Annotated in this window: 106 protein-coding genes, 2 tRNA genes and 2 rRNA genes (1 of these 110 cut by a window edge); 52 read left to right on the forward strand and 58 right to left on the reverse strand. The window is 65.2% G+C overall.

Annotation, left to right across the window (positions count from 1 at the left end; translation table 11 throughout):
* From GGC65_RS15810 to GGC65_RS15820, 3 genes are all read left to right on the forward strand, one after another.
* Nucleotides 1-2103 (forward strand): 23S ribosomal RNA (locus tag GGC65_RS15810); it begins 690 nt to the left of the window's first position.
* Nucleotides 2104-2223: 120 nt separating this feature from the next.
* Nucleotides 2224-2338, forward strand: a 5S ribosomal RNA gene (gene rrf / locus GGC65_RS15815).
* A 123-nt stretch (nt 2339-2461) separates the two neighbouring features.
* A tRNA-Met gene (locus GGC65_RS15820) sits at nt 2462-2538 on the forward strand.
* Nucleotides 2539-2605: 67 nt separating this feature from the next.
* Here GGC65_RS15820 and GGC65_RS15825 read toward each other — a convergent pair.
* Together GGC65_RS15825 and GGC65_RS15830 are read right to left on the reverse strand one after the other, a co-directional pair.
* On the reverse strand, nt 2606-3892 hold the full coding sequence (locus tag GGC65_RS15825; RefSeq protein WP_192648032.1) for an Hsp70 family protein: 1287 nt from the start codon (nt 3890-3892) through the stop codon (nt 2606-2608).
* A gap of 84 nt (nt 3893-3976) precedes the next feature.
* Nucleotides 3977-4585, reverse strand: coding sequence for a TetR/AcrR family transcriptional regulator (locus GGC65_RS15830; RefSeq protein ID WP_225940849.1), 609 nt, complete (start codon nt 4583-4585; stop codon nt 3977-3979).
* A gap of 89 nt (nt 4586-4674) precedes the next feature.
* On the opposite strand from GGC65_RS15830, the gene GGC65_RS15835 reads away from it, so the two are divergent.
* The 3 genes from GGC65_RS15835 to GGC65_RS15845 are packed head-to-tail and all read left to right on the forward strand — an operon-like array spanning nt 4675 to nt 8798.
* A complete protein-coding gene (locus tag GGC65_RS15835) occupies nt 4675-6102 on the forward strand; it encodes an efflux transporter outer membrane subunit (RefSeq protein ID WP_192648034.1) in 1428 nt (475 codons plus the stop codon).
* On the forward strand, nt 6102-7244 hold the full coding sequence (locus GGC65_RS15840) for an HlyD family efflux transporter periplasmic adaptor subunit (protein ID WP_192648035.1): 1143 nt from the start codon (nt 6102-6104) through the stop codon (nt 7242-7244). Before GGC65_RS15835 ends, GGC65_RS15840 begins: the two co-directional genes overlap by 1 nt.
* A gap of 3 nt (nt 7245-7247) precedes the next feature.
* Entirely contained in the window at nt 7248-8798 is a 1551-nt protein-coding gene (locus tag GGC65_RS15845) for a DHA2 family efflux MFS transporter permease subunit (RefSeq protein WP_192648036.1), read from the forward strand.
* Nucleotides 8799-8800: 2 nt separating this feature from the next.
* On the opposite strand, the gene GGC65_RS15850 is transcribed toward GGC65_RS15845, so the two are convergent.
* Nucleotides 8801-9223 carry a VOC family protein gene (locus tag GGC65_RS15850; RefSeq protein ID WP_192648037.1) on the reverse strand — a complete coding sequence of 141 codons (423 nt, stop codon included), beginning with the start codon at nt 9221-9223 and terminating at the stop codon, nt 8801-8803.
* A gap of 80 nt (nt 9224-9303) precedes the next feature.
* Between GGC65_RS15850 and GGC65_RS15855 the strand changes: the two genes are divergently transcribed.
* Entirely contained in the window at nt 9304-11178 is a 1875-nt protein-coding gene (locus tag GGC65_RS15855) for an ABC-F family ATP-binding cassette domain-containing protein (RefSeq protein WP_192648038.1), read from the forward strand.
* Here GGC65_RS15855 and GGC65_RS15860 read toward each other — a convergent pair.
* Nucleotides 11175-12062, reverse strand: a complete 888-nt coding sequence (locus GGC65_RS15860) for a hypothetical protein (RefSeq protein ID WP_192648039.1) — start codon at nt 12060-12062, stop codon at nt 11175-11177. The two genes, GGC65_RS15855 and GGC65_RS15860, sit on opposite strands and share 4 nt — an antisense overlap.
* Before the next feature lie 182 nt (nt 12063-12244).
* Between GGC65_RS15860 and hppD the strand changes: the two genes are divergently transcribed.
* Both hppD and GGC65_RS15870 read left to right on the forward strand, forming a co-directional pair.
* A complete protein-coding gene (hppD, locus tag GGC65_RS15865; protein ID WP_192648040.1) occupies nt 12245-13333 on the forward strand; it encodes a 4-hydroxyphenylpyruvate dioxygenase in 1089 nt (362 codons plus the stop codon).
* Complete coding sequence (locus GGC65_RS15870) at nt 13330-13875, forward strand: VOC family protein (RefSeq protein WP_192648041.1); 546 nt, start codon at nt 13330-13332, stop codon at nt 13873-13875. Before hppD ends, GGC65_RS15870 begins: the two co-directional genes overlap by 4 nt.
* A gap of 130 nt (nt 13876-14005) precedes the next feature.
* On the opposite strand, the gene GGC65_RS15875 is transcribed toward GGC65_RS15870, so the two are convergent.
* Together GGC65_RS15875 and GGC65_RS15880 are read right to left on the reverse strand one after the other, a co-directional pair.
* The gene (locus tag GGC65_RS15875; RefSeq protein ID WP_192649571.1) at nt 14006-14659 is read right to left on the reverse strand and encodes a YqaA family protein; all 654 of its coding nucleotides are present in this window, start codon (nt 14657-14659) and stop codon (nt 14006-14008) included.
* Between the two features lie 213 nt (nt 14660-14872).
* Nucleotides 14873-15229, reverse strand: coding sequence for a UrcA family protein (locus GGC65_RS15880; protein ID WP_192648042.1), 357 nt, complete (start codon nt 15227-15229; stop codon nt 14873-14875).
* A gap of 226 nt (nt 15230-15455) precedes the next feature.
* Here GGC65_RS15880 and GGC65_RS15885 point away from each other — a divergent pair, with 226 nt between their 5' ends.
* Complete coding sequence (locus GGC65_RS15885) at nt 15456-17807, forward strand: BTAD domain-containing putative transcriptional regulator (protein WP_192648043.1); 2352 nt, start codon at nt 15456-15458, stop codon at nt 17805-17807.
* On the opposite strand, the gene purH is transcribed toward GGC65_RS15885, so the two are convergent.
* The 8 genes from purH to GGC65_RS15925 all read right to left on the reverse strand — a co-directional run bounded on the left by purH (nt 17779) and on the right by GGC65_RS15925 (nt 27415).
* A complete protein-coding gene (purH, locus tag GGC65_RS15890) occupies nt 17779-19371 on the reverse strand; it encodes a bifunctional phosphoribosylaminoimidazolecarboxamide formyltransferase/IMP cyclohydrolase (protein ID WP_192648044.1) in 1593 nt (530 codons plus the stop codon). The genes GGC65_RS15885 and purH overlap by 29 nt on opposite strands.
* 80 nt (nt 19372-19451) lie before the next feature.
* On the reverse strand, nt 19452-20456 hold the full coding sequence (locus GGC65_RS15895) for a phytase (protein ID WP_192649572.1): 1005 nt from the start codon (nt 20454-20456) through the stop codon (nt 19452-19454).
* On the reverse strand, nt 20456-23317 hold the full coding sequence (locus tag GGC65_RS15900) for a TonB-dependent receptor (protein WP_192648045.1): 2862 nt from the start codon (nt 23315-23317) through the stop codon (nt 20456-20458). The genes GGC65_RS15895 and GGC65_RS15900 overlap by 1 nt, the downstream gene beginning before the upstream one ends.
* Before the next feature lie 202 nt (nt 23318-23519).
* The gene (locus tag GGC65_RS15905; protein WP_225940850.1) at nt 23520-25289 is read right to left on the reverse strand and encodes a heparinase II/III family protein; all 1770 of its coding nucleotides are present in this window, start codon (nt 25287-25289) and stop codon (nt 23520-23522) included.
* Between the two features lie 2 nt (nt 25290-25291).
* On the reverse strand, nt 25292-25966 hold the full coding sequence (rpe, locus tag GGC65_RS15910) for a ribulose-phosphate 3-epimerase (RefSeq protein ID WP_192648047.1): 675 nt from the start codon (nt 25964-25966) through the stop codon (nt 25292-25294).
* An 87-nt stretch (nt 25967-26053) separates the two neighbouring features.
* Complete coding sequence (locus tag GGC65_RS15915) at nt 26054-26296, reverse strand: hypothetical protein (protein ID WP_192648048.1); 243 nt, start codon at nt 26294-26296, stop codon at nt 26054-26056.
* Between the two features lie 6 nt (nt 26297-26302).
* Nucleotides 26303-26503 (reverse strand): toxin-antitoxin system HicB family antitoxin, encoded by a 201-nt coding sequence (locus GGC65_RS15920; RefSeq protein ID WP_192648049.1) that lies wholly within the window; start codon nt 26501-26503, stop codon nt 26303-26305.
* A gap of 9 nt (nt 26504-26512) precedes the next feature.
* Nucleotides 26513-27415 carry an SPFH domain-containing protein gene (locus GGC65_RS15925; protein WP_192648050.1) on the reverse strand — a complete coding sequence of 301 codons (903 nt, stop codon included), beginning with the start codon at nt 27413-27415 and terminating at the stop codon, nt 26513-26515.
* A gap of 279 nt (nt 27416-27694) precedes the next feature.
* On the opposite strand from GGC65_RS15925, the gene GGC65_RS15930 reads away from it, so the two are divergent.
* Nucleotides 27695-28675: a hypothetical protein gene (locus GGC65_RS15930; protein WP_192648051.1), complete on the forward strand. Its 981-nt coding sequence runs from the start codon at nt 27695-27697 to the stop codon at nt 28673-28675.
* 57 nt (nt 28676-28732) lie between these two features.
* On the opposite strand, the gene GGC65_RS15935 is transcribed toward GGC65_RS15930, so the two are convergent.
* Together GGC65_RS15935 and GGC65_RS15940 are read right to left on the reverse strand one after the other, a co-directional pair.
* Complete coding sequence (locus tag GGC65_RS15935) at nt 28733-30916, reverse strand: M3 family metallopeptidase (RefSeq protein WP_192648052.1); 2184 nt, start codon at nt 30914-30916, stop codon at nt 28733-28735.
* Between the two features lie 86 nt (nt 30917-31002).
* Entirely contained in the window at nt 31003-31872 is an 870-nt protein-coding gene (locus GGC65_RS15940) for an SMP-30/gluconolactonase/LRE family protein (protein ID WP_192648053.1), read from the reverse strand.
* 195 nt (nt 31873-32067) lie between these two features.
* Here GGC65_RS15940 and GGC65_RS15945 point away from each other — a divergent pair, with 195 nt between their 5' ends.
* From GGC65_RS15945 to GGC65_RS15965, 5 genes are all read left to right on the forward strand, one after another.
* Nucleotides 32068-33222, forward strand: coding sequence for an acyl-CoA dehydrogenase family protein (locus tag GGC65_RS15945; RefSeq protein ID WP_192648054.1), 1155 nt, complete (start codon nt 32068-32070; stop codon nt 33220-33222).
* Nucleotides 33223-33253: 31 nt separating this feature from the next.
* Nucleotides 33254-34423, forward strand: coding sequence for an acetyl-CoA C-acetyltransferase (locus tag GGC65_RS15950; protein WP_192648055.1), 1170 nt, complete (start codon nt 33254-33256; stop codon nt 34421-34423).
* A gap of 117 nt (nt 34424-34540) precedes the next feature.
* Nucleotides 34541-35323 carry an SDR family NAD(P)-dependent oxidoreductase gene (locus GGC65_RS15955; protein WP_192648056.1) on the forward strand — a complete coding sequence of 261 codons (783 nt, stop codon included), beginning with the start codon at nt 34541-34543 and terminating at the stop codon, nt 35321-35323.
* 20 nt (nt 35324-35343) lie between these two features.
* A complete protein-coding gene (locus GGC65_RS23740; RefSeq protein ID WP_318780177.1) occupies nt 35344-35601 on the forward strand; it encodes a hypothetical protein in 258 nt (85 codons plus the stop codon).
* Nucleotides 35585-36031 carry an acyl-CoA thioesterase gene (locus GGC65_RS15965; protein ID WP_192648058.1) on the forward strand — a complete coding sequence of 149 codons (447 nt, stop codon included), beginning with the start codon at nt 35585-35587 and terminating at the stop codon, nt 36029-36031. Before GGC65_RS23740 ends, GGC65_RS15965 begins: the two co-directional genes overlap by 17 nt.
* 127 nt (nt 36032-36158) lie before the next feature.
* Here GGC65_RS15965 and gmk read toward each other — a convergent pair whose 3' ends face one another.
* Nucleotides 36159-36821 (reverse strand): guanylate kinase, encoded by a 663-nt coding sequence (gene gmk, locus GGC65_RS15970; RefSeq protein ID WP_192648059.1) that lies wholly within the window; start codon nt 36819-36821, stop codon nt 36159-36161.
* 44 nt (nt 36822-36865) lie between these two features.
* On the opposite strand from gmk, the gene GGC65_RS15975 reads away from it, so the two are divergent.
* Nucleotides 36866-37429, forward strand: a complete 564-nt coding sequence (locus GGC65_RS15975) for a DUF2585 domain-containing protein (protein WP_192648060.1) — start codon at nt 36866-36868, stop codon at nt 37427-37429.
* Here GGC65_RS15975 and GGC65_RS15980 read toward each other — a convergent pair.
* From GGC65_RS15980 to GGC65_RS15995, 4 genes are read right to left on the reverse strand one after another with little or no spacing between them, the layout of a single operon-like run.
* On the reverse strand, nt 37426-37794 hold the full coding sequence (locus GGC65_RS15980; protein ID WP_225940851.1) for a hypothetical protein: 369 nt from the start codon (nt 37792-37794) through the stop codon (nt 37426-37428). The genes GGC65_RS15975 and GGC65_RS15980 overlap by 4 nt on opposite strands.
* Before the next feature lie 51 nt (nt 37795-37845).
* Nucleotides 37846-39243 (reverse strand): class II fumarate hydratase, encoded by a 1398-nt coding sequence (gene fumC, locus GGC65_RS15985; protein ID WP_192648062.1) that lies wholly within the window; start codon nt 39241-39243, stop codon nt 37846-37848.
* Nucleotides 39240-39551, reverse strand: a complete 312-nt coding sequence (locus tag GGC65_RS15990; RefSeq protein ID WP_192648063.1) for a hypothetical protein — start codon at nt 39549-39551, stop codon at nt 39240-39242. Before GGC65_RS15990 ends, fumC begins: the two co-directional genes overlap by 4 nt.
* A 4-nt stretch (nt 39552-39555) precedes the next feature.
* A complete protein-coding gene (locus GGC65_RS15995; RefSeq protein ID WP_192648064.1) occupies nt 39556-40038 on the reverse strand; it encodes an SspB family protein in 483 nt (160 codons plus the stop codon).
* An 87-nt stretch (nt 40039-40125) separates the two neighbouring features.
* Here GGC65_RS15995 and hisB point away from each other — a divergent pair, with 87 nt between their 5' ends.
* The 5 genes from hisB to GGC65_RS16020 all read left to right on the forward strand — a co-directional run bounded on the left by hisB (nt 40126) and on the right by GGC65_RS16020 (nt 44071).
* Nucleotides 40126-40713, forward strand: coding sequence for an imidazoleglycerol-phosphate dehydratase HisB (gene hisB, locus GGC65_RS16000; protein WP_062183263.1), 588 nt, complete (start codon nt 40126-40128; stop codon nt 40711-40713).
* Between the two features lie 9 nt (nt 40714-40722).
* Nucleotides 40723-41331: an imidazole glycerol phosphate synthase subunit HisH gene (gene hisH, locus GGC65_RS16005; protein ID WP_192648065.1), complete on the forward strand. Its 609-nt coding sequence runs from the start codon at nt 40723-40725 to the stop codon at nt 41329-41331.
* Nucleotides 41319-42053, forward strand: coding sequence for a 1-(5-phosphoribosyl)-5-[(5-phosphoribosylamino)methylideneamino]imidazole-4-carboxamide isomerase (hisA, locus tag GGC65_RS16010; RefSeq protein WP_192648066.1), 735 nt, complete (start codon nt 41319-41321; stop codon nt 42051-42053). Before hisH ends, hisA begins: the two co-directional genes overlap by 13 nt.
* A 115-nt stretch (nt 42054-42168) precedes the next feature.
* Nucleotides 42169-42933 (forward strand): imidazole glycerol phosphate synthase subunit HisF, encoded by a 765-nt coding sequence (gene hisF / locus GGC65_RS16015; protein ID WP_192648067.1) that lies wholly within the window; start codon nt 42169-42171, stop codon nt 42931-42933.
* A gap of 49 nt (nt 42934-42982) precedes the next feature.
* Nucleotides 42983-44071, forward strand: coding sequence for a calcium:proton antiporter (locus tag GGC65_RS16020; protein WP_192648068.1), 1089 nt, complete (start codon nt 42983-42985; stop codon nt 44069-44071).
* A 6-nt stretch (nt 44072-44077) separates the two neighbouring features.
* Here GGC65_RS16020 and GGC65_RS16025 read toward each other — a convergent pair whose 3' ends face one another.
* Nucleotides 44078-45214 carry a beta-ketoacyl-ACP synthase III gene (locus tag GGC65_RS16025; protein WP_192648069.1) on the reverse strand — a complete coding sequence of 379 codons (1137 nt, stop codon included), beginning with the start codon at nt 45212-45214 and terminating at the stop codon, nt 44078-44080.
* A 191-nt stretch (nt 45215-45405) separates the two neighbouring features.
* Between GGC65_RS16025 and GGC65_RS16030 the strand changes: the two genes are divergently transcribed.
* Nucleotides 45406-45957 carry a hypothetical protein gene (locus tag GGC65_RS16030; protein ID WP_192648070.1) on the forward strand — a complete coding sequence of 184 codons (552 nt, stop codon included), beginning with the start codon at nt 45406-45408 and terminating at the stop codon, nt 45955-45957.
* A 45-nt stretch (nt 45958-46002) separates the two neighbouring features.
* On the opposite strand, the gene GGC65_RS16035 is transcribed toward GGC65_RS16030, so the two are convergent.
* Both GGC65_RS16035 and GGC65_RS16040 read right to left on the reverse strand, forming a co-directional pair.
* Nucleotides 46003-46770 carry a sulfite exporter TauE/SafE family protein gene (locus GGC65_RS16035; RefSeq protein ID WP_192648071.1) on the reverse strand — a complete coding sequence of 256 codons (768 nt, stop codon included), beginning with the start codon at nt 46768-46770 and terminating at the stop codon, nt 46003-46005.
* Nucleotides 46771-46892: 122 nt separating this feature from the next.
* Nucleotides 46893-47789 (reverse strand): LysR family transcriptional regulator, encoded by an 897-nt coding sequence (locus GGC65_RS16040; RefSeq protein ID WP_318780178.1) that lies wholly within the window; start codon nt 47787-47789, stop codon nt 46893-46895.
* 114 nt (nt 47790-47903) lie between these two features.
* Here GGC65_RS16040 and GGC65_RS16045 point away from each other — a divergent pair, with 114 nt between their 5' ends.
* From GGC65_RS16045 to GGC65_RS16055, 3 genes are all read left to right on the forward strand, one after another.
* Entirely contained in the window at nt 47904-48239 is a 336-nt protein-coding gene (locus GGC65_RS16045) for a hypothetical protein (protein ID WP_192648073.1), read from the forward strand.
* 288 nt (nt 48240-48527) lie between these two features.
* Entirely contained in the window at nt 48528-49358 is an 831-nt protein-coding gene (locus GGC65_RS16050; protein WP_192648074.1) for an alpha/beta fold hydrolase, read from the forward strand.
* A gap of 92 nt (nt 49359-49450) precedes the next feature.
* A complete protein-coding gene (locus tag GGC65_RS16055) occupies nt 49451-49597 on the forward strand; it encodes a hypothetical protein (protein ID WP_192648075.1) in 147 nt (48 codons plus the stop codon).
* Here the strand turns inward: GGC65_RS16055 and trmB are convergent.
* The 6 genes from trmB to GGC65_RS16085 are packed head-to-tail and all read right to left on the reverse strand — an operon-like array spanning nt 49594 to nt 55610.
* Nucleotides 49594-50307 carry a tRNA (guanine(46)-N(7))-methyltransferase TrmB gene (gene trmB / locus GGC65_RS16060; protein ID WP_192648076.1) on the reverse strand — a complete coding sequence of 238 codons (714 nt, stop codon included), beginning with the start codon at nt 50305-50307 and terminating at the stop codon, nt 49594-49596. The genes GGC65_RS16055 and trmB overlap by 4 nt on opposite strands.
* Before the next feature lie 41 nt (nt 50308-50348).
* Nucleotides 50349-51608 (reverse strand): threonine synthase, encoded by a 1260-nt coding sequence (locus GGC65_RS16065; protein WP_413052734.1) that lies wholly within the window; start codon nt 51606-51608, stop codon nt 50349-50351.
* Nucleotides 51605-52825, reverse strand: a complete 1221-nt coding sequence (gene metK / locus GGC65_RS16070; RefSeq protein ID WP_192648077.1) for a methionine adenosyltransferase — start codon at nt 52823-52825, stop codon at nt 51605-51607. The genes GGC65_RS16065 and metK overlap by 4 nt, the downstream gene beginning before the upstream one ends.
* A 48-nt stretch (nt 52826-52873) precedes the next feature.
* On the reverse strand, nt 52874-54463 hold the full coding sequence (gene lnt, locus GGC65_RS16075; protein ID WP_192648078.1) for an apolipoprotein N-acyltransferase: 1590 nt from the start codon (nt 54461-54463) through the stop codon (nt 52874-52876).
* A 33-nt stretch (nt 54464-54496) separates the two neighbouring features.
* The gene (locus GGC65_RS16080; RefSeq protein ID WP_225940852.1) at nt 54497-54907 is read right to left on the reverse strand and encodes a DUF2141 domain-containing protein; all 411 of its coding nucleotides are present in this window, start codon (nt 54905-54907) and stop codon (nt 54497-54499) included.
* Nucleotides 54852-55610, reverse strand: a complete 759-nt coding sequence (locus GGC65_RS16085) for a sterol desaturase family protein (protein WP_192648080.1) — start codon at nt 55608-55610, stop codon at nt 54852-54854. The genes GGC65_RS16080 and GGC65_RS16085 overlap by 56 nt, the downstream gene beginning before the upstream one ends.
* A gap of 74 nt (nt 55611-55684) precedes the next feature.
* On the opposite strand from GGC65_RS16085, the gene crtY reads away from it, so the two are divergent.
* The 6 genes from crtY to GGC65_RS16115 all read left to right on the forward strand — a co-directional run bounded on the left by crtY (nt 55685) and on the right by GGC65_RS16115 (nt 61049).
* Nucleotides 55685-56842 (forward strand): lycopene beta-cyclase CrtY, encoded by a 1158-nt coding sequence (crtY, locus tag GGC65_RS16090; RefSeq protein WP_192648081.1) that lies wholly within the window; start codon nt 55685-55687, stop codon nt 56840-56842.
* On the forward strand, nt 56839-58308 hold the full coding sequence (locus GGC65_RS16095) for a phytoene desaturase (protein ID WP_192648082.1): 1470 nt from the start codon (nt 56839-56841) through the stop codon (nt 58306-58308). The genes crtY and GGC65_RS16095 overlap by 4 nt, the downstream gene beginning before the upstream one ends.
* Before the next feature lie 116 nt (nt 58309-58424).
* Complete coding sequence (locus GGC65_RS16100; protein WP_093510350.1) at nt 58425-59006, forward strand: TIGR00730 family Rossman fold protein; 582 nt, start codon at nt 58425-58427, stop codon at nt 59004-59006.
* The gene (locus GGC65_RS16105) at nt 59006-59965 is read left to right on the forward strand and encodes a phytoene/squalene synthase family protein (protein ID WP_192648083.1); all 960 of its coding nucleotides are present in this window, start codon (nt 59006-59008) and stop codon (nt 59963-59965) included. The genes GGC65_RS16100 and GGC65_RS16105 overlap by 1 nt, the downstream gene beginning before the upstream one ends.
* The gene (pnuC, locus tag GGC65_RS16110; protein ID WP_192648084.1) at nt 59962-60531 is read left to right on the forward strand and encodes a nicotinamide riboside transporter PnuC; all 570 of its coding nucleotides are present in this window, start codon (nt 59962-59964) and stop codon (nt 60529-60531) included. Before GGC65_RS16105 ends, pnuC begins: the two co-directional genes overlap by 4 nt.
* Nucleotides 60528-61049 (forward strand): AAA family ATPase, encoded by a 522-nt coding sequence (locus tag GGC65_RS16115; protein ID WP_192648085.1) that lies wholly within the window; start codon nt 60528-60530, stop codon nt 61047-61049. The genes pnuC and GGC65_RS16115 overlap by 4 nt, the downstream gene beginning before the upstream one ends.
* Here the strand turns inward: GGC65_RS16115 and GGC65_RS16120 are convergent.
* Nucleotides 61025-62569 carry a class I adenylate-forming enzyme family protein gene (locus tag GGC65_RS16120; protein WP_192648086.1) on the reverse strand — a complete coding sequence of 515 codons (1545 nt, stop codon included), beginning with the start codon at nt 62567-62569 and terminating at the stop codon, nt 61025-61027. The two genes, GGC65_RS16115 and GGC65_RS16120, sit on opposite strands and share 25 nt — an antisense overlap.
* Before the next feature lie 246 nt (nt 62570-62815).
* Between GGC65_RS16120 and GGC65_RS16125 the strand changes: the two genes are divergently transcribed.
* From GGC65_RS16125 to GGC65_RS16140, 4 genes are all read left to right on the forward strand, one after another.
* Nucleotides 62816-63370 carry a response regulator transcription factor gene (locus GGC65_RS16125; RefSeq protein ID WP_225940853.1) on the forward strand — a complete coding sequence of 185 codons (555 nt, stop codon included), beginning with the start codon at nt 62816-62818 and terminating at the stop codon, nt 63368-63370.
* A 144-nt stretch (nt 63371-63514) separates the two neighbouring features.
* Nucleotides 63515-65047 carry an acyl-CoA synthetase gene (locus GGC65_RS16130; RefSeq protein ID WP_192648087.1) on the forward strand — a complete coding sequence of 511 codons (1533 nt, stop codon included), beginning with the start codon at nt 63515-63517 and terminating at the stop codon, nt 65045-65047.
* Nucleotides 65048-65051: 4 nt separating this feature from the next.
* Entirely contained in the window at nt 65052-65660 is a 609-nt protein-coding gene (locus tag GGC65_RS16135; RefSeq protein WP_192648088.1) for a 2-hydroxychromene-2-carboxylate isomerase, read from the forward strand.
* 13 nt (nt 65661-65673) lie between these two features.
* Nucleotides 65674-66477, forward strand: coding sequence for a crotonase/enoyl-CoA hydratase family protein (locus GGC65_RS16140; RefSeq protein ID WP_192648089.1), 804 nt, complete (start codon nt 65674-65676; stop codon nt 66475-66477).
* Between the two features lie 106 nt (nt 66478-66583).
* Here the strand turns inward: GGC65_RS16140 and GGC65_RS16145 are convergent, their stop codons facing one another.
* The 6 genes from GGC65_RS16145 to GGC65_RS16170 are packed head-to-tail and all read right to left on the reverse strand — an operon-like array spanning nt 66584 to nt 70355.
* Entirely contained in the window at nt 66584-67273 is a 690-nt protein-coding gene (locus tag GGC65_RS16145) for an ATP12 family chaperone protein (RefSeq protein WP_192648090.1), read from the reverse strand.
* On the reverse strand, nt 67270-67506 hold the full coding sequence (locus GGC65_RS16150) for a hypothetical protein (protein ID WP_192648091.1): 237 nt from the start codon (nt 67504-67506) through the stop codon (nt 67270-67272). The genes GGC65_RS16145 and GGC65_RS16150 overlap by 4 nt, the downstream gene beginning before the upstream one ends.
* Nucleotides 67503-68123 (reverse strand): FMN-binding negative transcriptional regulator, encoded by a 621-nt coding sequence (locus GGC65_RS16155; protein WP_192648092.1) that lies wholly within the window; start codon nt 68121-68123, stop codon nt 67503-67505. Before GGC65_RS16155 ends, GGC65_RS16150 begins: the two co-directional genes overlap by 4 nt.
* Nucleotides 68123-69355: an RluA family pseudouridine synthase gene (locus tag GGC65_RS16160; RefSeq protein WP_192648093.1), complete on the reverse strand. Its 1233-nt coding sequence runs from the start codon at nt 69353-69355 to the stop codon at nt 68123-68125. The genes GGC65_RS16155 and GGC65_RS16160 overlap by 1 nt, the downstream gene beginning before the upstream one ends.
* Nucleotides 69352-69729, reverse strand: coding sequence for a fluoride efflux transporter CrcB (gene crcB, locus GGC65_RS16165; RefSeq protein WP_192648094.1), 378 nt, complete (start codon nt 69727-69729; stop codon nt 69352-69354). The genes GGC65_RS16160 and crcB overlap by 4 nt, the downstream gene beginning before the upstream one ends.
* A gap of 47 nt (nt 69730-69776) precedes the next feature.
* On the reverse strand, nt 69777-70355 hold the full coding sequence (locus tag GGC65_RS16170) for a thermonuclease family protein (RefSeq protein WP_192648095.1): 579 nt from the start codon (nt 70353-70355) through the stop codon (nt 69777-69779).
* 232 nt (nt 70356-70587) lie between these two features.
* Here GGC65_RS16170 and GGC65_RS16175 point away from each other — a divergent pair, with 232 nt between their 5' ends.
* From GGC65_RS16175 to GGC65_RS16190, 4 genes are all read left to right on the forward strand, one after another.
* On the forward strand, nt 70588-71634 hold the full coding sequence (locus GGC65_RS16175) for a MarR family transcriptional regulator (RefSeq protein WP_225940855.1): 1047 nt from the start codon (nt 70588-70590) through the stop codon (nt 71632-71634).
* A gap of 39 nt (nt 71635-71673) precedes the next feature.
* The gene (locus GGC65_RS16180) at nt 71674-72186 is read left to right on the forward strand and encodes a hypothetical protein (protein WP_225940856.1); all 513 of its coding nucleotides are present in this window, start codon (nt 71674-71676) and stop codon (nt 72184-72186) included.
* 72 nt (nt 72187-72258) lie between these two features.
* The gene (locus tag GGC65_RS16185) at nt 72259-73230 is read left to right on the forward strand and encodes a magnesium and cobalt transport protein CorA (protein WP_192648096.1); all 972 of its coding nucleotides are present in this window, start codon (nt 72259-72261) and stop codon (nt 73228-73230) included.
* 82 nt (nt 73231-73312) lie between these two features.
* Nucleotides 73313-73388 (forward strand) — tRNA-Val (locus GGC65_RS16190).
* Here the strand turns inward: GGC65_RS16190 and GGC65_RS16195 are convergent.
* On the reverse strand, nt 73389-74102 hold the full coding sequence (locus GGC65_RS16195) for a winged helix-turn-helix transcriptional regulator (RefSeq protein ID WP_192648097.1): 714 nt from the start codon (nt 74100-74102) through the stop codon (nt 73389-73391).
* Between the two features lie 149 nt (nt 74103-74251).
* Here GGC65_RS16195 and GGC65_RS16200 point away from each other — a divergent pair, with 149 nt between their 5' ends.
* Together GGC65_RS16200 and GGC65_RS16205 are read left to right on the forward strand one after the other, a co-directional pair.
* Nucleotides 74252-75388 (forward strand): acyl-CoA dehydrogenase family protein, encoded by a 1137-nt coding sequence (locus GGC65_RS16200; protein ID WP_192648098.1) that lies wholly within the window; start codon nt 74252-74254, stop codon nt 75386-75388.
* Nucleotides 75389-75551: 163 nt separating this feature from the next.
* A complete protein-coding gene (locus tag GGC65_RS16205) occupies nt 75552-77006 on the forward strand; it encodes an amidohydrolase family protein (RefSeq protein WP_192648099.1) in 1455 nt (484 codons plus the stop codon).
* Here GGC65_RS16205 and GGC65_RS16210 read toward each other — a convergent pair.
* The 4 genes from GGC65_RS16210 to GGC65_RS16225 all read right to left on the reverse strand — a co-directional run bounded on the left by GGC65_RS16210 (nt 77003) and on the right by GGC65_RS16225 (nt 82049).
* On the reverse strand, nt 77003-77278 hold the full coding sequence (locus GGC65_RS16210; protein ID WP_192648100.1) for a CBU_0592 family membrane protein: 276 nt from the start codon (nt 77276-77278) through the stop codon (nt 77003-77005). The genes GGC65_RS16205 and GGC65_RS16210 overlap by 4 nt on opposite strands.
* Before the next feature lie 73 nt (nt 77279-77351).
* Complete coding sequence (gene acnA, locus GGC65_RS16215; RefSeq protein WP_192648101.1) at nt 77352-80024, reverse strand: aconitate hydratase AcnA; 2673 nt, start codon at nt 80022-80024, stop codon at nt 77352-77354.
* 139 nt (nt 80025-80163) lie between these two features.
* Nucleotides 80164-80919, reverse strand: a complete 756-nt coding sequence (locus GGC65_RS16220) for a DUF5131 family protein (protein ID WP_192648102.1) — start codon at nt 80917-80919, stop codon at nt 80164-80166.
* Nucleotides 80919-82049 (reverse strand): three-Cys-motif partner protein TcmP, encoded by a 1131-nt coding sequence (locus tag GGC65_RS16225; protein ID WP_318780179.1) that lies wholly within the window; start codon nt 82047-82049, stop codon nt 80919-80921. Before GGC65_RS16225 ends, GGC65_RS16220 begins: the two co-directional genes overlap by 1 nt.
* 377 nt (nt 82050-82426) lie before the next feature.
* Here GGC65_RS16225 and GGC65_RS16230 point away from each other — a divergent pair, with 377 nt between their 5' ends.
* A complete protein-coding gene (locus tag GGC65_RS16230; RefSeq protein WP_192648103.1) occupies nt 82427-83029 on the forward strand; it encodes a hypothetical protein in 603 nt (200 codons plus the stop codon).
* Between the two features lie 58 nt (nt 83030-83087).
* On the opposite strand, the gene GGC65_RS16235 is transcribed toward GGC65_RS16230, so the two are convergent.
* Entirely contained in the window at nt 83088-83255 is a 168-nt protein-coding gene (locus GGC65_RS16235; protein ID WP_192648104.1) for a Flp family type IVb pilin, read from the reverse strand.
* 221 nt (nt 83256-83476) lie between these two features.
* Here GGC65_RS16235 and GGC65_RS16240 point away from each other — a divergent pair, with 221 nt between their 5' ends.
* Nucleotides 83477-83938 carry a Rid family hydrolase gene (locus GGC65_RS16240; RefSeq protein ID WP_225940857.1) on the forward strand — a complete coding sequence of 154 codons (462 nt, stop codon included), beginning with the start codon at nt 83477-83479 and terminating at the stop codon, nt 83936-83938.
* Nucleotides 83939-83950: 12 nt separating this feature from the next.
* Here the strand turns inward: GGC65_RS16240 and GGC65_RS16245 are convergent, their stop codons facing one another.
* From GGC65_RS16245 to GGC65_RS16280, 8 genes are all read right to left on the reverse strand, one after another.
* Nucleotides 83951-84439: a hypothetical protein gene (locus GGC65_RS16245; RefSeq protein ID WP_192648105.1), complete on the reverse strand. Its 489-nt coding sequence runs from the start codon at nt 84437-84439 to the stop codon at nt 83951-83953.
* 86 nt (nt 84440-84525) lie between these two features.
* Nucleotides 84526-85707 carry a GGDEF domain-containing protein gene (locus tag GGC65_RS23745; RefSeq protein WP_192648106.1) on the reverse strand — a complete coding sequence of 394 codons (1182 nt, stop codon included), beginning with the start codon at nt 85705-85707 and terminating at the stop codon, nt 84526-84528.
* Nucleotides 85708-85796: 89 nt separating this feature from the next.
* Nucleotides 85797-86813, reverse strand: coding sequence for a LacI family DNA-binding transcriptional regulator (locus GGC65_RS16255; protein WP_192648107.1), 1017 nt, complete (start codon nt 86811-86813; stop codon nt 85797-85799).
* A 169-nt stretch (nt 86814-86982) separates the two neighbouring features.
* Nucleotides 86983-87975: a DUF2891 domain-containing protein gene (locus GGC65_RS16260; RefSeq protein ID WP_192648108.1), complete on the reverse strand. Its 993-nt coding sequence runs from the start codon at nt 87973-87975 to the stop codon at nt 86983-86985.
* A gap of 1 nt (nt 87976) precedes the next feature.
* Nucleotides 87977-88915 (reverse strand): DUF979 domain-containing protein, encoded by a 939-nt coding sequence (locus tag GGC65_RS16265; RefSeq protein ID WP_192648109.1) that lies wholly within the window; start codon nt 88913-88915, stop codon nt 87977-87979.
* Complete coding sequence (locus GGC65_RS16270; RefSeq protein ID WP_192648110.1) at nt 88912-89583, reverse strand: DUF969 domain-containing protein; 672 nt, start codon at nt 89581-89583, stop codon at nt 88912-88914. The genes GGC65_RS16265 and GGC65_RS16270 overlap by 4 nt, the downstream gene beginning before the upstream one ends.
* 57 nt (nt 89584-89640) lie before the next feature.
* Nucleotides 89641-93291: a hydantoinase B/oxoprolinase family protein gene (locus GGC65_RS16275; RefSeq protein WP_192648111.1), complete on the reverse strand. Its 3651-nt coding sequence runs from the start codon at nt 93289-93291 to the stop codon at nt 89641-89643.
* Nucleotides 93275-94867 carry a CHASE domain-containing protein gene (locus tag GGC65_RS16280; protein ID WP_225940858.1) on the reverse strand — a complete coding sequence of 531 codons (1593 nt, stop codon included), beginning with the start codon at nt 94865-94867 and terminating at the stop codon, nt 93275-93277. Before GGC65_RS16280 ends, GGC65_RS16275 begins: the two co-directional genes overlap by 17 nt.
* A gap of 197 nt (nt 94868-95064) precedes the next feature.
* Here GGC65_RS16280 and GGC65_RS16285 point away from each other — a divergent pair, with 197 nt between their 5' ends.
* Complete coding sequence (locus GGC65_RS16285) at nt 95065-95715, forward strand: glutathione S-transferase family protein (protein WP_192648113.1); 651 nt, start codon at nt 95065-95067, stop codon at nt 95713-95715.
* A 10-nt stretch (nt 95716-95725) separates the two neighbouring features.
* Here GGC65_RS16285 and GGC65_RS16290 read toward each other — a convergent pair whose 3' ends face one another.
* Complete coding sequence (locus tag GGC65_RS16290) at nt 95726-96241, reverse strand: PilZ domain-containing protein (protein ID WP_192648114.1); 516 nt, start codon at nt 96239-96241, stop codon at nt 95726-95728.
* Nucleotides 96242-96530: 289 nt separating this feature from the next.
* The gene (locus GGC65_RS16295; RefSeq protein ID WP_192649577.1) at nt 96531-98123 is read right to left on the reverse strand and encodes an ABC-F family ATP-binding cassette domain-containing protein; all 1593 of its coding nucleotides are present in this window, start codon (nt 98121-98123) and stop codon (nt 96531-96533) included.
* 276 nt (nt 98124-98399) lie between these two features.
* On the opposite strand from GGC65_RS16295, the gene GGC65_RS16300 reads away from it, so the two are divergent.
* The 6 genes from GGC65_RS16300 (at nt 98400) to GGC65_RS16330 (ending at nt 103802) form a co-directional block, all read left to right on the forward strand.
* Nucleotides 98400-98906, forward strand: a complete 507-nt coding sequence (locus GGC65_RS16300; RefSeq protein ID WP_225940859.1) for a hypothetical protein — start codon at nt 98400-98402, stop codon at nt 98904-98906.
* 2 nt (nt 98907-98908) lie between these two features.
* A complete protein-coding gene (locus GGC65_RS23450; protein ID WP_413052735.1) occupies nt 98909-100117 on the forward strand; it encodes a DUF2163 domain-containing protein in 1209 nt (402 codons plus the stop codon).
* A gap of 126 nt (nt 100118-100243) precedes the next feature.
* Nucleotides 100244-101416 (forward strand): hypothetical protein, encoded by a 1173-nt coding sequence (locus GGC65_RS16315; RefSeq protein WP_192648116.1) that lies wholly within the window; start codon nt 100244-100246, stop codon nt 101414-101416.
* 11 nt (nt 101417-101427) lie between these two features.
* A complete protein-coding gene (locus GGC65_RS16320) occupies nt 101428-101880 on the forward strand; it encodes a DUF2793 domain-containing protein (RefSeq protein ID WP_192648117.1) in 453 nt (150 codons plus the stop codon).
* A gap of 128 nt (nt 101881-102008) precedes the next feature.
* Nucleotides 102009-103127 (forward strand): OmpA family protein, encoded by a 1119-nt coding sequence (locus GGC65_RS16325; RefSeq protein WP_192648118.1) that lies wholly within the window; start codon nt 102009-102011, stop codon nt 103125-103127.
* 234 nt (nt 103128-103361) lie between these two features.
* Nucleotides 103362-103802: an ExbD/TolR family protein gene (locus GGC65_RS16330; protein WP_192648119.1), complete on the forward strand. Its 441-nt coding sequence runs from the start codon at nt 103362-103364 to the stop codon at nt 103800-103802.
* Nucleotides 103803-103827: 25 nt separating this feature from the next.
* Here GGC65_RS16330 and GGC65_RS16335 read toward each other — a convergent pair whose 3' ends face one another.
* The 3 genes from GGC65_RS16335 to GGC65_RS16345 form a co-directional block, all read right to left on the reverse strand.
* A complete protein-coding gene (locus GGC65_RS16335) occupies nt 103828-104364 on the reverse strand; it encodes a DUF1993 family protein (protein WP_192648120.1) in 537 nt (178 codons plus the stop codon).
* Nucleotides 104365-104393: 29 nt separating this feature from the next.
* A complete protein-coding gene (locus GGC65_RS16340) occupies nt 104394-106193 on the reverse strand; it encodes an ABC transporter transmembrane domain-containing protein (protein ID WP_192648121.1) in 1800 nt (599 codons plus the stop codon).
* Nucleotides 106194-106310: 117 nt separating this feature from the next.
* Complete coding sequence (locus GGC65_RS16345) at nt 106311-106568, reverse strand: YjhX family toxin (protein WP_192648122.1); 258 nt, start codon at nt 106566-106568, stop codon at nt 106311-106313.
* A gap of 276 nt (nt 106569-106844) precedes the next feature.
* Here GGC65_RS16345 and GGC65_RS16350 point away from each other — a divergent pair, with 276 nt between their 5' ends.
* Nucleotides 106845-108065 carry a polyhydroxyalkanoate depolymerase gene (locus GGC65_RS16350; RefSeq protein ID WP_192649579.1) on the forward strand — a complete coding sequence of 407 codons (1221 nt, stop codon included), beginning with the start codon at nt 106845-106847 and terminating at the stop codon, nt 108063-108065.
* Nucleotides 108066-108223: 158 nt separating this feature from the next.
* Here GGC65_RS16350 and GGC65_RS16355 read toward each other — a convergent pair whose 3' ends face one another.
* Together GGC65_RS16355 and GGC65_RS16360 are read right to left on the reverse strand one after the other, a co-directional pair.
* Nucleotides 108224-110038, reverse strand: a complete 1815-nt coding sequence (locus tag GGC65_RS16355; protein ID WP_192648123.1) for a DUF885 domain-containing protein — start codon at nt 110036-110038, stop codon at nt 108224-108226.
* Nucleotides 110039-110295: 257 nt separating this feature from the next.
* The gene (locus GGC65_RS16360; RefSeq protein ID WP_192648124.1) at nt 110296-111954 is read right to left on the reverse strand and encodes a M20/M25/M40 family metallo-hydrolase; all 1659 of its coding nucleotides are present in this window, start codon (nt 111952-111954) and stop codon (nt 110296-110298) included.
* Nucleotides 111955-111978: the final 24 nt, after the last annotated feature.

The raw sequence follows: 111978 nt of genomic DNA on the forward strand, positions 1-111978 counted from the left end.
GTTGCATTAGACCCGAAACCCGGTGATCTAGGCATGACCAGGTTGAAGGTGCGGTAACACGCACTGGAGGACCGAACCGTTCAATGTTGAAAAATTGTCGGATGAGTTGTGTTTAGGGGTGAAAGGCCAATCAAACCGGGAAATAGCTGGTTCTCCGCGAAATCTATTGAGGTAGAGCGTCGGATGAATACCATGGGGGGTAGAGCACTGGATGGATGCGGGGGTCGCGAGATCTACCAATTCTAACCAAACTCCGAATACCCATGAGTACTATCCGGCAGACAGACGGCGGGTGCTAAGGTCCGTCGTCAAAAGGGAAACAGCCCTGACCTACAGCTAAGGTCCCCAAGTCATCACTAAGTGGTAAAGCATGTGGGAATCCCAAAACAACCAGGAGGTTGGCTTAGAAGCAGCCATCCTTTAAAGAAAGCGTAACAGCTCACTGGTCTAAATAAGGGTTCCTGCGGCGAAAATGTAACGGGGCTAAAGTGATGCACCGAAGCTTAGGGTGTGTAGTTTACTACACGCGGTAGCGGAGCGTTCCGTAGGCTGATGAAGCGATCTGGTAATGGGTCGTGGAGGTATCGGAAGTGCGAATGCTGACATGAGTAGCGATAAACAGGGTGAGATGCCCTGTCGCCGAAATCCCAAGGGTTCCTGCTTAAAGCTAATCTGAGCAGGGTAAGCCGGCCCCTAAGACGAGCCCGAAGGGGGTAGTCGATGGGAACCACGTTAATATTCGTGGGCCTGGAGGTGTGTGACGGATCTCGTAAATTGTCTGACCTTATTGGATTGGTCAGGCTTTGAAGAGGTTCCAGGAAATAGCCCCTCCATTATAGACCGTACCCTAAACCGACACAGGTGGGATGGTAGAGTATACCAAGGCGCTTGAGAGAAGTCTCCTGAAGGAACTCGGCAAATTGCCTCCGTACCTTCGGAAGAAGGAGGCCCTCATTCCGGGCAACCGGTTTGAGGGGGCACAGGCCAGGGGGTAGCGACTGTTTAGCAAAAACACAGGGCTCTGCTAAGTCGGCTTCAAGACGACGTATAGGGCCTGACGCCTGCCCGGTGCCTGAAGGTTAAGTGGAGTGGTGCAAGCTGCGAAATGAAGCCCAGGTAAACGGCGGCCGTAACTATAACGGTCCTAAGGTAGCGAAATTCCTTGTCGGGTAAGTTCCGACCTGCACGAATGGCGTAACGACTTCCCCACTGTCTCCAGGAGATGCTCAGCGAAATTGAATTCTCCGTGAAGATGCGGAGTACCCGCGGTTAGACGGAAAGACCCCGTGCACCTTTACTGCAGCTTCAGAGTGGCATTAGGAAAGAACTGTGTAGCATAGGTGGGAGGCTTTGAAGCACTGGCGCCAGCCGGTGTGGAGCCATAGGTGAAATACCACCCTGTTGTTTTCTGATGTCTAACCTCGATCCATGAAACTGGATCAGGGACCCTCTGTGGCGGGTAGTTTGACTGGGGCGGTCGCCTCCTAAAGAGTAACGGAGGCGCGCGATGGTAGGCTCAGGACGGTTGGAAACCGTCTGCAAGAGTGCAATGGCATAAGCCTGCCTGACTGCGAGACTGACGAGTCGAGCAGAGACGAAAGTCGGTCATAGTGATCCGGTGGTCCCGAGTGGAAGGGCCATCGCTCAACGGATAAAAGGTACGCCGGGGATAACAGGCTGATGATTCCCAAGAGCTCATATCGACGGAATCGTTTGGCACCTCGATGTCGGCTCATCACATCCTGGGGCTGGAGCAGGTCCCAAGGGTTTGGCTGTTCGCCAATTAAAGTGGTACGTGAGCTGGGTTCAGAACGTCGTGAGACAGTTTGGTCCCTATCTGCCGTGGGCGTCGAAATTTGAGAGGAGTTGACCCTAGTACGAGAGGACCGGGTTGAACATACCTCTGGTGTACCTGTCGTGGCGCCAGCCGCGCAGCAGGGTAGCTATGTATGGACGGGATAACCGCTGAAAGCATCTAAGCGGGAAGCCTCCCTCAAGATAAGATTTCATAGAGCCGTGGAAGACCACCACGTTGATAGATCGGATGTAGAAGCGCGGTAACGCGTGGAGCTAACCGATACTAATTGCTCTATTCGCACTTAAGAGTCCCACCATCAACGACAATCCTGACGGGTTGTCTGCGACAAGTGGATGATTGTAAGTCAGTAAAATATTGCACGGACATCGATTGAAACCCGATTTTGACCCACGCCGACTTCATTGCTTGGTGACCATGGCGTCAGTGACCCACCCGATCCCATCTCGAACTCGGCCGTGAAACCTGACAGCGCCGATGGTACTGCTGCTTAAGCAACGGAAGAGTAGGACGTCGCCAGGCATTGTGGTCGGCGTGAGGACGAAATCGCGGAAAAACCCATTCACAAAGTTAGAGGCCGGCAGCAATGCCGGCCTTTTGCTGTTTTGCGAACCGCGCTTGGCGTGACGATTCGCATTTTGGTGGCGCGGGATGGAGCAGCCCGGTAGCTCGTCAGGCTCATAACCTGAAGGTCGTAGGTTCAAATCCTACTCCCGCAACCAACTAAAAAGCCCGCTGTCCCTCTGGGATCGCGGGCTTTTTCGTGTCCGGCGTCTGGGGCCTGTCGTCTCAGGCGGCCCATTCGGCCGGGTCGGATTCTTCGCCGATCAGCGCGAGCCCGTGCGCAATCGAGGTCAATTCGCCGCCCGTCGCGATGCGTTCGCTGCCAAATCGGCGCTCGAACATCGCGCGGATCGCTGGGATCAGCGACGATCCGCCGGTCAGGAAGACGCGATCGATCTGCGCAGGGAGAACCTTCGCCCGCGCCAGCGCCTGGCCCATAGCCGTCTCGATCCGGCTGAGGTCGCCTGCAATCCATTGCTCGAAATCGGCGCGCCGTACGTCGGCACCGATTTCGATCCCGCCGCCGGCGAAATAAAATTGCGCATGCTCGCTGCTCGACAGCGCGCGCTTGAGCTTGCCGACCGCATCATAGAGGGGAAAACCCTGCTCATGCTCGATCAGCGCGATCATGCGTTCGATCAGATCAGGACGCTCGGCATCGCGTTGCAGACGCCGAATCTCGTCGAGCGTGCGGCGATTGCGCATCATCGCAAGCCGCGACCAGTCGCCGAAATCGGCGAAATAGCCGCCGGGGATCTCGAGCAATTTGTCGAACGACCGATAATGGCTACCCTTGCCGAGCAGCGGCAGCACCAGCCGGTCGACGATGCGATAATCGAAGCGATCGCCCGCGATCCCGATCCCCGACGAGGCGAGCGGCACGCAGCGGCGCGGTGCCCCGGGTTCGGCGACGCGGACGATCGAAAAGTCGGTCGTCCCGCCGCCGAAATCGGCGACGAGGATCGTCGCGGGCTCGGTCAGGCGCGAGGCATAGCTGTGCGCCGCGCCAAGCGGTTCATGGACATAATAGATTTCGGTGCCGAACGCCGCGAGCATGGCGTCGTAACGCTGGCGTGCGAGTTCGGGATCGGGGCGCGCGCCGGCATATTCGACCGGGCGGCCGACAATGATGCGGCGCGGCCGCTCGTCGAGTGCGCCGCCGGCATGCGCGACGAGGCGTTGCAGGAACAGCCGGCCCATATCTTCGAAGCGAAACGGCTTGTTGAAGATCATCGCGCGCTCGAACAGCGGGCTTGCGGCGACGCTCTTGAATGACTGGATGAAACGGCTGTCGAGCGGCGACTGGAGATATTCGTCGATTGCCCACGGGCCCGCCTCATGCGCGATGCCATTCCAGCCGCGTTCCTCTTCCCAGAAGCAGAGCGCCGAACGGAACACGGCGTCGCCCGCGTCGCCGAACGCGACCAGTTCCGTACCGCCTTGGCCATTGGCCAACGCCACGACGCTATTCGTCGTGCCGAAATCGAGGCCGAGCGCGCTCGCCTTGTCCATGACATACTCCTGCGGCTGGGGATCCCCGCTGGGGGCGGCGCCTATTGCACAGGACGGCGGGCGGAGCAAGTTCGGGTCTGGCGCCTAGGCTTCGGGGCCCCACGCGCGGCAAAAGGTGTCGACCGCGGCGTCGATTTCGTCCTGCAAACGGCTAAGGTCGCGGCTTTCGGGAAGATTGAGGACGGCGAACTGATAGAGGCCTGACTGGAGCAGGCCGGAGAATTGCTGCATCGCGCGCATCGGATCGCCCATCCTTATCTCGCCGCGCACCATTTTTTCCGTCATCCATTCGGCCATGCGTGCCTTCCCGCGGCGCGGGCCGCGGTCATAGAATGTTTCGGCGAGATGCGGGAAGCGATCGGCTTCGCCGACGACGAGACGATAGAGCGACAGTAAGGGCTTTGCGGTCAGCTTGGTCATCAACACCTTGCCGAACCGCTGCAGAACTTCGGGCACCGGCTCGTCGAGCGGGAGTTCAATCGTCAGCGCATCGCCATACTGCTCGACGATGCCGTCCACGACCGCGGCGAACAGATCCTCCTTCGACGGGAAATAGGTCCACAGCGTCGTCTTCGATCCGCCGACCTTGCTCGCGATCGACGACATGGTCGTCCCCGCATAGCCATTGGCGAAGAAGAGTTCGCGCGCGGCGTCGACAAACGCCTTTCGCCGCATCGCCGTGGCGTCGTCCAAGGGTGCCGTACTATCTGGTATCATTTCGATTGACAACGCATCCTCCGAGGCTCATTGGGCCATGATACCATCTAGTATCGTGGGAAGCCATGCCCCGTTTGATTTTTGCCACAACCGCTGTTTTCGGCCTGCTCGCAGGCTGCGCCACCGTGCCCGACGTCGGACCGAAGCCCGTTCCGGCTGCGGCCGAGTCGCTGGAATCGCGCGTGAGTTTCGCCGGCGCCACAGGCCAATGGCCCGCCGAGGGCTGGTGGCAAGGCTTCGGCGATGCGCAGCTCGATACGCTGATCGCCGAGGGGCTGGAGGGTTCGCCGGATGTTGCGATCGCGGCCGCGCGCGTCCGCGCCGCCGATGCGATGGCGCAGCAGGCGGGCGCCGCGCTGCTGCCGCGTGTCGGCGCCGAAGCCAGCGTCGGCGGAACCCAGCAGAGCAAGAATCTGGGCATCCCGCCGCAGTTCGTTCCCGACGGCATTCAGGATACCGGCCATATCGCCGCGACCTTCAGTTTCGATCTCGACCTGTGGGGCAAGAACCGCGCCGCGCTCGCCGCCGCGACGTCCGAAGCCGAAGCCGCGCGCGTCGACGAAGCGCAGGCGCGTTTGATGCTCACCACCGGGATCGCGTCGGCCTACGCCGATCTTGCGGGCTATTATCACGCGCTCGACGTCGCCAATGACGCGGTGCGCGTGCGCGGCGCGAGCGCCGACCTGTCGGGCGAGCGCGCCCGCGCGGGGATCGAAAATCAGGCGAGCCAGCGGCAGGCCGAAAGCCGCGCCGCCTCGGCCAAGGCCGATGTCGTCGCGCTCGAAGAGGCGATCGCGACGACGCGTAACCGGATTGCCGCGCTCGTCGGCGCCGGTCCGGATCGCGGGCTGTCGATCACGCGCCCGCAAATGGCGCGTCCGGCGCTGGGCCTGCCGGGTGATGCCGGGATCGACCTGATCGGGCGCCGTCCCGATATCGTCGCGGCGCGGCTGCGATCCGAAGCCGCTGCGAAGCGCATCGACGTGGCGCGTGCCGATTTCTACCCCAATATCAGCCTGTCGGCGCTCGTCGGGCTTCAGTCGCTCGGCCTCTCCAACCTGTTCAAATCGGGCTCCGAATATGGCAACGGCGGCGCCGCGATCAGCCTGCCGATCTTCGAAGGCGGACGCCTTCAGGGCCGCTATCGCGGATCGCGCGCCGACTATGATGTCGCGGTCGCAACCTATGATCGCACGCTGGTCGGAGCGCTGCGCGATGTCGCCGACATCGTCGCACAGCGCGCCGCGACCGAGCGCCAGCTTGTCGGGCGGCGCGAGGCGCTGACTGCCGCGGCCGAAGCGTCGAAACTCGCGGACCTGCGCTACCGCGCCGGCCTCTCGAACCAGATCGTCCAGCTCACCGCCGAAGACAGCATGGTCGCATTGAGCCGCGCCGTTGCTGACCTCGAAGCGCGGCAGCTTGTCCTCGATATCGCCCTGATCCGCGCGCTTGGCGGCGGATATCACGCGCAAAACTCAACAGGAGACAAATGATGGCCGACGAAACGGCTGCAGCCGCAACCCCCGAAACCGCGCCCGAAGGCAATGGCGCCAAGCGCGCCAAGTTGCTCCGCATCCTCGCGATCGTCGTCGTGACCGTCGCGATCCTGTGGGGCCTCTGGTATTTCCTGACACAGGCGGGGCGCGTGCACACCGACAACGCCTATGTCGGTGCGGACTCGGCGCAGGTCACCGCGCTCATCGCGGGCCCGGTCAAGGAAGTGCGCGTCAGCGGCACGCAGGCGGTGAAGAAGGGCGACATCCTCGTCATCCTCGACGACGCCGACCAGCGCATCGCGGTCGCCGATGCCGAAGCGGCGCTGCGGCTCGCGCGCCAGCGTTATGGGCAGGCCGACGCCAACGCCGACGCCGCCCGCGCGCGCGTCACCGCACGCGGTGCCGACATCGCACAGGCCCGGGCACGTCTGCGCGACGCCAATGCCACCGTCGAGCGCGCCCGTGCCGAACTCGCGCGGCGCGAAAGCATTGCGGGCACCGGCGCCGTATCGGGCGAAGAACTCACCGCCGCGCGCGCCGCGCTCGCATCGGCGTCGGCCGCGCGCGATCTGGCCGCCGCCGGCATTGCTTCCGCCGAAGCCACGCGCGGATCGGCGAGCGGCGACCTTGGCGCCGCCGAAGCCGTCGTCCGCGGCACGACGATCAATACCGCGCCCGACGTCGCCGCCGCCGAAGCGCGGCTCGAAAAGGCGAAGCTCGATCTCGCGCGCACGGTGCTGCGCGCACCCGTCGACGGCATCGTCACCAACCGGCAGGTTCAGGTCGGCCAGCGGATCGCCGCGGGCGCGCCGATCATGGTGATCGTCCCGATCAGCACCGCCTATGTCGACGCCAATTTCAAGGAAAGCCAGTTCGGCGATATCCGCATCGGCCAGCCGGTCGAGCTGACCTCGGACTATTATGGCGGCGACGTCGTTTACACCGGCAAGGTGATCGGCATCGCCGGCGGCACCGGCGCGGCCTTCTCGCTGATCCCCGCGCAGAATGCGACGGGCAATTGGGTGAAGGTCGTGCAGCGCCTGCCGGTGCGCATCGCGCTCGATCCGAAGCAGCTGAAAGAGCATCCGCTGCGCGTCGGCCTGTCGATGGAAGCGACGATCGACACGCGCGGGAATTGAGCCATGGCCAGCGCCGCTCTCCCCGCATCCGCCATCCCCGCCGAACCGCAGCCGCTCACCGGCGCGCGGCTGATCGTTGCGGCCTTTGCGCTCGCGCTCGCCAATTTCGTCGTGGTGCTCGACACGACGATCGCCAATGTGTCGGTGCCGCATATCGCGGGCGGGCTCGCGGTGTCGCCGACGCAGGGGACTTGGGTGATCACCAGCTATGCGGTCGCCGACGCGATCAGCGTGCCGCTCACCGGCTGGCTCGCGATGCGGTTCGGGACCGTGCGCTGGTTCATGATCTCGATCATCGGCTTCGGCATCTTCTCTTTCCTCTGCGGCATCTCGCGCACGCTCGATGCGCTGGTGCTCTTCCGCGTGCTGCAGGGGCTCGCTGGCGGCCCGTTGATGCCGCTGTCGCAAATCTTGCTGCTGCGCATCTTCCCCAAGGAAAAGGCCGGGATCGGCCTTGCCATCTGGGCGATGACGACGACCACGGCGCCGATCCTCGGCCCGATCCTTGGCGGAACGATCAGCGACAATTGGACCTGGCCGTGGATCTTCTTCATCAACTTACCCGTTGTCGCAATCTGTGCGTTCGGCGTGTTCACGCTGCTGACGCCGTTCGAAACCAAGCGTGCCAAGGCGCGCATCGACGTGATCGGCCTGATCCTGCTCGTCGTGTCGGTCGGTGCGTTCCAGATCATGCTCGACACCGGACGCGAGCATGACTGGTTCGGGTCGACATGGATCGTCGGGCTCGCGGTGGTCGCCGCGATCAGCTTTGCTGCCTTCGTGATATGGGAACTCACCGACGCGAACCCTGTCGTGAACCTGCGCATCTTCCGTTTCCGCGGCTTCAGCTTCGCGACGATGGCGATATCGCTGGGGTTCGGCGCCTTCTTTGCGCAGGTCGTACTGACGCCGCTGTGGCTGCAGCAGGTCGCGGGCTATACGGCGACCGAGACGGGCTTCATCGTCGCCTGGCTCGGCGTATTCGCCGTCCTCCTATCGCCCGTGGCCGCGGGCCTGATCACCAAGATCGACGTGCGCATCACCATCTCGGCCGGCATCCTGTGGATGGCGTTCATGTCGATCCTGCGCGCGAGCTGGAACGCCGACGTCGGTTACTGGACGCTCGCGCTGCCGCACATATTGCAGGGGATCGGTATGCCCTTCTTCTTCGTCGGGCTCACCGCGCTCGCGCTGAGCTCGGTGCCCGCGCAGCACCAGACGTCGGCGGCGGGCTTGATGAGCTTCCTGCGCACGCTCTGCGGCGCGATCGGCACCGCTGTCGCGACGACCGCGTGGGACGATGCCAGCCGCACCTCACGCTCCGAACTCGTGTCGTCGCTCAACAATCCCGAGGCGACGATGACGTCGCTACAGAATGCGGGGCTCACGCTCGAACAGGCGCGCGCCGCGATCGAGCGGCTCGTCGAGGTGCAGGCCTCGACGCTTGGGGTGCTACACCTGTTCCTCGCGTCGGGGGTCGTCTTCGTGATTGCCGCTATTTCGGTGTGGTTTGCACCGCGCCCGAAACAGATTGCAATGGGCGGCGGGCACTAGCCCTATTTGGCGAAAAGCTGACCCAGGTCAGCGAACGCCTTGAATTCGAGCGCATTGCCCGCGGGGTCGTAGAAGAACATCGTCGACTGCTCGCCCGGCTGACCCGGAAAGCGTGTGTGCGGCTCGATCACGAACGGCGTGCCTGCGGCCTTCAGCCGGTCGGCGAGCGCCTTCCATTCGGCGGGCGGCAGCACGACGCCGAAATGCGGTACCGGCACGTCATGCCCGTCGACCGGATTATGCGCAGCTTGGCTACGCGGCGTATCGACGCGGTGCGCGACGATTTGGTGCCCATATAGATTGAAGTCGATCCAGTCGGCAGAGCTGCGCCCCTCTGCGCAGCCAAGCATATGGCCATAGAAATGGCGCGCGGCGTCCAGATCGTCGACGGGAAAGGCGATGTGAAAGGGGGCAAGACCGGTCATCTTTCCCTTTTGCCGCACGCGCCCCCGGAAAGCCAGTCCGGGACTTGGGCTGGCGCGCCGAACATGCTAGGCGCGCGCCCATGCTGACAATCAATGGAATCACTGTACGCCTTGGCGGGCGCGCCATCCTCGAACGCGCCACTGCAAGCCTGCCGGCGAAAAGCCGTGTCGGGCTGATCGGGCGCAACGGTGCGGGCAAATCGACGCTGATGAAAGTGATGATCGGCCAGCTCGAAGCCGACGAGGGCAGCATCGACATGCCGCGCAAGACGCGCGTCGGCTATATCGCGCAGGAAGCGCCGAGCGGCACCGCGACGCCGTTCGACACCGTGCTTGCGGCCGATATCGAACGCGCCGAATTGCTTGCCGCGTCGGAGACCGAACAGGATCCCGACAAGCTCGGGGACATCCACGAACGGCTGATCGCGATCGACGCCTATACCGCGCCCGCGCGTGCGGCGCGCATCCTGATCGGGCTCGGCTTCGACGAGGATATGCAGGGCCAGCCGCTCGACAGCTTCTCGGGCGGGTGGAAGATGCGCGTCGCGCTCGCGGCGCTGCTCTTCTCTGAACCCGATCTGCTGCTGCTCGACGAACCCTCGAACCACCTCGACCTCGAAGCGACCTTGTGGCTCGAAAATTTCCTGCGCGCCTATCCGGGGCAGCTGGTCGTGATCAGCCATGAGCGCGACCTGCTCAACAATGTCGTCGACAATATCCTCCACCTCGAAGGCGGCAAGGTGACGCTCTACGCGGGCGGCTATGACGCCTTCGAGCGCCAGCGCGCCGAACGCGCGGCGCAGCTCGCGGCGGCAAAGGCGTCGCAGGACGCGCAGCGCGCGAAGCTGCAGGATTATATCGCGCGCAACAGCGCGCGCGCGTCGACCGCGAAACAGGCGCAGTCGCGCGCGAAGCTGCTCGCCAAGATGCAGCCGATCGCGGCGCTCGCCGAGGATCAGACGCTGGCGTTCGATTTCCCGAGTCCCGACGAGCTCAAGCCGCCGCTGATCACTCTCGATCTTGCGAGCGTGGGTTATGCCGATCGGCCGGTGCTCCAGCGGCTCAACCTGCGTATCGATCCCGACGACCGGATCGCGCTGCTGGGGCGCAACGGCAACGGCAAGACCACGCTCGCGCGCCTGCTCGCGGCGCAGCTCAGCCCGATGGCGGGTGCGATGGCCGCGTCGGGCAAGATGCGCGTTGGCTATTTCACGCAATATCAGGTCGAGGAGCTCGACGGCAGCGACACCCCGCTCGCGCATATGACGCGCGTGATGGAGGGCAAGACGCAGGGCGCGATCCGCGCGCAGCTCGGCCGCTTCGGCTTCTCGGGCAACAAGGCGACCACGCAGGTCGCGAAGCTGTCGGGCGGCGAACGCGCGCGGCTGGCGCTCGCGCTGATCACACGCGACGCGCCGCACCTGCTCATCCTCGACGAACCGACCAACCACCTCGACGTCGATGCGCGCGAAGCACTGGTGCAGGCGCTCAACGCCTTCGACGGCGCGGTCGTGCTCGTCAGCCACGACCGCCATATGCTCGAACTCACCGCCGACCGGCTCGTGCTCGTCGACGACGGCACCGCGCGCGAATATTCGGGCAGCATGGACGATTATGTCGACCTGATCCTCGGCAAGGGCCCGTCGAAGGAGAAGGTGTCGAAGGCCGACAAGAAGGAAGACCGCAAGGCGGCCGCGGCGGCGCGCGAGGCGGCGGCGAAGGTCAAAAAGGAAGTCAGCGACGCCGAAGCCGACCTCGCAAAATATGAAGTCATCCTCTCGGCGATCGACCGTGCGATGTTCGACCCGCAGGGCGCCGCGAACGAATATAAGGGCCTGACGATGAGCGAGCTGTCGCAGCGCCGCGGCAAGATCGTCGCCGCGCAGGAAGCCGCCGAGGCGCGCTGGATGGCGGCGAGCGAAGCGCTGGAGGCGTTCGAAAGCGCCCCCGCTTAGACGTCGACGCGCCGCCGCTCGGCGCGCGCGATCGACACGCTCTGCACCGCCGACAGCAGGAACAGGATGAAGGCGATAAAACCGCCGAGCGCCGCGACGATATAATGGTTCTGCCGCCCGCCGACCGAATTGGTGGTGAGCAGATAATGCGGCGAAGCCACGGGGACGCCCTGCTTGGCGAAGGCCGCGACCACGTCGGCGGGCAGGCCGTCCTCCACCAGTACGCCCTGCATATGATCGGCAAGGAAGATGTTTTTGCGCGGTGCCTCGCCGCTGTCGGTGAAGGCATAGCTGGCGCGATCGATGAAGAAGCGCACCGGGGCATCTTTCGCCGCGTCCTTCGCGACCACCGGCACATAGATGGTCTGATGGTCGATATCGGCCGATCGCGAACGGAAGGCCTCGTCCATCTGAAGCGCACGGTCGGTGTCGGGGACGGCGCCCGCGAATATCGCCGAACCCGTCGGCGGCGCCGCCTCGCCGAGCGCGGCGAGGTCGATTTGCGCCGGCGGATCGGACGGATCGGGCAGTTGCTGCGAAGTGAGATAGGCGCCGCCCGCGACGACTGCCGAAATCCCGCCGAGGATCAGCATCACCTTGCGCACGCCGCGCATGACGTCGGCCGGGTTCGCTGCGCCGCTCGCGAGGGCCTCCTGCGTCGCCTGCTCGCGGCGGCGAAGCATCGACAGCGCCGGCGCCATCAGGATGATTGCGGGGACGATCGCGGTCCACGCCATCTCATAGCTACCCCACCGCGCAGTCTGCCATTCGGCGAGCCAGCGATAGAGGCCGCTGTAGTGACTGAATTCCCACCATGCCCACAGGGTAACGATGGCGATCCAGCCGAAGCTGAGCCAGAGGCGCACGGCGGGCTGTTGCGGCATCGGTCTCCCTTTTCAACGTTTCGCGGGCTGTCTTGACGCATCACGGGATCTGCGCGTCGATATGTCGCACAGGCGCTTGGCATGATAAAGTGTCGCCGTGTCGCAGGCTGAAACCGCACCGCTTGACTCGGGCGCCCGCGATCGCGATAATAGTTTCAATTGAAACTAGATGGGAATGCGACATGGCCGACCTTTTCGATAATCCGCTGGGCCTCGACGGCTTTGAATTCGTCGAATTTTCGGCGCCCGAAAAGGGCATTCTCGAACCCGTGTTCGAAGCTATGGGCTTTACGCTGATCGCGCGCCACCGCTCGAAGGACGTCCAGCTGTGGCGCCAGGGCGGGATCAACCTGATTGCCAATTACGAACCCAAATCGCCCGCCGCCTATTTTGCCGCCGAGCATGGCCCGTCGGCGTGCGGCATGGGCTGGCGCGTCCGTGACGCTGCGAAAGCCTATGCGGAAGCCGTTGAACGCGGTGCCGAGCCGGTCGAGGTCAACCCCGGCCCGATGGAACTGCGCCTGCCCGCGATCCGCGGCATCGGCGGCTCGATCATCTATCTGATCGACCGCTATGGCGACGACCTTAGCATCTACGACATCGACTTCATCTATGAAGAGGGCGTCGATCGCCACCCGGTGGGCGCGGGGATGCAGCTGATCGATCACCTGACGCACAATGTCTACGGCGGCCGCATGGCGCATTGGGCCGCCTTCTACGAGCGCATCGCGGGCTTCCGCGAGATCCGCTATTTCGACATCAAGGGCGAATATACCGGCCTGACCTCGAAGGCGATGACCGCCCCCGACGGCAAGATCCGCATCCCGCTCAACGAAGAGGGCGCGGGCGGCAAGGGCCAGATCGAGGAATATCTGCGCGCCTATAATGGCGAGGGCATCCAGCATATCGCGTTCAGCTGCGACGATCTCTACGCGGCCTGGGACAAGCTCAAGGCGCTCGGCAATCCCTTCGCGCCGTCGCCGCCCGCGACCTATTATGAAATGCTCGAAGAGCGCCTTCCGGGTCACGGCGAATCGGTCGAGGGCCTCCAGTCGCGCGGCATCCTGCTCGACGGATCGACGCAGGAAGGCGACCCGCGCCTGCTGCTCCAGATTTTCGGCCAGACCGTCATCGGCCCCGTCTTCTTCGAGTTTATCCAGCGCAAGAAGGACGAGGGCTTCGGCGAGGGCAATTTCACCGCGCTGTTCAAATCGATGGAAATGGACCAGATTCGCCGCGGCGCGCTGACTGTCGAGGAACCCGCCGAATGACGAGCCCGATCAAATTGGGCGGCGTCCACCACGCCGCCTATCGCTGCAAGGATGCGAAGGAAACGGTTGACTGGTACGAGCGCATGCTCGGCATGACCTATACGACCGCTTTCGCCGAGGATCATGTGCCGTCGACCGGCGAATATGATCCGTACATGCATGTGTTCCTCGAAGCGGGGAACGGCAACATCCTCGCCTTTTTCGAGCTGCCGAACCAGCCCGTCATGGGCCGCGACGAGAACACGCCCGCATGGGTGCAGCACCTCGCGTTCAAGGTCGGCAGCTTCGACGAGTTGGTTGCGGCGAAGGCGCATCTGGAAAGCGAGGGCGTCGACGTGCTCGGCCCGACGCACCACGGTATCTTCAAGTCGATCTATTTCTTCGACCCCAACGGCCATCGCGTCGAGCTGGCGTGCGACATCGGCACCGCCGAGCAATATGCCGAGCTGAAGCGCGTCGCGCCGCTGATGCTTGAGGAATGGAGCCAGACGAAGAAGGCGCCGCGCCATGCCGACTGGCTGCACACGATGGCGAACGAGTAAACTGATATCCCCTCCCGCTTGCGGGAGGGGCAGCGAGGCTTGCGAGCTTGCTCGCTAGTCGTAGCGGGGAGGGCAACTTCAACGTTGCCAGCCACCCCTAACCCCTCCCGCAAGCGGGAGAGGAGAAATCCTACTTCCGATCGAGCCCGATGCTTTCCAGCGTCGCGCCGCTGCACTTGTCGGCTTCCTTGGTCGTGCCGTCGCCCGACAGCGCGCCGATCGCGAGGAAACCCGCGACCACCGCGACCAGAAACGCGCCGGTGACCCAGATCAGATATTTGTCGATGAACGCCTTGATCGGCGCCCCGAACAGCCGGAACAGGATGCCGACGAGCATGAAGGAAAAGGCCCGGCTGGCAAGGCTCGCCCACAGGAAGGTCCAGAAACTCATGTGGATGAAGCCGGCGGTGATCGTCAGCAGCTTGAACGGGATCGGCGTCGCGCCCTTGATCAGGATGATCTCGGCGCCGAATTCGCGGAGGTAACAGGCGGCCGGCGGGAAGGCATCGGTCAATCCGAGCACCCCGAGCAACCACAGCCCGACGCTTTCGTAGAGGAAGAAGCCGATCCCGTAGCCGAGCATGCCGCCCGCGACCGACGCGAGCGTGCAAATGATCGCATAGCGCACCGCCTTTTTGGGGTCCGCGAGGCACATCAGGCCCAAGAGCGGATGCGGCGGGATCGGGAAAAAACTTGCCTCGACGAAGGAGACCAGCGCCAACCAATATTCGGCGTGCGGGTGCGCGGATTTCTCCATGGTCCAGTTGTAGAGATTCTGGATCATGGACTTGTTACGCGGTGTGGCGGTCATGCTGGTCCTTGCGGTGGCGACGTCGCCCTTCCTATGCCGCCCGCGCCGCGCGAAGTCGAGCCGAAGCCTGTCATGCCGTGATCAAAAACGCCGGAGCCGCTCGCGAACGGCTCCGGCGTTGCTCCCACCAGAGACGGGAGCAAGGGACATCATGGCGTCCGCGCCATCCGCGCGGACCAGCGGGGTTCAGCGCCGCGAGATGGTGATCGCGCTGGCGAGCGTCAGCGGCGCGCCGGTGCGCTGCGCGGCGATGATCTCCTTCCCGGCTTCGCGACCTCTCGAAAGCGCGCTCCGGAAGCAATGGCCGGTGGCCATTTCGCGCACGGTCGATTCGAATTCGGGTCGGACGTCGCACACCGAGCGCGCCGCGGCGCGCAGGCGGCTGTCGAGCCGCGCCCAGCCGGCATCGGTGTCGAGATTGAGGTCGGCATAGCTGACCTTTACGGCCTCGATTTCGCCTGCCGGCGCGGTTGCGACGATGGGCTGGGAAAATGCGGGTGCTGCACCGAGCAGCAACAGGGGCAGAGCCATGAAGATACGCATAAAATTACTCCCTTTCATTATGCCCCAGCCGGACGGCGGGTTGGGGATGAGACGGGAGTAGCGGCGGCGCATGCCGGCGGCCGTGAGAAGATCGTCAAACGAGTATTAAAAATACGTCAAAAACCAGAATGTTGAAATTTACCATTCGTCTAAGCGTCAAAAAGATGTTATTTCCGTCTTCGGGAAAAACATACGGCCGCTATCCCTCGACTCAGGAGGTCGCGCCGTGAATTCTGCATTCGCCACAAACCAGCGGTGCGTCGCTGCCGCTACGCCGATATTGCGGCTCCTCGGCGATTTCGCCGTCGATCCCGCCAACCTGTCGCCCACCGGCCGCAAGGCGCGCGCGCTTCTGGCCCGACTCGTGCTCGCAGAGGCGCCGCTTGCGCGCGATCGATTGAGCGCGCTGCTGTGGAGCCGCCGCCCCGACGCGCAGGCGCACGCCAGCCTGCGGCAATGCCTTGTCGAACTGAAACCCTGGACGCGCGCGACCCCGCCGTTGCTGCACGCCGACCGCGAAACGGTCGTGCTCGATCGCACGCGGATCGCCGACGATCTTTCGCTGCTTCACGCCGCGTGCGCGGCGGACGACGTCGCCGTGGTCCTGGACCGGTTGCCCGCGCACGACGTCGGATTGCTCGCCGATCTCGACGGCATCGACGAAGCGTGGGACGACTGGCTGGCGGTCGAACGGACGCGGCAGGGTGAGGCGATCGTGCGCGAAGTGCTCGCGATGGCCGAACGCCGGCTGCAGGCGGGCGAGGTCGAACAGGCGCTCGCGGTGGCGGACAGGGTCACGCGGTTCGACCCGTGCAGCGAGCATGCGGCGCGGTTGGTGATGCGTGCCCGCTGGGAAGCCGGCGACAGCGATGGCGTGCGCCACGCCTGGCAGCGGATCGAGGATGCGCTCGCGCGCGGGGTCGACGGCAGGCCTTCGGTCGAAACCGCCGGATTGTACCGGAGCCTGTCCGATCGGCAATGCCCGCGCGCCGCGCCGACCGCGGCGCCCCAGCGGCTCGTGGCCAGTCCGGGGGCGAACCTGTCATTCCGCGGCGCGCTCTGGCTCGGCGCGGCGGCAGTGACCTTGGCCCTCGTCGGTGCTGACGCGCGGCGCACCGGGGCGCCGGCGGCGGCGCTGGTCGCGCCCGCCGTGCGGGTCGAGCCGATCGAGGCGCGCGGTCGCGACGCCATAGAGGATCGATTTGCCGATGCGCTGGCGGGCGATTTCGCCCGCTTCGCAAAGGCGTCGGGTGGGGCAGTTCGCGTCCTCGATGGCAAGGCGGCCGGGCGCGCGGGCGACTTTGTCGTTCGTGTCGCTATCGAGCGCGATGGCGATGAGTTCGCCAGCGAACCCCGCGTCGTCGACCCGTTGAGCGGGGCGATCCTGTGGTCGAGCCGGCTGACCGCCCCGGTCGGCGACCTCAGCCGGCTACGCGAACGAACCGCACTTGCCGTTGCGGGGCTGGTCAATTGCGCGTTGACGCTCAACGGCCGGGGGCAGCCGCTGTCGCCCGACGCTGATCGCAAGTCCCTTATCTTCGCGATCTGCGACGCCGATACCGCCCATGACGGTGCGCGCGCGATCCGCCTGTTGGAGCAATATGTCGACCGCTGGCCGGACAATGCCGACACGCTCGGAATGCTGGCGCAGGTCCGCCTCAAGCAGTTTTCGGATGACAGGGATCCCGCAAGGTTCGAGGCGGAAAGGGCGAGGGCGATCGCCGCGGCGCGGCGGGCGCTGGCGATCGATCCCCGCAACGCGGCCGCGCTGACGGCACTGTCGCAGACGGGCCGAAGCGAATTGTTCATGGTCGAGGCGTTGCCGCTTCTCGATCGCGCGCTAGCGATGAACCCCGAATATCCGCCCGCCCTGATGAGCAACGCCATGGGGCTTTTCATGGCGGGCTATGTCCGCGCCGGCGTCGACCCGGCGGTACGCGCCGCACGCGCTGACCCGACCTCGATCTACAAGGCGCTTGGCGTCGTGCGCCGCCTTGCAGCCGCCGGGGAAATGAGCGAGGCGATGGCGCAGTTTGCGGCCGTGGAGGCGATCTGGCCGGGGCATCCCGACCTTGCCGAGCATCGCCGCCGCCTCGCGGTCGAACTCGGCCGGGCCGAGACTGCCGAAGTCTATCGCGTCGCGGCGGCTGGCGAGCGGCGTGAATTCGACATGCTGCTCGTCCATCAAATCGCCGATCCGTCGATCGGATCGCGCGAAGTGGACGCGGCGGCGGAAGCCGAGTTCGCGCGTTATCCGTCGATCGCTTATGCGATGGCGGCCCATTTCACCCGGCTCGGCGATATGCCCAAGGCGTTATCGTGGCTGGCGCGCGCGCCGATCCGCAAGACCGACGGGCAATGGGCGCTTCTCTATTGGCCATCGGTCGCGCCGCTCCGGCGTGAACCGCAGTTTTTTGCCAAGATGGCGCGGATCGGCCTCGTCGATTTCTGGCGGCGCCAGGATCGCTGGCCCGACTTTTGCGACGAGCCCGGATTGCGGTACGACTGCAAAAATGAAGCAGAACGGCTGGTCCGCCTCGGGCGCGCCGTCAGTGGCGGAAGTGCCGCATCCCGGTGAACACCATCGCGAGGCCCGCTTCGTTCGCCGCCGCGATCACCTCATCGTCGCGGATCGAGCCGCCCGGCTGGATCACGCAGGTCGCGCCTGCCTCGACCGCGGCGAGCAGGCCGTCGGCGAAGGGGAAGAAGGCGTCGCTCGCAACGGCGCTGCCGACCGTGCGGGCCTCGGCCCAGCCGTGGCTCTCGGCAGCTTCGCGCGCTTTCACCGCGGCGATGCGCGCGCTGTCGCGGCGGTTCATCTGCCCCGCGCCGATACCGGCGGTCGACCCGCCCTTGGCATAGACGATCGCGTTCGACTTCACATGCTTGGCGATCGTCCACGCGAACAGCGCGTCGGCGAGTTCTTCCTCGGTCGGCGCGCGGTCGGTGACGACTTTCAGGTCGGCGCGCGTGATGCGGCCATTGTCGCGGCTCTGCGCGAGCCAGCCGCCGGCGATCGTCTTCATCATCAACCCGCCGCGCGCCGGATCGGGCAGCTCGCCCGTCAGGAGCAGCCGGAGATTCTTCTTTTTCGCAAACACCGCGCGCGCATCGGCGTCGGCGTCCGGGGCGCAGACGACTTCGGTGAAGATGCCGCTGATTGCCTCCGCCGTGGGGCCGTCGAGCGGCCTGTTTACCGCGATGATCCCGCCGAACGCCGAGACATCGTCACACTTCAGCGCGGCCTCATAGGCCTCGGCGATCGTCGCGGCGGTCGCGACGCCGCACGGATTGGCGTGCTTGACTATCACACAGGTCGGATCGGCCTCGCGGAATTCGGCGACGAGCTCGAGCGCGGCGTCGGCGTCGTTGATATTATTATAGCTGAGCTCCTTGCCCTGCACTTGCTCGGCCTGCGCGATCCCGCGCGCGGCGGGGCCAGCGGGCAGGTAGAGCGCCGCCTGCTGGTGCGGATTCTCGCCATAACGCAGTTCATTGGCGAGCTTGGCGGTCAGCGGCAGCGTGTCGGGGAACGTCTTGCCCTGATCGGCAAAGGCGAACCAGCTCGCGATCATCCCGTCATAGGTCGCGGTGTGCGCAAAGGCGGTGGCGGCCAGACGCTTGCGGAGCGCCAGCGTGGTTGCACCGTTATTGGCGTCCATTTCGGCGATGACCGCGGTATAATCCTCGGGCTCGGTGACGATGCCGACGAAGGCATGGTTCTTCGCCGACGAGCGGACCATCGCGGGACCCCCGATATCGATATTCTCGATGATCTCGTCACGCGCGGCCCCCTTCGCGACGGTCGCGGCGAAGGGGTAGAGGTTGACGACGACGAGGTCGATCGCGCCGATGCCATGTTCTTCCATCGACGCGACATGCGCCGCATCGTCGCGCACCGCGAGGATGCCGCCATGGACCGTCGGGTGCAGCGTTTTGACGCGGCCGTCCATCATCTCGGGAAAGCCGGTGAGGTCCGACACGTCGAGGACCGTATGCCCCGCCTCGCGCAACGCCTTCGCAGTGCCGCCGGTCGACACCAGCTGGACGCCGTGACGGACGAGCGCGGCGGCAAGCTCGGCGAGCCCTGCCTTGTCGCTGACGGACAGAAGGGCGCGGCGGACGGGAATCAGGTCGGTCATGGGGAGGGCCTCGGCTGGCGATGGGATGACGCGGCCCCCCTAGGCGCGCGCCGTCCGTATCGCAACCCTTCGACCCCTTTTTAGAGCCCCAATGCCGCCGCGATCTGATCCCAGCGCACCAGTTTGAAATTCTGCGCCTTGGGAGCGTTGTCGCCGTCCTGCGCGAGGAAGATGCCATCGGGGTAGGCGGGGCCGAAATTGCCCGCGACTGCCTCGATCCCGTCGGTCTCGCTCGTCGCGCCGAACGCGCCCGCCGCAACGGCAAAGCGGCCCACATAATCCATCGATGGCAGTTTGAAGACCGCATAGGCATTGTCGCCCTGGCTCGACACGAGCAGGTAACGCTGGCCCTTGTGATCGATCGTCGCGAGGCCCTCGACATCGGCGACGAGGCGCTGGTTGTCGACCGGCGCGACGATGCGCGCGGTGGCGGTCTTGCCGTTCGGCTTCAGCTCCCACACCCCGGCGTCTTCCTCGCCAACATAAAGCGTGTCGCCATCGAAGACGCAGCCTTCGGACTGGGTAGGGATTTTATATTCCCATTCTGTCGTGAAGCCCGGCGTGCCGTCGACCGTCAGCGTGCCGACGCGCACCGTGCCGTCCTTGACGATCAGCGCTGCGGTGACCGGCGCGCCCGGCGCGGTCTTCTTGAGGCAGAGGCCATAGGCTTCGCCCGTGCCCGCCGCCGCGCGGCCGAGCGCCACGATCGCGGGCTTGTCGGCGTCGAGGCGGAAGACCGCGAGATGCGCATTCACCCCGTCGTTGCGGTCGCTTGCGACGATGATGTTGCCGACGACGTCGACGTTGTTGACGAGGCCGGCCTGCGTGAAGGCGATGTCCTTGCCGGTCAGGTCATAGACGTGCAGTCCCGCTTTCTTGTCGGTCGCGACGATCAGCGCGCGGTTCGGATTGGCGGGATCGATCCAGATCGCCGGGTCGTCGGCGGCGTCGGCGCGGCCGGTGCCGACCGGTGCGGTCTCGCCGCTCGCGGTTACCTGCACGGGGGGCAGGCCGGTGATGACGGGCTCGCTCGCGGCGCAGGCGGCGAGCGAGAGGAGCGGGAGCAGGGTGAAGAGGCGGCGCATCAGAACTTCACCCGCGCGCCGAACTTCATCGTCCACTTATACTGCTCGAACTGGAGCAGATTCTGGCGGGCGCCGACATTGTTGTACGCGTAATATTTGGCGTTGTTGATGTTCACCCACTCGTAGAAAACCTGGACCTGCTTGGTGACATCATATTTGGCCGAGAGGTCGAGCTGGAAGTGATTGTCGACGATGCGGTCTTCCTCCGCGGTATCGCCCAGTTCGTCGAGATATTTGGAACGATAGGTGCCGGCGAGGCGCAGCGACACCGGACCCTTTTCATATCCCAGCGCCGCGTTGAAGGTGTGCTTCGATGCCGAAGGCAGGGCGATCTCGCGCAGGTCGGTGATGTCCCCGTCGGTCGGCACGTCGCCGGTCGCGTCGGTATAGGTATAGTTCGCCGAGACGAGGAAACCGTCGAGCGGCGAGGGCAGGAAGCGCAGCGCCTGCTGATAGCTGAGTTCGAGGCCCCAGATCTTGGCCTTGTCGCCGTTGATCGGGATCGTCGCCTCGTCATAGGCAATGTCCTGATATTCGCCGGCATCCTCGAGGTTGGTGTCGACGATGAAGTTCTTCACATCCTTGTAGAAGACCCCGGCCGACAGCGCGCCGTTGTTCGGCAGATAATATTCGACCCCGGCGTCGAAGTTCCACGCCTCGTACGGCTTGAGGTTGGGGTTGCCGAATTCGCCCTCGCGCTCATTGTCGTCATTCTGTTCGATGGTGAAACGCGGCGCGAGCTTCGACAGCTTCGGGCGGACGAGGCTCTTGTACCCGGCGGCGCGCAGGACGAGGTTCTGCTGCGGTTCCCAGCGGACGGTCAGGCTCGGCAGCCAGTCGCCATAGCTGCGCTTGAACTGGTTGGGGACGCTGATGACGGTGTCCTCGTCGGCTTCGGTTCCGTCGGGCAGGTCGCCGCCTTCCTCGATCAGCGTCACCGTGTTGGCGCGGATATCGTTCTTGGTGTGCTCGTACCGCACACCGCCGATGACGCGCAGCGTGTCGCTGTCCCAGCGGCCGAGCAGGTAGCCGGCGGTGACGTCCTCGCTCACCGAATAATCCTCGACCGACGAATCGAACAGCGAGTCCAGCTCGTTGAGTTCGAAGTCGGCGCGGTTGGCGTTGAAGAAATTGCGCACGCCGCGCTTGTCCAGCACCGGCGAGATGTCCGTGATGCGATAGGTCTGGTCGCCGACGAGGTCGGCCATCGTCAGCCCGTCCATTTCCCAATATTGGGTCTCGAGATTATAGCTCTTCTCGCGCCAGCGGCCCTTGGCGCCCGCCTGCACGGTGAAAGTGCCATTGCTCATCGCGAACTCGCGGCCAAGGTCGAGCTTCGCGCCCCATTCCTCGTCGCGCGAGTCCGACAGCCCCGTGACCTGCACGCTGTCGAGTTCATATTCGTCGGGGTCGGAGAAATCGGCGATCGCGCCGGCGCTGCCACCGACGGTGTAGAGCGGCTTGCGCGGATTGGCGAAGTCGAGGCCGATTTCGAGGCCCTCTTCCTCAAAGGCGCGTTCGAAATTGGCGGGGTTGATCGAACCGTTCTCGCGCTCGGTCGACTTGGCGTAGCTCACCGAATATTTGGCGTGCCAGCCCTCGCTGTCGGTTTCGCCGCCCAGCACGATGCTGCGGATGCGCTGGCGTTCGAAACGGTCCTTCAACGAACGCTGGATCGAGATTTCGCCGTCTTCGTCGGGATCGGGGTTCGTGTCGCTATACGCGACGTTCGCGCCGCTGCCCGAAACCGCGCCCGCGTCCTCCAGCTTGAAGCTCGTCTCGCGGCGATATTCCTGATCGTCGAACTGACTGTAGATGCCGCGGGCGTAGAGCTTCGTCGAGGAACCAACCCGGACGTCGAAGTTCAGGTTGGCCGAGAGGCGCTTCCGTTCGACGTCATAGTCGCGGTAATTGAGCTCCTCGGTGGTGATCAGCCCATCGTCTTCGTTCCAGCCGTCGGCCTCGACATTGTCGGTTTCGAACTTGCGCTGATAATAGGAAATGCCGCCCGACACGCCGACGCTGTCGCCGAGGCGCCGTGAGAAATCGATGCTGCCCTTCGGCGTCAGCTTTTCCGAATAGTCATTATAGCTGCCTTCGATCTTCGCGGTCAGCAGGTCCTTGCGGCGCTCGAACGCGCTCGTCGTGTGGATCTCGATCGACGCGCCGATCGTGTCGGCGTCCATGTCTGGGGTCAGCGACTTCTTGACCTCGATCGATTCGATGCTGTCGCTGCTGATGACGTCGAGCGCGACCGAACGGACGTCGCTTTCCGGCGCCGGCAGGCGCACGCCGTTGACCGAGGTCGCGTTGAGCTCGGGATCGAGACCGCGCACCGAGACGAAGCGCCCTTCGCCCTGATCGTTCAGGATGTTGACGCCGGGCAGGCGGCGCAGCGATTCGGCGACATTCTGGTCGGGAAACTGGCCGACCGCGTCGCGGGTCAGAACGCTTTCGATGCCGTCGGCGGCGCGCTGGCGCGACAAGGCGCTCGCCTGGTTCGCCGACTGGCCGATGACGAGGATCGACCCGTCGGTGCCGAGGGCGAAGTTCGCAGTGGCCTTGCCCGACTCCGGAACCTCGACCGTCAGCGTCCGGGGCTCGGCGCCGACATAGCGGGCTTCGATCGTATAGGTGCCCGCGGGAACGTTGCTGAAGCGAAAGGTGCCGTCGCGGTCGGCCTCGGCAACGCGGTTCAGCTCGACGATGCGCAGCTGCGCGCCTTGCAGCGCGCGCGTGTCGGTGGCGTCGGTCACGGTGCCGGTGAGGTCGCCGGCATAGGCGGCAGTCGGAAGTGCTGCGGCGAGCGAGAGGCAGGTGCCGAGCAGGATGCGCGAACGGACGGTACGAAGCTGGTGCATGGAAGTCCCCCGAGGAGTGCGAGAATATCGCCGGGTCCTCTTGGCTCCCGACGAGTCGAGCGCGCACTGGCAGCGGTCTGTGACCGCTGTGTTACGGGGGTGTCACACTATTGAAACAGACGGAAAGCGGTGTCGGGCAAGCCAAGGGAATGCACCGGAACTGTAACTGTAAATTATTTTGACGGTCGAGCCGCCGCGGCCGTCAGCCGATATGCTTGAAGATCCAGCCGATGCTCGCACCGCCTGCGGGTGCCGTGCCGGTGACGACGAGCTGCTCGGTCGGGTGCGGCCGGCCTTCGCCGTCGACCCACAGGCTCTGCTCGATATCGAGCCCGCCTTCGGAGGTCCGGAACTGCCACAGCGGGCCGCCATTGATGCGCAGCAGCGCGCCCAATTTATCGGCGGTCAGGCTGGCCGAGATGTGCGGGCCAAGATGGAACCGTAGCGCAAAACCCTTGTCGCCCTTGCGCCGCGAGCGCGGGGCTGGGAGCAGCATGTCCTCGCCGCGCAGCTCGCGCCCGTTCGGCGACAGGATCAGCAGGCGGCGGTGGATCAGCCCGTGGCGCCGTGCATAGCCGTCGTGGCTCATCTCGACGCGGCTACCCTGCGGCGTCTCGCGCCGGTCGAGCTCGACCTCGGTCACGCCCTTGCCGAGCGACCCGTTCGCGAGGATCGCGGTCGAATTGCTGTCGGCGAGGATCAACGTCGAATGCGCCGCGGTGGTGCGGAGCCCGCGCGCGAGGTCGGCGGGGATCGTCGCCCCGGTCAGCGCCGCGCCGCCGCAATTGACGACGATACGCTCGGCGCCGTCGCTGAGTTCGAAAGCGAGCGTCGAGGCGCAGCCTGCTTCGGTCACGCGGGCGATGGGGGGAGGCGCCGCGTCGGCGAGCAGCACGACCTTGTTCGCGACGAGCCGCTGGTACCCCCAGTCGCGCGCCTGCTTCAGCGGCCGCGTGCGAACGCCGCTCGCGTCGACGATCGCCTGCACATAGGCGGCCGAGGTCGCGCCGCTGCCCTGCCAGCTGCCCATGCCGCCGTCGCTGTGGACAAGGCCGAGCAGCGCCGGAACCGCGCGCGCCAGTACTTCCTGGATGAAGGGCGGCACCTCCATGCGGCGCATGTCATAGATGCGGGCGAGCATCGACAGCGCCATGATCGCGTCGAGCTGCGCTTGCGGCGAGCGCGAGATATTGCCGCCGTCGGCGTAGAAGCTGGTTTCGAGCACTCTGCGAAGTCCGGCTTCGCCAAAGACCTGCCGCGGTTCGCCGCCGGGCATCAGCAGCGACGCCGCGACGATGCCGACCCATGCGACCATCTGTCCCGTGCCGGGGCGCGTCTTGTCGGCGACGCGGTCGAGATGGCGCGCGGCGCGCGCAAGATGGTTGAGCACCGCCGAGCGATAGACAAGGTCGCTCGACGACAGGATCAGCGGCGCGTGCGCGGCCCAGAACAGGATGCGCCACGCCGTATTGTCGGCCTTCCATGCGGGTTCGCTCACCGTCTCGCCGTGGGTGCCCAGCCAGTGACGGACGACGGCTTCGGCGATCGGCGCACTGTCGGCGCGCGAGCCGGTGGCGGCGAGGTCGCGCAGCCAGGCGAAGCTGTGCAGATAATCGGCAAAGGTCGGCGCGACAGTCAGCGCGGCGAAATCGAGTTCGCCGAGCGGCAGTTTGAGCCCGCGGTGCAGGAAATGGCCGGCGCGGATCGCGGTGCCGGCGCGCGCGTCGCCGGGCACGGGGTCGGTCGGCACGCCGAGCAGCTTGAGCGGGAAACGGCCTTTCAGGCGCAGCGCGTGAAGCGGGGTGCGCCAGGTCAGCCGCGTGATGGCATTGGCGACCCGGTCGCCGAGCGAAAGGCCCTTGTCGGCGGGGAGGCGGATCAGCCGCTTGCCGGGCTCGATCGTGTCGTCGATGGCGTCAGCCGCGGCGCCTTCCGGTTCATCGTCTGCAGGAGCGGTCACCGGTCTTGCCATTATCAAGCGCCGCCGCGCAGCCGCCGGATGTTGTCGGCATAAGCGTCGGGGCCGCCCTTGAAGGTCGCGGTCCCCGCAACCAGCACATCGGCGCCCGCCGATATCGCGAGCGGCGCGGTGCCCGCATCAATCCCGCCGTCGACCTCAAGCCTGATGTCGCGGCCGCTCTTATCGATCATCTTGCGGACCGCCTCGATCTTGCGAAGCTGGCTCGAAATGAAGCTCTGGCCGCCAAAGCCCGGGTTGACGCTCATGATCAGCACGAGGTCGATGTCGTCGATCAGATAATCGAGCATCTTCGCCGGGGTCGCGGGGTTCAGCGACACGCCCGCCTGCTTGCCGAGCGACTTGATGTGCTGGACGGTGCGGTGGATGTGCGGCCCCGCCTCGGGATGGACGGTGATGATGTCGGCGCCGGCTGCGGCAAAGGCGTCGAGGAAATGATCGACCGGCGAAATCATCAGATGGACGTCGAAGGGCAGAGTCGAGTGCGGACGCAGTGCCTTCACCACCGCCGGGCCGATCGTCAGGTTCGGCACATAATGGCCGTCCATCACGTCGATATGCACCCAGTCGGCGCCTGCGGTTTCGATCGCGCGCACTTCCTCGCCCAACCGCGCGAAATCGGCGCTGAGGATCGAAGGGGCGATGCGAACGGGAGCAGTTGAGCCGGTCATGACCATTGGCCTTAACCATCTAGCGAGTCAGGGGCAAGCGGGGTGGAGCGGCTATTGGCAGCTATCCCCAAATAATGTCGCGCAAAGCTATCGCCAGCGCCATCCGCCCTCGGTCTTGGCGCGATAGATCGGCATCGGCGCGATCCCCGCGAGCAGGACCGCGATCGTCATCAGCACCGGCCGGCCCTGCAGAACCACGGCCAGCCCGGTAATCATCGCAATATGCAGCGCGAGGAAGAACCAGCCTTCCCACACCATCGGCAGCCCGGTGCCATAACCGCGGCGCTTGGCGCGGAACCATGGGCCTTTGCGCATGAACAGGTGCATCATGATCCGTTATTCTTCCTTCGGCGGCCGGCCGCGCTTGGGTGTCTCGGACTGCTTGACGCTCATCCCGCGCCGCGCCAGCGCCTCGCGCAGCAAGATCTCGATTTCGGCATTGGCGCTGCGCAGTTCGGCCGCCGCCAGCCGCTCGATCGCCGCATAGAGCGCGGGATCGAGACGGAGGGCAAAGGCCTTCTTGGACGACGCGGCCATCGGGCGAACTCAGTAGAGCGACCCGGCGTTCACCACCGGCTGCGTGTCGCGTTCGCCGCACAGCACGACCATCAGGTTCGATACCATCACCGCCTTGCGCTCGTCGTCGAGGTCGACGACGCCTTTTTCGGACAATTGGGTCAGCGCCATCTCGACCATCGTCACCGCGCCTTCGACCAGCTTCTTGCGCGCCGCGATCACCGCCTCGGCCTGCTGGCGGCGGAGCATCGCGCCCGCGATTTCCTGCGCATAGGCGAGGTGCGTCAGGCCGCATTCGTCGACGGTGATCCCGGCAACTTCCAGCCGCTCGATCAGCGCCTTGCGCAGTTCGACCCCGACCTCGTCATGATTGCCGCGCAGCGTCACTTCCTGATGCTCGATGTCGTCATAGGGATAGCGCGAGCCGATCGAGCGCACCGCCGCCTCGATCTGCGCCATCACGAATTCCTTGTAATCCTCGACGTCGAACAGCGCCTGCGCGGTGTCGGTGACGCGCCACACGACCTGCGCCGCCATTTCAATCGGGTTGCCGCGCAAATCGTTGACCTTGATTTTGTCCGAAATGACGTTGTTCGCACGAACCGCGATCTTCTTGCGCGTCAGCCAGGGCAGGACCCAGCGCAGCCCCTCCTCGCGGTCGGTGCCCTTGTATGCGCCGAACAGCTGGATCGCCGCGGCCTCGTTGGGATTGATCAGGTAGAAACCGCAAAGGATGATCGAGCCGATCACCGCCGAAACGGCGACGACCGCCCATTTCCACGCGGTCATATATTCGGCGTTGGCGTTGGTGATCCCCGCCCAAACGGCGACGCCCAGGAGCAGCAGCCAGATGAACAGCATCAAATAGCCGCTCTGCGTATTGGCGCGCGTCTCGCGACTGCGATTTAGCGCGGGTGTTCCTCCATCGACCATGTTGCCCTCCGAATCACTCGATATAAAGATGATATCATATTTATATCGTTCTGGGCGGTGGTCAATCGGGATTTGACGAGGGAGATCGCGGCTTGGGACCGGCCAGCAGACATTTCTCCTGCGTCGAGCTCCTCACGGCAAATAATTGCGTCGGCCCCGATTTTGGCGTAGTTTCGCGGGTCTGCGGAGGTAGCAAAGCTGGACCGGAAACTGTTCCTTGCGGCGCTTGCGGCGGGCCTGTTCCTGCTCGGCGGCTGCACGAACATCGGCGTGGGACGCATGGGCATCGACCGCACGGACTATGGCAACCGCCTGAGGGAGGCGAACAAGGAACAGCTGCTGCTCAACATTGTCGCGATGCGCTACGGCGACGCACCATTGTTTCTCGAGGTAAGTTCGGTCATCAGCCAATATTCGCGGGAAGCCAATGTCGGCGTCGATCTGACGCTCGCTCCGCCGTCCGGCAGCTCGGACGGCGGCGTCGCGGGCGGTGTGGTCATTCGCGAAACGCCGACCGTCACTTATACGCCGCTGTCGGGCGACCGGTTCGCTCGCAGCCTCTTGTCGCCGCTCCCGCCCGCCTCGTTGCTGTCGATGATGGAATCGGGTTGGTCGGCGGAGATATTGTTCCCGCTCGCCGTGCGCTCGGTAAACGGTCTGCGCAACGGCAGCCGCGATCCCCTGTTCGCAGAGGTGGGCGACGGCGAGTTTCCGCTCGTCGTCGCGGCATTGGCCCGGCTCCAGCGCAGCCGTGGGCTCGTGCTCAATATCGAACGGCACGAGGCCAATAATTTTCATGCCCATGGTCAGATCGGGGAGAATCTGAGTCCACAGGACCAGAAGGATATCGCGTTCCTTGTGCGTGCGCTGAAACTACCCGACGACCGGATGGAAACATTCGAACTCGTATTCGCCGCCGCAAAGTCCGACCCGGATCAACTTGCGATCCGGACGCGGTCGATGTTCGAAATCTTTTCGGAACTGGCACAGGGTGTCGACGCACCCGTGCTGGAAAAGGGCGGAACGCCGCTCGACCCTGGCGCCGCCACAGAGCATGTCGCGCCGCTACTTCGGGTGCGCAGCGGTGCGGCGCCCCCTTCCGATGCGCATGCCGCGGTCCGTTTCCGCGGCCGATGGTTCTGGATCGATGGCGATGATGCAGCCTCGAAGCGTACTTTCCTGGTGGCGCAAATTCTGCTTTCGCTTGCCGATACAAGCGGCGCCGCCGCCGGACCGCTGGTGACGGTCCCGGTCAACTGAACGCGCAAAACAAAGGGGGCGAAATTCGCCCCCTTTGCCTTCCCCGGTCTCAAAAACTTATTCGGTCGGAAAACCGCGCTTCTTGAGCAGCGCCTTCACGTCGGGGTCGCGGCCGCGGAAGGCGCGATAGGCCTCGGCGCGGTCGGTCTCGTTGCCGGTCATGAGCAGGATGGTACGGAACTTGTCGGCGACGGTGCGGTCCCACGGCCCGCCGGCTTCGGTGAACGCCGCCCAGGTGTCGGCGTCCATCGTTTCGGACCAGAGATAGCTGTAATAGCCCGCCGAATAGGCGTCGCTGCTGAACAAATGGCCGAACTGCGGCAGGCGATGGCGCATGACGATTTCCTTCGGCATGCCCATCTCCTTGAGCGTTTCGCGCTCGAACTTGTCGACGTCGGTCACCGGCACCTTGCGGTCATGGATCTTCATGTCGACAATCGCGCTCGACAGATACTCGACCGTCTCGAAGCCCTGATTGAACTTGTTCGACGCGAGGATCTTGTCGACCAGCGCCTGCGGGATCGGCGCGCCCGTCTTGTAGTGCGTCGCATATTTCGACAGCACTTCGGGGGTCATCAACCAATTCTCGTTCACCTGGCTCGGGAACTCGACGAAATCGCGCGGCACCCCGGCGAGCGCCGGATAATAAATGTGCTGCAACAGATAATGGATGCCGTGGCCGAACTCGTGGAACAGCGTCGTCGCGTCGTCGAGGCTGATCAGCGTCGGCTCGCCCTTCGCGCCTTCGGTGAAATTATTATTGTTCGACGCGAGCACATTGCGTTCGCCGCCCAGCGTCTGCTGGCTGCGATAGGTCGTCATCCACGCGCCCGAGCGTTTGCCGTCGCGCGCGAAATTGTCGAGATAGATCAGCCCGACATTCTCGTTCGTCTTGAGGTTATAGACCTCGAAGGTTTTGACCTTGGGGTCGAAGACGGGGACGGTGCCGGTGTTCTCGCGGAAGCCGAGGTCATAGAGTTGCCCCGCCGACCAGAACATCGCCTGCGTCAGCTTGTCGAGCTGCAGATATGGCTTCACTTCGCTCTCATCGAGGTCGTATTTCGCCTTGCGGACCTTCTCCGAATAATAGCGATAGTCCCACGGCTCGATCGTCAGCTTCGGACCCTTGCCGGCCTTGGCGTCGGCATCGGCGATCGCCTGCATATCGGCGACCTCTTCCTTCGCGCGCGCGACCGCGGCGGGCCAGACCTTCATCATCAGGCCCATCGCGTTTTCGGGGGTCTTCGCCATCGTGTCGGCCATGCGATAATTGGCGTGCGTCGCGAAACCGAGCAGTTCGGCGCGCTGCTGGCGCAGCTTCAATATTTCGGCGATCGTTGCGTTGGTGTCGTTGACGTCGCCATTGTCGCCGCGGCTGACGAACGCCTTCCAGACCTTTTCGCGCAGCGCGCGGTTGGTCGCGTTCTGCAGCACCGGCTGCGCCGACGAGCGCGTGTTCTTGATCGCCCACTGGCCGGGTTTGCCATTGGCTTCGGCGGCCGAGGCGAGCGAAGCGACAAAACCGGGTTCGAGCCCCGCGAGTTCGGCCTTGTCGGTAACGAAGGTATAGAGCTTCTCGTCGCCGAGCAGCTTCGACGAGAAGCTCGAGAACAGGCCTTCGAGCTTGGCGTTCATCGCGACCAGCTTCGCCTTGTTCTCGGGCGACAGGTTCGCGCCGTCGCGCACCATCTCGTCATAGCTGCGCTCGACGATGCGGATCTGCTGCGCGTTGAGCCCGCTCGAATTGCGCTTTTCGTACACCGCCTTGTAGCGCGCGAAGAGCTTCGGTTCCAAAAACAGCTCGGTGTAGAAGGTGGAGATTTTGGGGCTCCACTCGGCGTCGATGTCCTCGACCCGGTCGTTCGACTTGTTCGACGACTGCACGCCCCACAAGGCGAACAGCCGGTCGGCGGTGTCGCCGGCGAGCATCATCGGGACATGCGTGTTCTCGAAGGTCGGGGCTTCGGGATTGTCGATCACCTCCTGCACCTGCGCCTTCGTCTCCGCCATCGCCTTCGCAAAGGCGTCGGGGAACAGTTCGGGGTCCATCTTGTCCCACGGCGGCACCCCTTCGAACGGGCCGGTCCAGGGCGCGAGCATCGGGTTTTCGCTCGCAGGGGCGGTGGCGGCGGCGGTCGGTTCGGCGGCGGTTGCGGTCATCTGGCTATAACCCACCATCATCGCAGTGGATGCAAGCAGGATCGACAAATGACGGGCAAAAGGCTGCGCGCTGCGCGGCATAAACATATCTCCCCGGAGGATAAGGTTTCGGACGAAACCATGTCGGGGAGCGTCTTAACCTTATATGACAGGGGGGTGCAAGCCGCCTAAGCGCCAAATTCCTGCTGGATCAGGCCCGGCACGTCGACGCGGAAGCTGAAGACGCCGCCGGCGTGCGGCTGTCCCTTGCGTTCTTCATCGGTCAGATTCTTGCCCGCGCTGGTGACGAAGGCGGTCTGGAGGTCGGGCCCGCCGAACGCAATCATCGTCGGGCGCTGCACCGGCAGTTCGACCGTCTGGATGAGTTCGCCGGCGGGCGAGAAGCGCACGATGCGCCAGCCGTCCCACAGCGCCGACCAGTAACAGCCCTCGGCATCGACCGCCGCGCCGTCGGGGCGGCCGTTGCCCTGTTCGAACTGGTGGAAGGTACGTTTGCAGCTGATCGTGCCCGACGCGGGATCGGCGTCATAGGCGTCGATCCGGTGCGTCGGCGTATCGGCGTGATAGAAGGTGCGGCCGTCGGGGCTAAAGGCGGCGCCATTGCTCGTCATCAGCCCGCCGATCATCGGCGTCAGCGTCGCATCGCGGTCGACGCGATAGAGGGTGGCGTGTGGATTGGCCTTGTCGGCGGTCAGGCTGCCGACCCAGAGCCGGCCCGCGGCGTCGACGCAGCCGTCGTTGAAGCGCTGGTCGGGCAGACCCGCCAGCACGGGTTCGCCGAAGGCGCGCGGCGCGTCGCCCCAGGCGTCGATCAGCGCGCATCCCGTCTTGAGCGCGACGATCAGCCCGCCGCCCGCGCGCGGGGCGACGCAGCCGACCGGGCCGTCGAGCTGCATGATCTCGTCGGTGCCGGTTGCGGGGTCGGTGCGGTGGACGCGGTGGGCGTCGATATCGACCCAGTAAAGGCGGGACTCGGATGCGCTCCAGCGCGGCGATTCGCCGAGCAGCGCTCCGGCATCGAGAAGAAGGTCGACCATCGCACGCGCTTAGCCCGGCTTGCCCGCGTCGCGCCAGCGCCGAATTGCGACCTTTCGTGCCGTAGCGGCATTTCTACTTGACGTGCACGTAAACGTAAGGTCAGGTGCCTCGCGAAGCCGACGCGAAAGCGCGCGGCATTTTGGTGCGGCCGGCTCCCCCGATGGTCTGTCCGCGCCCCGGGAAAAGGAATGTCCATGTCGCTCGATAATCTGTCGCGCTCTGCCTACTCCGAAGATCATGAGGCGTTCCGCGCCACCGTCCGCCAGTTCCTCGAAAAGGAAATCGCGCCGAATGCCGCGAAATGGGCCGAGGACGGCATCGTGCCCAAGGATATCTGGCCGAAGGCGGGCGAGCTCGGTATGCTATGCCCGACGGTTCCCGAGGAATATGGCGGGCTCGGCCTCGATTTCGGCTATAATGCAATCGTCGACGAGGAAAGCGCTTACTATGGCCGCGCGACGACGGGCTTCTCGCTCCAGTCGGACATCGTCACCAGCTATATCGTCAAATATGGCAGCGAAGAGCAAAAGAAGCATTGGCTGCCCAAGATGGTCGCGGGCGAGGTGATCACCGCGATCGCGATGACCGAACCGGGCACCGGGTCCGACCTCCAGGGCATGCGCACGACCGCGAAGAAGGATGGCAATCACTATGTCATCAACGGGTCGAAAACCTATATCACCAACGGCCAGAACGCCGACCTGATCCTCGTCTGCGTCAAGACAGATACCGAGGTGCAGCCGGCGTGGAAGGGCGTGTCGATCGTTCTCGTCGAGGCTGACCGCGAGGGCTATCAGCGCGGCCGCAACCTCGACAAGATCGGGCAGGACGAGGCCGATACGTCGGAGATGTTCTTCAACGATGTGCGCGTGCCGATCACCAACTGCCTTGGCGAAGAAGGGCAGGGCTTCATCTATCTGATGAGCGAGCTGCCGCAGGAGCGCCTCTCGATCGCGGTGTCGGCGCAGGCTTCGGCGCAGCGCGCGTTCGACGATACGGTCGAGTTCACCCGCGACCGCAAGGCGTTCGGCAAGCCGGTCCTCGATTTCCAGAACACGCGCTTCGTGCTCGCCGATTTGAAGACCAAGCTGCAGGTCGGCTGGGCGCATCTCGACTGGGCGCTGTCGCGGCACCTGAAAAAGGAACTGACCCCCGAGGAAGGCGCTGCGGCGAAGCTGTGGCATACCGAGCTGCAGTGGGAAGTGATGGACAAGTGCCTCCAGCTCCACGGCGGTGCGGGTTATATGAACGAATATCCGATTGCCCGCGCCTGGCGCGCCGCGCGCGTCACCCGCATCTTTGGCGGCACGAACGAAATCATGAAGGAACTGATCGGGCGCAAGCTCTGATCGCTTGAAATCGCAGGAAAGGACTATCTCCATGGCTACTGCTTATATCGTCGACGCCGTCCGCACCGCAGGCGGCAAGCGCGGCGGCCGCCTCGCCGGCGTCCACCCCGTCGACCTTGGCGCCGCGGTGTTCGACGCGATCGCCGACCGCAATGATTTCGACACCAAGGCGATCGACGACGTCATCACCGGCTGCGTATCGCAGGGCGGCCAGCAGACGATGGATGTCGGCCGCAATGCCGTGCTCGCCTCGAAACTCCCCGACTCGATCCCGGCGGTGACGATCGATCGCCAGTGCGGCTCGTCGCAGCAGGCGATCCAGTTCGCGGCGCAGGCGGTGATGTCGGGCACGCAGGACATCGTGCTCGCCAGCGGCATCGAAAGCATGACGCGCGTGCCGATGGGCAGCGTCGCGACGCTCTTCATGAAGGAAGGGCTCGGCCATTATAAGTCCGAGCGGCTCGAGGAAAAATACCCCGGCATCATGTTCAGCCAGTTCATGGGCGCCGAGATGATCGTGAAGAAATACGGGCTGACCAAGGACGACCTCGACGCCTATGCGCTCGAAAGCCACCGCCGCGGCAAGGCCGCGACCGAAGCGGGTCATTTCAAGCGCGAGATCGTCGGGCTCGAAATCGACACCCCCGACGGCCGCCAGACGCATCTGGTCGATGAGGGTATCCGCTTCGACGCCACGCTCGAAGGCATCGCCGGGGTCAAGATCCTGCAGGAAGGCGGCTCGATCACTGCCGCGACCTCGAGCCAGATCTGCGACGGTGCTTCGGCAGCGCTCGTCGTATCCGAGCAGGCGCTGAAGGATCATAATCTGACCCCGCGCGCGCGCATCCACCATATCTCGGTCACCGCGGGCGACCCGGTGATCATGCTCGAGGAACCGCTGTTCGCGACCGAACGCGCGCTCAAGAAAGCGGGCATGAAGATCGGCGACATCGACGCTTATGAAGTCAATGAGGCGTTCGCGCCGGTGCCGCTCGCTTGGCTGCAATATCTTGGCGGCGACCATGCGCGGCTCAACCAGCATGGCGGCGCGATCGCGCTCGGCCACCCGCTCGGCGCCTCGGGCACCAAGCTGATGGCGACCCTGCTCGGCGTGCTCGACGCGACAGGTGGCAAATATGGGCTGCAGACGATGTGCGAAGGCGGCGGTCAGGCCAACGTCACGATCATCGAGCGGCTTTGATTTGAATCTCCCCTCCCGCGTGCGGGAGGGGTCGGGGGAGGGCCTGTTGGCTTGGTTCCCCGACATGCCCCACCCAAACCCTCCCCTGAAGGGGAGGGCTTTTTTCAGGAGAAACCCATGAAACTCGATTCCACCGTATCCGCCGTCGTCACCGGCGGCGCCTCGGGCCTCGGCGCGGCGACCGCGCGCGCACTCGCCGCGAAGGGCGTCAAGGTTGCGATCTTCGACCTGCAGGAAGAAAAAGGCAAAGCGATCGCCGAAGAACTCGGCGGCGTGTTCTGCGAATGCAACGTGACCGACGACGCCAGCGTCGACGCCGCTTTCGCCAAGGCGCGCGAAGCGCACGGCCAGGAACGCATCCTCGTGAACTGCGCGGGCACCGGCAACGCGATCAAGACCGCAAGCCGCAGCAAGGAAGACGGCAGCATCAAGCATTTCCCGCTCGATGCTTTCAACTGGATCATCCAGATCAACCTCGTCGGCACCTTCCGCTGCATCGCCAAGTCGGCGGCGGGCATGCTGACGCTCGACCCGATGGAAGACGGCGAACGCGGCGCGATCGTCAACACCGCATCGGTCGCGGCCGAAGACGGCCAGATCGGCCAAGCTGCATACTCCGCATCGAAGGGCGGCGTCGTCGGCATGACGCTTCCCATCGCGCGCGACCTCGGGAACGAGAATATCCGCGTCAACACGATCCTGCCCGGCATCTTCGACACCCCGTTGCTCGCGGGCGCGCCGCAGCCGGTGCGTGACGCGCTCGGCGCCTCGGTGCTCAATCCGAAGCGTCTTGGCGTCCCCGCCGAATATGCCAATCTCGCGATGTGCATGATCGAAAACGGCTATTTCAACGGCGAAGACGTCCGCCTCGACGGCGGCATCCGCATGGCGCCGCGCTGATATGCTCAGAGCGCGATGATATGATATTGACCCACCGTGATTGCCCCCGGAAGTTCGCCGGCAAGAAGCGTCGCGCAGAACGGGCTGGTTGCCCGGTCCAGCGACGCGCCGCTGTCCGGCGGGCTTCCGGGGGCAACCCCTCCGGGGCGGGCCGATTTTGGCCGATTGCCACGTTGCTCGTCGGGCACGATGTCCCGCATCGCGCCGCTCCTCGCGCCTCGCACTCGGCCAAAATCGACTCCGTCACGGTGGGTCAATATCATGTCATCGCGCTCTAAACCGGAAAGCTGGCGGCTCGACGCCGCCAGCTACCCCGTCTGCATCGAAATGCAGACGCGTTTCCAGGACATGGACATCAACGGCCACCTCAACAATGTGGCCTTTGCCGTGCTGTTCGAGAGCGGGCGTGTGTTGCTCAACCGGCAAATTCGTCCATGGGACGAGCGTCCCGCGAACGAGCGCACGATGGTCGCGGCGGTCGAGATCAACTATCTCGCCGAGGGCAATTTCCCCGACCCGGTGCAAATCGCGACCGGCATCGGCCGGCTTGGCACCTCGAGCTGGACGATCGTGCAGGCGATGTTCCAGAACGGCCACCCGATCGCGACCTGCGACACGGTGGTCGTTTGCCGCACCGACGGGCAGGCGAAACCGCTCAGGACGGAGATGGTCGCGGAACTCGAAGCGAAGCTGGTGACGCCGATTTAGAACGCGAACCCGTCCCCTCAGCCGTTCGCCCTGAGCTTGTCGAAGGGCCGTTCTTTCTTCTCGCAACGTCAAAGAGAAGAGCGGTGCTTCGACAAGCTCAGCACGAACGGACTTTTAGGATCGCTATCTAAAGCTTCTTGTCCGCGTCGGGGACCGAGCGGATCAGGTCGCGGGCGAAGCCGATCAGCCCGATCTGGCGGCGGCGCTTCAATCGTTCGGCGCGCAGGATCGCGCGGACCTCGTCGAAACAGCCTTCGACATGGTCGTTGATCAGCACATAGTCGTAACCGTCCCAGTGGCTGATCTCGTTCGCGGCGCGCTCCATGCGCGCGGCGATTACCTCGTCGCTGTCGGTATTGCGCGAGCGCAGGCGGCGTTCGAGCTCTTCCATCGTCGGGGGCAGAACGAAGACGCGCACGACGTCGGGACCCGCCTCTTGATAAAGCTGCTGCGCGCCCTGCCAGTCGATGTCGAACAGCACATCCTTGCCCGCCGCGAGCAGCTCCTCGACCGGCGCGCGTGGCGTGCCGTAACGATGGCCGAAGACATGCGCCCATTCGAGGAACTCGCCGTCGGCAGCCATCTTCTTGAACGTGTCGGTGTCGACGAAATGATAGTGGACGCCATCGACCTCGCCGGGACGCGGCGGGCGCGTCGTCGCGGAGATCGAGAGCGCGATATCCCTGTCGGCTTCGAGCATCATGCGCGAAATGGTGGTCTTGCCCGCGCCCGAGGGCGAGGAAAGGACGAACAACACGCCGCGGCGGTTCAGATGGACGCTTTCGGTCATGCGCGCTATTCGCCTGACGAGGGGCAGCGGTCAAGGGGGCGCGAATGGCGGGAATTTCACGAACCGGATGGCTCGTCGCCGCCGCGCTGGTCGCATTGCTCGCCGCGATCCTCCTCGGCATGGGCCGCCCGCCGATCTGTCCGTGCGGCACGATCAGCCTGTGGCACGGCGTCGTCCAGTCGAACCAGAACAGCCAGCAGATTTCGGACTGGTACAGCTTCAGCCATATCATCCACGGCTTCATCTTCTATGGCGCGTTGCGCTGGATCATGCCCGAACGTCCGCTATGGGTGCCGCTCGCGATTGCGATCGGGGTCGAGGGCGCTTGGGAAATCCTCGAAAATTCGCCGATCATCATCGACCGCTATCGCGAAGTGACGATGGCGTTCGGCTATTCGGGCGATTCGGTGCTCAATTCGGTAAGCGACACCTTGTTCATGGTGCTGGGCTTTGTCGCCGCGAGCAAGCTGCGCTGGTGGATCACCGTCACGCTCGCGATCGCCTTCGAATTGTTCACGCTCTGGACGATCCGCGACAATCTGACGCTCAATGTGCTCATGCTCGTATCGCCGGTCGAGGCGATCAAGGAATGGCAGGCGGGCGCCTAGTGTAGCGAACTGCTCCGCGCATTGCCTTCGACCGGGATCGCGGGCGGCAGGGCGTCGCCGATCGTCTGCCCGTCGGTCGGCACTGACGCCGTTCCGGCATAGGTGTCGACGACTCCCGCTGCCGATAGCTGCGGATCAAGCGCATGCGCCTCTTCGGCCGCCTTGCGCGCTTCGGCGCGTTCGGCCCATTTCTTCGTGAGATAGGCGCCGGCAACTGTCGCCGCGAGCACAGCGTAACGCTGGGGGAACAGCCGCCGCGCAGCGAACAGCGTGCCCGCGCCGATGACGGCACCGGCGACGGGATGATTGCCCTTCTGGCGTCCGATGGCGCTGCCGAGAACGCCGCCTACGATACGACCGATCATCTTCATCTCTCCTTCCCCAATCAATTCCCGGAAGGCCCCGCGGGTTCCCGCTCAGCCCTCGGGACCCAACATCGTGCGCGGATCGACGACGCGGTCGAAGGTTTCGCTGTCGACATAGCCAAGGTCGAGCGCGGCTTCCTTCAGCGTGCTGCCGGTTTCATGCGCATGCTTCGCGATCTTTGCGGCCTTGTCATAACCGATTTCGGGCGCGAGCGCGGTGACGAGCATCAGCGAGCGGTTCATCAGCTCGTCGATCCGCGCGCGATTGGGCTCGATCCCGACAACGCAATGTTCGGTGAAGCCCGCCATGCCGATCGCCAGCAGCTCGATCGAACGCAGCACATTCGATCCGATCAGCGGCTTGAAGACGTTGAGCTCGAGATGGCCCTGCAGCCCGCCGACGGTGACCGCCTGATGATTGCCGATCACTTGGGCTGCGACCATCGTCAGCATCTCGCACTGGGTCGGGTTGACCTTGCCCGGCATGATCGAGCTGCCGGGTTCGTTCGCAGGCAGGTCGAGTTCGCCGAGCCCCGCGCGCGGGCCCGAGCCGAGCAGGCGGATGTCGTTCGCGATCTTGGTCAGCGCGACGGCAAGCGTATTGAGCGCGCCGGAGAAGAAAACGAGGCCGTCGTTCGACGCCAGCGCCTCGAACTTGTTGTGTGCAGGTTCGAACGCGATGCCGGTGCTTTTCGACAGTTCGGCGGCCATCGCGACGTCGAAACCGGCGGGCGCGTTGAGCCCGGTGCCGACCGCGGTGCCGCCCTGCGCGAGCTTACAGATATTGTGCGTCAGCGCACCTTCGATCCTCGCACGGCAGGCGATCAACTGCGCGACATAGCCCGAAAATTCTTGGCCAAGCGTCAGTGGGGTCGCGTCCTGCAAATGGGTGCGGCCGATCTTGACGATATCGCTCCATGCCTCGGCCTTGGCGGCGAGCGCGTCGGTGAGCGTCGTCAGCGCCGGAAGCAGCCTCACCGTCGTCTCGACCGCGACCGCAACGTGCAGCGCGGTCGGGAAGCTGTCGTTTGACGACTGGCCCATGTTGACATGGTCGTTTGGATGAACGGGCGACTTGCCGCCGCGCGTACCGGCGAGCTTTTCGTTGGCGATCCCGGCGATCACCTCGTTCGCGTTCATGTTCGACTGGGTGCCGCTGCCCGTCTGCCAGATCGCGAGCGGGAACTGGTCGTCGTAATCGCCCGCGACGACGGCGTCAGCCGCCGCGACGATCGCATCGGCAAGCCCCGTATCGAGGCCATTGTTGCGGTTGACCCGCGCCGCGGCGCCTTTGATCCGCGCAAGCGCGTGGACGATCGGCATCGGCATCCGCTCGTGCGTCGGAAAGGCAAAATTATGCCGACTGCGCTCGGTCTGCGCGCCCCAATAGGCGGCGGCCGCGACCTCGATATTGCCGATGCTGTCGCTCTCGGTCCGCGTTACACTCATATGACCAGCATCCTCGTTACCAGAACGGACCCCGCCCAGATCATCGCGACGAGGCCAAGCATCTGCCAATATCCGCCTTCGCCGACCCGCCGGCGCAGCCATGCGGCGGCGAGCCAGGCGAGAACGAGCGCGGGTGTCAGGATCAGCACGCTAAAGCGCAGCAATCCGTCGGCAATCTGTCCGCGCGAAATATTGCTTTGGGCCAGCGCATAGCCCTCAACACCCCACCAGAAAGCGGCGGTGAGCACGACCATGCCCGCGAGCGCCCAATATTGCCAGAAACGACTGGGGGGCCATGGCGGAGCCACGGCGCTATCTTTTCTTGCCGAAATCCACGGTCACGACGTTCGACCCGTCCTCGGTCGTAACCTCGGGGCGGTCGTTGTCGGCTTCGTCATGCGGTTCGGGCTGCGTCTCGTCGTCGTCGCTGACCTGGAACTGCAGCCCGAAATCGACCGACGGGTCGACGAAGGCGGTGATCGACGCATAGGGAATGGTGAGGATCGACGGCGTCTGGTTGAACGACAGGCCGACGCTGAAATGATCGTCCTCGACTTTCAGGTCCCAGAAGCGGTTCTGGAGCACAATCGTCATTTCGTCGGGGAATTTGGCGATCAGATGCGCGGGAATGTCGACCCCGACCGCCTGCGTCTTGAAGGTGATGTAGAAATGATGTTCGCCGGGCAGGCTGTCATAGCCGACGATCTGGCTGAGCACGCGGCCGACCACAGCGCGCAGCGCGTCCTGCACGATTTCGTCATAGGGAATCAGGCTGTCGCGTACATCGTCACTCATGGGGCGAGGGGATGAACGCGCACCGCGCGCCGGTCAAGGGGGGAGAATCGCCTTGCAACGTGAAAATGAGGCTCTAAGGCGTGCGCCATGCGAACCGCCACCGTCCAGCGCACGACCAAGGAAACGGATATCGCGATCGCCGTCAATCTTGACGGAACGGGCGAATATTCGGTGTCCACCGGCATCGGTTTCCTCGACCATATGGTCGAGCAATTGTCGCGCCACTCGCTGATCGACATCTCGATGCAGGTGAAGGGCGACCTTCATATCGACCAGCATCATACGGTCGAGGATTCGGCGCTCGCGCTTGGCGAAGCGGTGGCAAAGGCGCTCGGCGACAAGCGCGGCATCGCCCGCTACGGCGAGGCGCACGCGCCGATGGACGAAACGCTGACGCGCTGCGTGCTCGACATTTCGGGGCGCCCGCACTGCGTCTATAAATCCAGCTTCTCGCAGCCGCGTCTCGGCGAGATGGACACCGAGATGTTCCCGCACTGGTTTCACAGCTTTGCGCAGACCGCGGGCATCACGCTGCACATCGAGATGCTGTACGGCGAGAACAACCATCATATCGCCGAAAGCATGTACAAGGCGCTCGCGCGTGCATTGCGGCAGGCGGTCGAAATCGACCCGCGCAAGGGCGACGCGATTCCCAGCACCAAGGGTGTGCTCTAGGAGCCGTCCATGAGCGTTGTTGCCCTGATCGACTATGGCGCGGGCAATCTTCGCTCGGTGCATAATGCGCTCGTCGCGGCGGGCGCGGAGAATGTTGCCGTCACCGCCGATCCCGATGTCGTCGCCAAGGCCGATCGCATCGTGCTGCCCGGCGTCGGCGCGTTCGCGGCGTGCATGAACGGGCTGTCGGCAATCGACGGGCTGATCGAGGCAATGGAGCGGCGCGTGCGCGGCGAGGGAGCGCCCTTTCTCGGCATCTGCGTCGGCATGCAATTGCTCGCCGATGCGGGCGAGGAGCATGGCACGCATAAGGGGCTCGGCTGGATTTCGGGCACCGTGCGCGCGTTCGATCCGGCGCCCGGCCTGCGCATCCCGCACATGGGCTGGAACGACGTTACCCCCGCTGCACCGCATCCAGTGATTGCGGCTGGCGAGGCCTATTATCTCCACAGCTATCATTTCGCCGATGCCGTCGATGTCGCGGCGACCAGCAGCCACGGCGCGCGCTTCGTCGCCGCGGTGGCGAAGGCCAATATCGTCGGCGTCCAATATCATCCCGAAAAAAGCCAGGCCTATGGCCGCGCTACACTGGAGAGATTCCTCGCATGGCGGCCCTGACCATCTTCCCCGCGATCGACCTCAAGGGCGGACAAGTGGTGCGGCTCGCCGAGGGCGATATGGCGCGCGCGACGATCTATGGCGACGATCCGGCGGCGCAGGCGCGGTTGTTCGCCGACGCGGGGGCGAGCCATCTGCATGTTGTCGACCTTGACGGCGCCTTTGCCGGAGCGAGCGTAAACGGCGCGGCGGTCGAGAGCATCATCGCTGCTTTTCCGGGCAAGGTTCAGGTCGGCGGCGGCATTCGTGACCGTGCCGGTGTCGACCGCTGGTTCGCGCTCGGCGTCGAGCGCGTGATCATCGGCACCGCGGCGCTGAAGGATCCCGAGTTCGTCAAGTCCGCCGCGCGCGACCTGCCTGGCCGCATCGTCGTCGGCGTCGATGCCCGCGACGGCATGGTCGCGACCGAGGGGTGGGCCGATGTCTCCGATGTCCGCGTCGAGGATCTCGCGCGCCGCTTCGAGGATGCGGGCGTTGCCGCGCTGCTCTTCACCGACGTCGGTCGCGACGGGCTGCTCAAGGGCTGCAATGTCGAGGCGACGGTCGCGCTGGCTGAGGCAGTCGCCATTCCGGTGATCGCCAGCGGCGGCGTTGCCGACATCGGCGACATTCACGCGCTGCGTCCGCATGTCGCGAACGGCATCGAAGGCGTCATCACCGGCCGTGCGCTCTACGACGGCCGGCTCGATCTTGCCGAAGCGATTGCGGCGGGGGCGGCGTGAACAACCGAAATATTTCCGTTCGGATCGAGCGAAGTCGAGATGCCCATCGGCGTCGCGCGGGTTCGACGGGTGTCTCGACTTCGCTCGACACGAACGGGTCTTTGAGGTTGGTGCAATGACCGTCCGCGTCCGCGTCATTCCCTGCCTCGACGTCGCTGACGGGCGCGTCGTGAAGGGCGTCAATTTCGTCGACCTGCGCGATGCTGGCGACCCGGTCGAGGCAGCGCGCGCCTATGATGCGGCGGGCGCCGACGAGCTTTGCTTTTTGGACATTTCGGCGAGCCATCAAGGCCGCGGTACCCTGCTCGACATGGTGAGCCGTACCGCCGAGGTCTGCTTCATGCCGCTCACCGTCGGCGGCGGCGTGCGCAGCGCCGACGATGCGCGCGCGCTGCTGCTCGCGGGCGCCGACAAGGTTGCGGTCAACAGCGCCGCGGTCGCGCGCCCCGAACTCGTCGCCGATATCGCCGACCGTTTCGGCAGCCAGTGCGCGGTGGGCAGCATCGACGCGCGGCGGGTCGAAGACGGGCGGTGGGAAATCTTTACCCACGGCGGCCGCAAACCGACGGGCATCGATGCGCTCGAACATGCGGTGCGGCTTGCCGAACTCGGTGCGGGCGAATTGCTCGTCACCAGCATGGACCGCGACGGGACCAAGGACGGCTACGACCTGACCCTCACGCGCGCGATCGCCGATGCGGTCAGCGTCCCGGTGATCGCTTCGGGCGGCGTCGGTAATCTCGACCACCTCGTCGCCGGGGTGATCGAAGGAGGGGCGAGCGCGGTGCTCGCCGCCAGCATCTTCCACTTTGGCGAAGCGACGATCGCCGAAGCGCATGCGCGGCTTTCTGTTGCCGGATTGCCCGTTCGCGCACATTAATTGCGCTGTCGGGGTGGTCACGCGGGGAGGGGGCTGCAATAGAAGCCCCATGACCTCCAAACTCCGCCTCGCCGATCGTACCAACGATATCTTCCCGATCCTCGGTTTCGTTGCCGCGATGGCGAGTTTCGCGATGCCGCTCAACGCATGGCTCGTCGCGGTCATCCTCGCGGGTGCGGTCGTCGCGGCGGTCCACCATGCCGAGGTTATCGCGCACCGCGTCGGCGAGCCGTTCGGCACGCTGATCCTCGCGCTCGCGGTAACGGTGATCGAGGTCGGGCTGATCCTGACCTTGATGCAGGCCGAACCCGAAAAGGCGCAGACGCTCGCGCGCGACACGGTATTCGCCGCGGTGATGGTAATCCTCAACCTGTTGATGGGCCTCTGCCTGCTCAGCGGCGCGATCCGCCATCACGAGCAGCGTTTCCAGCGTACCGGCATCGGGGCCGCGCTTGCGACGCTCACGGTGCTGACGGTGGTAACGCTCGTGCTCCCCAATTTCACGTCAAGCGTACCGGGCCCCTTTTATTCGGCGACCCAGCTTGGCTTCGTCGCTGCCGTTTCGCTCATCCTCTATGGCACCTTCGCGCTAGTGCAGACGGTTCGCCACCGCGACTATTTCCTTCCCGACGGCGATGCCGATGGCGACGGTGAGCCCGATACGCACGCCGCCCCGCCGAGCGTTCAGCGCACCGCGATTTCGGGTGCGCTGCTGCTCGCCAGCCTGTTCGCGGTCGTGCTGCTCGCGAAAAATCTGTCGCCGATCATGGGCGCGCTGCTCGCCGACTGGGGGGCGCCGCCCGCGGTGCTCGGTGTGCTGATCGCGGCGCTGATCCTCGCGCCGGAAGGTCTCGCTGCCGTGCGTGCGGCAAAGGCCGACCGCCTTCAGACCAGCCTCAACCTCGCGCTCGGATCGGCGCTCGCGACGATCGGCCTCACCATTCCCGCGGTCGCGATCCTGTCGATCATGACCGACCTGCCGATCAGCCTCGGGCTCGATGCCAAGTCGGCGGTGCTGCTGTTCCTGTCGCTGATCGTCGCATCGCAGACGCTGGCGAACGGGCGGACTACCGTGCTGCAGGGGGTGATCCACCTGATGCTGTTCGCGATTTATCTGTTCACGACCTTCGTACCGTAAGGCGCGTCAGGTCTTCCGGACGAATACCGTGCCCGCGCTGTAGCCCGCGCCGAACGAACAGATCAGCCCGGTGTCGCCCGCCACCATATCCTCATGGTTCAGGTGGAAGGCGATGATCGATCCGGCGCTCGACGTATTGCCATAGGTGTCGAGTACCGTCGGGCTCTCATCCTCGCTCGCCTCATGCCCCAGCACGCGCTGCGCGATCAGCCGGTTCATGTTGGTGTTCGCCTGATGCAGCCACAGGCGGCGCATGTCCGCGCCCTCCAGCCCGAGCACCTCCATCTGTTCGACGATCAGATTGGCGACCCACGGCACGACCTCCTTGAACACCTTGCGGCCTTCCTGGACGAAAAGCTTGTCGCTCTTCGGGCCCGACTGGTCGATCCCGCCGTGGCCGCGGTTCAAAAAGCCGAAGTTGTTGCGGATGTTGTTCGAGAATTGCGTCTTGAGCTTGGTCCCGAGGATGTCCCAGTGCCCCGCGGGCGCAATGTCCTTGTCCTCGACCAGGATCGCGGTCGCGACGTCGCCGAAGATGAAATGGCTGTCGCGGTCGCGCCAGTTCAAATGCCCCGAACAGATTTCGGGGTTCACGACGAGCACGCTCTTCGCATGTCCCGCGCGGATATAGTCGGCGGCGGTCTGGATGCCGAAGGTCGCCGACGAGCAGGCGACATTCATGTCGAAACCGAAGCCGTCGATGCCGAGCGCGTCCTGAATTTCGACCGCCATCGCGGGATAGGGGCGCTGCATATTCGATGCGGCGCAGAGTACCGCGTCGACCTGCGATGCATCGCGTCCGGCGCGCGCAAGCGCATCCTTCGCCGCCGCAACGCCGATCTCGGCGAGGATCGAGATTTCGTCGTTGCCGCGATCGGCAATGCGCGGCGCCATATGCTCGGGGTCGAGAATACCGGCCTTGTCGACGACGAAGCGTGACCCGATCCCGCTCGCTTTCTCGATGAATTCGACACTGGAGTCAGTCAGTTCGGCGATTTCGCCCGCCGCGATGGCCGCTGCATTTTCCCTATTGTGCAGCGCAACATACGCGTTAAAACTGGCAACAAGTTCTTCGTTGGAGATGCGTTCGGCGGGGGTAAAGAGGCCGGTTGCGGAAATGACCGGCTGCGGTGAATGCGACATGGTGGCTCTCATGTGTCTTACAGTTTCAAGACACGCTGATTAGGCTCCGTCGCGGCGCCGCGCAACGCCCCTCAGCTTGCTGAACAATCGCCGACGCCATGGTTAACCCGCCACTAACCATTTTGGTGGCAGACTGTTTGATGCAGGCCTCCGGGGGGATGGCTCCCCGGGCGCCGTGCGGGAGCATGACCATGGCGACGCGTTCAGGACCGGCCGCAGGCGACCTGTCCATCTCGGAAATCAAGGAGTTCGCGACGTTTCCCGCCGCGACGCAGCGGTATATCCGCCGCTCGCTCGACATCGGGCTCGAGCGCGACGATGCGATCGCGCGCTGGTCGCGTGACATGGTCGAGGAAACCGCGATCCGCGTCCAGGCGCGTGTCTATCAGCGGTTGCATGAAATCCGCGGGCATATTCCCGATGACAGCGGGCTCGACGCACTCGAACATTTCATGGCGCCGCTGATCGCGGTGTCGGCCTTCGACCTCGGGCAGGACCGGCTGCACGCCTTCGCGCCCTATCGCTTCCTCTATGAGCGATTGCTTGGCGCGCATGCGCGGCCTTGGCTACCCGGCGCCTTTTGCGCCGCGGCGTCGCTGCCGCACCTCCATCCCGATAAACGCAAAATCCTGCTTCAGTCGATCAGCGAAGCTGCGGCTACCGCCCCCGGATGGTCGGCGCGCGAGCCGAGCTTCTATCCCGAATGGGTCGACAAGATCGACGAGACCAAGCCCGCGAATTGACGGGAGAGGGCGGCGTCCGTCGAACGCCGCCCGGACTGGCTGCCCTCAGAACACGGCGCGATAGAGGCCGAAGGCGCTCGTTGCGGTCAGCACGATGCCGACCATGACCAGCATCACCTTCGGCGAGAAGCGCTTGGCCATCATTGCGCCGAGCGGCGCGGCGGCCACGCCGCCGATGATCAGCCCCAGCGTCGGCCCCAGAATCTCCGAAAAACCGAGATTCCAGATGAACGCGGCCGACACCGAAATGGCGAGGAAGAATTCGACACTGTTGACCGTGCCGACGACCTTGCGCGGTTCGCCGCCCTGGACAAGCAGGTTCGAGGTCACGACCGGGCCCCAGCCGCCGCCGCCCGCCGCGTCGAGGAAGCCGCCGACGACCGCGAGCGGTGCGACGACCTTGGGCTTTGCGATCTTGGGCGGATAGAGCAGGCCGCGAATGAGCAGCCACACGCCGATCAGCACGAGATAGCCGAGGACGAAGGGTTTCACGACGTCGGCGTGAAGCGATGAGAGGATATAAGCGCCGAGAACGCCGCCGATCACGCCCGGGATCAGCAGTCGCCAGAAGAGCGGCCAGTCGATGTTGCGATGGAATAAATGACTGAGCCCCGACGCGCCGGTCGTGAAGATCTCAACGACATGGATGCGCGCCGAAGCGGTTGCGGGCGGGACGCCGAGCACGGCGACGAGCAAGGTGTTGCAGATGACGCCGAACGCCATGCCGAGCGCGCCGTCGACGAGCTGGGCGGCGAAACCGATGACGATGAACGGCAGGAGCGCGGTAAAGTCGATAGCCGCTAGTTCAGTCATAAATTCATCCCAACCCTTTTAATTGAGAACCTGCTGCCGGGATTCCCCTGTCGGCGCCAGCCCAATTTTTCTGCTGGCGGCAAAGGGATTTGTTTCCGCGCCCGATCGAACCGCCCGCCCGATCAGCCGGTGACGTCGTCGGGAAGGTAATCGCGCACATAATCGATGAAGGCACGCAGTTTCGGCATCACCTGCTTGCGGCTGGGGTAATAGAGGAACAGCCCCGAGGTCGAGCAGGCAAAATCGCCCAGTACCAGTTCGAGCTGCCCCGAAGCGACCTGCGCCTTGACCACCGGTTCGGCGGTCATGCCCATCGCGACCCCGGCGTGCACAGCGACCATCATCGCGGTGAAGTCGTTGACGATGACCGGGCCCGTCACTCCGACCTCGAACTCGCGATTGCCCTTCTCGAAGGTCCAGGGCATCAGCGCGCCGCTTCCCATCCGCATGCGCACGCAGCGGTGATTGCGCAGCTCGTCGGGGCTTTCCGGGCGCCCGTGCTTTTCCAGATAGCCCGGGGTCGCGACCGCGACGAAGCGGAACGGCCCGGTCAGGCGGACGGCGATCACGTCGGCGTCGAGCGATTCGCCCATCCGCACCCCGGCGTCGAACCCCCCGGCGCTGAGGTCGGCGAGCGCGTCCTCGGCATAGATTTCGAGTTCGATCTCGGGATAGGTTTCGCAAAAGCCCGCGATGATCGGTTCGAACAGGGGCTGGACCGCGCCGCGCATCAGGTTGATGCGCAGCCGCCCCGCGGGCCGGTTGCCGAGATTGCGTGCGGCTTCATAGGCGTCACCGAGCCCGGCATAAGCGGGCGCCGCGCGTTCGAGGAACATTTCGCCCGCTTGCGTCAGCCCGACGCTGCGCGTCGTGCGCATGAACAAGGGGGCACCGACGCGCGCTTCCAGCCCCTTGATGATCTGGCTGATCGCCGACGGGGAGACGCCGAGGTCGACCGCTGCGGCGGAAAAGCTCCGCCTTTCCGCAACACGCAGGAAGGCTTCGATCCCGTCGAGCACCCCATGGGGGATTGTTAAATCCTGCTTCAAAGCACTTGCAGATTATAGAGGATTATCTATGTGCGCAACCGCGACTAAAAAGGTTGCACAACGAAACGAAAGGAAACCTCTCCCATGGCCTATCAGCTCTCCTCTTATCGCCGCTTTCCTGCCGCTTTCGCGATCGTCGCCGCTTCGGCCCTCGCGTTCACCGGCCTGATGGCAACCGCAAGCCCCGCTTACGCCCAGTCGGGTGGCGATTATCGCTGCGCCGGTCTGGCCGAACAGGCCCATGTCGCCGCCGGTGGCGTCGAAGGTGCCAAGCAGTCGAGCGCCAAGCGCTTTGTTTCGACCGGCAAGAAGCTGTGCGAAGCGGGCAACGAACGCGCCGCTGCCAAGCAGTTCCGCGCCGCGCTGAAGATCGCCGGCGTCGCCGAAGTCGAAACCGACAGCCAGATGGCGTCGCGCTAAGACAGCCTGACACACCAATCTCCGGACCGTCCTCTCTCTCTCCCCGACGGATCCACATAACTGGGGCGGCACCTAAATGGGCCGCCCCTCTTATTTTGTGCTGCCGCGCCCCGGGACCTGCACGCGTGCAGCCAATGTCACCATAATGACTATCGAATGCGCGACCTTGGCCCCGGCGAAGGGTTAGGGCGCCTAAACCAATGGATGATTCCAGCCAGCGCGCCCGTGGCCGAAAGTCGGTATCGCTATCAAGGCACCCCTCTTTGCCGCGCAACGAAAGGCAGTGACATGAGCTTCATCAAAACGACCGACGGCACCGAAATCTTCTACAAGGATTGGGGTCCGAAGGACGCGACCCCCATCGTCTTCCACCATGGTTGGCCGCTGTCGGCGGACGACTGGGATAACCAGATGATGTTCTTCCTCGAAAAGGGCTTCCGCGTCATCGCGCATGATCGCCGCGGCCATGGCCGTTCCAGCCAGACCTGGACGGGCAATGAGATGGACACCTATGCCGCCGACGTCGCCGAGCTGACCGACGCGCTGGACCTCAAGGGCGCGATCCACATCGGTCATTCGACCGGTGGCGGCGAAGCCGTCCATTATGTTGCGCGCGCCAAGCCGGGACGCGTCGCCAAGGCGGTGATCATCGGCGCGGTGCCGCCGGTGATGGTCCAGTCGGACAAAAATCCGGGCGGCCTGCCAATTACGGTCTTCGACGACCTGCGCGCTGCGCAGAACGCCAACCGCTCGCAATTCTTCCACGATCTCGCTGCGGGCCCTTTCTACGGCTTCAACCGTCCGGGCGCGAAAATCTCGGAGGCGACGATCCTCAACTGGTGGCGTCAGGGCATGATGGGCGCCGCAAAAGCGCATTATGACTGCATCAAGGCCTTTTCGGAAACCGACTTCACCGACGATCTGAAAGCCATCGACGTGCCCGTGCTGGTGATGCACGGCACCGACGACCAGATCGTGCCCTATGCCGATTCGGCGCCGCTTTCGGCGAAGCTGCTGAAGAACGGCACGCTCAAGAGCTATGAGGGCTTTCCGCACGGCATGTGCACGACGCATCCCGAAGTCATCAATCCCGATATCCTCGCCTTTATCCAAGGCTGACCCGGACGGTCGATCGAGGCCGCCATCGCACGTTTGCGCGATGGCGGCCTCATTTGTTTGTGCGCGGTGGATGGTTTAGGCTGATCCCTGTCATGCCCGGCAAGAAACCCCGCCGCGAAACGCCCCCCGATCGCCTCGCCGACAAGGCCGCGATCCCGCTGTGCCGGTATGAAGAACTGGCGCTGCGCGAAAACCACCTGCGGCAGGCGAAGGCGGCCAAGCGCGAGGCAGGCGACTAGATCCGCCGATAGCGGAAGTACCACACCTCATGTCCGTGCGCGCGCGCCTTGGCTTCGTAGCGCGTTTCGGGCCAGCCGCCGGGACGGACTTGGAAATCCTTGCAGTCCTGCGCCAACCACTCGAACTGGTGGCGGTGGCGGCGCATGACCATCAGCGCGTGCTGCAGATAGATCGGGTGATCGGTGCCGAAACGGAATTCGCCGCCGGGCTTCAGCTTCGCCGCGATCAGGTCGAGGGGACCGTCGTTCATCATCCGGCGCTTCGCATGGCGCGCCTTGGGCCAGGGATCGGGATGGAGCAGATAGGCGAAGCTCAGCGCGCCGTCAGGAATTCGCCGCAGCACTTCGAGCGCATCGCCGAAATGAATGCGGACATTGCCCAGCGGCAATCGTTCGCCATGATCGCCCGCGACATGGACGAGCGCCTGCGCGACGCCGTTGAGAAAGGGCTCGGCACCGATAAAGCCATGGTCGGGTAGCATGTCGGCGCGCCCCGCCATATGTTCGCCGCCGCCGAAGCCGATCTCGAAGTGCAGCGGACGGTCGTATCCGAACAGCGCTTCGGCGGTGACGTCGCCCTCGGTGGGCACCGCGATCTGCGGCAGCAAGGTATCGACCAGATCCTGTTGGCCCGCACGCAGGGGCTTGCCCTTCGAACGTCCATAGAGGCGGTTGATCGTCGTCGGATCGCCGGGTTTGTAAGCAGTCATGGCGCGCGCGTTAGCCCCAAGGCCGCGCGGCGGCAAGCCGCTCAGAGCCGCGTGAAGTCGATCGCCGCGTGGCGGTCGAGCGTCTGCGACGCGTCGGGCAGCGGATATTTGAGCCCCGTGGCGCAGTTGAAGAGCAAGGCGGTCTCGCCGTCCCGCACCCAGCCCTCGGCGCGCGCCTGTCGCCACGCGGCGAGCGTTGCGCCGCCTTCGGGGCAAAGTAGCAGCCCGTCGCTGCGCGCGGCGTCATCGACGGCTTGCTGGATCGCCGTATCGCTCACCGCCATCGCACGGCCGCCCGATTCGCGTACCGCGTCGAGGATCAGGAAATCGCCGACCGCTTGCGGGACGCGGATCCCCGCGGCGATCGTCGCGGCGTCTTCCCAGCGCGCCGCGTGGCGTTCGCCCGCCTCCCACGCGCGCACCATCGGCGCGCAGCCTTCGGCCTGCACCGCGACCATGCGCGGCAGCTTGGCACCGATCCAGCCGAGCGCCTGGAGTTCGGCGAACGCCTTCCACATGCCGATCAGCCCGGTGCCGCCGCCGGTGGGATAGAAAATGACGTCGGGCAGCTCCCAGCCGAACTGTTCGGCGAGCTCGAGCCCCATCGTCTTCTTGCCCTCGATCCGATAGGGCTCTTTCAAGGTCGAGAGGTCGAACCAGCCGTTCGCCGCCGCGCCCTCGCGCACCAGCTTGCCGCAATCGTCGATCAGCCCGTTGACGCGATAGACGCGCGCGCCCTGTGCTGCGATCTCGCGGACGTTGATCTCGGGCGTGTCGTCGGGGCAGAAGATGATCGCCTCGATCCCCGCCTGCGTCGCATAGGCGGCCGCGGCCGCGCCGGCGTTGCCGTTGGTCGGCATCGCGATGCTGGTGACGCCCAGCTCCTTTGCCATGCTGATCGCCATCACCAGCCCGCGTGCCTTGAACGATCCGGTCGGCAGGCGGCCCTCGTCCTTGACGAGGAGCGTGCCCGCGCCGGCCCCCGCCGCCGCGGCGACCTTGTCGAGCGCGATGATAGGCGTGTCGGCTTCGCCGAGGCTGATGATATTTTCGGTGCGCCGCACCGGCAGCAGCTCGCGCCAGCGCCACAGGTCGCGCGGGCGCGCGGCCATTTCCGCCTTGTCGATCGTCGCCGCGACGCCGGCGAGGTCATAGCGGACGAGCAGCGGGCGCCCGGCGTTCGAGAGGCCATGCAGGACATCGGCCTCGACCCGCTCGCCGGTCAGCCCGCACTCGAGATGCGTGACAAAGGTCGGCCGCCCGGCCGTCAGATTGACGTTGAGCGGCAGCGACGCGCTCAATTTGCGAGCGCGGCCTTGAGCTTGTCGACCAGGTCGGTGCGCTCCCACGGGAAGCTGTCGCCTTCCGACGTGCGGCCGAAATGGCCGTACGCCGCGGTCTGCTTGTAGATCGGCTTGTTGAGGCCGAGGTGGGTGCGGATGCCCTTCGGCGTCAGCTTGACGAGCTGCGGGATCACCGCCTCGATCTTGCCTTCGTCGACGGTGCCGGTGCCGTGCAGGTCGACATAGATCGACAGCGGCTCGGCTACGCCGATCGCATAGCTCAGCTGGATCGTGCAGCGGCGCGCGAGGCCCGCGGCGACGATATTCTTGGCGAGGTAACGCGTGATATACGCGGCCGAACGGTCGACCTTCGTCGGGTCCTTGCCGCTGAACGCGCCGCCACCGTGCGGGCTGGCGCCGCCATAGGTGTCGACGATGATCTTGCGGCCGGTCAGGCCGGCGTCGCCGTCGGGGCCGCCGATTTCGAAACGGCCCGTGGGGTTGATGTGATAGACGGTGTTTGCGGTCAGCAGCTCGGCGGGCAGCACGTCGGCGATCACGCCGAGGACGTACTTGCGCAGCTCGGTGTATTTCGCTTCGTCGCCTTCGCCATTGTGGAAATAATAGCCGGGCGCATGCTGGGTCGACACGACTATTGCCGTGGCTTCAACCGGACGCTCATTGGCGTAGCGCAGCGTGACCTGGCTCTTGGTGTCGGGCTCGAGGAAGGGCGCGGTGCCGGCCTTGCGGTCGGCGGCCATGCGTTCGAGGATCTTGTGGCTGTAATCGAGCGTCGCGGGCATCAGATCGGGCGTTTCGTCCGACGCATAGCCGAACATGATGCCCTGGTCGCCGGCGCCTTCGTCCTTGTCGCCGCTTTCATCGACGCCCTGCGCGATGTGTGCCGACTGGCCGTGAAGGTTGTTTTCGAAGCGGAAGCTCTCCCAGTGGAAACCGTCCTGCTCATAACCGATCTCGCGCACCGTTTTGCGCACGGTCGCTTCGATTTCTTCGAGCGCGCCGGGGGCCCATTCGTCATTCTCGAACACGCCCTTGCAGCGGATTTCGCCGGCGAGGACGACAAGCTGGGTCGTGGTCAGCGTCTCGCACGCGATACGGGCCTCGGGGTCTTTCGACAGGAACAGGTCGACGATCGAATCGCTGATCTGGTCCGACACCTTGTCGGGATGTCCTTCGGACACGCTTTCGGAGGTGAAGAGGAAGCTGTTGCGCATGGAGAGCCTTCTGTAACGATATAAAGGAAGCTTTATGTGGCGGCGCTGTTAGCGTCCGCGCCGGCGAAAGGCAATGGCTAGCGCGAGCAGCAGCAGCGCAAATCCGACCGGTAGCATGTTGCCAAAGCGCGCGAAGAGCGTTGCGGCATGCGCCTGTGGAACAAAGGTGTCGATGCGCCCCGCCGCATGCATCGGCAGCGATTCGAGGATACGGCCGTCGGCATCGATCACCGCGCTGATCCCTGTCGGAGTTGCGCGCACGACGGGCAGGCCTTCCTCGATCGCGCGCAGCCGCGCCTGCGCCAGATGCTGCGGCGGACCCCAGCCGCCGAACCAGGCGTCGTTCGACGGGTTGAAGATGAAATCAGGGCGGTGTGCGCGGTCGACGACCTGGCCCGAGAAGATGATTTCGTAGCAGATTTGGAGGCCCGCTCGGCCGAAGGCGCCAAGGTCGAGGGTGCGGGCGCCGGGGCCCGGCCAGAAATCGATATCGCCGGGGGCGAGCCGCGACAGCCCGATCGCCGACAGGATCGGCCGCATCGGCAGATATTCGCCATAGGGCACGAGGTGCGCCTTGTCGTAGCGCGGGCCGAGCGTCGCGTCGGCATGCACGGTCATCACCGCGTTGCGTGCACCGACGACGTCGCCGTCACGACCGAGTTCGAGCTTGAGCGCGCCGAGCAGCATCAGGTCGTCGGGGTTCATCAGCTTGATCAGCCGCATACGCGCCTCGACGGGCGAGCGGTCGTAATAGGGTGCCGGATAGCCCGGTTCGAGATAGTCGGGCACCGCCGCTTCTGGCCACAGGATCAGGCGCGGCGTGTCGTCCTTCGGCGTGGTCAGCCGTGCGAGCTTTTCGAAATTGAGGTCGGCCTTGCTGCCCTCCCATTTGTCCTCCTGCCCGACATCGGGCTGGACGACGGTGATGGGGATGCGCTGGGCTCCCTTCGACCGAACGGCGGCGTCGGTGGCGCTGCCCATTTGCGACAGGAATGCCGCACCCCATAGGACGACCAGGCTACCGAAAAGCGTGGCCGCGGCGACGCGGCGGTGAAACCACGCCAGTATCAGCACCGCGGCGAGCAAACAGACGACCCCGCTCATGCCATATGTGCCAATCCAGACGGCGGAAGCGGCCGCATGCGGCACGGCGATCACGCCGAGGGGGTTCCACGCGAAGCCGGTGAAAATCCAGCTACGAAGCCATTCGGTGAGCGCCCAAAGGCTGGCGAAGGCAAGCAGATAGGATGGCGCTGCAAAATGCGCGTCTGCCCTCGGCTTCATGATCCAAGCGCCCCACGCTGCGAGCGCCGGATAGACCGCCAAATACAGCGACAGCAGCACGACCGCGATCCAGCCCAGCCACGCCGGCATCGCCGCCTGATAGGTGAAGGCGGTCGCGATCCAGTTGAGGCCGATCACGAAATGACCGACCCCGAACGCCCAGCCGATCCCGAACGCGCGCGAACCCTTTGGGCTGCGCGCGACCAGCGCCATCCAGCCGGCAAGCGCGAGCAAGGTCAGCGGCCAGAGATGGAGCGGCGCGAAACCGGTCGCCGAAACGGCACCGAGCAGGAGGGCGACTAGCTTTGGCCAGCGGTCGGCGAAAGCGGCGATACGGGAGGAGGTCGCGGTCACGCGCGCTCTATTAGCCGTGTGCCGCGACGCCCACTAGAGCATATATTTCATCTTGATCGACTGGCGCATGTCGCCTGACACGGCGAAGCTCGCCGATTTGAAACTCGGCGGGCCGACAGTGATCGTCGGGTTGCGCGAAAAGCCGAAGCCTTCCTTCGGCAGGAAGATCGCGGTGTCCAACTTGTTGTTGCTATTCTCGTCATGGACGACCGCGATCGCATAGGTGCCGACTGCGGGCGCATGGACCGCAAAATCGCCGGCGTCGGCGGCTTTTACCGCCATCCGCACTGATCCCTTGTCCTTGCTGCAATCGGGAAACGCCTTGGGGTTGGTGGTCAGGCAGACGAGGATTTGCCCCTTTGTACTGCGCAGCCCCGTGACGCTGACCTCAACCGTCGGCGGCGGCGCGCTCGCGGCGATGAGCAGCGCGGCCGAAATGGCCAAGGCCAAGATCGGTGCCGCACGCCTTGTCCCAGAAGCGGAAATAGAGCCCATAATTCCCCCGGTAAGCGGCGTGATGCTGCTCATGATGCGTCGCGGTTATCAGCCAGCGGCCTGCGGGTCCATGGACCAGCGCGCGCGGAAACATTTCCCACCCCATATGATTGCCGACGCCCATCACCGTCATGATCGCCAAAACCAGCCCCAGAACGGCGACATGGATCGGGATCAGGAACACCAGCGCCGGGATCACGACCGCGCCGGTAACCGCCTCGAAGGGGTGAAAACTCATCGCCGCCCAAGCGGTTGGCGGACGGCTCTCGTGATGGACGCTATGCGCGATGCGGAACAGGCGGGGGCGGTGCATCCAGCGGTGCGTCCAGTAAAACCATGTGTCGTGGACCAGCAGATAGGCGAAGAGGCTAAGCGGCACGTACCAAAGCGGAAAGGCGCCGATGTCGGTGTAGATGCGCGTCCAGCCGTGCGCCTGCCATCCCCACGCGACGATACCGGCCGGAACCCCGTAAATCGCGGCGCTCGCGAGGCTCCAGCCGATCTCGCGGCGCATCTGCGGCTCCAGCCCGCGATAGAGGCCAGGATGCTTCAGCCGCGTTGCAAAAGCGAAGCCGCCGCTGGTGATCAGGTAGCGGACGCCGACGATCGCGGTCATCGCGAGCGCGGAAAAAAGGATCGGCCAGCCGGTCATCGCGCAAGGCTAGCCGCTCGGCCCCGCGTTGCAATGGCTTTGCGCCCGCGCGTTTGCGTGGCTAAGGCGGGGGAATGGTGGGGCAGAGCAACGATAGATGCGACATCGCGATCGTCGGCGGCGGGCTCGCCGGCGGACTCGCCGCGCTCGCGCTCGCGGCGAAGCGCCCCGACCTCGACATACGGCTGATCGAACCGGGGCCGATCGGCGGCAATCATGTCTGGTCCTTTTTCGACAGCGACATTGCGAAGAAGGACCGTTGGCTCGTCGCGCCGCTGGTCCGCCATCATTGGGGACATTATGGCGTGCGCTTCCCGTCGCACGAGCGCAGCCTGCGCATGGGATATAAGAGCATCACCGGCGAAGCGCTTGCCGATGCCGTCATGGCGGCGCTGCCCGCTGGGCATCTCATCGCCGACAAGGCCAAGCATGTCGCGCCCGACCACCTGCTGCTGTCGCGCGGCGGACGCCTGTCGGCAAAGCATGTGATCGACGCGCGCGGCGCAACCAAATTTCCGACGCTCGACTGCGGCTGGCAGAAGTTCGTCGGACAAGCGCTTACGGTGAAGGGCGGGCATGGCGTCGAACAGCCCGTCGTCATGGACGCGACCGTCGAGCAACTGGACGGTTATCGCTTCGTCTATCTGCTGCCGTTCGATGCCGAGACGTTGTTCGTCGAGGACACTTATTACAGCGACGGTGCCGATCTCGATCTGGCAACCGTGCGCCAGAGGATCGCGGCTTATGCGGCGGCGCAGGGCTGGGATATCGCGGCGACGACGCGCGAGGAAAGCGGCGTGCTGCCCGTGGTGATCGCGGGCGATTTCGACCGGTTGTGGCCGGCATCGGACCGTACGGCACGGATCGGGGTGCGCGCGGGGGCTTTCCACGCGACGACCGGCTATTCCTTGCCCGACGCCGTGCGCACTGCATCGGCGCTGCCCAGCCTTGTCGATCGTGCCGACCTTCCTGCCACCCTCCGCGACCGCGCCGCGGCGTCGTGGCGTCGCCAGCGCTTCTATCGCATGCTCGGTGCAATGGCCTTCCGCGCGTCGGAGCCCGATGCGCGCTACCGCATCTTCGAACGCTTTTACCGCCTCGCACCGGGGCTGATCGCGCGTTTCTATGCCGGTCGGTCGACGACGGCGGACAAGCTGCGCATCCTGTCGGGCAAGCCCCCGGTGCCGATCGGCCGCGCGATCGCCGCGCTGGCGAAGCGCGACTGGAAATGAGCCGCCGCGCCATTGTCGTCGGTGCGGGGTTTGGTGGGCTAGCTCTCGCGATCCGGTTGCAATCGGCGGGCGTCGACACGATCGTGGTCGAGGCGCGCGACAAGCCCGGCGGGCGCGCTTACCATTGGGTCAAGGACGGCTTCACCTTCGATGCCGGGCCTACTGTCATCACCGATCCGCCGTGTCTGCAAGAATTGTGGGCGCTGAGCGGGCAGGATATGGCCGCCGACGTCGATCTGGTCCCGGTCATGCCCTTTTACCGGCTGAACTGGCCCGACGGCACGAATTTCGACTATTCGAACGACGAGGCTGCGCTGCGCGCCGAAATCGCGAAGCTGCACCCCGCCGACGTCGACGGCTACGACCGCTTTCTCGACTATTCGAAGGGTGTGTACGAGCAGGGCTATGTGAAGCTCGGCGCGGTCGCCTTCCTCGATTTCGCCGCGATGATCCGGGCAGCTCCCGCGCTGATGAAATATCAGGCGTGGCGCAGCGTCTATTCTATCGTCTCCTCCTATGTGCAGGACGAAAGGCTGCGACAGGCCTTGTCGTTTCACACCTTGCTCGTCGGCGGCAATCCGATGACGACCAGCGCCATCTATGCGCTGATCCACACGATCGAGAAGGATGGCGGCGTCTGGTTTGCGCGCGGCGGGACGAATGCGCTGGTCGGCGGCATGGTGCGGCTGTTCGAGCGGCTCGGCGGAACGTTGCGGCTCGGCGATCCGGTGGCAAAGATCGACACGACGGGTGATCGTGCGACCGGCATTACGACGCAAAGCGGCTGGCACGCCGACGCTGATATGGTCGCGTGCAACGGCGATCTCATGCACAGCTACAAGGCGCTGCTGGATCACCCGCGCGGGCCAAAGGTCGCCAAAAGCCTCGCGCGCAAACGTTGGTCGCCGTCGCTGTTCGTCGTCCATTTCGGCGTGAAGGGCAGCTATCCCGATATCGCGCATCACAGCATCCTTTTCGGCCCGCGCTACAAGGGGCTGCTCGACGATATCTACGGCGGCGTCGTCCCCGACGATTTCTCGCTCTATCTTCACCACCCGAGCATCACCGACCCCGGCATGGCGCCGCCCGGCCATTCGACCTTCTACGCGCTCGCCCCCGTCGCGCATTTGGGGAAGTCAAAAGCCGACTGGGACGGCGAATTCGGCGCGCGCTTCGCCGACGCGATCCTCGACGAAGTCGAACGCCGCGTGGCGCCCGGTCTCCGCGGCAATCTGGTCACCCGCTTCCACTACACCCCGGCCGATTTCGGCCGCGACCTGTCGGCGCATCTCGGCAGCGCGTTCAGCCTTGAGCCCGTGCTCTGGCAAAGCGCGTGGTTCCGCGCCCACAACCGCGACGATGTGATTTCGAACCTTTACTTCGTCGGCGCGGGGACGCATCCGGGCGCGGGTATCCCGGGGGTCGTCGGCAGCGCCAAGGCGACGGCTGCGCTGATGCTCGAATAACAAACCACCGTTCGCCCTGAGCTTGTCGAAGGGCCGTTCTTCCTTCAAAGGCAGCAAGAGAAGGACGGGGCTTCGACAAGCTCAGCCCGAACGGAATTTGTGAAAGCCACCGAGTGATGAAACGCCTTGCCGTCTATTGCGGGTCCGCGACCCCCGAAGATCCGATCTATATCGAAACCGCGCGCCACGTCGGCCGCACGCTCGCCGAGCGGGGCATCGGCGTTGTCTATGGCGGCGGCCGATTGGGGCTGATGGGCGCGGTCGCCGACAGCGCATTGGAAGCTGGCGGCGAAGTCATCGGTATCATCCCCGAAGCACTCGTCGGCGCCGAGGTCGCACACCGCGGCTGCACCGAACTCCACGTCGTGTCGGGCATGCACGAACGCAAAAAGATGTTCACCGACCTCTCCGACGGCTTCCTCACCATCCCCGGCGGGGTCGGGACGATGGACGAATTGTGGGAAGCGATCAGCTGGGCGCAGCTCGGCTATCACAGCAAGCCCGTCGGGCTGCTCAACGCCGCGGGTTTCTACAACGACCTCATCGCGTTCAACCGCAACATGGTCGAGGTCGGCTTTATCCGACCCGCGCACGCCGGGATCATGATCGTCGATGCAGGGCTCGACGACCTGCTCGAAAAGATGGCGGCCTATGTCCCGCACAAGACGATCTTCGCGATGAAGGCCGAAAATCTGTAATGATCGAGGAGGGGGCCTATGACGCACATGCCCTCCACGGTTTCGCGCACGACAGCATCGCGCGCGGATCGAAAAGCTTTGCGCTGGCCAGCCAATTGTTCGATCGCGAAACACGCGAGCGCGTCTGGCTGCTCTATGCCTGGTGCCGCGCCGCCGACGACCTGACCGACGGGCAGGATCATGGCGGCGCGATGAAGCCGGGCTATGATCCCGCAGTCGCAGTCGCGCATATCCGCGCGCAGACCGACAAGGCCTTTGCGGGGGAGCCCACGGGCGAGATGGCGTTCGACGCGCTCGGCTTCCTGCTCACCGAAGTTGCGATCCCGCGTTGGGTGATCGACGACATCGTCGCGGGGTTCGAGCTCGATGCCAAGGACTGGCGCCCGCGCAGCGAGGCCGACCTGCTGCGCTACAGCTATCATGTTGCGGGCGCGGTCGGTGTCGCGATGGCGCTAGTCATGGGAATTGACCCCGCCGACGAAACGACCCTCGACCGTGCTTCCGACCTCGGCATCGCCTTCCAGCTAGCCAATATTGCGCGCGATGTGGCGGAGGATGCCGCCGCCGACCGTTGTTACCTGCCGGTCGAATGGATGGTCGAACTCGACATTCCGCCCGGCCAGCATATGCACCCCGCCTTTCGCGCCCGGCTGTCGGTGATGGCGAAATGGCTGTCCGAAATGGCGGAAGAATATGAGGCGTCGGCGCGCTGGGGCGCGCGCAAGCTCGGGCCGCGCAGCCGCTGGGCGGTACTCGCCGCCGCGGGCATCTATGGCGATATAGCGCGCGAAGTACGGTCGCGCGGCGACCACGCATGGGATCACCGGGCGGGAACCTCTCTTGTCGCGAAATTGGGCTGGGTTGCGCGCGCTGGCTGGTCGGTGCTGCGCCGACCGCCGCAGCGACGGATCAGCCGCGATGGCCTCTGGACGCGCCCGCGGCATGAGGCCTCGGCATGAGTTATCTCGAATGGATTGCCGCGGCGTTCGTGCTGACCAATGTCGCGCTTGTCGCGCTGCGCAGCGTGTGGAACTATCCCTTCGCCCTCGTCGCGGTCACGCTCTACGCCTTCGTCTTCTTCGAGGCGAAGCTGTATAGCGACATGCTGCTCCAGGGCTTCTTCTTCATACTCAACCTGTATGGCTGGGCCGCTTGGGTGCGCGCCCGCGACGACAGCGGCATACCCGTCGGCTGGATGACCGACCGCGCGCGGCAGGGCTGGGCGCTTGCGACGATCGCCGCATGGTTCGGCTGGAGCTTCGCGATGGACCGCTACACCGACGCGATTGCGCCATGGGTCGACGGCGCGATCGCGATGCTCAGCATCACCGCGCAATGGCTGCTGGCGCGGCGCAGGGTCGAAAGCTGGTGGCTGTGGATCGCGGTCGACCTGATCGCGGTGCCGCTTTTCGCGTGGCGCGGCCTCTATGCGACCAGCGCGGTCTATGTCGTGCTGCTCGGCCTGTCGATCGACGGCCTGCTTCAGTGGCGCCGCGCGGCCGCGACGGGCAGGGTGGCGATATGACGCGCCATATCTGCCTTCACGGCGCCGAAAGCACCGGCAAGTCGACGCTCGCGCCCCGCCTCGCGCTCCAGCTCGGCGGGCTCGTCGTCCCCGAATATGGCCGCACCTATGCCGAGGCGAACGGCACCAATCTCGACGAGGTCGACCTGCTCGCGATCTTCGATGGCCATCGCGCGGCGACGCGCGAAGCACTCGCGCAGCGGCCCGAATGGCTCGTATCCGACACCGATGCCTTGATGACGCAGGCGTGGGCAATCATGCTGCTCGGCCGCCGCTTGCCAGAGATCGACCTGTGGGATGAGGTCGCTGACCTCTATCTCGTCCCGGCGATGGACTTGCCGTGGGAAGAGGATGGCACGCGCCTGTTCGGCAGCGAATTGGCGCGCGATCAGTTCATGGAGGTCGCGATCGGCGAGCTCGACCGACGCAAGCTCAAATGGGCATGGGTCGAGGGCGAAGGCGACGCGCGGTTGCAGAATGCGCTGGCGGCGATTCAGGCGGCGGGCTTCTCCGAATAGGCGTCGCGCAGCTCGCGCTTCAGCACCTTGCCGATCGGGCTGCGCGGCAGTTCCTCCACCACCGTAATCGCACTCAACCGCTGCGTCTTGCCAACCTTGGCGTTGCAGTCGGCGCGGACGGCCTCGGCATCGGTGCCGGGTTTCAGCACGACGAAGGCGACGGGCGTCTCGCCCCATTCCTCACTCGGCATGCCGACCACGGCGGCTTCGACGACGCGGCCGTCGGCGATCAATATCGCCTCCAGGTCGCTGGGGAAAATGTTGAACCCGCCCGAGATGATCATGTCCTTGGCGCGGTCCATCAGGGTCAGGAAACCGTCCTCGTCGATTCGCCCGATATCGCCGTGGCGGTAGAAGAGATTTCCCTCGGCATCGTGCCAATGCATCGCCTTGGTCGCGTCGGGGCGGTTATTATACCCCGTCATCATCGCGGGGCTGCGCCCGACGACTTCGCCGACCGACCCTTGCGGTAGTTCGTTGCCGTCCTCATCGATCACCTTCGCAATATGCCCCGGCGCGGGCTTGCCAACGGTGTGGAGCTTGTCGGGGAATTGATGCGCCTCAAGAATGAAGGCTGCGCCGCCCTCGGTCATGCCATAAATTTCGACTAGCCCGCCGGGCCAGCGTTGCAGCACATCGGCCTTCAGCGCTGCGGGGAAGGGCGCCGAGGTGCAATATTTGACGACGAAGCTCGACAGGTCGAAGCTACCGAAATCTTCGAGCGCCATGATGCGGCGATATTGCACCGGAACCAGCATCGTGTTCGTCGCGCGCTCGCGCGCCGCGAGTTCGAGGAACCCGCGCGCATCGAATTTCTTCATCAACACGACCTGCCCGCCCGAGCCGACGGTGGGCATGAAGCTGGCCATCGTCGTGTTCGAATAGAGCGGGGTCGACAGGATCGTCACCGCATTGGGCCCATAGGCCGGGGCGCCGCGGATGATATGCTGCCAGCGCATGGCGTGGCTGTGGATGATGCCCTTCGGCGTGCCGGTGGTCCCCGACGAATAGATGATGTTGAAACCATCCTCGGGCAAAATCTCGACCGGCCGCGGCTTGGCGCCCGCGAGCGACAGCCAGGCGTCGAGCGGCGAGCCCGCGTCGCTGCCGTCCATCGCGATCAGGTCGCTCGCGGTGATGACATGGCCTTCGAGGCCTGCCTTTGCCGCGCTGTCGAGGAACAGGTGGCGCGCGCCGGTGTCGGCGATCATCGCGGCCATCTGTTCGCCGGTCGCGCTGTTGGTGACCAGCCCCGCGACCCCGCCGGCGCGCAGCGTGCCGATGATCACGGCCATCTGCTCGACGCTGTTGAGACCCGCGATCGCTGTGCGGTCGCCTTTCGCGAATCCGTCCTGCTGCAGCCGCGCCGCGATTCGGTCGGTCAATTGATCCAGTTCGGACCAGCTCAGTCGCCGCACCGCGTCGGCAGCCGCTACGGCATCGGGACGTTCCGCAGCATGGGCACGGACAAGGTCGGGAAGGGTGGCGAAATCGCCGTCGAGCATTTCGATACTGGTCATGTCTAGGGGTTAGCACAGCCGAAAGGCGGTGCAATGGCGGTGGGGCGGCGGCGCGACAGCAAGTTGCGGCGACGACGGGGGATGCGGGTGGCATCATCGAATATTGCGGAAACGGACGACCGGAAATTGCGGGTCGCCATCTATCATCCCGTATCAGCGCGAGCCGAGGCGCTCGGGGCGGCGGTCGTAGCGGCAGGCATGGGGGTCCAATTCCTGCCACCGCATGTGAACGGGATTCGTCCCTGGATGGACAGTTGTTTCGACCTGCTGGTCGTCAACCCGTTCCTGGGTTGGCAGGAGCCCTTCGAATTCGTCCGGCTGGCGCGGTCGGCGATCGGCCGTCGCCCGCTAATCGCGCTTTCGGACCGCGATTCGCTCGACGACCGGATGATTGCGCTTAGTGCAGGGGCAGACGATGCGGTTGGCTGGACGGGCAATTTGCCCGAAATACTCGCGCGGATCGCTGGCCTGCTGCGCCGCAGCCGCATAGCCGCCGGGCAATTGGGGGAGGGCGAGCTGCGCATCGACCTGATCGACCGGCGCGTCGAGCGCGCGGGCCGGATCATCCGCCTGCCGCTCCGGGAATTCGACCTGCTCGCCAATCTCGCGCGCGTGCCCGACCGCCCGCTATCGCGCGATGCACTGCTCAAAGCGGTGTGGCGGCTCGATTTCGATCCCGGCACCAACCGGGTCGAGGTGCATATGTCGCGGCTGCGCGCCAAGGTCGATCGCGGGTTCGACTGGCCGATGCTGCACACGGTGAAGGGGCAGGGTTACGCGTTGCGTTCGCGACCCTATTAAGCGTCGCGTCGCCCGATCTTGCTCCCCAATTTGCCGCTTCTTGATCGCGAACCTGTCATCGGTCCCAGCTTGCTTGACCAAAAGTTTCAGGTTGCTACTCATCTTCGACATAAAGAAACCAACGATTCCCGGAGACGATGCCCGATGCACCCCTCAGTCCATGCCCGTGCCAATCCTGACAAAGCCGCGATCATTGTCGCCGAGACGGGAGAGGCGATCAGCTATGGCGAGCTCGACGCCGCCTCGAACCGTGCCGCGCAGCTCTTTCGTTCGCATGGTCTCGGGCATGAGGATGTCGTCGCCTTCATGCTCGACAACACGCCGCATTATTATGGTCTGACGTGGGGCGCGCAGCGCGCGGGGCTGCGTTATGTCTGCATCTCGTCGCGGCTGACGCAAGACGAGACCGACTATATCCTCGAAAACTCGGGCGCAAAGATCCTCGTCGTGTCGGCGAGCCTCGCTGGCGCCGCACAGCAGCTCACGACTGGGATCAAGCGCTTTGCGATGGGCGGCGATATCCCCGGTTACGAGAGCTGGGAGGAGGCGGTCGGCGCAATGCCCGCGACGCCGGTCGCCGACGAGCGCGCCGGGGTCGACATGCTCTACTCGTCGGGCACCACCGGCCGGCCGAAGGGCGTGCGCGTGCCGCTGCCCGAAGATCCCGCGATCGATGCGGTGAACAGCCTCGTCATGCTTGCGTCGGCGGTGTTCCAGATCAATTCGGACAGCATCTATCTCTCGCCCGCGCCGCTCTATCACGCCGCGCCGCTACGCTGGTCGATGACGATCCACCGCCTCGGCGGGACCGTCGTATTGATGAAGAAGTTCGACCCCGAAGCCGCGCTCGCGCACATCGAAAAATATCGCGTGAATTCGAGCCAATGGGTCCCGACGCATTTCGTGCGGATGCTCAAGCTCCCCGATGACGTCCGCGCGCGCTACGATACGTCGTCGCTCAAGGTCGCGATCCATGCCGCCGCACCGTGCCCGGTGCCGGTCAAACAGGCGATGATCGACTGGTGGGGGCCCGTGCTCTTCGAATATTATGCAGGGTCCGAAGGCAATGGCATGACCTTCATTTCCAGCCCCGACTGGCTGACGCACAAGGGTAGCGTCGGGCGCCCGATCCTCGGGACGGTGCACGTCATGGGTGAGGATAATGAGACCGAGCTTGGTCCGAACGAGGAGGGCGCGGTCTTTTTCGAAAGCGAGAATGTCTTCGAATATCACGGTGATAATGAGAAAACCGCGTCGAGCCGCAACTCGAAAGGCTGGTCGACGCTGGGCGATGTGGGCAAGCTCGACGAAGAAGGTTTCCTCTACCTCACCGATCGCAAGAGCTTCATGATCATCTCGGGCGGGGTGAACATCTATCCGCAGGAAATCGAGAACCATCTCGTCACGCACCCGAAAGTTGCCGACGTCGCGGTCGTCGGCGGCCCGCACGACGAAATGGGCGAGGAAGTGATCGCGGTGATTCAACCCGCCGACATGGCGGACGCGAACGAGGCGTTCCGCGACGAGTTGATCGCCTATGCGCGCGAGAAACTGTCGGGGGTGAAGATCCCGCGCCGCATCGACTTCCTCGAAGCGCTGCCGCGGCACGATACCGGCAAGCTCTACAAGCGCCTGCTTCGTGATCAATATTGGGAGAAAGCGAAGGCGGAGGCCTGATCCGATGACCGCCCGCGTCGAATTCTTTTTCGACCTCTCCTCGCCGTGGACCTGCCTTGCGTTCCACAATTTGCCAGGCGTGCTCGAACGCACCGGCGCGACGGCTGTGTACCGGCCGATCCTTGTCGGCGGGGTGTTCAACGCGGTGAACCCGGCCGTCTATGCAGCGCGCGAGCAGGTCGATAATCGGCGGCTGACGCATAGCTGGAAAGTGCTGAAGGACTGGGCGCGGCTCGCGGGCGTGCCGATGAATTTCCCGTCGCGGTGGCATCCGGCAAAAAGCATCACCGCGATGCGTTTCTGCTGCGCGCTCGAAGAGGATCAGGCGGCGCTCGTCCGTTTCGCGCGCGGCGCCTTTGCCAGCTATTTCGATCGGCAAGAGAATCTCGATGACCCCGCTGTGCTTGCGGCGGTCGCGGATGCCGAAGGGCTCGATGGCAATGCGCTGGCTGCTGCGGCCGGCAGCGATGCGGTGAAGGCGCGGCTGCGCACGAACACCGATGAAGTCATCGCGCGTGGCGGCTATGGATCGCCGACGATTTTTGTCGACCATGACGATATGTATTTCGGCAACGACCAGCTTCCGCTTGTCGAGGCCGCGCTCACACGTTGAAAAGGACTCTCCCGTGAAAGACCGTATTTCGATCACCATGCTCGAAGGCGGGATCGCCGACGTCCGCCTGATCCGCGCCGACAAGATGAATGCGCTCGACCCCGCAATGTGGGAAGCGCTCGCCGAGGCGGTCGACCAGTTGAAGGCGGCTGCGGGCCTCCGCGTCGTGGTCCTGTCGGGCGAGGGCCGGGCCTTTTGTGCCGGACTCGACCTGTCGAGCCTCAGCAATGATCGCGATCCGGGGGCGAGCAGCGCGGGGGGCAGCCTGTCCGATCGCACGCGCGGGATCGCGAACAACGCCCAATATGCGGCGTGGGGCTGGCGCGAAATCCCGGTGCCGGTGATCGCCGCGGTGCACGGCGTCGCCTTTGGCGCGGGCAGCCAGATCATGGCGGCCGCCGACATTCGGATCGTCCACCCCGACACGCGCATCGCGATCATGGAAATGCGCTGGGGGCTCGTCCCCGACGTCGCGGGCATGGCGCTGTGGCGCACGCAGGTCGCCGACGATGTGCTGCGCGAGCTGATCTACACCAACCGCGAGTTCAACGGGTCGGAGGCGAAGCTGCTTGGCTTTGCGACGCATGTCTCGGACGATCCGCTGGCGCGGGCGATGGAACTTGCGCAAGTGATCGCCGACAAGAATCCGCACGCGATCCGAGGGGCGAAGCGGCTGTGCAACATGCTTGCCGATGCAAGCGACGCCGAAATCCTTCAGGCCGAAAGTGACGAGCAGGTGAAGGTCATCCGCACCCCGAACCAGATGGAAGCGGTGATGGCCGGCATGCAGAAGCGGAAGCCGAACTTCGTCGATTGACCATCGCTCGATATCCGTTCGTGTCGAGCGAAGTCGAGACACCCGTCGAGATGGCGCCAAGCCGATGGGCATCTCGACTTCGCTCGATGCAAACGGGTCTCGCGAGTTACAGCAGGCTCAAAAACCGCGCCGCATTGTCCCAGTCGCGCTTGTGCGCGGCACGTGCTTTTTGCGCTTCGCTGTCGGCGCCCCAACGGCGTTCCTGATAGAGATCGTCGAGGCTGACGGCCTCCCATAAGGCGTCGGCTTCGACGGCGTTTTCGAGCAAGGCGAGGCCCGCGACAAGCGATCCGCCGATCGTCACGATCGGCGTCAGCGCGGTGATCCGCCAGGCGTCCTGCGCGAAAACCATGTCCTGTAGCGTCGCGATCGTCGCTTCGGGCTGGTCGACGGGCAGCACGCCCTGCGTCAGCGTAAATTCGATGTCGTACCGCGCTTCGGCCCAAGCAAGCAGCGGGTTCCACGCCGCCGCCTGTTCGGCTTGCAGTGCCGCATCGCGCGCGTCGCGATAACAGAAGAGGTCGCTCTCGGCATAAGCCGCGATCGGTCCGGCAAAGGCGGCTAGGTCGGGTGTTGCCAGATCGATCGCAGCGTTGGTCAGGCCCGTCATCGGCATGGCTGCGGGGTCGATCGTCTCGCCCACGTCGCGCCATTCGGCAGCGATCGCTTCGGCCAGCGGGGCGCTTGCGACGGCGAGCGGGGCGCGCTGCGGCGTGCGCACCGGACGCCCGTCGAGCGCGATGCCCCAGCCGCCGTCCTCCGCGACGACGGCGACCTCTTTCCAGAAGCGCTTCACAGCTCTTTGGGCGACCGCCAGCGGCGCGCGAGCAGCAGCGGCATAACCGCGAAATCGAACGCGCCGACCAGCACGATCGCGACGCCGATCCAGCGGTCGGTCGGTTGGCCGGCCAGCGCGAAACCGCCGCCGATCAGGATAAAACCGATCGCGATGAAGGCTGCGCCCATCAGGCGCATGATCGAGAGGGCGAAGAAACGTTTTTTGGCGAGGGCGTCGTCGGCTTGGCTCATGCGCCCTCCCTATCGCCGCCGAGGTGGCGCATCAACTGCGCGAGCGCACCATGGCCGGTCGCCTCGACCCCATCGATTACGCGTCCGCGTTCGTCGGCGGACTTGTTTTGCGAAAGCTTGATCGTCGGGCGCCACGCGGCGATCCGCATTTCGAACCCGATAATCGCGCCGGTCATCTTGCTGAACAGCGCCGGGTTCATCTTGTCGCGCGTCCAAGGCGGGTTGGCGCCGACGCGCGCTTCGTGCCGAGCGGACAAGGTATCGAGCTGTGCGACCAGTTCGGCATCGTCGAGTTTGCGTGCCACGCCTTCCATCTCGATCGCGACATAATTCCACGTCGGCACCTGATCGGCGTCGGCGTACCAGCTCGCGCTGACATAGGCGTCGGGGCCCTGCACGACGGCCAGCGCATTCGCGCCGGCCAGATGGCGCGTGAGCGCATTGCCGCGCGCGAGGTGGAATTGCAGCGTCGTCCGGTCGTCGCTCAGCACAACCGGCGCATGCGCGACGCGCGGCCCGTCGGGGGTGGTCGCGAAGATCGCGGCAAAGCCGATCTCGCGCACGAGCAATTCGGCGAGATCGTCCTGCTTGGGACGAAAAGCGCTATTGGGATGCATCAGCCCGCTCTGGGTGGTCGCGCCGAATGCTTCTTCGCGCTCGGCTTCTTGCCCGCGGGTTTCCCGGACACCGGCTTGCCGGGCTTGCCCGGCTTCGCTTTCGCCTTGGGCTTCGGCTTGCCGACGAAATCGGTCGGCTTGCTGTCGGCGGTGCGGCCGCGCCGTTCGCCGCGCCGTGCCTTGCGGATTTGCTTGCTGTGCGCCTTGGCGGCCGCCTTTGCTGCCGCTTTCGGCGGGGGGCCCTTGGTGACATCATCGGTCCCGACCTCGCCGAGCAGCAAGTCGAAGCCGAGTGCGTCGAGGCTCGCGGCAAAATGCTCGGGCACCTCGGCGCTGATATCGATCGCGCCGCCGTCGGGATGGTCGATGCGCAGGCGGCGGCTGTGCAGGTGCATCTTGCGGCTGATCGTCCCGGTGAGGAACGCACCCTTGCCGCCATATTTGCCGTCGCCGACGATCGGATGACCGATTGCGGCCATATGGACGCGGAGCTGGTGCGTGCGCCCGGTCAGCGGTTGCAGCTCGACCCACGCGGCGCTGTTCCCGGCGCGTTCGATGACGCGGTAGCGCGTTTTCGACGCGAGGCCGCTATCGTGGACGTGCATCTTCTCGCCGCCCGACCCCGGCTGCTTGGCGAGCGGCAGGTCGATTTCGCCCTGCTGGATGTCGGGGACGCCGACGATGATCGCCCAATAGGTCTTCCTGGCGCTGCGGTTCGAAAAGCTTTTGGCGAAATAGGCGGCGGCGCGCGGGGTGCGCGCGATCAGTAGCGCGCCCGACGTGTCCTTGTCGAGCCGGTGGACGAGTTTCGGTCGGACCGGCCCATCATATTTCAGCGCGTCGAGCAGGCCGTCGACATGCTGCTCGGTCTTGGTGCCGCCCTGCGTCGCGAGGCCGGGCAGCTTGTTGAGCACGATCGCGCTGGCGTCGCGGTGGATCACCATTCCCGTCGCCAGTTCGATGTCGGCGTCGGTCAGCGGGCGTCCCTTGCGCGCCGGACGCGCTTCGGCCTCGACCGGCGGGGTCGGCATGACCAGCTTCTGTCCGGTCGCGATGCGGTCGGAGACATCAGCCTTCTTACCGTCGAGCGTCAGCTGTCCCGATCGCGCCCAGCGCGCGAGCAGCGCGTGCGGCGTGCCTTCGCGGTGGCGCTTGAACCAGCGGTCGAGGCGGATGCCGTCGTCTTCCTCGGCGATCGTTGCGCCGTCGAGATTGGTCTTGGGCTCGCTCATGCCGGCACCTGCCGCACGAGGAACAGGCCGAGCCCGCAGGCGGCGATCGCGCCGATCACCGACGCGAGGACATAGGCGGCTGCCTGAGCGTTTTGGCCGCGTTCGAAAAGCATCCAATATTCCATGCTGAAAGAGGAGAAGGTCGTGAAGCCGCCGAGAATCCCGACGCCGACGAACAGCCGCGTGGTGTCGCCGCCGCCGCTGCGCGCGAGCCAGCCGACGAGCAGGCCCATCAGCAGGCTGCCGGCGATATTGATCGACAGCGTCCACCACGGGAAGCCGGGACCAAGCCGCGCGAGCATCGCCTGCCCGACGAGATGGCGGGTCCCGGCGCCGATCGCGCCGCCGATCATGACGGGAAACAGGCTGTTCATATGGCTCGCCCTAGCCGGAAACGGGCGCGAGGCATAGCGCGCCATTTTCAGGCGTCGGGCGGCGCCAGCGCAGTGGCCGGGCGTTCGTGGGTCGCGCGCCAGTTTTCGGGGCGCATGAAGCCGCCCTGCCATATGCCGCGCCGTTTCGCCTGCGCTTCGGCTTCCTCGACCATATAGGCCTCGCTCGTCGCGACCGCCCAACCTTGCCGGACCATCTCGGCGCCAAGGTCGACGCCGTCGGGGGAGGGCGCGGTACGGCACGCGGCGAGCGTGCGGTCGTAACGATCCTTCGCCGCCACCTCGCAATAGAGCGATCCGCGCCCCGCCAGTTTTTCGAGCGCTGTGCGTGCTTCGCGCCCGCACGGCCAGCGGACGGCGCCGCGAGCGCAATCCTGCCGATATTCGACCGCGTCGATGCCGGTCAGGCGGATCGTCAGCGGAGCATCATCCTGCCGGACCGTCAGGCTGTCGCCGTCGATCACATGGACGAGCGGTACCGCGGGGGCGGGCGCCGGCAACCACGCCCATGCAACAAGGGCGAGCCCGGCGAGCAGCAGAATCGCGAGCAGCGACCGGAAACGGCGCCGCCAGCGGAGGCGCGTGAGCGAAGAGGGTCCCGAAACCATCGCGCCTCGACTGACCCGGCTCCGGCGGCTTGGCAAGCGTGAATTATCTGTTGACGATGAGAACAAATCATGTCCAAATCGGACCAATTCCCTTCCGGCTGACAGACGCCGACTCATGCAGCAGCCAAGCTTGGGTCCGGATTGGCGGCAAATAGGAACGAACAAAAGGTGAATATCGCCGAAATGACGGCATGGTTACACCAGGGTGGAGCGATGAAACGGGGTAGGCAGCATGATGGACCATGAAACATCGATCGGGCGCGACACATCGGCGCTTTTGCTGAGTGGCTTCGGGACGGAGCCGACCTGGCCGCCCCGCGCGATAGGCGGGCCCGCTCGCGACGGTGTCGCGTCGCCCTTGCTGTTCGTCGGCGCGCCGACCGATGTGCCCGACACGACATCGCTCCCGGACGTGCGGCTCGCCATGACGCGTCCGCCGTCGCGCGCGGCGGGGTCGATCCGGCAAAATCCCACGCTCGATATCGTCTGGCTGGCGGCGGCGGACACGATCGAAGGCGAAATGCTTGGCGACATCTGCGCCGCCGTGGGCGAGCAGGGCTGCAACCTTGTTTGCGAAACCTCGCTGGCGGCGCTCGATCGCGTGGTCGCGGCGATCCCCGCGTCGCTTCCCGTACAATTTCTCGTCGACGCCGATCCGACCGACCGGCTTGTCGCCTTGGCGGCGGCGCGGCGGACGCGGCATGCGGTGTTCCATGATATCGCGCGCGACGATGCGATGGAGCGGATCGACCGGTTGCAGGAAGAGGTGGCGCGCATTTCGCGTTTACTCGGCGACCTCGCGGGGCAAAGGGGCGGGCTTCCCGGCACCCCCACAGGCTTTGCGCCGCGAAGCGACGATGTGGCCGACCATGTGGGACAGGTACGCGCGCCGGGACGTGATTTTGCGGCGATGCCGCGCAGCTTCGTTCCCGAAGAGCGGGTGCTCGACCGGCAGCGCGCCAAGGCGGTGCGGCGGATGCTGCGCCAGCGACGGATGCGCGAACAATATTTCCCCGCCGACCTGTTCGCCGATCCGGCGTGGGACATGCTGCTCGACCTTTATGCCGCGCGGCTCGAGCGTCAGCCGGTGTCGGTGTCGAGCCTGTGCATCGCCGCCGCGGTTCCCGCGACGACCGCGCTGCGCTGGATCAAGACGATGACAGATGCGGGCCTGTTCCTGCGCGAGGACGACCCGCACGACGGCCGCCGCATTTTCATCGCGCTGGCCGAAGGCGCGTATGATGCGCTTGCCCGTTATTTCGAGGCGCTGGACGAATAGACATGGCCCGCATCGATCGAGGCGCCTAGGCTTCGGCCGATGAAGGATGCTGTCGAAGTGGTCGTGAACGACCGGATGCAACAGGGCTATCGCTATACGCGCACGGCCCCGATGGGGAAGGCGTTCGACCCCGATTTCGAACCCGAACTCACGCCCGCCGAGATGCTGGAGCTCGGTATATTCTGCGGCAAATATATGACCGACTGCACCGCCGAATTTCCGGCGAGCTGGTTCGAGAAGGCAAAGCTTTCGCCCGAGCGCCCCGACTGCTCGCTCAACTATTTCGGCATCCGGGCGAGCGTTCCCTTGCACGTCTGGGTCCAGAAGGGGTGGATCCATCCCGACGATCCGCGCGGCTGGTTTCAATGGTATTGCCGATATTATTCGGGGCGGCGGATGCCGGGCGAGGACCATCGTCAGATCGGGCGTTGGCGTGCGTTCCGGCGCCACGCCGCGCAAGTGCGCAAGCATTGCGAACCGGGCGATCCCTTTTGCCGGCCGAAACAGCGGCAGGCGTTGCTGCAATGGGCCTATGACAGCCGCGATATCTAGTCGGCGTCTTCGCCATTTCCCTTGCGGTCGCGGCGCATTATGGCGAACGCCCGATCGAAGGAGTTTGCGCCAATGCCGATCATGGCCGCGCGTCATTATAACAATGGCCAGCTTGTCCGCGAGCTCGGGCCCGACGACATCATTCCCGACGATTGCGACACCGGCGACTTCTTCTGGCTAGGCCTTTACGAACCGACCCCCGGCGAGCTCGAGGGCATCGCCAAGCGCTTCGGCCTCCATCCGCTCGCGGTGGAAGATGCGCTGAAGGCGAACCAACTCCCGAAGGTCGAGGTCTATGGCGACCAGCTCTTCATCATCGCGCGCACCGCCAACCTCGAAGGCGATACGATCGAACCCGGCGAAACCGCTATCTTTGCTGGGCCGCATTTCCTCGTCACCGTCCGCCACGGTTCAGCGCGCACGCATACGACGGTGCGCCAGCGGCTCGAAAGCTTGCCGCTCAAGCTCGCGCACGGCCCCGACTATGTGCTCTATGCCATTCTCGATTTCATCATCGACGGCTATTTTCCGGTCATCGACGCGATCGAGGACCAGATGCTGATCGTCGAGGAAAGTGTCATGGACACGCCGCTCGATGCAGATGAGATTCGCCATCTCTATCGCCAGCGGCACGAAATCATCCGTTTCCAGCGGCTTGTCGGCTTGATGAAGGACGTCGCCAACCGCCTCGCCACCGACGACGATCTGCCCAACATCGATGCGGCGGTCCGGCCGTTTTTTCGCGATATCTGGGACCATGTATCGCGCGCCGAATTCCGCCTCGCCAGCCTGCGCGACATTGCGGCATCGGTGCTCGACACCAACTCACTGCTCGAGCAGCAGCGGCAGGGCGTGATCACGCGCCAGCTCGCGGCCTGGGCCGCAATCCTCGCGGTGCCCACCGCGATTGCCGGCATCTATGGCATGAATTTCGAATTCATGCCCGAACTCGACTGGGCCTTTGGCTATCCGTTCGCGCTGGCGCTGATCTTCGGCGGGTCGGGGCTCGTTTTCTGGCGCTTCAAGCACATCGGCTGGCTCTGACGCGCGCGATGCGCTTGCCAGCGGCGGACGCTTATGGCAGGGCGCGCTTCCCGCACATGGCGACGTCTGTCGACATGGGAAGGGGCGATTAGCTCAGTTGGTAGAGCATCTCGTTTACACCGAGAGGGTCGGCGGTTCGAGCCCGTCATCGCCCACCATCATTCGGCCGCTTCGGCGGTCAGCGCGGGCCGGGTCTTGGCAAAGGGGCTGAGGCCAAGCCAGGATTCGATGCTTTTGGCGAGCGCGTCGTCGCCCGTCAGAAGCAGCCGACCATCGCCAAGCGCTTCGGCGAGCGTATCATACCCCATCCAGATCGCGGTCATCGTCTTGAGGTCGGCCGAGACATAAAGATCGACATCGGCCCCGGGATCGACCGAACAGAGCTGGGTTTCCTGATCGGGCTCGACCACCAGCCACCATGATCGCCGGTCGGTGGGGAGCTCGGCGTAGCGGAACTGCACGATCACCTTGCGGTCGGGCATCGGGTCGACGACCAGCCCGCGGCGCATGTCCCACATCAACAGCTGTACATCGAGCTGTTCGAGCGAAAGATCGCCGTCGATCCAGCGCTTGCCCCAGACGCCGAACGCCTCGACCACCGGCGCCAGTTCGAGCCCGGCGCGGGTCAATCGATAGTCGAACACGCCCGATTCGCGCGCGACGGGCGCGCGAAAGACGATGCCCGCCGCCTCCAGATCCTTCAGCCGCTGCGACAGGAGCGCGGGCGACATGCGCGGCACGCCGCGTCGCAAGTCATTGAAACGGGTCGATCCTGCAGCGAGTTCGCGGACAAGGACAATCGTCCAGCGCGTGCACAATATCTCCGCCGCCATCGCGACGGGGCAGAATTGACCGTAACTGGCATTCGCCATGATACACTCCTCTTTGCGCCGATATACCGCATGAGTCGCAGGGGAGGCGAGTTCAGTTTCTGTATCGGGTCGATTCAGTTCCTGAACTATCCGCCGCTTTACCGAGCCGTCATGACCATCGCCAGCAAGGGAATGCTTAGGAGATGAACATGTTGATTGCAGCACAAACGAAGACGCAGGATTATTGGTACGAGATCGCCGACCGGATTGCCGAGCGAATTGGCGTTTCGGCCGCCGCGCACGACCACGACAAGAGCTTCGTCGCCGAAAATTACGACCTGCTCCGCGAAGCCGGGCTGATCGGCGCGGCGGTGCCCGTCGAACTCGGCGGCGACGGGCTCGATTATGCGACGCTGTGCGGCATCGTCCGCCGGCTCGGGAAAAGCTGCGGGTCGACCGCGCTCGCTTTCTCGATGCATTGCCATCAGGTGGCGGTGGCCGCTTGGCGCTGGCAGCATATGCAGGCGCCGACCGACGGCTTGCTCCGCCGCGTGGCCGCCGAAAATCTGCTGCTCGTGTCGAGCGGCGGGTCGGACTGGTTGCAAGGCGGCGGGACCGCGACGAAGGTCGAGGGCGGTTTCCTGATCAATGCGCGCAAGGTCTTTTCGAGCGGTTGCCAGGCGGGCGACCTGTTGATGACGAGCGCGGTCTATGACGACCCCGAAGCGGGGGCGACCGTCCTGCATTTCGGTCTGCCCTTCAAGGCCGAGGGCGTGACGATCCTCGACACATGGGACACGATGGGCATGCGCGGCACCGGATCGCACGATGTCGAGATCAAGGATGTATTCCTTGCCGACGCCGCCGTGTCGGGCCGCCGGCCGCAGGGCAAATGGCACCCGCTGTTCCACATCATCAGCATGATCGCCTTCCCGCTGATCTATTCGGCCTATCTCGGCGTCGCCGAGGGCGCGCGCGATGCGGCGATCGAGACCGCACGGCGCAAGCCGGCGAACGCCGGGCTCGTCGCACTGACCGGCGAAATGCAGAATGCGTTCTGGACCGCCGAAACCGCGCTCGCCGCGATGATTGCCACGGCGCAAAGCGCCACGCCCGGACCGGAAACGACGAGCGCGGTGATGACCGGGCGGACGGTCGCGGGCCGCGCCGCGATCCGCACCGCCGAACTCGCGATGGAAGTCGCCGGCGGCGGCGCTTTCTATAAGGGCTCGATCGTCGAACGCGCGTTTCGTGACGTGCAGGGCGCGCGCTTCCACCCGCTGCAGGAACCCGCGCAGCGCGAATTGAGCGGCCGTCTGGCGCTGGGGCTCGATATCGACGGGTAGTTCGCTCCACACCCCTTTTGGCGGTTGGAAACGGATTGCAGGGCGAATGTCGGCGCGACATTCGCCCTGCAATCTCGTGCGGGGACCAGCCAGTATTTCGAGCCTTGTTGGATGGGCCGCCGCGGCGTTAAGGGGCAGTTCTGTCTGGAAAGGTTCCCCCGCGATGAAACGCCTGCTTGCCGTCCTTGCCTCCCCGCTGCTTGTTCTGGGGCAACCTGCCCTCGCGGCGCAGAAGCAGGGCGATGTCATCATCCGTCACGTCACGCTGATCGACGTCGAGGCGGCGAAGGCGCTGGCGGATCAGGCGGTCGTGCTGCACGGCGACGACATTGTCGCGGTCGGTTCGGACGCCGACATAGCGCGCGGCTGGCGTGCAAAGCAGAAGGTCGACGGCAAGGGCCGCTTCCTGATCCCCGGCCTGTGGGACATGCATGTCCATTTCGGCGGCGGGCCCGACCTGATCGAAGAGAATAAGGCGCTGTTGCCGCTCTATGTCGCGAACGGCATCACCACGATCCGCGACTGTTCGGGGGATTTGCCCGAGCAGGTGCTCGCGTGGCGCAGCGAAATCACGAACGGTAGTCTGTTCGGCCCGCGCTTGCTGACCTCGGGCGCGAAGATCGAAGGGATCGCGCCGGTGTGGAAGGGCACGATCGAGGTCGGAAGCACCGCCGATGTCGATGCCGCGCTCGACCGCCTCAAGGCGCGCGACAAGGTCGATTTCGTCAAGATCACCGACAGCACGTTGAAACCCGAACTGTTCCTCTACGCGCTGACCAGGGCCAAGGCGCTGGGCCTCAAGACGTCGGGGCATATCCCGATGGCGCTGACGGTCGATCAGGCGGTCGATGCGGGGATCAGTTCGATCGAGCATCTCGACTATGCTTATAATGCGGGAGCCAAGGACGAGGCCCTGATCGCCGCCGATTTTGCCGCGAAGCGCATCGACCGCGCCGAGGCGAACCGCCGGCTCGACGCTGGCTTCGACCGCGACACCGCGATGGCCGCCTATCGCCGCTTCGCCGCGAAGGGCGTGTTCGTCACCCCGACGCTGAACGGTAGCCGGATCATCGCCTATCTCGACCGCGACGATCATTCGAAGGATGCCGGGCTTGCCTATATCGGGCCGAAGCTGCGCAAGACCTATGATTGGCGCATCGAGCGCGCGGCGAAGGCCGACGCGGCGGCAATCGCGGCGCGGCACAAGCAGATCGATGATGTCGCGACGATCCTGCCGATGCTTGCCGAAGCTGGCGTGCCGATCATCGCGGGAACCGATGCGGGTTTCCTGAACAGCTATAATTATCCGGGCTTTGGCCTGCATGACGAGGTGGAGCTGTTCCAGCAGAAGGGGCTGACCCCCGCGCAGGCGCTGGCATCGGCAACGCGCGCGGGCCCGGCGTGGTTCGGCTGGCTAGATCGCTATGGTGCGGTGAAGCCCGGCATGGCGGCCGACCTTGTGCTGCTGACGCAGAATCCGCTCGAAGACATCGCCGCGACGCGCGCGATCGATGCGGTGGTCGTGCGGGGCGCGGTGCAGGACCGTGCCGCGCTCGACAAGATGCTGTCCGACACGCGGGCGAAGGTCGCGGCGTGGAATGCGGCGGCTAAGCCTTAAGGGAGGATCGCGCGTGCCGCTTGCCGCGCGCGCCACACGCTCCACAGGGTGAAGAGGCCCATGCCGGCCCAGATGACATTGAGGACCGCCGACGGGATCGCGCCATTGTATCCCGAATTGATAATGAAGCCGCCCGCGCCGACGACGTTCATCCACTGATAGAGATAGCCGCGCGCTTCGAGCCTGCCCATCGACAGCAGGACATAAGCGGCGAGGATGGTCGCGGCGGCGGCCCAGCCGATGGCTTCGATGACGATGATCTCCGCGCTCATGCGCTCCCTCTCCAAATGAAAACGCCCGCCCCGGTGAGGGGGCGGGCGCTCATAGCATCAGCTATATGCGGCGTCAGGCCGCAAGCTTGCGCAACACATAGTGCAGGATGCCGCCGTTCATATAATATTCGACCTCGTTCGCGGTATCGATGCGGCAGAGCGTATCGAAGCTGAAGGTCGAACCGTCGGCGCGCGTGACGTTCACGGTGACAGTCTGGCGCGGCTTGAGGTCCGCGACGCCGGTGATCGTGAACTGGTCGTCGCCCGTCAGGCCCAGCGTCTCGCGGCTCTGGCCGTCGAGGAACTGCAGCGGCAGCACGCCCATGCCGACGAGGTTCGAGCGGTGGATACGCTCGAAGCTTTCGACGATCACGGCGCGGACGCCGAGCAGGTTGGTGCCCTTCGCCGCCCAGTCGCGCGACGAGCCGGTGCCATATTCCTTGCCGGCGATGACGACGAGCGGGGTGCCGTCGGCCTTGTGGCGCATCGCGGCGTCGTAGATCGGCATGACCTCGGCGCCGTAGCGCGACATGCCGCCTTCGATGCCGGGGACCATTTCGTTTTTGATGCGGATGTTGGCGAAGGTGCCGCGCATCATGACGTCGTGGTGGCCGCGGCGGGCGCCGTAGCTGTTGAAGTCGGCCTTGCTAACCTGATGTTCCATAAGCCATTTTCCGGCCGGCGAGTCCGCCTTGATCGAGCCGGCGGGGCTGATGTGGTCGGTCGTGATGCTGTCGCCGAGGATCGCGAGCGGCTTTGCGTTCACGATGTCCGATACCGGCGCCGGGGTCATCGACATGCCCTCGAAATAGGGCGGGTTGGCGACATAGGTCGAGCCCGCGCGCCACTGATAGGTGTCCGACCCCTCGACCGAAATCTTCTGCCAATGCTCGTCGCCCTTGTAGACATGGGCGTAACGCGCCTCGAACATGTCGCGGTCGACCGCACCCTGAACCGTCTCGGCGACTTCCTGGTTGGTCGGCCAGATGTCCTTGAGGAACACGTCGTTGCCCGACTGGTCCTGCCCGATCGGGGTGGTGGTGAAATCCTCGATCACCGTGCCCTTCAGCGCATAGGCGACGACGAGCGGCGGCGAGGCGAGGAAGTTCGCGCGCACGTCGGGCGACACGCGGCCTTCGAAGTTGCGGTTGCCCGAAATCACCGCCGCGGCGACGAGGCCATTCTCGTTGATCGCCTTCGAAATCGGCTCCGCCAGCGGCCCCGAATTGCCGATACACGTCGTGCAGCCATAGCCGACGAGGTTGAAGCCGATATTGTCGAGATGCTTCTGCAGCCCGGCCTTCTCGAGATAGTCGGTGACGACCTGCGACCCCGGGGCGAGCGAGGTCTTGACCCACGGCTTGGGCTTGAGGCCCAGCGCGTCGGCTTTCTTCGCGACGAGGCCCGCGGCGACGAGCACGCCGGGGTTCGACGTGTTGGTGCAGCTGGTGATCGCGGCGATGGTGACGTCGCCGTCGCCGATGTCGAAATCCTCGCCCGCGACCGGAACGCGCGTCTGCGTCTTTTTATAGGTGTTCGCCATGTCGGCGTTGAACACATCGTCGACCTCGGGAAGCGAGACGCGGTCCTGCGGACGCTTCGGCCCCGCGAGCGACGGAACGACGCTGCCGAGGTCGAGTTCGAGCGTGTCGGTGAACACGGGGTCCGCGGCACCATCGACGATCCACAGCCCCTGCGCCTTCGCATAGGCCTCGACCAGCGCGATATTCTCTTCCGAGCGGCCGGTCAGGCGCATGTAATCGAGCGTCTTGTCGTCGACGCCGAAGAAGCCGCAGGTCGCACCATATTCGGGCGCCATATTGGCGAGCGTCGCGCGGTCGGCGAGCGACAGCGAGGCGAGGCCGGGGCCGAAATATTCGACGAAGCGGCCGACGACGCCCTTGGCGCGCAGCATCTGCGTCGCGGTGAGCACGAGGTCGGTCGCGGTGACGCCTTCCTTCAGCGCGCCGGTGAATTTGAAGCCGACGACTTCGGGGATGAGCATCGACACGGGCTGGCCGAGCATCGCGGCCTCGGCCTCGATCCCGCCGACGCCCCAGCCGAGCACGCCGAGCCCGTTGATCATCGTCGTGTGGCTGTCGGTGCCGACGCAGGTATCGGGGTAAGCGACAGTTTCACCCGCGCCGTCCTCGCTCGACCACACCGCCTGCGCGATATGCTCGAGATTGACCTGGTGGCAGATGCCGGTGCCCGGGGGCACCGCCTTGAAGTTCGACAGCGACTTCGAACCCCATTTCAGGAAGTCATAACGTTCGCCGTTGCGATAATATTCGATTTCGACATTCTGTTCGAACGCCTTGGGATGACCGAATTCGTCGACCATGACCGAGTGGTCGATGACGAGGTGGACGGGGACGAGCGGGTTGATCTTGGTCGTGTCGCCGCCGAGCTTTGCGATCGCATCGCGCATCGCGGCGAGGTCGACGACGCAGGGAACGCCGGTGAAATCCTGAAGCAGCACGCGCGCGGGGCGATACTGGATCTCGCGGTTCGAATGCGGGTCCTTCTGCCAGTCGACCAGCGCCTGCACATCATCCTTCGACACGGTGAAGCCGCCATCCTCGAAGCGGAGGAGGTTTTCGAGCAGCACCTTCATCGAGAAGGGCAGGCGCGAAACGTCGCCGAGCTGGGCCGCGGCCTTGTCGAGCGAATAATAAGCGTAGCTCTTGCCGCCGACGTCGAGCGTCGAACGGGTTCCCAGCGTGTCGTGGCCGGTGGTGGTCATAGGATTGCAGTCCCCGTGTTGGCGCGGCGGGGAAATGACGCCGATGCCCGTTCGGGAGAGCGGGGCAAAGCGGAGTCGCACGCGCAGGTTTATGTCCGCGCCGCCTTACGCCGGGGGCGGGGAAATGCAAGGGGGTGGGCTAAGCCGTCACGATCCTACGCGGCCATTCGTCCCAAGTTCGGCCGTCCAATTCTCTGCCATGCTTCGATTTGACTGCGCCTCCCCACTGCTTGAAGTGGAAGGCGACGCGCTGACGCTGACATTGGTCGCGGATTGAGCGTACCCATTCCGAAGCCATCGGCCGGGCGCCCGGTCCGCTTTCGCCTCCGGCAATGACCCAATCGATCTTATCAAGATTCAGGCGTTCAAGAGGGCCAATCAGCGGCTCGCACGATAGGAACTTGATCTTCGCTCCGCTCATCCGGAGTTTATCGATGCGCCACGCGACTTCCTCGTTTTCAACACTGACGCCCATCCAAACGTTGGCTGGCCACTCAATAAGATGGGAAACCTCTGCGAGCCGGTCAGCGCGCTTTGTGAGAATTTGATATGTGTGCCGCGGCGTCGCGCGCATCACTTCAAAAACTTTTTGGATAAACGCCAGCGGAACCCCGTCATGAAACAAATCGGACATGCTGTTTACAAAGACCATCCTTCCCTTTTTCCAAGAATGCGGAGCAGTAAGGGAATTTTCGTCAAGTACGATCTTTCCGGTCCAAACCCGTCGGTTTCCAGACTTTCTCGTCGTTCCTCTGTATTTATCTTGGCCCATGACTTCTAAGCGGGCAGCCATTCTCATGGCGTAGCAATTGGTGCAGCCAGCCGAGAGAACATTGCAGCCAGCTACCGGATTCCAAGTAGCGTCAGTCCATTCGATCGATGATGCGCTTCCCATTATCCGGCTTTCTGGGGGAATGTAGCGAGTGTCTTGTCGGCGAAAGTCCTTTCGCCGTTCCGGCTGGGGCGCCGATCGGCGGGTGGGTTGGCCACGATCTTGCCTTCTGATTCCAATTGATTGAGCACTTGTTTGTAGTTCCTCTCGATGAAGGGCGTGCCTACGTTGTGGGCGTCAAAAATGGCCTTCATGCTGAGTGTTCGGCCTGCAAACTTATCCATCAGGCTTCCAGACAACGTGTCTAATGGACGATTGAGTGAGAACAATAGCGGACATCTGGCATCAGCGGGTGAATATTCGAACGAGGGCACCCCTTGATCTTCGGTCGAGCTTTCTCCTGCCATGATCCCCTTCATTATCGAGTACCCCAAAGGATGCTTTGTAACAAAGACCAAGGCATGAGATGTGCGGCTCCCATCGGGCCTCCGGAAACGGAATGGCAACATATAGGTGGCGCCCATCTCCTGAAGTGCTTGAGCCAACTCTTCTAGAATGAAGGCTTCGCGCTCAACGGGATTGGCGTTCTGAAGATGAGCGCGCATTCGCGCAATGCGCTCTCGTCCAAACAGCGCGTCCATATGATGACGGACTGAGTCGTTGTTAATTCCGGCATTTATTCTGCTATAGTTGAAGAAGAATACGCAATCGCAGCCCCATTCCCGTATGACAGACTGAATTATGCCGCGAGATAGTCCTTTATATCCGAAAGGATCTATGAACGAAAACGTGGGACAGCCCTGCGTGTTCTGGAACATCGTTGTCGCGTCGATGCCGACTTCCGTGCAGAGGACTTTCGGGGCTACTCTGAGCTTATCAATTCCATCAATTTTCTGAAGGGATTCAGCAAGGGAGGCAACGTTTTCTGGATCGGCGTCGTTGAACATCGCAACTAGACGTGAGGCCAGTTCTGGTTCGGCTATCGCTCGTTCTAGCACCATTAGAGGCGTAGATTTAGAACCGTCTTTGTAACGCCCTGGGCCAGCAAACAAGTCAATATATGCGAGCCGTGATATCGGAAGTCGGTTCGCATTCGCGATCATTACTCGGCTCCAAGCGTCAAAATATTTCGACACAATTGCAGCTTTAACAAGAGATTGATCACGTTGCTCGTCGAAGAAAGCGTTTGCCACGATGCCTCCACCCGGAATTTCTCGAACGCGAGATTAGCACGATGAAAACAAAATAAGAACGAAATTTGATCGGCATCGGAGCTTTCGAGAGCGACGTAAGGAAAATAATCCTTTCCTACATTATCCAAATAGGTTCAAAATCATTCCGATTCATTCCATGTGATTCGGGAGATGGAGCTATGGGGCGTGAGGCGGCGCTGGATTCGCGGGGGAAATCGGGGGAGAAGGGCGGCGTGGGAGAGGGGGCCCACCCTGCTGCGACTAGCCAGCGAGCTGGCAAGTCTCGCACCCCCTCCCGCAAGCGGGAGGGGAGCAAGGCGCGCGGCGGGGCTGGGTCCCGGATCAAGTCCGGGGTTCGCGAGCGGGAGAATCCCTTCATGCCGGGACTGCGCGTGCGGTCGGACGGGTGGACGGCGGCGCGGACGCGGGTGTTCCTCGCGACGCTGGGGCGCACGGGGTGCGTCACCGATGCGGCGCGGGTGGCGGGGGTCAGCACGACCTCGGTCAACCGGTCGCGTGCGCTGTTTCCGCCGTTCGACACGGCGTGCGGTGAGGCGATCGCGCGGGCGCTGCGCGGGCTGGAGGCGGTCGCTTACGAGCGCGCGGTTGCGGGGCGCGAGATGGTCGTCATTCGGGACGGGCGCGAGGTCGAGCGGCGGATCATGCCGTCGGATTCGATGCTGGGGCTGCTGATCAAGCGCGGCGACCTGAAAGGCGGCCAGAATCTGCATCTGACGGCCGAGGAGGCCGCGGCCTATGTGCTGCCCGCGGCGGTCGCGCACCGTTTCCTGTCGGTCGACGAGTTTTACGGCGGCATCACCTTTGACGGGCGCGACGGCGGCAAGGTGCAGCGGCCGACGTCCGAGGAGACCGACGCGGCGATCATCGCGCGGCTCGCCATCCTGCGCAAGCAGCGCGGATGGGAGCGCATGTTGTGCGACGAATGCGGCGCGACGATCCACCCGGGTCGGGACGACTAGCCCCGCCGGCCCAGGTTAGCACTCGGGTCAGCACTCAGGTCAGCACTGGGGTCCGCGCTCAGCTCAGCGCATTGTTGATCGTGTTGAAGATGTTCGCGAGATTGAGCCCGAGCGACTGGAAGGCGATGATGCACGCGAGCGCGATCAGCGCGGCGATCAGCGCATATTCGATCGCCGCCGCCGCGTGGTCGTCGCGGAGGAGGTCTGCTGTTCCGATGGTCCGCATGTTCCTGTTCCCTTGTCCTGTGTTCCGTCCATGGTCCCGGGGCGGGAATAGCGCGGCGGGGCTGCGGCTTTTCCTGCGGAAGAGGATTAATGCGCTGATAAGCGAGATAAATGTGGAGCGGACCGGAGCGTGTGATCGGGCCCGGCGGCAGGGGCTGGCCATCGCGCCCGCGCGCTGTCAGGCTGGCGGCGTTTCAGGCCGAAAAATGAGGGATGCGGATCATGCGGTGGACGACGATAGCGATGATGGCGGCCGGGCTGGTCGCGGCGCCCGCGACGGCGCGCGAGGCGGACAAGGTATTGATGTCCGAAAATGCCGAGGCGCGCGCCTTTCAGGAGGCGGTGGGCTATGCCGATGCGGTGATCGCGGGCGACACCATTTACCTGTCGGGCGTGGTCGCGGCGCCGGCGGGCGAGGGCGCGGCGGGGCTCGTCGCGGGCTATGAGCGCGCTTTCAAACATATCGCGGCGACGCTGGCGCGTGCGGGGGCGAGCTGGGACGATGTCGTCGACATCACGACCTTTCACACCGACCTTGCGGCGCATATCGACGGCTTTGCGGCGGTGAAGAACCGCTATGTGAAGGCGCCCCTTCCGGCGTGGACCGCGATCGGCGTGTCGCGATTGTACGAGCCGAGCGCGGTGGTCGAGATCAAGGTCGTCGCGCGGCGCCCGGCGAAATAGGCGCCGCCGGCCTTACCCCGCGGCGATATCGGCAGCGGGATAATCCTCGGCGGACGAGGGGCAGCTGCCCTGTTTCATGATGCTTGGCTGGCCGGGTTCGAACCACTGCGCCGACTGGAAATCCTCGCCATAACCGACGCCGTCATAGATGCAGACCTCGGGCTTTGACCCGTCGGGGGCGATGACGACCGACCAGTTGTAGCGATCCTCGGCGCGCCAAGCGCCGCCCCAGACGAGGAGCCGGCCGCCGGCGACCTTCACGATCGGCAGGCCGAGGCCATTGTCGTCGAACTTGACCGCGGCGCGCTGTTTCGCATCGGGGACGGCGGCGGCGATCGCGGCCTTGACGGCGGGATGATCGAGGAAGCGGTGGCCGTTCACGACGTCGAACGGATATTTGCCGACATAGGCGTCGAGGTCGGCCGCGGCCTCCTTTGCCTGAAGCTGCGGTGCCGCCGCCGCTGCCATCATCATCACGCTCGCAAAAATCGCTGTCCGCACCGCGGGCTTCCTTTCTTTCCCGTTGGAATCGCACTCAAAACAGCAGACGCGCCTTTTGGTTGCAGTGCCGGCGATCACAAGCGGGCTCAGCCACAGGTGGCGGCAAGGCGGACCGGCTTGGGGGTGAAGGTGCGGACGCGGTTGCGGCCCATACGCTTGGCTTCGTAGAGCGCCTGATCGGCCTCCTCCATCAGCGCCGAGAGGGTAGCGCCGGGGGCGCCGATCGCGATGCCGAAGCTGGCGGTCGGGCAGAGCCGGGCGGGGATGCGGTCGGCGCACGCGGCGGCGAGGCCGGTGCGGACCGCCTCGGCGAGCTGGCGCGCGGCCTCTATGCTCGCGCCGGGGACGAGCAGCGCGAACTCCTCGCCGCCGATGCGTCCCGCGACCATGTTCGCGGGGCCGATGGCGCGGGCGTGCGCGCCGAACGCCGCGATGATCGCGTCGCCGACCGCGTGGCCGTGATTGTCGTTGACGCGCTTGAAATGGTCGAGGTCGGCGATCATCAGCGCGACGGGGGTGTCGGCGTCGATGCAGCGGCGGAGCGCGGCGTCCGCCTGCGCCTCGAACCCGCGGCGGTTGAGCAGGCCCGAGAGATTGTCGGCGTCGGCGGCGCGGCGCAGCTCGGCAATCTGGTCGATCGCGACCGCGACCATCAGGCTGATCGCCGCGGCGATCGACACCATCGCCTGCGTGAACTGGACGGTGGTCCAGTATACCGACTGCTGGAAGCCGACATAATTGTCGAAGCCGCCGGTGAGCGAGAGCAGCACGACGGGGCGAACGATGAGGTTGAGCGCCGAGAAGGCGGCGACCCAGAAGAGGACGCGGTCGATCAGGTGGCGCTTTTCGACGGGCCAGAGCACGACGACGACCATGATCGCGATGATGCCCGCGCCGATACTGATCGTCAGGATGCGCGCGGCGATGCTGGGGTGGCCGAGCAGGAACCAGGTGAAGGCGGCGGTCGCGGCGATCGCGGTGACGCCCATCGCGCGCCAGGGCACGGGGAGCGCGTAGCGCTGGATGATCGCGGCGGCGAAGAAGATGCCGGTCAAAAGGAAGCCGATATTGGCGGGCAGCCGCTGCAGCTCCATCGGCAGCACGGGGCCGACGTCGAGGATCAGGAAGGCGAGGGCGGAGGCGATGTAGGCGGCGGCGGCGTAGGCGACGTAGCGCTCGCGCCGGTTCAGCCACAGCAGGAAAAAGGCGGTGGCGAACAGGAGGCCGATGCCCGGGTTGAGCAGCGAGATGAAAAATTGTCCGTTCACACTACCGCTTTCTGCCCCCGCCCCTGGGTAGCAGCGCCCTGGATAACGAATTGTTACTTTTCGGGGAGTTAAGTCACGGTAACGCGGTCTTATGCGGTACCGCGCACGACGAGATGGACGGGGATGCGGGTGCCGCTGCGCGTGCGTTCGTCATCCTCGAGCGCCATCGCGACAAGCGCCTCGCCGGCGGCGTCGAGGTCGGGTTCGAGCGTCGTGAGCGCGGGGTCGGCGAGCGTGCCGGCGCGGATACCGTCGAAGCCGATCAGGGCGACATCCTCGGGCACGCGGCGTCCGGCGTCCTTCAGCCCCTGCAGCACGCCCAAGGCGAGCATGTCGGAAGCGGCGAAGATCGCATCGGTTTCTGGGTGCGCTTCGAGCAGGGCGTGGACCGCGGCGACGCCCTGCGCATGGCGGTCGGCGGCGGCGGGCGGCTCGGCGACGAAGGGGGTGATGCCGTGGAGGCCAAGCGCCGCGGTGAAGCCGTCGCGGCGTTCGTCGAACTGGCGCTGCGGCGACTGCTGCGGCCCGACGAAGGCGATATGGCGGCGCCCGGTGCTGATGAAATGCTCGGCCGCGAGCTGGCCGCCGATATCATTCTCGCTGCGCATCCAGTGGAAGGGGCTGCCCGGGCTGCCCCAGCAGACGAAGTCGAGTCCCGACGCCTGTGCCTCGGCGAAATATTGCCAGGCTTCGCGGTTGCTGGTCGTGCCGATGACGATCATCGCGTCGGCGAGCCCCGAGGCGACGAAATCGGCGCGGAAATTGTCGGCATTTTCCTGGAAGGAGACGAGCAGGTTGAACCCGCGCGCCGAGGTTGCGGCGGCGATGCTGCCGAGCAGTGCGAAATAGAAGGGGTTGATCGCGCTGCGATCCTCGCCCGGGCGGCAGATGGTGACGAGCGCGATCGTCTCGCTGCTTTTGAGGCGCAGCGACGAGGCGTGGCGGTCGACGACATAGCCGAGTTCGCGCGCCGCGGCGGAGACGCGCGCACGCGTTTCGGCGTTGACGCCGGGACTGTTGCGAAGCGCCCGCGAGACGGTCGATTGCGACACGCCGGCGCGCTCGGCAACGTCGAACGATGTGGGACGCAGCATCTTTCCGTTCACCTCTGGCTTCCTCCCCCTAGCGCCGTCTGTTGCTGCGCCGGGCGGGCTTGTCAATGTCGGCAGGTAGCGTCCACGCTTCGTCATGCCGGACTTGATCCGGCATCCATTCGCGCGCCATTGCTATGGACCCCGGATCAAGTCCGGGGTGACGAAGGTAGATGAAGCAAATTCAAAGGCCGTCGAGCGCGAGCAGCGCGAAGCTCGCGAGCCAGTGCTCGCCCATATAGTCGCCGGTGACGTGGGGGAGTGCGGCGGCGAGATGGCGCTGCGCCGCGGCTTCGGCGACCGGGGCGACGGGGTGCGCCGGCCCCAGCGCCGACACCACCGCGCGCCAGCTCCACGCGCGGCTGAGATTGAGCCCGTCGAGATGCGCGATCTTGCCGTCGCTGCGGTCGGAGACGGTGGCGGGGGTGAAGAGCGTCGCGGGCTGTTCACTGGCGGCGCGGGGCAGGAAGGCGTCGAACCATGTGGGGAAATCGTCGCCGAGGACGACCGCCATCAGATGCGCCTCGGTGAGCGCGGAGGAGAGGAATTCGTCGCCGCCGGGCTCCCACGCCTGACAGTCGCGGTCGTCGCCGAACCAGTCGCGGGCGCGGGTGTCGATCAACGTGACGAGCGCGAGGTCGTGGCTCGCAGCCCAGTGGCGGGCGAGGAGCAGCGCGAAGCCGATGTTGAAATGGGTGCCGACGCGCAGCGGATAGGTGAGCTTGGGCAGGAAGGCGTGAAAGCGCTCGGCGAAGGCGAGCGCGAGCGGTTCGAGCGCGGTCGCCCAGGGGGCATCATGGCGTTCGGTCTCGGCATGGAGCGCGAGCAGCCACGCCCAGCCATAGGGGCGTTCGAACGCGGCCGAATAGGGGCGCGAGAGAAAGGCCAGCTCGCCCGCGACCTTTTCGGGGACGAGCATGTCGTCTGCTCGCGTGCGGATCTCGGCGGCGACGGGGAGGTCGGGGAAGCGCCGCGCGAGGCGGAGGATCTGCCACCAGCCATGAACGCAGCTATGCCAGTCGAAGCTGCCGTGGAAGATCGGGTGATGCTCGCGCGGGGGCTTCGCATCCTCGGGGCCGTTGAGGACGAGGTCCATCTTGTACGGATATTCGCGGCCGAGGTGCGAGAGGGTCGCGGTCGCGAAGCGCGTGGCGTGGTCGGGGGTGAGGTGGGTCATGTCAGAATGCAAAGAGCCAGATGAAGAGGATGTTCACCGCGAGCAAGGGCAGCGCGGTCCCGATCTGCGCCTTGATCACGCCATAGGGATTTTTGAGTTCGAGCAGCGCTGCGGGGACGAGGTTGAAGTTCGCTGCCATCGGGGTCATCAGCGTGCCGCAGAAGCCTGCGAGCATGCCGATCGCCGCGACCACCGCGGGGTCGCCGCCATATTGCTTGATGAGCAAAGGCATGCCGACCGCCGCGAGCATCACCGGGAAAGCCGCGAAGGCGTTGCCCATCACCATGGTGAACAGCGCCATGCCGATCCCGAAGGCGAGCGTTGCGCCGAACAGGCTGCCCTCGGGAATCGTGGTGCCGATGAGATCGCCGACGACTTCGCCGACGCCGGCGAGCGCGAACACGGCGCCGAGGCTGGCGAGCATCTGCGGCAGGATGGCGGCCCAGCCGACGGCGTCGAGCAGGCGGCGCCCCTGCTGGAGCGGAAGCAGAGCGGGAGGTTTCAGGCGCGCCATGCCGACGGCGAGCGCGATCAGCACGCCGAGCGCGAGCGAGATCAAGGTCGCCTGCTTGGGGTCGGCGAGGCCGGGAAGCCATTTGAACAGAAAGGTGCCTGCGAGCGCGACCGCAGGGATGATCAACGCGACGAGGAGCAGGAACGGACCGTGTTTTGCGGCGCGTTCGGCCTGCACCTCGGGGGCGACGTCGCCGCCGGGGGCGCGGCCGATCTGGCCGGTGCCCGCAATCGCGACGAGCGCGAGGACGAGGAGGCCGTTGCCGAAGTCGCCGAGATAATCGCCCGCCAGCATCGAGAGGGCAAGCAGGCCCCAGAAGATGCCGTTGCCAAAGCGTTTGGGGTTGGTGCGGTCGAGGAGGCCGAGGACCGCAAAGAGCGCAAAGGTCAGGCCCGCGAGGACATAGACGAAGCCGAGCGTGATCATGCGCCGGCCCCCTGTTTCATCATTCGCTTTTCGAGGCGGCGGAGGCGGAGGCCGTGGATGATGAAGGCGGCGATAGCGGTCGGGATCGCCCAGAGCGAGAAGTGCAAAGGCTCGATCTGATAGCCATAGCCTTCGAGCACGCCCTTCATCAGCAGGATCGAGCCGATCGCGAGGAAGATATCCTCGCCGAAGAAGAGGCCGATATTGTCGGTCGCGGCCGAAAAGGCTTTCACTTCCTCGCGCTGGTCGTCGGTGAGCGCGTCGTTGCGTGCCTCGGCGGCGGCTTCGGCCATCGGGGCAACAAGCGGGCGGACGGTCTGCGCATGGCCCGCGACCGAGGTGAGGCCGACCGCAGCCATCGCCTGACGGAGCAGGAGGTAGCCGGTGAGCAGACGGCCGAGCGTCGCGCCCTTCATCCGGTCGATCAGGCTGCGCGCATGCTGTTGCAGGCCGTAGGCTTCGAGCAGGCCGATGACCGGCAGGACGATCCAGATGATCGAGACATAGCGCGTGTCGTTGAATGCCTTGCCAAAGGCGGCGATGATCGCGGCGATGTCGAGCCCCGCGGCGAGCCCGGTCGCGAGCGCCGAAGCCATGATGACGAGCAGCGGATTGAAGCGGAGCAGGAAGCCCGCGATGATGATCAGGATGCCGATCAGGACGAGCATGATCGATATCCCTTCATTCCGTCGTCCCCGCGTGGGGTAGACCGCGCTGTCGTCAAATCATCTCTCCCCCGATTTCCCGTAACCGCCGCCGCCGGGTGTCTCGATCACGAAGGCGTCGCCCGCGGCGAGGTCTGCGCTGCCGGTGGCGGCGAGCATTTCAACGGAGCCGTCGGCGCGCTCGACCCAGTTGCGGCCGGGGGCTGCGTCTTCGCCGCCCGCGAGACCGCTGGGGGCGATCTGGCGCCGGTTGGCGAGGATGTTCGCGGCCATCGGCTCGCGGAAGCGGATGCGGCGGGTGGCGCCGTCACCGCCGGTCCATTGGCCCGCGCCGCCCGAGCCTTTGCGGATCGAAAACTCCTCGACGATGACGGGGAAGCGCGTTTCCATCACTTCGGGATCGGTCATGCGGCTGTTGGTCATATGCGTCTGGATCACGGAGGAGCCGTCGAAGCCGGGGCCGGCGCCCGAGCCGCCGGCGATGGTCTCGTAATATTGGTAAGCTTCGTTGCCGAAGGTGAAATTGTTCATTGTGCCCTGTGCGCCGGCCATCGCGCCGAAGGCGATGAAGAGCGCGTCGGTGATGACCTGGCTCGTCTCGACATTGCCCGCGACGACCGCGGCCGGGTAGCGCGGGGAGAGCATCGAGTCTTCGGGCACGATCAGCGTGACGGGGGCGAGGCAGCCTTCGTTCATCGGGATCGGGTCGTCGAGCATCGTGCGCAGGACGTAAAGCACCGCGGCGCGGACGACGGGCGTCGGCGCGTTGAAATTGTCGGGGAGCGTCGCCGACGAGCCGGTGAAGTCGATGGTGACGTGGCGGGCCTTGCGGTCGACCTTCACCGCGACGGCGACCTCGGCGCCATTGTCCATCGCGTAGGTGAAGGTGCCGTCTTCGAGGCGCGCGATGAGCTGGCGAACGGCGGCTTCGGCCTGGCGCTGGCCGTGCGCCATATAGGCGGCGACGGTGGCGGCGCCGTGCGCGGCGCTGAGGTCGGCGAGCGCGCTGGCGCCGCGCTGGCACGCGGCGACCTGTGCCTTGAGGTCGGCGATGTTGAGTGCGGGGTTGCGTGCGGGCCACTCGCCGGCGTTGAGATGCGCATGGACATCGGCGTCGAGGAAGTTTCCGTCGTCGACGATCAGGACATTGTCGAACAGGATGCCTTCGTCGGCGATGCTCCGGCTGTCGGGGGGCATCGAACCCGGCGCGATGCCGCCAAGGTCGGCGTGATGGCCGCGCGCGGCGACGAAGAAGCTCGGCGCGTAGCCGTCCCCCTCTTCCTTGGCGACGAACACCGGCATGATGACGGTGATGTCGGGGAGGTGCGTGCCGCCGTCGTAGGGCGCGTTGAGGGCGTAGGCGTCGCCGCGTTTGATGCCGCGACCGTCGCCCGCGCGCTGGCGCAGGATGGTGCGCACGCTTTCGCCCATCGAGCCGAGGTGGACGGGCATGTGCGGCGCGTTGGCGACGAGGCGGCCTTCGCCGTCGAAAATCGCGCAGGAGAAGTCGAGGCGCTCGCGGATGTTGATCGACGAGGCGCTGTGCTGGAGCGCGCCGCCCATTTCTTCGGCGATCGCCATGAACAGGCTGTTGAAGATTTCGAGGCGGATCGGGTCGGGATCGTCCGCAGGATTTGTGATCCCCGGCGAAAGCCGGGGCCCATCTTCGTGCGCGAGCCCTGTTTCGCTGGGCCCCGGCTTGCGCCGGGGATCACTTGTGAGTTTCAGCGTCCCCTCATGCTCGACCGTCGCGGTCCACCCCGGTTCAACCACCGTCGTCGACAGCGCGTCGATGATGATCGCGGGGCCGGCGATGGTGCGGCCGGGGGCGAGCGCGCCGCGCTGGTGGAGCGGGACGGTGTGCGGGGCGCCAGCGAGCCAGGCGGTGACGGTTTCAGGGGCGGTTTCGGCTGACCCGGCGGGCGAGGGCAGCGCGGCGGGGGTGTCGCCGGCCTCGGTCAGCTCGACGCGGATGCGGTCGACGACGAGGTTGCTGTGCGGGGCATAGCCGAAGCGCTGGCGGAAGGCGGCGGCGAAGGCGGTCGCGACGTCTTGCGGCGGTGCGAGCGGGAGTTCGATCGCATTGTCGCTGTCGGCAAGGCGGACGAAGAGCAGGGTTTCGCGGGCCGTGTCGGTGTCGGGGGCGAGGTCGGCGCGCGCCTGCTGCGACAGGTCTGTTTCGACGGCGGCGAGGGCTTCGGCGCAATCTTCGTCGAGCTTGAGGCCGAGCGTGCGTTCGCGGATCGCCGAGGGGCGGGCGAGGCCCATGCCATAGGCCGAGAGCACCCCGGCGAGTGGGTGAAGCAGGATTTCGTCGACGCCAAGCGCATCGGCGACGAGGCAGACATGCTGGCCCGCGGCGCCGCCGAAGCCGACGAGGCTGTAGCCTTGGCTCAGGTCGTGGCCGCGCGCGATGGTGATGCGCTTGATCGCGTTCGCCATCTGCTGGACCGCGATGGCGAGCAGGCCCTCGGCGAGCGCTTCGGGGGTGATGTTCCCGACCTCGGCGGCCATGGCGGCGAATTTTCCCACAACCACGGCGCGGTCGAGCGGCTGGTCGCCGTTCGGACCGAAGAGCTTGGGGAAATGATCGGGCTGGATCTTGCCGAGCAGGACGTTGCAGTCGGTGACGGTGAGCGGTCCGCCGCGGCCATAGGCGGCGGGGCCGGGGTTCGCGCCGGCGCTTTCGGGGCCGACGAGAAGGCGCGCGCCGTCCCAGCGGCAGATCGAACCGCCGCCGGCGGCAACGGTGTGGATGCGCAGCATCGGGGCGCGGATGCGCGTGCCGGCGACGATGGTCTCATTGTCGCGCTCGAGGCGGCCGGCATAATGGCTGACGTCGGTCGAGGTGCCGCCCATGTCGAAGCCGATCAGCCGATCCTTGCCGAGCGGCGCGGCGCTGCCGACCATGCCGACGATGCCGCCCGCGGGGCCGGAGAGGATCGCGTCGCGGCCGTGGAAGGCCGATGCGGAGGCGAGGCCGCCCGAGCTTTTCATGAATTGCGGATCGATGCCGTCGCCTAGCTGGCCGACGAATTGCCGAACATAATGGTGGAGGACGGGCGAAAGATAAGCGTCGGCGAGCGTCGTGTCGCCGCGGCCGATCAGCTTGATGAGCGCGCTGACGTCGTGGCTGGTCGAGATTTGCGTGAAGCCGATGTCGCGCGCGATGGCGGCGAGGCGGCGTTCGTGATCGGGGTAGCGATAGCCGTGCATCAGCACGATGGCGATACTGGTGAGGCCGCGGTTATGCGCGTCTTGCAGCGATGCGCGCGCGGCGTTCTCATCGAGCGGAATCAGGATATCGCCCTCAGGGCTCAGACGCTCGGCGATCTCGGCGACTGCGGCGTGCGGCGGCGGCGTGCGGTCGAGTTTGCGCGCGAACAGTTCGGGGCGGTCCTGATAGCCGATCGTCAGCGCATCGCCGAACCCTCGCGTAATCGCGAGCAGGGTCGGCTCGCCCTTGCGTTCGAGGAGCGCGTTCGTCGCGACCGTGCTGCCCATGCGGATCGCGAGCGGGGGCAGCGCGCCGCTGCCTGCGCCGGTGAGGTCGCGGATCGCATTGACCGCCGCATCGCCGGGGCGTGCGGGATCTTCGCTCAGATATTTCGTGGTGACGACCGCGCCCGCGGGGCTGCGTGCGACGACATCGGTGAAGGTGCCGCCGCGGTCGATCCAGATGTGCCAGCGGTCGTCAGGTTGCAGTGCCATTGTCGGGCCAGCGAATGACGATGGCGAGACTGTTGTCAACCGCGGTGCGCGTCCAGCTGCCCTTGAGCTGGCGTTCGATCATCGAACGGATGAAGCGGGTGCCGAAGCTTTCGCTTTCGATATGCGGGGTTTCGGCGAGGCCGGTTTCCGACCAGTCGAGTTCGATGTCGCTGCCGTCGCGGTGCCAGCCGACCGCGAGGCGGCCCTTGCCCGCGAGCGCCCCATATTTGATGCTGTTGGTGACGAATTCGTGGAGCGCGAGCGAGATCGCCTGCGCCCCTTCGTCGCCCAAACGGACCTCGGGCCCGGCGATGGCGGCGAGCTGTTCTGCGGATACCCCCGCGAGTTCGAGTTCGCGGCGGACGATCTGGCCGAGCTCGACGCTGTCGACCGCGCCGGTGACGAGCATCTGCTTGGCGTCCGACAGCGCCCGCATGCGCCCGTCAAACTTGTTTTCGAACTCTTCGAGCGAGGCGGATTCGCGGAGCGTGATGCGCGCGAGCGCGCCGATGCGGGCGAAGGCGTTCTTCATCCGGTGCGCCATCTCGCCGATCATCAGTTCGCGGTCCTCGGCGTGGCGTGCCTTTTCCTCGGCAAGCGCCTGCGCCTCGCCGACGCGGCGCTGCTGGACGCGGTGAAGCTGTGTCGCGAGCAAGGCCAGCGCGAGGCCGAACAGGAAGATGCCGAGCGGGCGGCCGAGGCGTTCGAGCAGGCGGCCGTACGAGATACGCATCGTCCATTGCCGGTCGGCGATGCGCAGCACCTGTTCCTGCGCGTCCCAGCCCATCTTGCCATGCCGGAAGATGACGGGCGCCGAGGGACCGGCGCCCGCGCGGATTTCGAGTCCGTTGATCTGGCCGAGCTGCGGCCCGAGCACGGCCTTCATCATGTCGTTCACCCGAAAGGGGGCGTAGATGAACGCCTCGATCGGCCGAAAGCCCGGCGCCGTCGCGACCGTGCCGGCGGCGGCTTCGCTTGCCATTCCCCGGGCATAGACGGGAAGATAGATAAGAAAGCCGGGCTGTTTGACCTTGGCAGCGCGTTCCTGCGCGAGATGGACGATCCCGCTCGCGGCGGGGCGGCCGGTTTGCCAGGCGCGGCGCATCGCTTCGCGGCGCACGGGCTCGCCATACATGTCGAAACCGAGCGCAACCTGGCGGCGCGGCGTATATGGTTCGACCAGCGCGACGGCGAAGCCGACCGGCTGGTCGGTCGTGCCCCACACCTTGATGTCCTGGCCATAATTTTCCCGGAGCCGCGCCTCGACCCCCGCCGGATCGCCCGCACGCATCGCAGCCGCGATGCCGATGCCCTCCATCCCCGGGGCCTGGACCTGCGGCTGGAGCGCGGCGAGATAGGAGCGAATGCCGGGGCCGCTGGCCGCGGCGTCGGACTGGTAGAGCGCGCGCACCCCTTCGAGGATTGCAACATGGTCGCGGAGCCGCATGTTGAACTGTGCCGCGACACGCTCGGCCTGATCGGCTTCTTCGGCTTGATTATAGAGGAAACTGGCGCTCGCCGCGACGATGGTCGCCAGCAAGATCACCAGCCCGACGAACCGGACCAGCAGCGCCAACAGCCGATCTGCCCATGACGAAGGGCGCATTGATATATCCTGCCTGATGGCTGCCGCAGCAGCGCCCCCCTCTGTCCCCGGATGTTTCACGGCAGGCAGCCGATAGCAAGTTTATTTCGTGCCGATCCGGCGGTGTCCAACGGGTTGCGACCCGCAACCTTTCGCCTATGCTGGTGCGAAATAAAGGGAGAAGCAGGATGATTGTCTATGGCTCGCTGGTGTCGCCGTTCGTCCGTAAATTGCTGGGCTTTCTGGGCGAAAAAGGGATCGAATTCGAGCTGAAGGGCGTCGGGATCGGCGATCCCGATCCGGGGTTCCGCGCCGCTTCGCCGCTGGGCAAGATGCCCGCGATGGATGACGACGGCTTCCTGCTCGCCGATTCGAGCGCGATCATCCAATATATCGAGGCGAAATACCCCGAACCGGTGCTGATCCCCGCCGACCCGCAGGAGCGCGGGCGCGTGATCTGGTGGGAGGAATTCGGCGACACGGTGTTCGCGGCGTGCAGCGGCAAGATGTTCTTCAACCGTATCGTCGCCCCGAAGTTCCTGGGACGCGAGGGCGACCTGGCCGCCGCGGCGTTGGCCGAGGGCGAGGAATTGCCCAAGCTGCTCGCCTATCTGGAAGGTGCGATCCCTGCGTCGGGCTTTCTGGTCGGAGACCGGCTGACGCTCGCCGACCTGGCGGTTGCGTCGCCGCTGATGAACTTCCGCCACTGCGGCGCGGGCATCGATCCTGCCGCGCATCCGAAGATCGCGGCGTGGAGCGAGGCTATCTTGTCGCGGCCGAGCATGGCGCCGTGGATCGCGAAGGAAGAGCGGCTGATCGCGCGGGTGCTGGCGAGCTAGGGTCAGGGCTCTAGAATTCGACGACGATCCGGACGCGCTCGGCGCCGATGCCGAGGTCGCGCGCTATCTGTTCGCGGCGGTAGTCGATCAGCGCCTGTATCTCCTGCACCCCGTGCAGTCCCTCGGGCGCGGCTTCGTCGATGACCGGTTCCACCTGATCGCCGTGGGTGGTGGGCGCCGGCTCGATAGCGGGCGGTGCGTCGATGGCGCTCTTGAGTTCGACCGCGCTCAGCGTGGCGGGCGATACCGGGCCTTCGAACTGGCATCCGAAAAGCCGCCCGCTGGCCCAGATGACCTTCGCCGTGATGTCGCCGGCGTGCGGAAGCTCGATTTCGATGCGGTCGCCGGCCACCAGTTTGACGTCGCTTTCGAGCAATAGCCCGGTTCCCGAGATATTGTGGATCTGCACCTCGATGTCGGTGCCGTCATGCCGCAGGCCCGACGCGAGAAGGCTGAGTTTGCGGCGCGCGTCGATACGTTTGTCGGCGCCGGGCGCCGATGGCAGAAAATGTCCGTAAATAGGCATAGCCGGTTGTTGGAGTTCGCCGGTTAAAAGAAGGTTAGCGGACGCGTCGAAACACGGCGCACCGGCGCAAAAAATGCACGGGTGCCGGGCGCGTAATTTAGTCCGGCGGGGTTAACCTATGTTGCGGGTGAAGCCGCGCGGGATCGTTAATCATCGGCGCACTGACGCCAGACTCGCGACCCAGGATGGCCGAGGGGGTTCCTCTTGCGTAGCCATATTCAAGAGGACGGAAGGGTTCTGCCGCGAGGTGGAGCCCTTCTTGCCATCGGCGGCCGGCGCGCCTGCCCGGCTATCGGCGTTCGACCATCCCGAGGTTGATTGTTCGCGTGATCCCGATCGCGTCCAGAAACGCCGCGTCGTGGCTGACGACGATCAGCGCGCCATCATAGGCGGCGAGGCCGGTTTCGATCGCGGTCAGCGAGTCGATATCGAGATGGTTGCCGGGTTCGTCGAGGATCAGCAGCTGTGGCGGCTGCGGCGCGCCGAGGACGCAGGCAAGCCCGGCGCGGAGCATCTGCCCGCCGCTCAGCGTGCCGACGACCTGGTCGGCGGCGTCGGCGCGGAAACGAAAGCGCGCGAGCGCGGCGCGGCACTGATTGTTCGTCGTCCCGGGATTGAGCGCGAGGAAATTGTCGGCGATCGAGCGCGCGGGATCGAGCAGGCCGACGCGCTGGTCGAAGAGCGCGAAGGCGACGCCGACGCGGACGTCGCCGGCCCACGGCGCGAGCGTGCCCGCGACCAGCGCGAGCAGCGTCGATTTGCCCGAGCCGTTGGGACCGGTGATCGCGACACGTTCGGGGCCGGTGATGGTCAGCGACAGATTTTCGATCACCGGCCGGCCTTCGGCATAGCCCGCGGTGACATGATCGAGGGCGAGCACCGTCCGCGACGCGGGAAGACCGGCCGAAGGCAGGCCGGCCGACAGCGGATCGATTACCTCGACCTTCGCACGCGCCGCGGCGAGACGCTCCTCGGCGTCGCCGCGCTGGCGTTCGGCGAGGCGGCTTCCCGCCGCGCGGGTTTCCTCGGCGCGGCGCTTGAGGCCGCCGATGACGATCTTGGGCATGTCGCCGCGCGCTGCCTTGGCGCGCCCGCGCGAGTCGCGGCGGTCCTGCTTTTCGGTCGCCACCTGCGCCTGCCGCTGCGCGGCATCGGCGCGCTTTTCGGCACCCGCGAGTTCGGCCTCGACCGCCGCCTGCTCGATATCCTTGCGCGCGCGATACGCGCTCCAGCCGCCGCCGTAGCGCGTGCCGCCAAGGCTGGTCAGTTCGACGATCGCGTCCATTTCCTCGAGCAATTCGCGGTCGTGGCTGACGACGATCGCGCCGCCGCGCCAGCGGGCGAGCAGGTCGCGCACCGCGTCGCGGCCCGCGCGGTCGAGATTGTTGGTGGGCTCGTCGAGGAGCAAGAAATCGGGCGCGGCGAACATCGCCCCGGCGAGCGCGGCGCGCGTGCGCTGGCCGCCCGAGAGCTGCGCGAGCGGGGTGTCGGCGGGAAGTGGCAGGCCGACCCCCGCGAGCGCTTCGTCGATCCGCGCTTCGAGCGTCCAGTCGGCGTCGCCGATTTCGTCGACGCTGGCTTCGCCGGCCTCGGCCTTGCGGAGCAGCGCGAGCGCGCCCCGCGCGCCGAACAGGTCGGCGATCGTCTCGTGCGGCGCGACCCGCACCGTCTGGCGGAGCATCGCGATGCTGCCGTGAACCCCGATGCTGCCCGATGCGGGCGTCAGTTCGCCGGTCAGCAGGCGCAGCAGCGTCGATTTGCCGACGCCGTTGCGGCCGACGATGCCGGCGCGTTCGGACTGGAAATTGAGGTCGAGGCCCGAAAGGACGGCGCGGCCGTCAGGCGTGGACCAGCTGAGATTGGAGATTGTGATGGCGGGCATGGACATGGACTTTCCTGGCGGCAAGGCGGGGCGTTGCGGGCAGGTATTGATCCATGGCGAAAGTCTCCGGTTGGCGGGCCGATGTAGAGGCTGCGGTTGCGGTACGCAAGCCGGACGCGATACGCCGCTATGATGCTAATAACCAAATAGGTTATTTTATATTGACATCGTCACGCTGATATGGCACAAGTGTCACATCATGAAGAATTGCGAGTCGGGCCGGTGCCCCTTCCGATGCGGGGGGTAATCCGGCCCTTCTGCTTTTGGAGGTGGGCGATGGATCTGGTGGTGAAAAGCGGGAAGGCGCGATTGCTGGTCAAGACGAAACGTGCGGCCCGCGAGCTTTCCGCGCGCAAGCGCGACGCGTTCATCCAGCATCTGAGCGAGACCTGCAACGTGCGGCTGTCAGCCGAGCGGGTGGGCGTTTCCTTTTCGACCTTTTACAAGATTCGCCAGCGCGATCCGGCGTTTGCGGCCGCTTGGCAACAGGCGCTCGACGATGGCTATCAGCGGTTGGAGATGGGGTTGCTCCATGCCGCTTTGGCGGTGGTAGAGGGCGGGCGCCCGAATGGAAGCGAAACGAGCGACGGCGCGGTCATCGCGCCGATGACGATGGAGCAGGCGTTTCGGGTTCTGGGGCGCCACGAAGGGAGTGTTCGCGGCGGGAAGCTGCGCAGCCTCCGTATTGGCAAGGGCAAGATGCCGACGTCGGAAGAAACCGATGCGGAGGTGTTGAAGCGGCTTGCGATCCTGCGACGTCAGCGCGGCTGGGATCAGCTGTAGCGATGGTGCAGGCGACACGCGACGTCGTCGGCGATTTGCTGGAGCTGTTGGGAACGCTGACGCCGGGCCAGCTGCGGCGATTGATGCGCGACCTTCCGATCAAACATCGGCGCGAGCTCGTCGAGCGTTGGCAGGGCTGGGCGCAACCCGGGCAATGCGAGCCGTCGGGCGATTGGCGCATCTGGATGATCCGCGCCGGGCGCGGGTTCGGCAAGACGCGCGCGGGGGCGGAATGGATCAGCGAATGGGCGCGGATGCTGCCCGAGGCACGGATCGCGCTGGTCGCGGCGAACGATGCCGACGGGCGCCGCGTGATGATCGAGGGGCCGAGCGGGCTGCTGGCTGTGGCGCGATCGGACGAAGAACCGATGTGGCGTGAAGGATTGCGCGAATTGCATTTCAGCAGCGGTGCGGTGGCGACGCTCTATTCGGCGGCGGCGGCGGAGAATCTGCGCGGGCCCGAGCATCATGTCGCCTGGTGCGACGAACTGGCGAAATGGCCGCAGGGCGATGCGGCGTGGGACAATCTGATGATGGGGTTGCGGCTGAAGCCTTCGGCGCTCGAGACGAGCGACAGCCTCGACGTCGCGACGATGGACCTGGAGGGCGCGGTCACCAGCGATGCGATCGCGGCGCGCGATCTGGATGCGGGGCGCTGGGATGGCGCGGAGCTGGAGCTGTTCGTCACCGACTGGAGCGCGCCCGAGGTTGCGCCGGTCACGGTGGCGCGTGGATCGGTGGGGGCGATCGAGCGGCGCGGGCCGGCCTTTGCGGTGGAGTTGCAGGGCGTGACGCGGGTGCTCGACCGGCCGGTGTGCCCGGCGACGTCGCCGTCGTGCCGCGCGATGCTTGGCGACCGGGCGTGCCGGGTCGACCTGACGCCGCTGACGCATGTGCGCCGGGTCGTCGCGGTCGACGGGCGCATGGTGACGCTCGATGCCGCGGTGCCGGGGATGGCGTTCGGCGAGCTTCTGTGGATCGAGGGCGCCAATTGCGGATTGGCGAGCCCGGTGATCGCGGTCGACGAGGCGGTGCTGCATTTGGCCGAAGCGCCGGCGTTTGCGGTCGCAGGGCCGGTGCGCGTGCGGCTCACCGAAGGGTGCGACAAGCAGCTTGCGACGTGCCGCGACCGCTTTGCGAACGCGATCAATTTTCGCGGCGAGGCCCACTTGCCCGGCAATGATTTGCTGACGCGCTATCCCGGTGGCTGAGGTTGGAGCGCGCGCCTTTGCGGCGGCGCGGGCGATGGTTGGCGTGGGGTTCCGGCCGCAAGGGAGCGATCCGGCGACGGGGCTCGATTGTGTGGGGCTGGTGTGGGCCGCCTATGCGGCGGCGGGATGCCGGCTGGTGCGGCCGGTCGGTTTGCCGCCGCCGCGGCCGATGGACGCGAAACGCTGGTCTGGCGCGCCGATCTGGCAGCGCTGGCGCTCACGGTGGGGCATGTCGTGGCGTTGGAGGATGGTAGCCGTTGGCGGCTGGCAGCGCGGACGGTACGCGGGAGTGACATCCTGCTGGAGCTGAGGCGCCACGAGCCGCTGCCTGCCGCCGAGGTTCCGGCCGAACCGGGCGTTCCGGTCAGCGCGCCCGACTGGCCCGACGCCGTCGGGTCGGTTCGCCTGTTCGACCTTCCCAACATCGGAAGTCCGGCGGCATCGGCGCCGCGATTGTTGATTGCCGGCGCTGGTAGCAACGATGGCTGGCGCGGCGCCGATTCCTGGTTCGTCGCGTCGCCCGGTGCCGAACCGATCCCGGTCGGCACCGTGCGTCCGGCCGCGGCTCTCGGCGCGCTAGCCGAGCCGCTCGCCGCAGGGAGCGATTGCCTGTTCGATCTTTCGAACAGCGTCGAGGTCCAGCTGGTCAATCCCGCGATGACATTGGAATCGGTCGGCGACGCCGCGCTGCTGGGCGGCGTGAACCGGGCGATGGTGAGCGGCGAGTTGCTGCAGTTCGGCGTCGCCGAGGTTATTGGACCCGGTCGCTGGCGCCTCACGCGCTTGCTGCGCGGGCGGGCCGGGACCGACAGCGGAATGACCCATTTGGCCGGGGCGCCGTTCGTTATGCTCGATGATCCGGCGCTGTTGACACTGTCCGAGACCCTTGCTGCTTTGGGAGAAAACGGCGCGGCGACCGTCGAATGGGCACCGCGGGGCGGGACCACGCTGGCCGAGGTTGACGTGCCGGTGGCCGGCCGGGCGCTGCAGCCGCTGGCTCCGGTGCACGGGAAGGTCCGCGCCGATGGAGCCGGCGGGGTGACGATCGACTGGGTGCGACGCAGCCGCGTCGATACGGGGTGGCGCGACCATGTCGATCAGCCCCTTGGTGAAGCAACCGAGGCATGGCGCATTGCACTGGTACCACCCATTCCGGGGATCGGGCCGTGGGCAAGCGTGTCGCCGACGTTGAATATCGGTGCCACCGACCTCGCAATATTGCCGCCCGGCTGCGCGATCGAAATCCGGCAGGTGGGGGATTTCGCGCTGTCGCCGCCCCTGTCCCTGCCATTGACGTAAAGGATTGAGCCATGACCGATATGCCGACCACACCGCGCTTCGCGTTACCGTTACTTGCCGTAGCACAGGCGCAGAAAGAGGTGACGCACAACGAAGCCCTGACGCTGCTCGATGCCTTGATTCATGCTGCTGTCGAAGCCGGGCCGCTTGCCGTGCCGCCCTCAAGTCCCGTCGACGGGCAATGCTGGATCGTGGGCGCGGCACCGACGGGCGCCTGGACGGGACAGGGAAATGCGATCGCGATCCGGACCGGGGCCGGGTGGCGATTTGCGCCGCCGCGCGAGGGGATGCGGGCGACGCGTCTGACCGATGGCGCACAGCTTCGTTTCGATGGGGGCGTATGGGTGGGCCCGGGGACAGTCGCGGCGCCTTCGGGCGGGTCGGTAATCGACACCCAGGCACGCAGCGCGCTTTCGACATTGATCCTTCAGCTCGCCGCGCAGGGTCTTCTGATTTCAGGCTGAATTTTGGTTCATTGACATCGCGAGTGCGACTTTTTGGCAACATATTGACGATTTGTTAGCTTGCACGGAACCAAAGCGGCGGGTAGGACGTCCTCGAGACGTATATCTCAATTGAAAGGGGAATTATTATGAGGAAGCTTGCCGTCGCTCTGGCGTTGGCCTCCACCACCCTGGCGTCGCCGGTTCTGGCGCGCGACAACTCCTGGTATGTTGGTGTGGGTGCTGGCGCAATGCTCGTCGAGGACCTCGATCTCGACATCGGCACGTTCAACAATGCCGGTACGCTCGATCACCGCGCTGGCTATGATGCCGAAGGTACCGTCGGTTATGACTTTGGCGGTTTCCGCGCAGAAGTCGAAGTCGGTTTCCGTGAAGCCGACATCAAGTCGGGCCGCTTCACGACCCCCGGCATCCCGCAGTCGGCTGCGGGAACGGGCGCTCTGGCGACCGGTTCATATGACCTCGCCGGCGATAGCAATGCGCTGAGCTTCATGGTCAACGGCCTGCTCGACTTCGGTGACGACGACGGCCTTCAGGGCTTTGTCGGCGGTGGTGCCGGTATCGCCCGCGTTTCGGTTGAGCCGGTCTTTGCCGGCAACTTCCTCGACGATTCGGACACGGGCTTTGCCTGGCAGGCGATCGCGGGCGTCCGCGCTCCGCTGAGCGACAACATCGATGTTGGCCTGAAGTATCGCTTCTTCAACGCCGACAACATCGACCTGGTCGACCAGCTCGGCCGCGACGTTTCGACGCGCTTCCGTTCGCACTCGATCCTGGGTACGCTGACGTTCAACTTCGGTGGTGCTCCGGCGCCGGAACCGGTGGCTCCGCCGCCGCCCCCGCCCCCGCCGCCGCCTCCCCCGCCGCCTCCGCCGCCGCCGCCGGTCGTGGAATGCGCACCGGGACCGTATATCGTGTACTTCGACTGGGATCAGTCGAACATCACGCCGGAAGCGGCTTCGACGCTCGACAACGCGATCAGCGCCTATAACCGTGGTTGCACGGGTACGCAGGTCATGCTCGCCGGTCACGCTGACCGTTCGGGTTCGGCCAAGTACAACGTCGGCCTGTCGGAACGCCGCAACACCGCGGTTCGCAGCTATCTCACCGCTCGCGGTATCTCGGATGGCTCGATCAGCGCGCAGGCGTTCGGCGAAACCCGTCCGGCCGTTGCGACCGCCGACGGCGTCCGCAACGACCAGAACCGTCGCGTGGAAATCACTTACGGTCCGAACTCGGGCATGTAAGACCGGTTTCCACTCCCGACAGGGACTGGAAGAAAAAGAGGGGCGGTACCGAAAGGTGCCGCCCTTTCTTTATGGTCGCTTTACACCGCGATTGCTGTTCGGCGGCGACCTTCGTTTTTTCTTGCTCGCTGAGAATTATGATATACCATCACGTCAGAGGGCGCGGGATGGTCTTGAGCCCTCGATGGGGGCGGGGCCCGTCCATCGCGGGCATGCTCCCAAGCGGGAGAGACGATGCGCAAACGCCGCAGCATGTTCCATCGCAGCATTTTTCGCGCCGATCCCAATGGCGATCCGGACATCAACACGACCCCGCTGATCGACGTGATGCTGGTGATGCTGGTGATGTTCATCATCACCATCCCGCCGCCGACGCATAGCGTCGATGTCACGCTGCCGATCGGACCGGATATTCCGGGCAAGGTGCTCGACGAGAATCGTATCACGATCGATACGACCGACGTGATCCGCTGGAACAACGAAGCCGTGGATCTGGCCGAGCTGGGCGCGCTGGTGAAAGTTGCGGCCGACCGGCCGGAGCCTGCGGCGATCCTGCTCGAACCCGATGCGCGGGCGCGTTACCTGCGGGTCGATGAGGCGATCGGGGCGATCCGGCGCAATGGCGGGTCGAAGCTCGCCTTTCCCGGCATCCAAAATTATGCGGGCCTGATCTGATCCTTTTTGACGGATCCCGCTGCCATCAGGCAGCGGGCGCCGTTCCGGGCCGGAGATGGCGCATCATATAGCTGACATAGTCGGCCTTGCCGAGCGGGACGCCCATATGGCGCAGCACGGCGTAGGCCGCGACCCGGTGGAAGTAGAATTGCGGCTGCGCCCAGTCGCGCAGATAGTCGAGCGCGGTCATGTCGAAGGTCATGCCGTTGGGAAGCGTGAAGCTGACCGGCCGGTTCAGGTCGTCGCCGAGTGCGGCGGGATCGACTGTATCGAGAAACACCAGCGCAGCGGCAATCTGGTCCTGCATGCCGGCAAAATCGACTGCGTCCTCCGCGAATTCGGGGACTTCGCCGGCACCGAGCCGCGCCAGCGGCTGGAGCGCCTGCGCGCAGGTGAAGCGGATTTGCGACGCGAGCGGGAACATGTCGGGCGCCAGACGCGCGACCGCGAACTGCAGTTCGCCGACGCCATTGTCCGTACCCCACGAGAGCCCTCGCGCGAGTTCCCCCGACAAGGCATTCAGCCCGTTCTGATAGGCCGGCACGGTCAGGTCATAGAGCATCGTCTTATCCTCGGTTGAACGGGGTGGCGTCAGGCGGCGGCGAGATTGTCCTGGAACTGGAGGCGCGCCAGGCGGGCGTAGAGGCCGTCGGCGGCGACGAGCGCGTCATGCTTGCCCTCTTCGACGATGCGGCCGTCGTCCATCACGACGATGCGGTCGGCGGCGCGCACGGTTGCGAGGCGGTGTGCGATGACGATCGTCGTGCGGTCGTGCATCAGCGTTTCGAGCGCGTCCTGGACGAGCTTCTCGGATTCGGCATCGAGTGCCGATGTCGCTTCGTCGAGCAGCAGCAGCGGGGCGCGGCGGAGCAGTGCGCGGGCGATCGCGACGCGCTGGCGCTGGCCGCCCGAAAGGCGCGCGCCGCCTTCGCCCATGAAGGTGTCGAGCCCGTCGGGCAGCTTGCGGAGGAACTCCTCGGCATTGGCGGCGCGGGCGGCTTCCCACAGCTCCTCGTCGCTCGCGGCCCAATTGCCATAGCGGAGGTTGTCGCGTGCCGAGGCGGCGAAGATTACCGTTTCCTGCGGCACCATCGCGATACGCGCGCGGATGTCGGCGGGATCGGCTTCGGTGAGGGGGATGCCATCTAGGAGGATTTGTCCGCCCTGCGGGTCGTAGAAACGCTCGGCGAGCTGGAAGAGGGTCGACTTGCCGGCACCCGAGGGGCCGACGATCGCGACCGTCTCGCGCGGGTGGATCGCGAGCGAGAAATTATGGAGCGCCGGGGCGTCGGGGCGCGTCGGATAATGGAATTCGACATTGGCGAATTCGAGCGTTCCGACGGGCGGTTCGGGGAAGGGGCGGGGTTTTGCCGGCGGCGCGATGCTTGCCTCGGCGTTGAGCAACTCGCTGAGGCGCTCGGCGGCGCCAGCAGCGCGGAGCAGGTCGCCATAGACTTCGGTGAGCGCGCCGAACGCGCCCGCGACGAGCCCGCCGGTGAGCACGAAGGCGGCGATCGTGCCGCCGGTGATCGTGCCGGCCGCGACGCCTTCGGCACCGTACCAGAGCAGGGTGGTGATTGCGCCGAACAGGAGGCCGATGACCGTCGCGGTGATGATCGCGCGGAGGCGGATGCGGCGCTTGGCGGTCGCGAAATTGGCCTCGACCGCGGCCGAGAAACGATCGGCTTCGCGCGCTTCCTGACCGAAGGCCTGGACGATCTTCATCGCGCCCATCTGCTCGGCGGTGGTCGCGCCGATGTCGGCCACGCGGTCCTGGCTGGTGCGCGAGACTTTCTGGAGCCGGCGGCCGAGGAGGACGATCGGCAGGATGATGACGGGGATGCCGAGCAATATGCCCGCGGTGAGTTTGGGCGACAGGCTGAACAGATAGATGATGCCGCCGATGCCCATCACCGTGTTGCGCAACGCGACCGAGACGGTGGTGCCGACGACCTGTTCGATGATCGCGGTATCCGACGTCATGCGCGAGGCGATTTCGGACGGACGGTTTTCCTCGAAGAAACCGGGCGCGAGACGCAGCAGATTCTGCTGCACGGCCTGCCTTATGTCGGCGACGGTGCGCTCGCCGAGCCAGCTCACGAAATAGAAGCGCAGCGCGGTCGCGAGCGCGAGTGCGACGCAGATCGCGTAGAAGAGCCGGAAATGCGGCGCGACGTCACCGCCGCCGGCGATGAAGCCGCTGTCGATCATCGCCTTGAACTGATAGGGAATGGCGAGCGTCGCGAGCGCCGCAATCCCGAGCGCGATCGCCGCGATGCTCAGCTGGAGCGGATAGTTGCTGGCATAGTGCCATACCATGCGCAGGCTGCCGAGTTTGCGGCGGGGTTCGGCGGTCGCCTTCGCGGCGGGCAGATCGGGTTGGCTGGCCATCGCACCGGCCCTAGCAGCGCCGGGGACCGGGCTCAACGACGCAGAATGCGCCCCTGCTTCAAGCACTTTGAAGCAGGGCTGCAAGGGAGCGCGGTCTGTCGCCGCGCTCCCCCTTTGTCAGCGGTTGTCGAGCTGCGCGCGCACCGCGCGGAGGCCCGCCTGCGTGATGCGGTACGGCGCGCCGTTCAGCGAGCCGATGAAGCCGCGCCGCCGCAGCCGGTTGAACAGTGACAGGCCGGTATCAGCGAGCACATGGCCGTCGCGCGTGAAACACAAAGCTTCGATGATATGGCCGTTCTCGCCGCGCCGATGGCGGATCATGCCGCCCTGCGCCAGCACATGGAGCATACGCTGCTCCGCTTTCGAAATATTCATGATATTGTCCGGGATTATCAAGCAACAAAGGCGCACGAACCCGCTGGCCCGTACGCTGCGCACATCCCGATTACGCCGGGATGTTAGCGGTTGCCCGCAATCTCAGACATATTCACTCCATCGGCGCATCATGCGCCGCTCCGTGCAGAATATTCGACTTCGGCACGCCTCGCAATGATTTTGATGCATTGCACAATGAGACTGAGCCCCTAGACTGCTAACCAACGCGCAGGCGCCGAAGAGCGCCGCCGGGGTCACGCAAGGAACGATTTGAACATGCTTTATCACGCCTTTGACATGCAGAAGAACTGGCTCGCGGGCGCGAGCGCGCTCGCCACGGCGGGTGCGCAGGTCATGCAGCATCCGGCGAATCCGCTCGGTTATTTCAGCGGCAGCCCGATGTTCGCCTCGGCGCTCGAAGTGTTCGCGCATGCGGCGGCGCCGCGCGGAAAGCCGGGGTTCGAGCTCTACGAAACCGTCGTCGACGGTGAGGCGGTGCGCGTGACCGAGGCGGTCGAGGCGCGCAAGCCGTTTGGCCAGCTCAAGCATTTCAAGCACAAGGGCGCGAAAGACGCACCCAAGCTGTTGATCGTCGCGCCGATGTCGGGCCATTATGCGACATTGCTGCGCGGCACGGTCGAACGCATGCTGCCCAGCCATGATGTGTGGATCACCGACTGGCGCGACGCGCGCAATGTGCCGCTCGAGGCCGGCAAGTTCGACCTCGACGATTATGTCGATTATCTGATTTCGTGGCTCGAACATATCGGCCCCGGCGCGCATGTGCTCGCGGTGTGCCAGCCATCGGTGCCGAGCCTCGCCGCGGCGGCGATCATGGCGGCAAACAAGCATAAGTGCCGCCCGAAGACGCTGACGATGATGGGCGGCCCGATCGACACGCGCAAGGCGCCGACCGCGGTGAACGAGCATGCGATGACGCGGCCGCACGCCTGGTTCCAGGAAAATGTGATCGCGACCGTTCCCGCCTATTATCCGGGCGCCGGGCGCCGCGTCTATCCGGGTTTCCTGCAGCTCGCCGGCTTCATGTCGATGAACCTTGGCAATCACATGATGAGCCATTGGGAGATGTTCAAACATCTGGTCGACGGCGATGGCGAAAGCGCCGACAAGACCAAGGAATTTTACGACGAATATCGCGCAGTGTGCGACATGACGGCCGAATTCTACCTTCAGACGGTCGACGTGGTGTTCCAGCGCCACCTGCTGCCCAAGGGCGAGATGACGCACCGCGGCGAGCCGGTCGATGTCGGGGTGATCGAGGATATCGCGATCCTCGCGATCGAGGGCGAGCGCGACGATATTTCGGGGATCGGCCAGACCAAGGCGGCGCTGACGATCGCCAAGTCACTGCCCGCCGAGAAGAAGAAATATCTGATGGCGAAAGGTGTCGGCCATTACGGCATCTTCAACGGCCGCAAATGGCGCGACGAGATTGCACCGGTCGTCGAAAAATGGATCCGCGCGCATGGCGGCTGATGACCGGTAGCTGCCGATCGACATGTGAACCCCGGCGAAAGCCGGGGCCCAGAATTCCAACACTGACCTGGCGCTTTTCCGCACTGGGCCCCGGCTTTCGCCGGGGTGCACGAGGAGGGCAGCTCACCGCCCCAAAAACGGACGTCAGAAGCTCCGCATCACTTCTTCTTCGCTGCGATGTAGCGCGTCACCTGCTCCTCGAGGATGTCGAGCGGCAGAGCGCCTTCGCTCAGCACCGCTTCGTGGAAATCGCGAATGTCGAAGCGCGGGCCGAGCTCGGTCTCGGCGCGTTTGCGCAGCACTGCAATCTTGAGCTGGCCGACCATGTAGCTCGTCGCCTGACCAGGCCAGTTGAAATAGCGGTCGACCTCGCGCGCGATGTCGGTGTCGGACACCGAGCTGTTCGCCTTGAAATAGGCGATCGCCTGCTCGCGCGTCCAGCGCTTTGAATGGATGCCGGTGTCGAGCACGAGGCGGATCGCGCGCCATACCTGCAGCGATAGCATGCCGAAGCGGTCATAAGGCGTCTTGTAGACGCCCATCTCGTTCGCGAGGCGCTCCGAATAGAGCCCCCAGCCCTCCATATAGGCGCCATAGCCGCCGAATTTGCGGAATTTGGGGATGCCGGTGAGTTCCTGCTGGCGCGCGATCTGGAAATGATGGCCTGGCGCGCCTTCGTGCGCGGCGATGCCGGCGACCTGCACCTTCTGCGTTTGGTTCATGTCGACAAGGTTGACATAATAGATACCGGGGCGCGAGCCGTCGGCGGAGGGCGGGTTGTAGAAGGCGGTCGACGCCGTCCCCTCCCGCCACTTTTCGACCGCGCGCACCTCGAGCGCCGCCTTGGGCAACACGCGGAAATAGCGCGGCGCAGCGGTCATCACCGATGCGATCACCGCGCGCGCGTCGGCGAGATAGGTTTCGCGGCCAGCCTCGGTATTCGGATATTTGAACTGCGGGTCGGCGCGGATGTGGTCGAAGAATTGCTCGAGCGTGCCGGTGAAGCCGACCTCGCGCTTGATCGCCTCCATCTCGCTGCGGATCGCCGCGACCTGCTGGAGGCCAAGGTCGTGGATCTGGTCGGCGGTGAGACTGGTGGTCGTCGAGCTCTTCAGCCGGTCGGCGTAATAGGCGGCGCCGTCGGGGAGGTTCCACGCGCCGAAATTGCCTTTCGATTTGGGCTCGATCTCATCGATCGCCGCGATCAGCGTCTCATAGCCATGCTTGAACGGGCCGGTCAGCGCGGCGCTGGCGTCGGCGATCAGCTTCGTCTTGGTCGCGGCGGGCGCGTCGAGCGCCTCCACCTTCTTGCGGAAATCGGCCAGCAGCGTCGAATCGGCGCCGCCGCCGAAGGGTGCACCCGTGATCACCTTGAGCGCGTCGGCGCGCGCGGGGGCGAAATTGACCTTGTTGGGGATGATCCCCGCCGCGGCCTGTTCGCGCATCGTCGCGGCAACTTCGGTCATCACGCGGTCGGTGTCGCGCAGGCGGGCGATATAGGCCTCGGCATCGGCGACGCTGTCGACCTTGTGATTGTTGATGAGCAGGACGGGGATCGCGCCGGCGGGGCTGCCGTTGGTCGAGACAGGAAAGCGCAGCTTGCGGAAGCGGAGCGATTCGCGGCCGCGTTCGACTTCATATTCGAACAGGCGAAAGCTGACGCGCGCGCTCTCACCGAGCTGGTCGGGTTTGAAGCGCGCTCGCATGTCCTTGAGCTGGCGCTCCATAAGCTCCTGCTCGCGCAGCGATGCCGCGTCGGTGTAATCGTCGAGCTTGGCGTAATTGGTCTTGAGCCCGAGCTGGGTCTGCGATTCGGGGCTGAGGGCGAGCCTCTCGTCGAACGCCTGATCGAGGAAGTCGAGCAGAGCCTGGTCCTTCGCGCCGGCTTGCGGCGCGGCCTGCGCGAAGGCCGGCGCGGTCATCGGCGCGAAGGGCAGGACGGGGAGCAGCATCAGGGCAACGGCAAAGCGCATCACATTCTCCTATTCGAATGAGAGGCTTGTTGCGCAGTGCCGGGCCGGGCGCAATATTATTTCAGCCGCTGTTTGTCACCATGCGGCGGTGGCTGGTTCGGGGTGGTGAGCGGACATCCATAAGTCCGTTCGTGTCGAGCGAAGTCGAGACACCCGTCGAAGCAAAGCATAGCTCGAGGGGCATCTCGACTACGCTCGATGCGAACGGGTCAGGTAGGCGGAAGGTCCCCTACCGGTCGGCAGCCACCCCCGCCCATCTATTTCCGCGATGCGGCGCTCTGGTCGCGGATTGCCTTGAATTCGCTGCCATCCTTCCAGCCCGGCCATTTTGCCGAGCGCGCGAGCTCGTCGCCGATGGTGTAGAAGACTGCGATATCCTGTACCGCGCCGTCCAAGTTCCAGCTTTCATCCCACGCGTCGCACGCCTGATGATAGCATTTGCCCGTATAGGCATCGACCCACGCTTGCCCCGCAGGCTTGCCGCCCTCGACCAGATCGGAGGCGCCGGCGATGCCCATCATCAACAGGACAGGGACGCCGCGCTTGGCGAGGCTGAAATGGTCGGCGCGGTAGAAGAGCCCGCGTTCGGGGAGGCTTTCGACGCTGACGGTGCGGCCCTGCGTCGCGGCGACGCGCGCGAGATCGTCTTCAAGGCTGCCTTGGCCCTTGCCGACGAGGATCACATCCTTGGCCTTGCCGGCGGTCTGCAGGATGTCGAGACCGAGGTTCACGACGGTCTTTTCGGCGAGAAAGATCGGGTTTTGCGCATAGGCTTCGGAGCCGAGGAGCCCGCGTTCCTCGGCGGTCCAGAAGGCGAAGGCGATCGTGCGGTCGGGGGCGGGCGCCGCCTTGAACAGCCGCGCAATCTCGAACAGCCCCGCGACGCCGAGCGCGTCGTCGTTGGCGCCGGCGCGGTAGATGCGGCCCTTTTCGTCGGGCGCGCCCTCGCCATAGGCGTCCCAATGGGCGCCGTACATCACCACCTCGTCGGGGCGCTTGGCGCCGGGGATTTTGGCGAGGACATTCTGACTCTGCACGACGTCCTGCGTCACCGGGATCGCAGCGTCGAAGCTGGTGCCGAGGTCGACGGGCCTGAAATCCTTGCGGCGCGCGGCGGTGCGTAGCTTGGCGAGATCCTGTCCGGCATCGGCAAAGAGCTTTGTCGCGGTCTCGCCCGAGATCCAGCCCTGCAGCGCGAGGCTCGCCACCTTTTCGGGCGGCATGACGAGGCCGTAATTTTCGCCTCCCGGCGCTTTGACGACGTTCCAGCCATAGCCGACGCCGTCGGTATCGTGGACGATCAGCGCGGCGATCGCGCCGCGGCGCGCGGCTTCCTCGAACTTGTAGGTCCAGCGGCCATAATAGGTCATCGTCCGGCCGCCGAACTTGCCGAAGCTGTCCTCGCCCTTGGTGGCGATGAAATCGGGGTCGTTGATCAGGAAGATTGCGACCTTGCCCTTGAGGTCCTGCCCCTTGAAATCGTCCCAACCGCGTTCGGGTGCGCTGACGCCATAGCCGACGAACACCATCGGGGCGTTCTGGATCACTGCCTGATCCTTCGGCTGGAGCGTCGAGAGATAGATGTCGGTGCCGAAGCTGAGCGGGGTCTTGCTGCCCTTGCGATCGAATGCGAGCGTCGTGGCGGTGCCGAGGCGGGTGTGGAGGAGGGGAACGCGTTGGGTCCAGCCGCCGTCGGTGCCCGCGGGTTCGAGCCCGAGCGCCTGCAGCCGGCCGATCAGATATCCGATAGTGCGCTCCTCGCCGATCGTGCCCGGCGCGCGGCCCTGAAACTGGTCGGAGGCGAGGGTGCGGACGGTCTGGGTGAGATTCGCGGCGTCGATGGTGGGCGCGTTTTGCGCGATCGCAGGGGCTGCGACGGCGGCGAGGAGAAGGGCGGAGGCAAGGCGCAAGGACATGGAGCGGGGGTTCCTGTTTTTTGA

This window comes from Sphingopyxis sp. OAS728, assembly GCF_014873485.1.
Taxonomy (GTDB): domain Bacteria; phylum Pseudomonadota; class Alphaproteobacteria; order Sphingomonadales; family Sphingomonadaceae; genus Sphingopyxis.

Coding starts and splice junctions, on each gene's coding strand:
- GGC65_RS15945 (WP_192648054.1), top strand. CDS start 32,068: ATGTCGCTCGATAATCTGTCGCGCTCTGCCTACTCCGAAGATCATGAG.
- GGC65_RS16050 (WP_192648074.1), top strand. CDS start 48,528: ATGAGCTTCATCAAAACGACCGACGGCACCGAAATCTTCTACAAGGAT.
- hisA (WP_192648066.1), top strand. CDS start 41,319: ATGGCGGCCCTGACCATCTTCCCCGCGATCGACCTCAAGGGCGGACAA.
- rpe (WP_192648047.1), bottom strand. CDS start 25,966: ATGACCGGCTCAACTGCTCCCGTTCGCATCGCCCCTTCGATCCTCAGC.
- GGC65_RS16320 (WP_192648117.1), top strand. CDS start 101,428: ATGACCGATATGCCGACCACACCGCGCTTCGCGTTACCGTTACTTGCC.
- GGC65_RS16150 (WP_192648091.1), bottom strand. CDS start 67,506: ATGAGCCAAGCCGACGACGCCCTCGCCAAAAAACGTTTCTTCGCCCTC.
- GGC65_RS16045 (WP_192648073.1), top strand. CDS start 47,904: ATGGCCTATCAGCTCTCCTCTTATCGCCGCTTTCCTGCCGCTTTCGCG.
- GGC65_RS23450 (WP_413052735.1), top strand. CDS start 98,909: ATGGTGCAGGCGACACGCGACGTCGTCGGCGATTTGCTGGAGCTGTTG.
- GGC65_RS15825 (WP_192648032.1), bottom strand. CDS start 3,892: ATGGACAAGGCGAGCGCGCTCGGCCTCGATTTCGGCACGACGAATAGC.
- metK (WP_192648077.1), bottom strand. CDS start 52,825: ATGCGCAACAGCTTCCTCTTCACCTCCGAAAGCGTGTCCGAAGGACAT.
- GGC65_RS16200 (WP_192648098.1), top strand. CDS start 74,252: ATGTTGATTGCAGCACAAACGAAGACGCAGGATTATTGGTACGAGATC.
- GGC65_RS15950 (WP_192648055.1), top strand. CDS start 33,254: ATGGCTACTGCTTATATCGTCGACGCCGTCCGCACCGCAGGCGGCAAG.
- GGC65_RS16185 (WP_192648096.1), top strand. CDS start 72,259: ATGCCGATCATGGCCGCGCGTCATTATAACAATGGCCAGCTTGTCCGC.
- GGC65_RS16355 (WP_192648123.1), bottom strand. CDS start 110,038: ATGCGCTTTGCCGTTGCCCTGATGCTGCTCCCCGTCCTGCCCTTCGCG.
- GGC65_RS15905 (WP_225940850.1), bottom strand. CDS start 25,289: ATGGCAAGACCGGTGACCGCTCCTGCAGACGATGAACCGGAAGGCGCC.
- GGC65_RS15870 (WP_192648041.1), top strand. CDS start 13,330: ATGACGAGCCCGATCAAATTGGGCGGCGTCCACCACGCCGCCTATCGC.
- GGC65_RS15935 (WP_192648052.1), bottom strand. CDS start 30,916: ATGCCGCGCAGCGCGCAGCCTTTTGCCCGTCATTTGTCGATCCTGCTT.
- hisB (WP_062183263.1), top strand. CDS start 40,126: ATGCGAACCGCCACCGTCCAGCGCACGACCAAGGAAACGGATATCGCG.
- GGC65_RS16035 (WP_192648071.1), bottom strand. CDS start 46,770: ATGACTGAACTAGCGGCTATCGACTTTACCGCGCTCCTGCCGTTCATC.
- GGC65_RS15835 (WP_192648034.1), top strand. CDS start 4,675: ATGCCCCGTTTGATTTTTGCCACAACCGCTGTTTTCGGCCTGCTCGCA.
- trmB (WP_192648076.1), bottom strand. CDS start 50,307: ATGACTGCTTACAAACCCGGCGATCCGACGACGATCAACCGCCTCTAT.
- GGC65_RS15955 (WP_192648056.1), top strand. CDS start 34,541: ATGAAACTCGATTCCACCGTATCCGCCGTCGTCACCGGCGGCGCCTCG.
- GGC65_RS16340 (WP_192648121.1), bottom strand. CDS start 106,193: ATGGCCAGCCAACCCGATCTGCCCGCCGCGAAGGCGACCGCCGAACCC.
- GGC65_RS16290 (WP_192648114.1), bottom strand. CDS start 96,241: ATGCCTATTTACGGACATTTTCTGCCATCGGCGCCCGGCGCCGACAAA.
- GGC65_RS15965 (WP_192648058.1), top strand. CDS start 35,585: ATGTCATCGCGCTCTAAACCGGAAAGCTGGCGGCTCGACGCCGCCAGC.
- GGC65_RS15875 (WP_192649571.1), bottom strand. CDS start 14,659: ATGATCCAGAATCTCTACAACTGGACCATGGAGAAATCCGCGCACCCG.
- GGC65_RS15995 (WP_192648064.1), bottom strand. CDS start 40,038: ATGAGTGACGATGTACGCGACAGCCTGATTCCCTATGACGAAATCGTG.
- GGC65_RS16350 (WP_192649579.1), top strand. CDS start 106,845: ATGCTTTATCACGCCTTTGACATGCAGAAGAACTGGCTCGCGGGCGCG.
- GGC65_RS16205 (WP_192648099.1), top strand. CDS start 75,552: ATGAAACGCCTGCTTGCCGTCCTTGCCTCCCCGCTGCTTGTTCTGGGG.
- GGC65_RS16180 (WP_225940856.1), top strand. CDS start 71,674: ATGAAGGATGCTGTCGAAGTGGTCGTGAACGACCGGATGCAACAGGGC.
- GGC65_RS16120 (WP_192648086.1), bottom strand. CDS start 62,569: ATGACCAGTATCGAAATGCTCGACGGCGATTTCGCCACCCTTCCCGAC.
- hisH (WP_192648065.1), top strand. CDS start 40,723: ATGAGCGTTGTTGCCCTGATCGACTATGGCGCGGGCAATCTTCGCTCG.
- GGC65_RS16095 (WP_192648082.1), top strand. CDS start 56,839: ATGAGCCGCCGCGCCATTGTCGTCGGTGCGGGGTTTGGTGGGCTAGCT.
- GGC65_RS16295 (WP_192649577.1), bottom strand. CDS start 98,123: ATGCCCGCCATCACAATCTCCAATCTCAGCTGGTCCACGCCTGACGGC.
- GGC65_RS16155 (WP_192648092.1), bottom strand. CDS start 68,123: ATGCATCCCAATAGCGCTTTTCGTCCCAAGCAGGACGATCTCGCCGAA.
- GGC65_RS15860 (WP_192648039.1), bottom strand. CDS start 12,062: ATGCCGCAACAGCCCGCCGTGCGCCTCTGGCTCAGCTTCGGCTGGATC.
- GGC65_RS23740 (WP_318780177.1), top strand. CDS start 35,344: ATGATATTGACCCACCGTGATTGCCCCCGGAAGTTCGCCGGCAAGAAG.
- GGC65_RS16220 (WP_192648102.1), bottom strand. CDS start 80,919: ATGGGAAGCGCATCATCGATCGAATGGACTGACGCTACTTGGAATCCG.
- GGC65_RS16210 (WP_192648100.1), bottom strand. CDS start 77,278: ATGAGCGCGGAGATCATCGTCATCGAAGCCATCGGCTGGGCCGCCGCC.
- GGC65_RS15915 (WP_192648048.1), bottom strand. CDS start 26,296: ATGATGCACCTGTTCATGCGCAAAGGCCCATGGTTCCGCGCCAAGCGC.
- GGC65_RS16020 (WP_192648068.1), top strand. CDS start 42,983: ATGACCTCCAAACTCCGCCTCGCCGATCGTACCAACGATATCTTCCCG.
- GGC65_RS16270 (WP_192648110.1), bottom strand. CDS start 89,583: ATGCTCGTCCTGATCGGCATCCTGATCATCATCGCGGGCTTCCTGCTC.
- GGC65_RS16330 (WP_192648119.1), top strand. CDS start 103,362: ATGCGCAAACGCCGCAGCATGTTCCATCGCAGCATTTTTCGCGCCGAT.
- GGC65_RS16115 (WP_192648085.1), top strand. CDS start 60,528: ATGACGCGCCATATCTGCCTTCACGGCGCCGAAAGCACCGGCAAGTCG.
- GGC65_RS16285 (WP_192648113.1), top strand. CDS start 95,065: ATGATTGTCTATGGCTCGCTGGTGTCGCCGTTCGTCCGTAAATTGCTG.
- GGC65_RS16275 (WP_192648111.1), bottom strand. CDS start 93,291: ATGGCACTGCAACCTGACGACCGCTGGCACATCTGGATCGACCGCGGC.
- pnuC (WP_192648084.1), top strand. CDS start 59,962: ATGAGTTATCTCGAATGGATTGCCGCGGCGTTCGTGCTGACCAATGTC.
- GGC65_RS16315 (WP_192648116.1), top strand. CDS start 100,244: ATGCCGGCTGGTGCGGCCGGTCGGTTTGCCGCCGCCGCGGCCGATGGA.
- GGC65_RS15900 (WP_192648045.1), bottom strand. CDS start 23,317: ATGCACCAGCTTCGTACCGTCCGTTCGCGCATCCTGCTCGGCACCTGC.
- GGC65_RS15920 (WP_192648049.1), bottom strand. CDS start 26,503: ATGGCCGCGTCGTCCAAGAAGGCCTTTGCCCTCCGTCTCGATCCCGCG.
- fumC (WP_192648062.1), bottom strand. CDS start 39,243: ATGAGTGTAACGCGGACCGAGAGCGACAGCATCGGCAATATCGAGGTC.
- hppD (WP_192648040.1), top strand. CDS start 12,245: ATGGCCGACCTTTTCGATAATCCGCTGGGCCTCGACGGCTTTGAATTC.
- GGC65_RS15925 (WP_192648050.1), bottom strand. CDS start 27,415: ATGGTCGATGGAGGAACACCCGCGCTAAATCGCAGTCGCGAGACGCGC.
- hisF (WP_192648067.1), top strand. CDS start 42,169: ATGACCGTCCGCGTCCGCGTCATTCCCTGCCTCGACGTCGCTGACGGG.
- acnA (WP_192648101.1), bottom strand. CDS start 80,024: ATGACCACCACCGGCCACGACACGCTGGGAACCCGTTCGACGCTCGAC.
- GGC65_RS16240 (WP_225940857.1), top strand. CDS start 83,477: ATGCGGTGGACGACGATAGCGATGATGGCGGCCGGGCTGGTCGCGGCG.
- GGC65_RS15845 (WP_192648036.1), top strand. CDS start 7,248: ATGGCCAGCGCCGCTCTCCCCGCATCCGCCATCCCCGCCGAACCGCAG.
- GGC65_RS15895 (WP_192649572.1), bottom strand. CDS start 20,456: ATGCGCCGCCTCTTCACCCTGCTCCCGCTCCTCTCGCTCGCCGCCTGC.
- GGC65_RS16135 (WP_192648088.1), top strand. CDS start 65,052: ATGACCGCCCGCGTCGAATTCTTTTTCGACCTCTCCTCGCCGTGGACC.
- GGC65_RS16030 (WP_192648070.1), top strand. CDS start 45,406: ATGGCGACGCGTTCAGGACCGGCCGCAGGCGACCTGTCCATCTCGGAA.
- GGC65_RS16195 (WP_192648097.1), bottom strand. CDS start 74,102: ATGGCGAATGCCAGTTACGGTCAATTCTGCCCCGTCGCGATGGCGGCG.
- GGC65_RS15850 (WP_192648037.1), bottom strand. CDS start 9,223: ATGACCGGTCTTGCCCCCTTTCACATCGCCTTTCCCGTCGACGATCTG.
- GGC65_RS16085 (WP_192648080.1), bottom strand. CDS start 55,610: ATGACCGGCTGGCCGATCCTTTTTTCCGCGCTCGCGATGACCGCGATC.
- GGC65_RS16105 (WP_192648083.1), top strand. CDS start 59,006: ATGATCGAGGAGGGGGCCTATGACGCACATGCCCTCCACGGTTTCGCG.
- GGC65_RS15880 (WP_192648042.1), bottom strand. CDS start 15,229: ATGCGTATCTTCATGGCTCTGCCCCTGTTGCTGCTCGGTGCAGCACCC.
- GGC65_RS16175 (WP_225940855.1), top strand. CDS start 70,588: ATGATGGACCATGAAACATCGATCGGGCGCGACACATCGGCGCTTTTG.
- GGC65_RS15980 (WP_225940851.1), bottom strand. CDS start 37,794: ATGATCGGTCGTATCGTAGGCGGCGTTCTCGGCAGCGCCATCGGACGC.
- GGC65_RS15975 (WP_192648060.1), top strand. CDS start 36,866: ATGGCGGGAATTTCACGAACCGGATGGCTCGTCGCCGCCGCGCTGGTC.
- crtY (WP_192648081.1), top strand. CDS start 55,685: ATGGTGGGGCAGAGCAACGATAGATGCGACATCGCGATCGTCGGCGGC.
- GGC65_RS16345 (WP_192648122.1), bottom strand. CDS start 106,568: ATGAATATTTCGAAAGCGGAGCAGCGTATGCTCCATGTGCTGGCGCAG.
- GGC65_RS16130 (WP_192648087.1), top strand. CDS start 63,515: ATGCACCCCTCAGTCCATGCCCGTGCCAATCCTGACAAAGCCGCGATC.
- GGC65_RS16360 (WP_192648124.1), bottom strand. CDS start 111,954: ATGTCCTTGCGCCTTGCCTCCGCCCTTCTCCTCGCCGCCGTCGCAGCC.
- GGC65_RS16325 (WP_192648118.1), top strand. CDS start 102,009: ATGAGGAAGCTTGCCGTCGCTCTGGCGTTGGCCTCCACCACCCTGGCG.
- GGC65_RS16170 (WP_192648095.1), bottom strand. CDS start 70,355: ATGGTTTCGGGACCCTCTTCGCTCACGCGCCTCCGCTGGCGGCGCCGT.
- GGC65_RS16260 (WP_192648108.1), bottom strand. CDS start 87,975: ATGACCCACCTCACCCCCGACCACGCCACGCGCTTCGCGACCGCGACC.
- GGC65_RS16160 (WP_192648093.1), bottom strand. CDS start 69,355: ATGAGCGAGCCCAAGACCAATCTCGACGGCGCAACGATCGCCGAGGAA.
- gmk (WP_192648059.1), bottom strand. CDS start 36,821: ATGACCGAAAGCGTCCATCTGAACCGCCGCGGCGTGTTGTTCGTCCTT.
- GGC65_RS16235 (WP_192648104.1), bottom strand. CDS start 83,255: ATGCGGACCATCGGAACAGCAGACCTCCTCCGCGACGACCACGCGGCG.
- GGC65_RS15840 (WP_192648035.1), top strand. CDS start 6,102: ATGGCCGACGAAACGGCTGCAGCCGCAACCCCCGAAACCGCGCCCGAA.
- GGC65_RS15940 (WP_192648053.1), bottom strand. CDS start 31,872: ATGGTCGACCTTCTTCTCGATGCCGGAGCGCTGCTCGGCGAATCGCCG.
- GGC65_RS16100 (WP_093510350.1), top strand. CDS start 58,425: ATGAAACGCCTTGCCGTCTATTGCGGGTCCGCGACCCCCGAAGATCCG.
- GGC65_RS16335 (WP_192648120.1), bottom strand. CDS start 104,364: ATGCTCTATGACCTGACCGTGCCGGCCTATCAGAACGGGCTGAATGCC.
- GGC65_RS16055 (WP_192648075.1), top strand. CDS start 49,451: ATGCCCGGCAAGAAACCCCGCCGCGAAACGCCCCCCGATCGCCTCGCC.
- GGC65_RS15855 (WP_192648038.1), top strand. CDS start 9,304: ATGCTGACAATCAATGGAATCACTGTACGCCTTGGCGGGCGCGCCATC.
- GGC65_RS16300 (WP_225940859.1), top strand. CDS start 98,400: ATGGATCTGGTGGTGAAAAGCGGGAAGGCGCGATTGCTGGTCAAGACG.
- GGC65_RS16265 (WP_192648109.1), bottom strand. CDS start 88,915: ATGATCACGCTCGGCTTCGTCTATGTCCTCGCGGGCCTGACCTTTGCG.
- GGC65_RS16230 (WP_192648103.1), top strand. CDS start 82,427: ATGCCGGGACTGCGCGTGCGGTCGGACGGGTGGACGGCGGCGCGGACG.
- GGC65_RS16025 (WP_192648069.1), bottom strand. CDS start 45,214: ATGTCGCATTCACCGCAGCCGGTCATTTCCGCAACCGGCCTCTTTACC.
- GGC65_RS16125 (WP_225940853.1), top strand. CDS start 62,816: ATGGACAGTTGTTTCGACCTGCTGGTCGTCAACCCGTTCCTGGGTTGG.
- GGC65_RS15930 (WP_192648051.1), top strand. CDS start 27,695: ATGGGCATCGACCGCACGGACTATGGCAACCGCCTGAGGGAGGCGAAC.
- purH (WP_192648044.1), bottom strand. CDS start 19,371: ATGACCGACCTGATTCCCGTCCGCCGCGCCCTTCTGTCCGTCAGCGAC.
- crcB (WP_192648094.1), bottom strand. CDS start 69,729: ATGAACAGCCTGTTTCCCGTCATGATCGGCGGCGCGATCGGCGCCGGG.